Genomic DNA, 100,597 nt, shown 5'->3' with positions numbered 1-100,597 from the left:
GGTGTAGGTTTCAATCAGTGTGAGGGTGCCCAGGCTGTGGCGTTGGGTGAGGGCTGCGTGGCGGGCTTTGCGTTGTTTACCGCTAAAGCGGGTGGGGCCGAAATACACCTGGTTAAGGTTTGCAAGTTCGGCGGCATCGGAAGCAGAGGCTCCGAGCGCGCGGAGCTCATCAGGTGAGCCAGGAATGTTTTCCACCAGCGCAATCCCCGAATTGCGGAGGCGGATGTAGGTTTCGATATCCCCCATGAGCACAGAGACTAAAACAGCACCGTAGGCCCCGCAACCGGAAGAAGAAACTACCTGGTCTTAGCCTACGCAGGAGCCGGTTGGGGTGGCGTCGACAAGCTGCGTGACGTCACCCACGTGGCCGCGCACCTCGTCCGCGGTAAGCGCATAGCCCGTATCGGAATCCTCCACGGAAGCACCAAACACAACGCCGAGCACCTGACCCTCCGGGTTGATCATCGGACCGCCGGAATTGCCCTGCCGGATGCTACCGCGCACCGTGTAGGCATCGCGCTCCACGCGGCCCGTGGAGTAGATATCCGGACCAGCGATGGTGAGACGGTCGCGCACGCGCGCCGGCTCCGCCGTGAACGGCCCCGACTGCGGGAAGCCCAAGACGATGGCATCGTCCCCGGTAGCAGCCGCTTGTTCCGCCCACGGCAAAGGATCCAATCCCAGGCCCGGGCTATGCAGCACAGCAATGTCTACGTCCGAGTTGTAATACACCACGTCCGCTTCCTTGAGGCCAAGGACCGTATCGAGGCGAACCTTATCCGTGCCCGCCACCACGTGGGCGTTCGTGATGACGTAGTCCGGCTCCGTCACAAAGCCCGAGCCCATGAGGCGGCGCGAGCATGCCTCGGCATCACCCAGCACGTGAATGACGGAAGGCCGCACGCGTTCTGTGAGTTTGGGATCCCCAATGTTTACCGCCGGCGCATCCACCTCGACATCGGCGCCAGATCGCTGCCAGGGCGATACCAACGGCGGCAACCCGGACTCGTTGAGGAGCGCAGCCAAGCCATTCGGCAGCGCCGCCAGGCGCGATGGCGCCACCGCATTCAGCGAGCTCAGCACACGCGATTCACGCAGCGCCTGCCCCGGCTGGCCGCCCAGGTTGGAGGCCAAGGGCAAGGACACTAGCCAAATCACCACGATGGCCGCCGCGGCTTGGAAGACCGCGCCAATCGACGAATCCACGCGCTGCCCCGAGCGGGTTCGCATGCGGTCCCGCAGCGCCATGCCAAGCGACGTCCCCACCAGCTGCCCCAGCCCCACCAACAAAATCAGCACGCCGACAGCCAGCAAAAAGCGCACGGCCGCCTGGTCCGTCAGCCCCATCACCAGCGGGGCAACCACGGTTCCTAAAACCAACCCCGCAATGATTCCCACCGCTGCGAGGACCGCCGCTAAAGCGCCCTGCCGCCAGCCCACACGCACGGCAAGGAGCACGGCAATAACGATCAGGATGTCAACAGCTAGGGACACAGAGGAATTACTTTCTTAAGGGCTAAAGGGCAGAAACTAGCCTATCTTCTCATTATTCAAAGAGCGATTGAGTGAGTCACGCAGATCATGAACCATATTCTTATCCCATTCCACGCTCCAGCCCGCGTGGTCCATCAGCCCGGAGAGCACTCCCGCGGTAAAACCCCATACCACGTATCCCCGCGCCCGGAAGGCCGGCCCCTTCCAGCGGCTCCAGCCCACCATCATGCGGTTGGCCGGATCCGCCAGCTCCCGCAGCGGGACGGTGAAGACATCGTCGGTCTCCGCCGGGCTCGCCGGCCACACGGTGCCCGGTTCATGCCAATACGCCAGGACCGGGCTCACGGTGTTGCCGGTAGCCCGGATGTCCAGCTTGCCCCACTGCTCAAGAGGTGTGACCGTGGAGCGGTCGAGGCCGGTTTCTTCCTCGGCCTCGCGCAGGGCGACGTCCACAAGCGAGGCGTCCCCCTCCTCCCTACGCCCGCCGGGAAAGGCAATCTGGCCGGAGTGCGAGCGCAGCGACGGCGAGCGGTGCGTGAGCAGCACCTCACCATCCTCAAAACTCGTCCCCTTCAGCAGCACCAACACTGCCGATTCACGCCGACGCTTGGCGGCCGGGACATGCCGAATGAGGCGTTCTTGGACCTTGTCTGTATCAACCCCGAGCGCCGGGCGCAGCCACTCGGGAGCATGAGTGGGAAAGAGGCGGCTCACTTGAGTATCTCCTCGACGGCCTCCTCCAAATCTTTTGCGGAGTCGAACGGCTTCACAAACTTCTCCTCCACCGTGCCATCGCGCACCACCAGGGTGATGGGGATAACGCCCGGCAACCCGAGCTCACCTGCGAAGGTGCCGTCATCGTCTTGGTAGCTGGGGATATCCACCTGCAGGTCGCTGAGAAGAGCGGCCCCGTTGGCGGCGTTCGCGTCCGCATGCACGCCGACGACATTCCACGTCGGGTGCGCTCGCGCAAGGTCTTCGAAGAAGGGCAGCTCTGTGCGGCACGGTTCGCACCACCACGCCCACACAGTGACGATTTGGACGTTCTTGGCCGCAGCGGTGCTGGCCGCACCGAGACAAGGAAGATCCACGCCGGCAAGCGGTCCCTCGGGGCATTTGGGGCGCTTGGCCACCTCTTGTTCCTGTGCCTCGGGGACGGCGACCTCGGGCTCATCGTTCTCGAGGAGGTTGACCACGCCGACGAACGCGAGCGCCGCCAACGCGGCAATGGCAACGATGCTCGCCTTCACGTATCCGGGCCATCGAGAGTATTGGCTCATTGCTCCACCTTAACCTCGTGACGGGCACCATGGGGCGAGGGCGCAGGCCGCGCACTGCGGCTTCCGGGCGGTACAGACACGGCGTCCATGGAGAATGAGGCGGTGGGAAAACACGGTGTGCTCTGCTTCGGGCACGCGCTTGGCGACGTCCCTCTCAATCGCCCTCGGGGTCTTCGCTTTGGTCAACCCAAGCCGCTGGCTCAGGCGCGTGACATGCGTATCCACCGTGATCCCCGGCAGGCCAAAAGCATTACCGCGCACCACTAGCGCGGTCTTGCGGCCTACGCCAGGCAGCGAGGTGAGTTCATCGATGCCGCGGGGTACCTGCCCATCGAAGTCCGCAACGAGTTTTTCTCCGATGCCCAACAGGTGGCCGGCCTTCGTGCGTTGAAATCCGAGCGGGCGAAGGATGCGTTCGAGGTCAGCGCGGTCCGCGGCCGCATAGTCCGGCGCGGAAGGATACTGGGCAAAAAGCTCCGGGGTGACCTGGTTGACGCGGGCGTCCGTGCACTGCGCGGAGAGCACCGTAGCAATAAGTAGCTCGAGCGGCGTGGTGAAATCTAGCTCGCAATCGGCGTCGGGATATTCATCCGCCAAGGCAGTACGAATATGAACGATGCGAGCGGCCTCGGCATCATCGTCGTGATTCACGGGAAGGTCAGGGGACATAAAAAAGATTTTAGTGACGGCGGTTAGAATGGGAAGCATGATTTCGCTCGTCATCTTTGTGCCGCTGTGCCTCGCACTGTTTGCCATCCTCATGGAGAAACTTGAGGCGACGGCCTTTGAAAACTAAATAGATTATTTAAAGCGTGTGATTATTTTTCACGCTGGTGGAAATAGTGACTAATTACACTGTATGATATTGTGCAGTGCCTCGTGGCGCACTGGAGACTAGGTGCGTCAAAATAAACCAAACCAGCTTGCGTCACCGTGTTTTCCTCGCTACGCAGGCTTTAAGGAGTAACAGTGGAAGGCGTACAGGACATTCTCTCCCGCGCTGGTATTTTCCAGGGTGTCGATCCGGTAGCAGTGCAGAACCTCATTGAGCAGATGGAAACCGTCCGTTTCCCGCGCGGCACCACCATTTTCGAGGAAGGTGAGCCGGGAGACCGCCTCTACATCATTACCTCGGGCAAGATTAAGCTCGCCCGCCACGCCCCGGATGGCCGCGAGAACTTGCTGACCGTGATGGGTCCGTCCGATATGTTCGGCGAGCTCTCCATCTTCGATCCGGGCCCGCGCACCTCTTCCGCAGTGTGTGTCACCGAGGTCACCGCCGCCACGATGAACTCGGAGATGCTCAAGCAGTGGGTGGCCGATCATCCGGCGATTGCTCAGCAGCTTCTTCGCGTGCTGGCCCGCCGTCTGCGCCGCACGAACGCCAACCTGGCGGACCTCATCTTCACCGACGTGCCGGGCCGCGTAGCCAAGACCCTGCTGCAGCTAGCTAACCGCTTCGGTATGCAAGAGGGCGGCGCGCTGCGCGTGAACCACGACCTCACCCAGGAAGAGATCGCCCAGCTCGTCGGCGCTTCCCGCGAGACCGTGAACAAGGCGCTGGCCACCTTCGCTCACCGCGGCTGGATCCGCTTGGAGGGCAAGTCGGTGCTCATCGTCGATACCGAGCACTTGGCCCGCCGCGCACGCTAGGTCTTAAAGGCCGAGCCCGCCTGTGCGGCCCTCGGCCTAAGGCTTGTCCTAACGCAAAATCCCCCGAGAATTTCTCGGGGGATTTTCCTATGTAGTGCTTTAGTTCTGAGCCGCGAGGTACTTCAGCGCGGTGCGCGTCGACTGCTCAGCTGCGTGACGCAGGACCGGATCGACATCGTCATACATCTCATCAACGAGAGTCTTGACGTCGACGTCCTCACCCAAGCGCCCACGGACCTCCTTGATCTGGTCCAGGCGGTGGTGGCGGCGGTCAATGTACTTGCGGGCAACCGCGGAGGTGTCCTCCAAGTCCGGGCCGTGGCCCGGGAAGAGCGCCACGTCCTTGCCGCGTTCTTCCAGAAGATCCAGGGTCTTCAGGTAATCAGCCAAGTCGCCATCCGTCTCAGACAGCAGCACGGTGTGGCGGCCTGCGATGGTGTCACCGGTCAGGATGCCCTCCAGGGTGGAGTTCTTCGCTTCCGCGGACCACACAAAGAAGCAGGTGGAATCTGCGGTGTGCCCCGGGGTGTGAACGACCTCAAGCTGCGGGGTGATGCCGTCGACGGTGATCACTTCTCCGTCGACAAGCGCGTCGCCTCCATTGCAGTAATTCGGATCGAAAGAGCGGATGGGAGCGCCGGTGAGCTGACGCAGGCGCTGGGCGCCTGATGCGTGATCATCGTGGCGGTGGGTAAGAAGGATCAGCGCAACCTCGCCCGCCTTCGCGGTCACGACGTTGAGATGACCTTCATCCTCCGGGCCCGGATCAACCACAATGGCGCGGGAATCTTCTCCGGCGCGGATGATCCACGTATTGGTGCCCTCCAAAGCGGTGTAACTGGGATTATCGCACAGCACGACACCGACGGACTGGCTCACGGGACGCAGTTGGCTATATGCAGGATGCTCCATGGTTCTAACCCTATCCGATTACTCAGCGATTTCTACGATGACTTCGATCTCAACGGGGGAATCTTTCGGTAGGACCGTTACCCCCACCGCAGAACGCGCGTGGATTCCGGCATCTCCGAAGACCTCACCCAAGAAGTCGGAAGCACCATTGATGACCGCAGCTTGCTCAGTAAAGGAGGGGTCCGAAGCCACGAATCCAACCACCTTCACCACGCGGGTTACGTGATCAAGGCCTACGAGACCATCGATTGCAGCCAAAGCGTTTAGCGCCGCCGTGCGCGCCAATTCCTGTGCCTTGTCGAGGCTCACCTCTGCGCCGACCTTGCCGGAAGCCGACAATTCACCGCCCACGACGGGCAGCTGGCCAGAGGTCCACACCTGGTTTCCCACGCGGGTAGCTGGGATATAGGACGCGAGGGGGACAGCGACAGAAGGCAGCTCGACGCCGAGCTCTTCGAGGCGGGCAAGCGCACCCATTAGGACTCCTCCACAGGACGCTTGAAATAGGCGACAACATTCTCCGGGTTCATACCCGGGGTGATGGTGACGAGCTCCCAGCCGTCCTCACCCCAGGAATCGAGGATTTGTTTCGTCGCGTGCGTAAGAACCGGCGCAGTGGCATATTCCCATTTAGTCATGGGCTCAATGCTACTAAATACCGATGAGTTCGCCACCCTCAGCGAGGTAATGGGCCCAGCTCGTGATGTGCGGGTTCTTGCGCAGAAGGGCACGGCGCTGACGCTCCGTGAGGCCGCCCCACACGCCGAACTCCACGCGATTATCAAGCGCATCCGCGCGGCACTCATTGAGCACCGGGCAATGGCGACAGATTACTGCAGCTTTACGCTGCTCAGCTCCTCGTACAAAGAGTGCATCGGGATCACCGTTGCGGCACTTAGCTTGGGTAACCCACTCACCACGCTCTGTGGTTAACGAGGCATTCTTTACCATTGCGGACCGTCCTGCACCTTTGACACTGACTGCCATGGCTAGGTAACTCCTTCCAAGCTCACCCCCGTCGAGCTCAAAGATCATGAATAACCCTCTACCCGACGGAATATTATGTACCCTTGGTAAGTCTATTCACAGACCGGTATACCTGTCTAACAGGTCACACTTTAGGGGGGTCTCCCGGATATCCTCCTAAACCACTAGTGTGTGGAGGGTGACTGTGATCAAATCCCTGGGAAAGCTCGTCCTGTCCACAGCACTGGTCGGCATCCTCATCGCGCTGGCCATCGCCCCCGTCGCTGGCGTCAGCGGTGTCGCCGTGGCCAGGACCAATGAGACGATGCAATCAGACGTCCAGGATCTCACCAACGGTGATACCCCCGGCGTGAGCACCATCTTGGATGCCAAGGGCAACCCCCTTGCGTATATCTATGAGCAGCGCCGCCATCCAGTGAAACCGGATGAGATCTCGGACGCCATGAAGAAGGCAGTGGTGGCTATCGAGGACCGCCGTTTCTATGAGCACGAGGGCGTCGACTTGCAGGGCAATGTCCGTGCGTTGTGGACCAACCTGGTTGCGGGCGGTGTCTCCCAGGGCGCATCCACGCTTGACCAACAGTACGTAAAGAACTACCTCCTTTTGGTCAACGCGACTACCGACGAAGAACGTCAGGCCGCGACCGAACAATCCGTGGCCCGTAAGCTGCGCGAAATGCGCATGGCTACGGACATCGATGCCCGGCTCTCCAAGGATGAGATCCTCACCAACTATCTCAACCTCGTCCCCTTTGGAAACCACTCCTTCGGCGTTGAGGCCGCTAGCCGCACCTACTTCGGAACCGATGCCGCGCACCTCACCGTGCCGCAGGCTGCGATGCTCGCCGGCATGGTGCAATCCTCGGAATACCTCAACCCCTATACCAACGAAGAAGGCGTAACTGAGCGCCGCAACGTGGTACTCCAAGCCATGGTTGATAACGGCTCCCTTTCCCAGGAGGACGCCGACGCCTTTTCCCAGCAGCCACTCGGCGTGTTGGACAGCCCTGCAACCCTGGCTAACGGCTGCATCGGCGCGGGCGATCGCGGCTTCTTCTGCGACTATGTGCTGGAATACCTCAACGAAAAAGGCATCGACCGCGAGCACCTTGCGCGTGGCGGTCTGACCGTTAAGACCACGCTTGACCCCGACGTCCAAGACCAAGCGCTCAACGCAGTGCGAAGCAACACCGCCCCGGATGCGGCGGGCGTGGCGGAGGTCATGAACGTTATCAAGCCGGGCACCGATTCCCGCAAGGTCCTAGCCATGGTGTCGTCGCGCACCTATGGGCTCGACCTGAACAACAATGAAACCCTTCTGCCCCAGCCCAATTCTTTGGTGGGCAACGGCGCAGGCTCCGTGTTCAAACTCTTTACCGCCGCGGCCGCCCTGGAGGCGGGCTACGGCATCAAGGACAAGCTGGCCGTGCCCAATCGCTACGAAGCGGAAGGCCTGGGATACGGCGGCGCAGCTAACTGCCCGCCCAACAAGTACTGCGTGGAAAACTCCGGCAGCTACGCCTCCACGATGACCATGCAGGACACGCTGGCCTACTCCCCCAACACCCCCTTCATCCAACTCACCGAGCAACTTGGCGTCGAGCGCCTGGTCGACATCGCCGTCAAGCTCGGCCTGCGTTCTTATGAAGAACCCGGCAGCTACGACGGCGAGTCCTCCATCGCCGACCACATTAAAGACTCCAACCTCGGCTCCTTCACGCTCGGCCCGACAGCAGTGAATGCACTGGAGCTGTCTAACGTGGGCGCGACGGTGGCGTCGCAAGGCATGTGGTGCGAGCCCAACCCCATCGAGGAAGTCACGGACTCCCACGGCAACGAGGTCTACCTCAAACACACGCCGTGCGAACGCGCAGTGGACAAGGAAGTGGCAAAGGCGCTGGAAAACAACATGACCGCCGATACCGAAAAGGGAACCGCCTCCGACTCGGCACGCGCTGCCGGCTTCAGCGGCCAGGCCGCCGCCAAGACCGGTACCACCGAGTCCAACCAGTCCTCGGCTTTCCTTGGATTCAACTCGGCAGTCGCTGCCGCACCGTACATCTACAACGACGGGACCACCACAAGCCCGCTGTGCACCGGCCCGGTACGCCAGTGCCCCAGCGGCAACCTCTTCGGCGGCAAGGAGCCGGCGGCAACCTTCTACACCATGGCCGCGCGCGTCCCCGAAGCACAGAAAGGCACGGTGCCCGATTACGACCGGGCCTACGACTCCGGCAAGGTTTCGCCGCTTATCGACGGCGTGAAGGGCAAGTCCGAAAGCCAAGCCCGTTCCGCGCTGGAGAAAGCCGGATACAAGGTCAGGACCACCGAGGTCCCCGCGCCCGGCGTGGGCTACGGCAAGGTAGTTCGCGTCATCACCGGTCCATCCGGCGCGAAGAAGGGCGCGGAGGTCACGCTCCAGCTTTCCGACGGCTCCGCGAGCGACTCCTCCGATTCTGCGAGCACGAGCCCAGTAGCCTGGGACTCCAACTCGGGCTCCCCGTCCGCACCGAGCGGCGGCGAGCCGGGAGGCGGCCAGTCCGACCCACTATTCACTCAAGAAGACGTTGACCGCTTCACGAATGATGTGCGGAGCTTCTTCGGGCTCTAGCGCGTTAGTTGAGGGCGGCCTTCACCGCAGTGGACAGGCGCTTGCCGTCCGCACGTCCGGCAGCCTTGGCGGTGGCCACCTTCATGACGTTACCCATCTGTTTGATGGTCGCCGGCTCACCGGAGTCCTTCTCAACCTCGGCGATGGATTCTTTAACGAGGGCGTTCAGGGAGTCGTCGTCAAGCTGCTCCGGCTGGTAGGCCTCGAAGAAGGGGACGTCGACAAGCTCCGCCTCCGCCAACTCCGGGCGGCCATTCTCCGCGTAAACCTCTGCGGACTCGCGGCGCTTTTTAATCTCACGGGCGATGACCTTGAGGATGTCCTCATCGGTGATCTCGTGGCGAGAACCGGAAGTTTCCTCCGCCTGGATGGCAGACAGTAGAGAACGGATGGCGCTCGTACGGGCCTTGTCCTTGGCCTTCATCGAGGTCTTAAGGTCAGCGCGGATAGTTTCTTTCAACTCACTCATGCCCTTCAATCTACGCCAGCCGGCCAGGTAGTGTGGTGAGGGTGAAGATTTTCCCTGTCCTTGGCGGACTCGCCGCCGCCGGCCTGGGCACCGCCGCATGGGCGCACTCAGAGCTCACCAAGTTCGAGCTCAAGGAGTACACCCTGCCGCTGCTGGAGCCCGGCACGCTGCGCGAGGAGTCCGAGTTCCGTATCCTGCACGTGTCCGACCTCCACATGATTCCGGGCCAACGCGCCAAAATCGAGTGGGTCTCAGGCCTCGACGCCCTCGACCCGCACCTGGTGATCAACACCGGTGACAATCTTTCCGACGAGCGCGGCGTCCCCGAGGTCCTCCGCGCGCTTGGCCCGCTGCTGAGCCGCCCGGGGATGTTCTGCTTTGGCACCAATGATTACTGGGCGCCGCGCATCCCGAATCCCTTCAACTACCTGATTGGGAAGAAGAACGAGCCCTCTTATGTGAACCTGCCGTGGAAGGGCATGCGCGCGGCTTTCCTTGAGCACGGCTGGCACGATGCCAACCAGGCTCGCGTGGAATTCAAGGTGGGCGATGTTCGCCTGGCTGCCGCCGGTGTGGACGACCCACACCATGATCTGGATGACTACTCGGAAATCGCCGGCGCCCCGAACGAGGATGCCGACCTTTCCTTGGCGCTCCTGCATTCCCCGGAACCCCGTGTCTTGGAGAAGTTCGCCGCTGACGGCTACCAGCTGTCCTTGTCGGGACACACGCACGGCGGCCAGCTCTGTCTTCCTTTCAAGGTGGCGGGTTCGCGCTCCATCGTGACCAACTGCGGCATCGACCGCGTCCGCGCCCAGGGCCTGCACCGGTTCGGAGAGATGTACATGCATGTCTCCAACGGGTTGGGCACCTCGAAGTTCGTTCCCTTCCGAGTCTTCTGCCGCCCGTCGGCCACGCTACTGCGTATCACTGAGAAGACCGCCTAGGGATACCCCCTCCACGCTGCCGTTTTGTCCTTTCAGACCGGGGTGAGTTACAGTATTCCGGTACCGCTTAGAGCGAGACACCGGGATATGGCGCAGCTTGGTAGCGCGCTTCGTTCGGGACGAAGAGGTCGCAGGTTCAAATCCTGTTATCCCGACCATTAAACCCGACGGTTTTGCGAATCTAGCTTAAATCATTTGCGAAACTGCTCCGCATAGCTAAACCCACCGCTTCACCGCGGTGGGTTTAGTCGTTTTCGCTCTGTTCCAGTCGTTGACTAATAAGGAACACAACATGGTTCGTCCCCTCTAAAACGACTTCTAGCCCGGAACCCCATATCGGTTTTCCGAGCTAGATGGATAAAAGTATTCAGTTGGTCTTAAGCGGCCTCGCGCGCAGGCGGCGCGTTCGGGCTTGCCTTCTCGCGCGCCGGATCGCGCGGCGGTACAGGTTTACCAGAGTCAGGAGGCGGAGTCTTTTCATCCCGATCCACCCGGCCAAGAAAACGCCGAATCATAGATACATTGGCCGCGACCACACCAAGAGCTGTATAGAAGAAGGCCGCAGCAAAACCGCGTACAGGTCTTCTCGCATGGTCACCAATAGCAGCACCACCACGATTGTTCTTTACATAGTCGTTGCGGGTTTCAATCACATTGCGCCACGTGCCATACACCTTCTTCCATTCCGGTGTCTTAAAAGCAGGGCCAGTTTGGCGGTAGCGCATTCCCTCCTTATTCGGGATGGTTACCGAGACCTTATTGGTACAGCACTTTCCTTTTGCCTTGCGCGCGGTAGATAGATTTGGCCCGGAGATGGAGGGTAGTCCTCTGTCTCTCGCGTCCTGGCGCTGACTCTTTTCCACCAAGGGACATGCCAGTGTCTTTCCTTTACCTCGTCCCGGACACATAAACATCTGGCTCTCACCGGAGAGCTTCTTGCCTTTTCTCCGCATGGCAAAGGCGCGGCGCTCGTTGATCCGCTGGTTGTAGGTGGCCTCATCAATACGTCCGGCATAGAAGTCTTCGGTGGCTTCCACCAGAGGTTTCGGCATGGCAGGACAATACCAGTGGCCTTCAACTAACCCCATGGTTTCATAGGATCCGCGCTTTCCCAGCTGATTGGTTCTGTAGTCTCCCACCAGGGTATAGCCGAGTTTGCGCAGTGGTTCATGGAAGTCTTTGGTCTTAGCCACCGCGAAGTAAGCACGATCGCCCACCACTGTGCCCTTAGGTGTCTCAGGATCATCCGTTAAATGCCGCATGGCTTCCAACCCACGGATCGCAGGGTTGTGGCTGGGCCGGTCGAAGGCCATGCCCATAATCAGGTGTGGCTGTGCATATGAGCCTTGGTCGCGGATGACTCCGGCAACAAGTGTGGCCTCCCAACCCCACACATGCTTGGCGTTTCGCTTTCGGTTTGATTCGCCATGTGTTTCTTGTCGCTCGTCACGGGAGTACCAGCCTGCCTCCGGCTCGGAGGACATGAGATCGTCCGGTCGGTTCGTCCATCGGTTGTTGCCACGGCGCACGCCTGGAATAAGTGTTCCGTCTAGGGTGAGGTCTCCCTGCCAGTTGGCTCGGTATTCTTCGGGCATGTCCTCGGTACTTGCCATAACTAGCTCATTGAACACGTAGGTGGCGCGCTGCCATTTTTCCTCGCGGCGCTCAGGGTCTTGTTCGTCCATCAGCCGGTTGAATTCAGCACGGGTAAGCCTGGCGCGGTGCGGGATGTTGTCGAATGGGTCAACGACATCAAGGAAGCTGTGCAGCGCACGCCACAGGCGGTAGTACCAGTTGCTGTGCTGGGTTGCGTAAAAGTCACCTACCCGTCGTGCCTTATCGCGGCTGGGCAGGTTAAGGAGTTCTAAAGCCTTGTCTGTCGTATCAGGCGAGGCCAGGAGCGTCGTCATGGTGGTCAAATGCATGGGTTGACCAGAACGCGCCAGAATCAGGTAGAGCGCAAGGATGGTGCGGTCGTTAACGGATTTAGGCCTGCCTCCTTTGGCGGGGTCGTAGCCGTCTACTCGCCTCCAGGTGTCAAGATGGTGGCAGATGTCGGTGCGGTCGATGATGGTCAATGCCCAGGAAACGCTGGCTCCATCCAGGCGAAGCAGCGGGGTGGGTGTGGTGTTGAAGTGGGCCACCTAGACTTCGCCTCCTGCTCTCGGTTCGACGACTCGAAGCGGCGGGTAGTCTGGTTCGTCCCTGTTGCCGCTGATCCACTCACGGTATTCGGTCTCGGTGAGCGCGCCAGATTCAACGATCATGTGGTGAAACGTGTCCTGGAAGGGCTGGATGCTTCCGGTGGCATAGACCAGATGGTTAAAGTCCACGCGCTCGGCGGCATGAGTAGCGATCCAGGTATAGCGCAGCCTGGGCAGTGTCGGGGCAAGGCCGGTACTCGATGGGTTCTGGCTGGTCTTGTGGATGAAGTCAGCAATCAGGTGTGGGCCTGTGGCATCGTTGCGGCGGCGCGCCGAGTTGGGTTTTACCAGTGGTTCGTCTCTACGGTCGTCGCCCACGCCATGCAGCACTTGGCGCATGAGGTCGTCGAAAGGTGCAGTCAGCGGAACGGTACGCGGCTTTAGCCCACGACCACCGCGTGCATGAACCGCCAGCACTGTGCCAAAGTCGGTGAAGTCGCCATAACGGCAGTGATAGATTTCCTCGGTGGACATGCCAGCACCTAAAGCCAGTGACACGATGATGCAGGCCACGCGCCGCGACTCGCGGCGGGGGCGGGAGTGAACCCAGTCGTCGATTCGGATAAGTTCGCTGGCGTTGTAGGCGCGGCGCGGAGCCGTAGCTGCCGGGTAAAAGACCTCCGGTAATTCTTCTGCCCACTCCAGCGCGCCTTCTTGGCCAATGACATGGCTTGCGCAGCGGTTGAGGATGCGGCGGGTGGCATTGAGGCTGGATTTGGATAAATCCGCTGTACGGGCTTGTAAGTAGGTGCGGATCTTTCCGCCATCGCGCAGCAGGTAGATACAGCCGTCCACGGAGATGTCGTCGTACCAGCGGTCGCGCATGTAGCAAAAGTACGTGGCGAGCACGCGCTTGCGGTTGCGCTCAACGGTAGGAGTTGTAGGTGGCAGTAATCCGCGTGTCGTCAGTGTGTCGATCACAGCGTAGACCTCATTGTATTTAGACTTAGGTGGTTCGTCTTTTTCTTCTTGTTCAAAGGAAGTGGTCTCGTGGCTTCCGACCTTCCCGCCGAGGCTCCGGTCAGGCGTTACGCCAACTGGCCTAATGCCCATATCGAGGCCCACGATCCGGTCATGCGGAAATTGCAGGACTTTGCCCGCAACGTCCAGAAACTCACCCTGGACGGGAGCTACCCCAGTGCCAAAGACTTGGCCGAGGCCTGCGGTATCCCCACCTCCACCATCACCCGAATCATCCGCGGCGAGATGATCCCGACGGGACGTGTCATTGCCAATATCGAGGTCACCACAGGCAAGCCCTTGTGGCCGCGCCATCGCAGCAACCGATACGGCAGTCAGTGACCCGAGGGTTGGAAACTGCATGTTTCCGACACTGGTAAGGCGGGTGTGAGTTACATGGGTGTCGCTCATGGCTCACGAGGTGAGCACACCTACACCACGAAATAGGTGGCGGTGCCTTCTTACCTCAGACCATGAGTAAACCCGCAGGTCACAGGGTGGTTCGTCCCTGGTGCGGTCTGTGCGCCATGAGGCGAGTTTTGCGTATCCGCAATCCAACTTTGCGTATCCGCAATCGCTAGGGATAGCTCAGGAAGTCTCCGTGAGCCGAGCTACAGCACGTACAGGCCTCCACCTGGGGTGCCATGAGTCGATCCTCCGGCCAAAAGAATCCGGTAGGCATGGCGGCGGTTAGCTCCGGCCTCGACCACGTAGTCCTCAAACTGGTGCAAGGACTTCAGTCCTGCCGCAGCACACAGCACATCAGCGGGAACTCCGGCTGCAATGCGGTCGATAATCCACGTATTGCGCAGCCTGCGGGTATCCGGCACCATATCCGGCGATGTACTAGGTGTTACCCGGCGGAGATACGCCGAGAGCTGGCTGACGTTCTCGTTGTCGCGGCCTGGCCTGAACAGGTAGTCCTCCGGGCCGGTAGCCATAATGACCGGCTGAAGTACCTCGATATGAGACTTGAGCAGTGGCACCTCGCGCGGGCCAGCCCCGCGGTAGCCGTGCGGAAACAGCAGCACCCCGTCGCCGTCAACACGCACGTCTTTGCCGCGCAGCGTGCAGATTTCTCCTGCGCGCAAGCCCGCACCAAGCGTGAGTGCTAGCACCGTAGTGAAGTTGCGGCGGCGGGCAGCTGTGGGTTGCGACTCGGCCCAATCCCACATCCTGTCACAGGCATAAGAGTCGTAGGGTTCAAGGGTTGGCTCGTAGCTAATCGGGTGCTGGTAGTCAGGGTTCCAGTCGTCGTTGATCACCTCCGCCACACGACACAGCAGCGAGCGCTGGGTTCCTGCGGTGGACGGGCTGAGCTTTGCACCATCTCCGGCAAGGAAGTAGTTTCCGATGATGTCGGGGTGGAAGACGGTCTCGACAGTCACCACGCCGTAGCTCACCCAGACCCAGGCGGCGAGCTTGGACACACAGTTGAGCGTGTTGCGCAGTGCGTCGCGGCTGGTGTTATCCGGGGTGATGTTAAGTGCGCGCACGCACTCGCGGGTGAAGTCGGCAACGTGGCTCCACGGCTCAGAGCGCACGGCGTGTGGTGTGTAGTTGGCGATGATCGCCTCATAGTCGGCGGTGGTGTAGTTACTGGACATGGGCCTTTCCTTCGTCGGCACGATCGCAGTGGAATGGGGCGGTGTAGTGGATGCTACGTAGCTAGGCCACGCAGTGCACTCCGCTACACATAGTCTTGTTTGCCGATCTGCAATCTGGCAAGCAGGTGGCCTCACACCGCCAACTTCGCAGGAATTTCTTATATGGCCTGCATGTTTGCGGTTCCGCAAACATCTACCAGACGAACCACCACATCATGTTGTGGAGATCAAAAAAGGGACATGCCATATTTAGTACCCCCGCGCGAGCCTCGGACACGGCCTTAATCCTACCCACCAAGTCCTTCAAGGCCCCGCTTTGTGGCCCACAGCTATGCCCACCACAACATGTAGATCCGCTGCCCCCGGTTGTGGCTAACCGATACGTGCGCGACCTGCGCGGAGCCTCAACCACACCCCGCACCGACTAGCGTGACCACCGTCGAGCGCGATTGCGTATCCGCAATTTTGTCTTAACTCACGCGGCTTGTTGCCAAACCTCGCACATCGGCAACCCACCGCGCGGACAGTTTGCGTATCCGCAAATTTCTACCTGTTACCGTGCCCGACACTTGACATTTCCACTGCTCACACCCTCAAAGGAAAGGGACGAACCATGTCCACACTCGACATGAGCACACCACTGTACTGCCAGTACTTCACCGCCGAGCTTGAGGTAGACGACCTCGCCCAAGTCACCGAAACCCTGAAACAGGGAAAACAGGTGGCCGACACCATCTTGTCCATGTCCACCGCCGCGCTCTACAACCACGTCATTAGCTTCACAGGCCCGCAGGGGCTTATCACCGAGCGCGAAATCAACGTCCTCACCGCGTTTAACTCCATGTCGGTGGCCACTGCCCCGGTGCGCGTCACGTTTGTCACCCTGGCCGACACTTACGGAAACCGTGCGGGACTCACCCGCATCCAAGGCGGTGAGTCCGCCCGCGGCCTAATCCCGCTTACCCGGTCTGTAAACGAGGCCACGGTTGCAGACATGTCTGCCACCACACCAGGACTCACCATCAATCGGCCCAATAGTGTCCACGACGACCTGATCATTCGCTGCACGACTTTTGACCCGGACGGGTGCGTTCCCGAAGCAAAGGACGAGTTTCCCGGCGTGGACTACTGCCCTAGCCTGTACCACCTTTTGCGGGACGAACCATCTCCAGGCATCGACATCACCCACGACATTATCCGCGCACTACTTCCCTACCGCGGGATCCACATGGAGGTAGAGCCGAGGATTCTCGATGGCGATGTAGACATCGAGCGGCTGTAGCTGCTGGCTACGCTGTAAGCCATGAAGGAACCCAGCTGTGGTGTGTGCTGCGGCTGGGTTTCTTCTTGGGGAGGGTGAAGAGGGGACGTGATGGGACACCGGCCACGTCTTAAGTCGGGCAGCGTCTCCGCCAGACCCGGCAGAACTTGCGCACCGCTGACTGTAAGCATATACTTACACCTGACATCGTTCGATTACGATACGGAGGGATGATGGACGCAGCACGGCTCGCTCAGATGCTCAGTGCTCTTGGAAGTGAGCCTCGGTTGCGAATTATCGCCTCCCTAGAGACGGATTCGACCCATGTCAGTGAGCTGGCCCGCCGACTCGGGATGTCTCGGCCACTGCTCTACCAGCACCTCAACCGCTTGGAAGCTGCTGGACTCATCGAGAGTGGCCTGGAACAGCTCGGAGAGAGCCGAGTGAGGAAGCACTACTGGGTCGCTCCGTTTCAGCTTGAAGTAACTCCAGACCACATTAGGCACCTGATTAATCAAGAACAGAAAAGGGAATCTTCGTGACACTTACCGCTACCGTATTTCTTGTCATCCTCGCCGCCGCATTACCACTCGCGATCTTCGTTGCTCTTACCGTCTGGGTGGTACGCACCGTCACCAGCGCACGACGCGAAACGGCGACGGCGATCGATGGTTCCAACCAACTCATCGTGGAGCATCTACGCAACATCACCGAGCGGTTGGATCGGATTGAGGCCCAACTCAGCGAGATCCCCGAGTAATCAGGCTCTTCCTTAAACAAGGGGCGCGGTGGTTTTGGCTCCGCGCTATGGGCTGTCACAGCGTATGCGCTAAGCACGTCGCGTAGACCTCCAGCAACATAAACTTGCTTGTGACTTTGGCGGCGGGGTGTGTCTCCGGTCGTGGCGTTATCCTGTCCCTCTCGCGGATAGGGGCTAGGACTGGGGACGAACCACGTGGTGTGCCCCCACCTCCGACACCGCCCCGGCCCACCTGCCGACGGAACCGGGAACGGAAACCGACGGAAACCATAGCTGTGGTTCGGGTCGTTGCAGGTGGGTGGGTAGTTTCGCAAAAGACTCAACCCGCAGGAAACTGCGGGTTCTTTTTCGTTTTCACCTCTAAAAGAGGGGTTAAGGAGAAGCGTAAACAACGTGACGCGCTGCACCCCATCGACCGGGACATACCGCGTCCGAGATTTCTTCCCTGACCAACATCGTGACCGAAGCCAATGAGATTGGTAAGTTCGGCTAGCTCTGCAAACATGACCAGGTTTATTCTTCGTACTGAGAGCGCACCGCACCAGGACCAAGACGAACAGTGCAGCAGTTGGAGCACCGGGTCACAGTTAGGTCAGCCTAGACCTCCTCAGGGCAAATGCCGAGGGCACATCCCCCTCTTCCGCGATTGAAGGTACCGCATCAGTAGAAAGCCACCAATTGCCGACGCGTAAATACACATATATACTCACAGAAGTACGCCAGGCGTTGAGCCGCGAGGCAAGAATACCCCGGGCAACAACTCCGAGAGCCGATGCTTAGCATCGGCTCTCGTGCCATTTTCCGGAGTCACGGAGTTCAATTTGCTGCTCGCATACCTTGACGAAATTGGTTCCCCTGGGGCCTTTGTCCATCCTTCACACAAGAAGTTCTCTGATAGCCCCGCTTTTGGTTATGGCGGCTTTGTAATTCCCGAAGATAATGCTCGGCAATTTGGCGCCTTCTTCGCGGAACGAAAGAAGCAATTCTTCCAAAATGATATTCCAGACAACGTCGATCCTGGTCGATGGGAAAGAAAAGGCGCAGATTTACTGTTCGCCAAGGCATACGATGAACGTCCCCAAAATTTAAGACTGCTTGGAAGTCTGATTTCCAAACTTAGGCAATTGAATGGAAACCTTTTCTACTATGCTGAAGAAAAGCCAATAGGCACTCCCAAAGAGACTAACTGTGGTCCAAATGAATTTCGCCAGCGAGAAGAAACCTCAATGAGGGAATCCTTAAATAGGCTGGCGAATCATGCACATTCGTTAGACCAATCGATGCTCGTGCTAATGGATCAAATCAATGAAAAATCCCGAATCCAGCGCTTACCTGTGATGTACGCCCATATTCTGGGTCGAGCTACCGAGCATAAGGAAATGCGGCGATTAATTGAACCGCCCATGCACATCGACAGTAAACTCTCTTCTAATATCCAGTTTGCTGATTGGGTATGCGCTTTAGTAAAACGAGCTGTCGAATATCAACTAGTAGAAGATTCTCGCTATTCATGGATCCCCTTTGCGAGTCAGTTATCGGCTGCGCGAGGAGCTTTCACCTATGAATCGAAACTCCACCTATGCGGGCGATCCATCTCAGATCTCCACCATTCAGAGATTATCTATGCCGAGAGGCCAGTTATCGACTTCCTAAATGTGGTCAGGAAAACCGGGAAAAACTAGAACGGGTCAGGAAAGCCACACTCAGGTAAATGCATGGTTGCCACAAATCTCCTGCAGGAAGCCAATTCCCTGTGAGAGGTTTTGCCAACGGGAACCAAGCAGTAGGCAGCTTCGAGTTCTCTTGCGTTTCACGGTTAAGGGCTTTTAACCAGCCCTAGAAGCTCGAAGATCCACCCGAACCGGAAAAGCCCGAGCTAAACCCGCTGTTGACGCCGCCGCTGCTGGAGGAGCTATCGCGCGCGGTGGTGGCATCGCTGTCCCAGGTGCTCACAACGTAGAAGGGCACGTAGCCGTGGTAGCCGGAACCGGCGAAGAAGTTGGAATCATAGATGCGCGTGCGCTCTGGGCGCTCGTCGGCCTCGTTGCGCTTCTGCAGCTGCGCCTGCAGGTGCTCAGAGAGTAGCGCGGTGCGGTCCAAGAGCTCCAAGTAGCGTTCCATGAACTGCGGGTGATTAGGCTCGTTGGAGAGTGCAACGGCGGCACCTTCCAGCTCCTTGGCGTGACGCTCAAGCGCCGAGTCGATATCCGCCGCCAAGTAGCCTGCCTGGGCCAGGTCTTTACCCAACTCGTAGAGCTCGAAGCGGCGGGCATCGGCATCAGCGTCTTCGATGCGGCGCAGCTTTTCAATGTTGACTTCGGCGGTTTCCACGCGCTCACACAGCTCGCGCGCGTGGGCGATGGGCTCGGCATACGAGCGGAACTGTTCATCCGGCGCATCGGCCGGAATCGACATAAGGGATCCCACCTGGGCATCGATGGCGAGGAAGTCATCGCGAAGGCCCTCCCAGTCCTCACGCAAACGCTCATCCACCAGACCCGATTGCAGCGAGTGCGCCCGGATATCGATCTCCCTCAGACGCTGCGCCACATCGGTATAGGTCTGCGAGACATAGTCCCAGTTCTCGCGCGCCTGCTGCGCCTTCTTCTGCCGGCTGCGACGAGTACCGCCGACGATGCCTGCGCCCGCGCCACCGACGCCCAGGCCCGCCGCCCCGAGGCCAATGGCCGCTCCAATGCGCCCATCTTTCGCGCTCTCGTACTGGGCATCCGCAGCACGGTCCACATCGATCGCTGCCGCCGCGCCAGCAAAAAGCCCAGCAGGAATGTTGTCATCCCGCACGCCCGGCTTAATGGCTTCGATGGACTGCTCCAAATGGCTGTCATCTTTGCGCAGCTTCATCTGCCCGGCCACATCCTCACCCGCAAAGACGAAGGCCCGGCGCGGGTCGAGTCCCACGCCGACGAAGACCTGGCCATCAGCAAACTTATCCTTGCCGATGAGCTCCGGGTGATTATCGCGCAGGTACTCCTCCACGGAGTCGTTAACGTTTTCTTTGTTCTTGGCAAAGACCATGTAGTGCAGCCCCTGGACCACGTCGGGGGCGGCGATCCGGGAGACATCGCTAAGCATGCGCTCTTCTTCCTCCGGAGTGAGCACATCGTCCGGGTCCATGATGTCAGCCTGCACCTCACGCTGTGCGGGCTGGATGACATAGTCGGAACGCTCGGGCTCATCGAAGGCCGCCAAGCTCGCACCCGCGCCGATTCCCCCAAGCAACAGACCGCCCACCATGGCCGCACCGACGATGGCGTCGACCGATGTTATTTTGGGGCCGCGGCTGGCGGCAAAAGGTTTGATATCGCGAGAGTCAGTCACGGTGATTCTCCAATCCCTGGGCAGTCGGTACCGCCAACTTTACCCCCACAATTGGAAACGACGCGGTGCCCCTACAGCAGCCGCGTCGCCCCTATTCCCTATCACTCACAACGGATTGGAGAAACCGTTTGCCTACCCCCTAAGTAGGCTTTGTGAGCGACTTTCACTCTAGCACTCTTTCCATTCACAGCGGTAGCAAAATCTGGAAAACCGAGTAACATATCGTGGCACTTCTGCGATGTGTCGGACGCAAGGCCGTGAGCTAGGCTTTTTCCTTTTCGGCCCGCCCTGCAGGTGCCCCCACGAGCACGAAGGCCGCAATGGTGATTACCCCCAAAATGGCCAGAGCAGTCCACAACTGTGGGGACTGCCCGCCATTACCTGCCACGGTGATGGCGGAGGTGGCCCACTGCATGGGGAAGAGGTGCACGAGCGCGCTCATCGCAGCGTTGAGATCGGTGCCGGTCGACGCCGCCTTCCACGCCCAGCCCACGATGCCAACCTGCGCCACGGCGAGCACGCTGCCCAGGACCCAGCCGCCCGCGCCAAGGCCGCGCGCAAGCGCGTACGCAATGCTTGCCGACGCCACCCCGGCCCCCGCCGCCGCGAGCCCCGCCCAGGCCACCGCGGCTGCGGTCACGCCAGTAGCCAGGAGGGCCACGAGCAAGCCCACGACGACACCAATCAGCACCGCCCCGCCGAGAAGCGTGAGGATGCGGCGCTCCACGCGCGTCAACAGCGCGCCGATAACACCGCCGCCAAGAGCAGCGATGGCTGCTAGCAACATAGCGACAATGGGGCTCAGCAGCTGGGCGGGCTCGCCGCCACCCTCGGCAGGCCCGGCGACGGTCGGCATCGCACGCTGCGCTCCCTGCACCTTGGTCCGGTTCTGCTTGGCCATGCCATCGACCTTCTCCGCACCGGCAACGAGCTGGTCCACGCCCTTCAAGGCCTCATCGACCTTCGCGTTGAGCTCACCGATACCGGCGTTGAGCTGCTTCGCCCCCTCGGTGGCTTGGTAGACGCCATCGTGGTAGGCATAGCCGCTCACGGTCAACTGGTTGGACAGCTCCCGGGAGCCATCTTTCAATTGCGTCAATTGGTCCTGAACGGACTGGTCGAATTGGAAGTTCTCCACCTGGCCGCGCAGATCACCGAGCTGCGAGCGGATGTTCTTCGCCTCCGCCGAGTTGTTTCCTTCCAGGTCCTTCAAGGTGCCGTCGATCGCCTGCAGGATCTGTCCGCGAACCACGCCGAGACCCACGACTTGATCCACGGCCCCGCCGACGCCGTCGGCCAGCTCGGTAGCGCCGTTGCCCAGCTGGGCGGTGCCGGACTGCAGCTGCACGAGCCCGTCATAAAGCTCTTGCGAGCCGCCAGCCAGCTGGTCTACTCCACCGCCGAGCTCATCAGCGCCATCCTGGAGCTCCCCTGTGCCGTCAGCGAGCTGCTTCGTGCCATTGGCCAAAAAGCCGGCTTGGGCATTGGCTTCTGAGAGGGCACGGGAGACGTCGTAAAGCTCAGCAGGGTCGATGGTGCCATCGCTGGGAGCCCCGGCCTGCTCCTGCGACCACGTTTCGGCCGGCTGCCACTCGGACACGGCGGCGACGACCGCACCGACAATGAGCGGCACGATGAGCACGAGGGTGAGAATGAGAGCGCGGGTGCCAACCTTCCGGTTGGCGTCAGCAGGACTGGCTAGGCGTGAGGTCATGTAAAAGAAACTATCGTTCACGCTGGGAAGAAGCGGTCAGGCGCGCGGAAAAGCCCCGCCAGTACCGTGTTCTTCGGTCACTAGCGGGGCCTGTGTTAGCGCACTCGCGCTAAAGGATTACTTCTTCTCCGCGAAGAGCTCGCGCACGCGCTTACCCAGCTGCGGGGAGACAGCATCCCAGTAGGCGTAGACGCGCTCCTCGGTCTCCGGGGACACGCCAGCCATAGCGTTGGTGATGTTGTCTGCGAGGCGCTCCTTGGCACCGTCGTCGTAGACGTTCTCGTACAGGTCAGTGGCCTGAACGGTGTCATTATCCTCGGCGTGGCGGACGTAGGGCGCACGAACCAAGTCGATGCCGGCCGGATCCGGGTTCACGTAGAGGTCCGGAGCGGTGGTGGTCTCCTGCTCCTTGAAGCGCAGGTTCTCATCGCCGTCCATGTAGCCGCCGCCCTTGGCGTGGCGGTTCGGCGAGTAGACCGGATCCTCCGGGGCATTGAACAGGTACTGCATCGAGCCCTCGTGCTCGTAGGTGTTGACCTGGTTAAGCGGCTGGTTCACCGGCAGCTGCTTGTAGTTCGGTCCGATGCGGTAGCGCTGCTGGTCGGCGTACGCGAAGACGCGTGCCTGCAGCATCTTATCCGGGGACAGGCCAATGCCCGGGACGATGTTGGACGGATCCAGGGCAACCTGCTCAATCTGCGCGAAGAAGTTACGCGGGTTGCGGTTGAGCACGAAGTATCCGACATCCACCAGCGGGTAGTCCTTCTTGGACCAGGTCTTGGTGAGGTCGAACGGGTTGAAGCGGTATTCCTCGGCCACTGCCACCGGCATGATCTGAACCTTGACGTCCCAGACCGGGAAGTTGCCTTCCTCGATGGCGTTGTAGAGGTCTTCGCGGTGGTAGTCCGCGTTCTTGCCGGCCATCTCAGTCGCCTCGGCGTCGGTGAAGTTCTCCACGCCCTGGCGGGTCTTGAAGTGGTACTTCACCCAGAAGGCGTCACCGGACTCGTTGACCCACTGGAAGGTGTGGGAGCCGTAGCCGTTCTGGTGGCGGGTGGTCTTCGGGGTACCGCGGTCACCCATGAGGTAGGTGACCTGGTGGGTGGTCTCCGGGTTACGGGTCCAGAAATCCCACTGCATGTCAGCATCGCGCAAACCATTAGCGCCCAGACGCTTCTGGGAGTGAATAAAGTCCGGGAACTTAATACCGTCACGCAGGAAGAACACCGGGGTGTTGTTGCCCACGATGTCGTAGTTGCCGTCCTCGGTGTAGAAACGCAGCGCGAAGCCGTGGACATCACGCCAGGTATCCGGGGATCCCTGCTCGCCGGCGACGGTGGAGAAGCGGCCCATCATCGGGGTCACGGTGCCCTTCTGGAAGAGCTTGGCCTTGGTGTAAGCGGATACGTCCTCGGTAACGTGCAGCTCGCCGAAGGCACCGTGGCCCTTAGCGTGCGGGGTGCGCTCCGGCACGCGCTCGCGGTTGAAGTGTGCGAGCTTCTCAATAAGGTGGATGTCATTGAGCACGACCGGGCCGTTTTCACCAGCAGTGATGCTGGTGTTTTCCGTTGCAATGGGCTGACCGGAAGGGCGGGTGGTGTTCTCGCCGCCCGGGGCGCGCTGGCCCTTATCCAGAACCTTGTCTGCAACGAACTCGTTTGAAGCGTTAGTCATGGGGTTAATGCCTCCTACAGTTGTTGATAATTTGTGATTCGTTATCAATCTCGGACCTTTCATAGCCTACCCATTAAAAATGACCTACGCAACAGAATTTTTCCCAAACGTAGACGCCCACAGAGGAGCCCCAGCGGTTCCCGAGGCTCACGCCCCCGACTGGTAAATTATGGGAGGTGAAACGACACTCCGAGCGCGACGATGCGCGCGTCACCGATCTCGCCCTCAAGGCGGGCCGCGGCGACCGCGCAGCCCTCACGGAGTTCATCAAGTCCACCCAAGATGATGTCTGGCGCCTGCTCGCCCACCTCGGCGGCCCAGATATCGCGGACGACCTCACCCAAGAAACCTACTTGCGCGTCATCGGCGCGCTCCCCCGCTTTGCCGCCCGTTCTTCAGCACGCACGTGGCTGCTCTCCCTCGCTCGCCGCGTGTGGGTGGACAACATCCGCCACGACATGGCCCGCCCGCGCAAGTCCGCCACCGAGTATGAGGACGCCGCCGCCCTTGCCGCGACCCCGGAGAGCTCGGGCACGTGGAGCGAGTGGATCGACGCCCGCGCGCTTATCGACGCCCTCCCAGAAGACCGCCGCGAAGCCCTCATCCTGACCCAAGTCTTGGGCTACACCTATGAGGAGGCCGCGAAAATCGCCGGGGTTCGCGTGGGCACAATTCGCTCCCGCGTCGCCCGCGCCCGCAAGGACCTCATCGACCAGCGCGGATAATCGTTATCGAGCCGTTATAAATGGGCGTCGGGAGTCACAGCACCTGCGCAGACGTGCGGCAACTGACAGGTCCTGGCGGCCCGTCCGGTGCCAGCTCAGCGAGAAATCGTAGTGTCAGCTGGAAAATACCTATCGACCACACCTAATCTTTTTCGAGGCACACGTGATAAATCGATAGTCGAACCGGGCCCGCGAGGCTTTCCCGATTGCCCGCACCACACCTTGGGTTGTGATGACATTCCCCGGCGCGTGTGAGATTGAGAGACCTCTTTACCTTATGTGGAAACGCGCAGTGGCCATTTCCATGGCCTTCATTGGTGTCGTCGTCGGCGCCGGCTTTGCCTCCGGACAGGAAGCAATCCAGTACTTCGTGGCTTTCGGAAACATGGGACTGTGGGGTGTACTCCTCGCCTCCGCCCTCATGATCATTACTGGTGTAGCCATTTTGCAGCTCGGCTCCTACTTCCAAGCGGACGAGCACACGGCCGTCTACGACAAGATTAGTGGCCCCATCGTCTCCCGAGTGCTGGACTGGGGCACCCTAGCCACGTTGTTCTCCATCGGCTTCGTCATGTTCGCCGGTGGTGGCTCGACCATCAGCCAGCAGTTTGACGGCGTGCCCATCTGGGTGGGTGGGGCCGTGATGCTCGTGCTCGTTCTGCTGGTAGGCCTCCTCGACGTGGATAAGGTCAGCAACGTCATCGGCGCGATTACGCCCTTCATCATCATCTTCGTGGTTCTGGCCACCGGTTACACCATCATCGTGACGGATGTTGACTGGTCTAGCGCCAATGATTTCGCGGTCAACAACGTCGAAAGCCCTCTCAGCAACTGGTGGCTGGCCGCGCTGAACTACACCGGCTTGAATGTCATGTGCGCGGTGTCGATGTCCATCGTCATCGGCGGCAACATCCTGGATAACCGCGCCGTCGGTGTCGGCGGCCTCATCGGTGGCTTTTTCTACCTGCTTCTACTTACCCTCCTCGTGGTTTCCCTCTACATGGTGGCGCCGGATGTGCACAAGCAGGACCTGCCGGTGCTCACGTTGATCAACAACGTGAACCCGATCCTGGGTTACTTCATGACCTTCATTATTTACGGCATGGTCTTCAACACCGCCATCGGCATGTTCTATGCCATGGGCAAGCGCCTAACCCGCAAGAAGCCGAAGCTCTTCTACCCCGTCTACGCGGGCGCCTGTGTCGTGGGCTTCATCCTCTCCTTCATTGGCTTCAAGCAGCTGGTCTCCAGCGTTTACCCGATCCTGGGGTGGATTGGCCTGCTCATGATTGCAGTCATGGTCATCAGCTGGATTACCCAGCGTGACAAGATCACCTCCGAGTCTGACCGCCGCGTGCGCGCCCGCACCTTGGTCAAGCGCCGCCTCGACCCGCGCGAGCACTTCACCAAGAAGAACGAGCGCGAGCTGCGTAAGCTTGCCGCTGCCTCCAACATGGAAACGGAGGAGTTCGTCGAAGTCGTCGCCGAGGAAATCCACGAGGAACTCGAGGCCGACGATGAGATTGAATACGACCGCGAGGATCCAGACCCCTCCGTGACCTTCGTGGAGCACACCAAGCCCGAGGTCCCGAAGGACTAGCGCTTCCCGCATGTGTAGCGGGCCGCGCGTCCCGCTACACATAGCCACAATTAGAAAGAAGTCCGCCCCAGAATTCACTCTGGCGGCGGACTTCTTTTATTGAGGAGAACAGTGCGGCACTGTCGTGCGCCACACGCTAGACCAGCAACTCCGCAATCTGAATAGCGTTGAGCGCTGCGCCCTTGCGCAGGTTATCGCCGGATACGACGAAGACGAGGCCCTTGTTGTCCTCGACCGTCTGGTCCTGGCGGATGCGCCCGACCAAGGAAAGGTCGATGCCGGCTGCCGCCAGGGGCGTCGGCACATCGACGACCTTGACACCCGGCGCGGCCGAGAGCACCTCGCGGGCCTGCTCCGGGGTAATCGGCTTCTCAAACTCCGCGTGTACGACCATGGTGTGGCCAGTAAACACCGGGATGCGCACGCACGTGCCGGACACCTTCAGCTCTGAGATGCCCAGAATCTTGCGGGACTCGTTGCGCAGCTTCTGTTCCTCGTCGGTCTCTTCGGTTCCGTCATCCACGAGGTTGCCCGCCAACGGCAGCGCGTTATACGCAATCGGAGCGACATAGGGGCCCAAATCCTCCTCGGAGACCTCAAGCGCAGAGCCGTCGTGGACGAGCTCAACGTTGCGGTCACCGATTGAGGCCACCTGCTTGACCAAGGTTTCCACGCCGGCCAATCCGGAACCGGACACGGCCTGGTAGGAGGCGACGCGCATGGTGGTGAGACCGGCGGCGTCGTGAAGCGCCTTCGTCACCGGCATGATCGCCATGGTTGTGCAGTTCGGGTTGGCGATGATGCCCTTGGTGACGTTGTCCTTATCCTGCGGGTTCACCTCTGACACGATGAGCGGCACGTCCGGATCCCGGCGCCACGCAGAAGAGTTATCCACCACGGTGGCGCCGGCCTCGGCGAAGAGCGGTGCATACTGCTTGGACGTCGAACCGCCGGCGGAGAACACGGCGATGTCGATTCCTGCGAGGCTCTCCACAGTCTGCTCTGCCAAATCTTCGACGACGACCTTGTCCTCGCGGAAGGTGAGCTCCTGGCCGGCGGAGCGTGCGGAGGCAAAGAAGCGGACCGTATCGGCCGGGAAGTTGCGCTCCTCCAAGAGGGTGCGCATCACGCGGCCAACCTGCCCGGTAGCGCCTACAACTGCAACAGTGGTCATGACCTTTACTCCTTAATTTTTAGCGTCCGGTACCAGCATAAACGGTGGCCTCTTCCTCGCCACCCAGCTGGAACTTATCGTGCAGGGCCACGGCGGCCTTCTCCAGATCAGCCTCGCGGGTAAGCACGGAAATTCGGATTTCGGAGGTTGAAATGAGCTCCATGTTGACCCCGGCGTCACGCAATGCCTCCGTGAAATCTGCGGTAACGCCCGGGTGGGACTTCATGCCGGCACCGACGAGGGAGACCTTGCCCACCTGGTCGTCGTAAAGCACGTTGGTCCAGTGCCCCTCTTCCTTGAGCTTGGCCAGGATCTCCATGGCCTTTGGGCCGTCCGAGCGCGGGCAGGTGAAGGTGATGTCGGTGGTACCGGAATCCAGCGAGGAGACGTTTTGCAGGACCATGTCAATGTTGATCTCGGCATCCGCGATGGCGCGGAACAACTTGGCCGCCTCACCTGGGCGGTCCGGTATGCCCAGGACGGTAACCTTAGCCTCGGAACGGTCGGTTGCGATACCAGTAAGTACTGCTTCTTCCACGGGGATATCCTCCATTGAACCGGCGATGAGCGTGCCGGGGTCGTTTGAATAAGATGAGCGGACTCGAAGGGGAACGTTGAACGCGCGGGCGTACTCGACGCTGCGCAGGACCAGAATCTTGGAGCCCACAGCTGCCATCTCCAGCATCTCCTCGAAGGACAGCTGGTCGAGTTTCTGGGCGTTGTGGACGATGCGTGGGTCGGCGGTATAAACGCCGTCGACATCGGAATAAATCTCACACACATCGGCCTTGAGCGCTGCCGCCAGCGCCACCGCGGTGGTGTCCGAGCCGCCGCGGCCGAGGGTGGTCACATCACGCGATTCCTTGTTCACGCCCTGGAAACCCGCAACGATGCAGATCCGGCCTTTCTCCAAGGCTTCGGTTAGACGGCCCGGGGTGACGTCGACGATGCGGGCGTTTCCGTGGCGCTCGGTGGTGAGCACGCCGGCCTGGGAACCAGTGAAGGACTGAGCCTTGGCACCAAGGGACTCCACGGCCATGGCAACGAGTGCGTTGGAGATGCGCTCGCCGGCGGTCAACAGCATGTCCATCTCACGCTGCGGCGGGACGGGGTTGACCTGCGCTGCAAGATCAAGCAGGTTATCGGTGGTATCTCCCATGGCGGAGCACACAACAACGACGTCGTTGCCCTGCTTCTTCGTCGCCACAATGCGCTCCGCCACCGCGCGAATGCGCTCTGCGCTTTCGAGGGAGGATCCCCCGTATTTCTGTACGACTAGGGCCACTGACGGTCCCACCTTTCCTGTTTGTGAGGGCCATTACCTGTTCACCGCCCAATACCTATAGACCGGCAGTCAACTCCTTTAGACTACCGCCCTTTGGTTCCCATCGAAACACGTGCTGGATATTAATTCCAGGTAGGGTAGAAACGATGCTTTCAAACCTGGTTGCCATTACTTTTGCACTGGCCTCCGCGCTAGTCGTGGCCTGGGGCACAGTCATACGCCACCGCATCGTGTTGGACGCTAGCTCCAGGAGCGTCATGCGCACCGCTATTCGGACTCCCTTGTGGTGGGTGGGGACCAGCGCCGCCGTTATTGCCTACGCGCTACAGCTCGTCGCTCTCCACTTCGGCACGCTGCTCATCGTGCAGCCAATCCTCATCCTGTCCCTCATGTTCACGCTGCCGCTCGCCGCCTGGTATTCCCGGCGGCCGATGCCGGCACGGGAGGTGTTCTGGTGCCTCACGCTGACCATCGCGGTGAGCATCATGGTGGTCTATGGGCGCCCCACCGCAGGCTTGACGACGCCCACCTGGTCCCAATGGTGGCCCGCCTTCGCCCTCGGCGCGCTTGCCCTCACCGCTCTGTTCGTGGCGGCCTATAACCGGCCGGAGGAGTCCGCCCTAGCGCTCGGGAGCGCGTGCGGCATCCTGTATGGCTACGTGGCGCTCGTAGCCAAGGCAGTGGTGGACGTCCTCTCCCACGAGGGCATCACAGCCTTGCTGGCCAGCTGGGAGCTGTACGTGCTCATTGGGCTGGCGGCTGCCGGAACGGTGATCCAGCAATATTCCTTCCACGCTGGCGCGCTTGCGCACTCTTTGCCTGCGATGACCATCATGGAGCCCATCGTGGCCTTCGGTTTGGGCTACTGGGTCTTGGGCGAAAAATTCCAGGTCAGTAGCGTTGCGGGTTGGTGCGTGATGGGGGTTTCGCTCATCATCATGATCGTTGCCACAATCGTCCTATCCCGCGTGCCGGTCAACCCGGGAAGCGCTCAGCGCGCGGAGCAAAGCCCACGCTAGGACGAGCTTCCGCGCTAGATGGCCCACTCAAAGACCACCAGCATATAAGCGGAGAACCACGCCGACCACAGGACCCAGGCGCTACATGCGAGCCAGAGCTCGCGGGGTCGCAGCACCTCAGACGCGCGCACGGCCCAGGGAAGCGCCAAGATAATCGCGGGCAGGAGGAGACGCGGGCGCGAGTGCATGATGCCGTCGGAAAGCAGCACATTCGCACACAGCGCGGCGCTAAACCACCACGCCACCGGATTCAGCCTTCCCCACGCCGCCACCAGCAGCACGGGGACGCCCAGGATCACCAGAACGCTAAGCAGGTAGCCCACATCGTTCTTCTCCGTCAGAACTTCCCACACGAACCGTACGGTGGCAGCACCCCAGTCGAAGGTGGAATGCCAGTGCTCGGTCTGGATGCCAAAGTAGCCGCCGGCCTCTGCGAGGTAGCGCTGCGTCCACAATAAATACGCTGGCAGCGGAAGCGCTGCCACGATGAGGCTGAGCCAGGCCTGCCACGAGCGCCGCCCATAGATGAGCACCCACAAGGCAAAGACAGCAAGGAAGTCCACGGAGGTCAGCCGCACAAACGATAAGGCAAAGCCGAACGCCGCCGCGCGCCACCAGGCGCGATCATCCAGCGCGACGAGTCCCCACACCAGGAGGGCCCCGAAGAGAGCTTCGGTATAAGGCATCGAGAACACGATGGACATCGGAGCGCTGCTCACCACGATGGCAGCGGCGCATTGCCCACGGCGCCCCGCCCCCAAGCGCTGCGCCAAGACCATAACGCCGGCAGCCATGGCCACGGTGAGGAGGGTGTTAACGATGAGCGCGGCTACTTCGAGGCTGATCCCGGTCCATCCCAGGACCCGCAACAGCATGGGAAAGCCCGGGAAGAAGGCCATTGTCGTCTCATAGACTGGGCCATCAGTGTGGGTATCCGCGTCAAAATATCCCACTCGAGCAATTTCCAGGTAGTACTTGGAATCCCACGACGTGAGCCGATCCCACAGCTCCTGGTCATTGACGGCGGCGATGACGTTCAGAACGGCAATGCGCACCGCGGTTCCAACAACCGCGACCAACGTGGCAAGCGGCACCAGTGACAGCGCCCCCTGCGTGCCAGCAGGGGAGGCGTCTGCCGCGCGCCCGCTATCCGCCGTGGGCTCTTCCCCCGGATCCTGAATAATCTTCGTGGAGTTTTCTTCATGCACGCCACAACATCCTAGCCACCCACATCACCCATCCCAATATGTGGAATCAGTTGCCATAGAATGAGAAAAGCTGTATTGTGGCTCACATGACTTTGCGGCACACTCTCCTCCTTAGTAGCCGCGGCGGGTTTTAGGTTTCTAGCTTCACGGCCAGCGCCCCGCCGCGGAGCGCGGTGATGCCAACACACCGCAGCTGGCCGCCCCCACGATTCACGCCGTAGCTGCGCATCGAAACAACGCAGCACAGTAAAACGCCTTTGGCCCCAGACCCATAGGCCCCAGACAAGGAAGAGAACAACCACCATGTCCCCCAACGATTCTTTCATCTCCGCTCCCCGCGAAATCACCACCCCGGCTGGCCCGCGCAACGAAAACCAGCCCGCGTGGAACAAGCAGCGCGGTTCCTCGATGCCAGTAAACCGCTACCAAAGCTTCGCCGAAGAGGTAGAACCGGTCTCGCTGCCTGACCGCACGTGGCCGGACAAGAAAATCACCGTGGCGCCACAGTGGTGCGCCGTGGACCTGCGCGACGGCAACCAGGCTCTCATCGATCCAATGAGCCCTGAGCGCAAGCACCGCATGTTCGACCTGCTGGTCAAGATGGGCTACAAGGAGATTGAGGTAGGCTTCCCCTCCGCCTCCCAGACGGATTTCGACTTCGTTCGCGAAATCATCGAGGGCAATAAGATCCCGGATGACGTCACCATCCAAGTCCTGGTCCAGGCGCGCGAGCACCTGATCCGCCGTACTTTTGAGGCTTGCCAGGGCGCGAAGAACGTCATCGTTCACTTCTACAATTCCACCTCGAAGCTGCAGCGCCGCGTAGTCTTCCGCAAGGACCGCCCGGCCATTAAGAAGCTGGCCACGGACGCTGCGGAGCTCATCAAGGGCATTGCCAAGGATTACCCCGATACCAACTGGCGCTGGGAGTACTCGCCGGAATCCTTTACGGGCACCGAACTGGACTTCGCCGTCGAGGTCTGCGATGCCGTTGTTGACATCATGGAGGCAACTCCGGAGAACCCCATGATCATCAACCTGCCCTCCACGGTGGAGATGATCAGCCCCAACGTCTACGCCGACCAGATCGAGTGGATGCACCGCAATTTTGCGAAGCGGGATTCCATCATCATGTCGCTGCACCCGCACAATGACCGCGGCGAGGGAATCGCCGCCGCCGAGCTGGGTTACATGGCCGGCGCAGACCGCATCGAAGGCTGCCTGTTTGGCAACGGTGAGCGCACCGGCAACGTGGACATCATTACCCTGGGCCTGAACATGCTGACCCAGGGCGTGGACCCGCAGATCGACTTCTCCGATCTGCCTAAGATCCGCGAGACGGTGGAGTATTGCAACCAGCTGCGCGTGCCGGAGCGCCACCCCTACGGCGGCGAGCTGGTATTTACCGCCTTCTCCGGTTCACACCAGGATGCCATCAACAAGGGCCTGGACGCCCTGGCGCAGGAGGTGCGCCCAGGCGCGAACAACACCGAGGTGTCGTGGGAAGAACTGCAGGAAACCACCTGGGAAGTTCCCTACCTGCCCATCGATCCGAAGGACGTCGGCCGCGATTACCAGGCGGTCATCCGCGTCAACTCGCAGTCCGGCAAGGGCGGCGTAGCCTACATCATGAAGACCGATCATGGCATCAATATGCCGCGCGCCATGCAAGCGGAGTTCTCCTCCGTCGTGCAGGCGGTGACCGACGCCGAAGGTGGCGAAGTCAACTCCAAGAACATGTGGGATATCTTTGCCAACGAGTTCTTAGAGCGCACCTCCCCGCTGGAGCTCGTCACCTTCCAAGTTGATAACTCAACCACGGAGGATGAAGACGCCAAGGTCACCGCAACCATCGTCTTTAACGGCGAGAAGCGCATTGTCTCCGGCATGGGTAACGGCCCCATCGCCGCATACGCCAACGCGCTGGAAGACGTCGGGATCGACTTCGAGGTCATCGACTATTCCCAGCAGTCCCGTACGGCCGGCGACGATGCCGAAGCCGCCTGCTACATCGCCGCCGAAGTCAATGGCGCACAAGTGTGGGGTGCCGGCATCGCCGGATCCACCACCCGTGCGTCCATCAACGCCATTACTTCAGCGGTCAATCGCGCGGACTAATCCTCTGCCGCGACACAGGGCGACACAAGGAGAAGGCGAGCTGTTCCGCGCGCCTCCTCCTTGCGCAGTCTCTCGCACTCGCACTCCCCTCGCTAAAGCTACTGACCGTAACATCGCGCTGGCTACACATTGTTGTAGGCCAGCACGGAGAGCTATAGAATAAATACGCGACACAATTGCACAAAGACATTGAACACCTTGTGCACCCAATAAGAATTTCAGTCCGAACTTCGGCATTCCCTACTGCGCTCAGTTTTGCAACTGCGCGCATTTGTTGCAGTTCGGCAGGCGAAGGCGAACACTATGACGGTCACTAACTACGTGGTCCCCCACTCTGGGTTTGGTGAACCTCGCCGCCTCACGGTTGACGCCGTTAACCCGGAGATGTTCCTGCAGCTGCTCTCCCTGGCGGATAACAATCACCTCAACGTCACCCTGTGTGGGCACTCAAGCTCCGGCTTCCGCGTCCGGTATGAAGATGACATCGTTGGCGTCATCCCCGCTTCCCAATCCGCCGATTACACGGAATTGGATTGGATCATTAGCGCGGGTTTGACCCCACAGGCCACCGCAGAGATTTCGCTCCGCGAGGACGCGGTGGAGGAAACCGTTCCGGCATTCGAGGTTCTCCTCCCGGAGCCAGGCCTGTGCGTCCCGATCAATGTTCCCCCGGCTCAGCGATGGGGCATGCTCGACGGCGACCGTGCCCTTCGCATCACTGACTTTTCGGCCCGCACCCGTTCCCTGCCGAAGCACCCTGCGCATCTACTCGTGCGCTTAACCAACAGCCGGCGCTTCTTCCGCCGCGCCATCGAGATTCATCTCGATGACAAGCTCATCGCCACCGTTCCGCGCGATCAGGCCACGTGGCTGAGCGATACCATCGCTGGATTCAAGCACGAGGGTCTCATTGCCATTGCGCGCGCCTACTTCACGCCGGATGACAAGTCCCCAGCCCTCACCGTCTACTCCGACGAAGGAACACCGGACGCTCACGTCGCCGTGGGGGCCGCCGGCGTCATCGCTGCCGCCGCTGGCGCGGTTGCCGCGACGGCCACAAACACCGATAGGGCTCATGCAGCAACCGCTCCGGTAGGCGGGTTCCAGGCAACGGGCACAGCACACACCGCAAGTTCCGCTGCCACACAGGGCGCACAAGTCCTCTCCTTGAAATCCTTCGGGACCGCCGCAACAGTTGGCTCAAAGATCGCCGCTGCTAGTACTGGTGTCAAGCTGGTGTGCGCGGCAAGCGTTGCCGTCATCATCGGCGGAACCGCTAGCTTCGTATCCTCTGTGCACGCACTTCACTCCGCCCCCAATCAGGTTGCTGACTCGGCTTTAGAGGAGCACACCACTTCGCTCCTTGCCCCCAGCCCGGCCAATAATGCAGAAGCTGACGCCGCGCTTTCCAGCGAAGCTGACGCAACCGAGGACACGGCTGCAGGCGCCCACCGCCCCGATAACCAGGGGCACTCGGTAGCACCACGCGCCCTCGACCGAACCACTTCCTCGACTCCGGCGGAGCCAACGGAACTGTCTGAGCCGACGGAGCCGATTAAGCTGGCCGAGCCCACGCAACGTGCAGAGCTCGTCACGCCCGGAGAGGCAATCCCTTCCCCGCGCAACACGCACCACGCTGAAGTCACACCGCCAGCACCGCGGGAAACCGAAGCCACAGAAGAGTCCACGTCGCGCACGTCACGGCCCCGCCAGGAGGATTCCACCTCCACCACCACAACTACGAGCGCACCCAGCTCCACGCGGAGCGTGCCGACGTCATCGCCTTCGGCGACCCCAACTTCTTCGACGACACCGACCTCATCAACTTCGGCGCCGAAGACGACTGCTACGACGCCAACGTCCCGCACCACCACACCTGTCAGCACTCCGCCCACGACTACGCCAGCGGAGTCGACTACTCCTGCACCGACGACCTCCAAGCCCGCTGCATCCACGACTGCTACGCCAACCACGACAAAGACTCAGCAGCCCAAGCCCAGCACCTCGTCTCAACCAAGCACCACGACTAAGCCCAGCACCTCGTCTAAACCGAGCACCACACCTAAGCCCAGCACCACGCCGAAGCCGGAACAGACTTCTGAGCCCACACCGGACCGCACTCCTGAGCCGAGCCGTGAGCCCGAACCGACCCCCGAGCCCACGCCAGACCACGACGGCTGGGTCATCATCATCGAGGCCGACTAGTCCGCAGCACGCCCTGCCTCGCTGCCGATTTGGGGGATACGGCAGCTTCACGTGTGCCCTTTCCAGCTTCCTCGCGGTTGGGTACTAAACTGTGAACAATGACTACGACACCCGGCCCCACCGAACCTGCAGCGCAGCTCAGCGCAGCAGAGACGCCGGCCGCGGCGTCGCCACAATCCAGCGCCCCGAAACCAGGACCGCGCCCTCACTCAGCTGAGAACAAGCAGAACAGCAAAGAAGATAGGGCGTCGGCCCGCGAAGCAGCCCTCGCTGCCTTCCCCTTTGTTGCGCTGACCATCCAGACCACTGGCATTCACCCCTCCACGGGTCGGTTGCTTACCGTGGATGCGCTAACACTCAACGCCGCGGGTGAAACCGGCCAAGAGTTCCACGCCGTCCTCAACCCCGGCGAAGACCCTGGCCCCCGGCATCTTCACGGCTTGAGCGCTGAGGAAATCCAGGCGGGTCAGTCCTTTTCCATGTTGCTCAAGCCGCTGGATCGGCTCATCGATGGCCGCACGCTCATCGTCCACGACGCCCCGTACACCTGGGGTTTCATCGTCGCCGAAGCGCGCCGCGCGATGACTGCCGCCGCTCGTCAAAACCGCGCGCGCAACCGCAACCGCGGTAAAGGCCGGCGCCGTCGCTTCAAGGTGGGACACGTTCCCACCCCAGTAACCATCGTGGATACGCTTGCCACCGCTCGCCGCCAAAGCGTGTGGGGCACCGATATCCGCCTAGCGGCCGTCGCACGGGATACCGGTCTTCCCGCGCCCGACCCCACCGCCAGCGTCGCCCGTGCGCAACGACCGGAAAAGGACACCTCCCGCGAGGCGACCCGTCTGCTCGTGGACCTCTACCGTGCGCAAGCCGCGGGCCCGCTCAGCAGCGCGGCACCGGATGAGCTGCGAGCTGATCGCTTTGGGCTACAGCGTTCCCACGTCCGCGTCGACGCTGCCGAAGCTCCCCGTCAGCACCACAACCCCGGCCCCTATGTGCCCGGCAAGGAACTCATCCGCGGCATGGAGATCGTCGTTGCCCCGGAGATCACCGAGGACCCCGACACCATCATCGCGGCGTTGGCCCGTGAGGAGCTGAACTACTCGGAGAAGCTCTCCCGCGAGACGTCCCTCGTGGTCTGCAACATCACCACCAACCTTGTGGGCAAGCCCATGCATGCTCACCGCAAGGACATCCCGCTGATGTCCGATGTTGCCTTCCTCGCGGCCCTTGAGCGCATCGAGGAACCGACCGAACCTGAAGAGCAATCCACCTCCGGCGCAACGAGCAATTCGGGTAAGCGCCACAGCAGTGGGCAGCCCAACCGCAATCGTTCCACGAACAAGAACCGCCGCCGCTCGCGCCGCAAGTCCTCCAACGCCCAGCACTCCCCTAAACAAGGACAAGGGCAGAAGAAACACCAGGGCTCCCCGGCCGACGGATCCGCAAGCGACAAGCCTGCTCAGTCGGACTCCAACTCGAACAACCGGAATAAGGGCGGCAACAAAGGGCGCCGGCGTCGCCGCCGCGGCGGACGCGGCCGTCGCAGCAACGGTAGCCAGCAGAACCAGCAAAACTCGGGACACAACCGCTCCCACAACACCGATAGCTAGCGTCCCCCGACTACTCTGGGGAGCATGAATTTTAACTTCCGAAGCGCGTTTTCTTCCGCGCGCACCGCGGTTGCAACCTCCGCCGCGGCGTTGGCCACCACCGCCTCGCGCGCCACGGGCCGCGGTGCGGGCGGCATGATCGGCGGGCTCATCGCTAACGCCATTGACCCCACTATCATGCAAAACCTGGCCAAGCAGCGCCCAGCCGTCTTGGTCACCGGAACCAACGGCAAGTCCACGACCACGCGGATGCTCGCCGCAGCCGTGCGCACTACGCACACCGTGGCCACCAACGATGGCGGCGACAACATGGATGCGGGAATCATCTCCGCGCTCTTAGCTGGCAAGGATGCAAGCCATCTTGTCTTAGAAGTAGACGAGCTCCATGTCCCCCACGTTGCGGATAACCTCAACCCCACAGCGCTCGTGCTGCTGAATCTCTCCCGCGACCAGCTGGATCGCGTCGGTGAGATCAACAAGATTGAGCGCGCCCTGCGAGGCGCCGTCGAGGCCCACCCGGACATGCTCGTCATCGCCAACTGTGATGACGTCCTCATGACCTCCGTGGCCTATGACGCAAAGAATGTCATTTGGGTGTCCGCGGGTGCCGGCTGGATGGGCGAATCCGTCACCTGTCCGCGCACCGGCGGCCACATCGTGCGTGACGGTGAGGACTGGCGCGCGGTCAAGCCGCTTGCCGACGGCCGCGAGTTCCGCCGCCCCACCCCCACCTGGGCGGTGACGGAGGAGGGCATTGTGAGCCCGGGGGGCGTCGACAAGCTCAAGCTTGCTCTACCGGGACGGGCCAACCGCGGTAACGCCGCCCAGGCCGTCGCCGCTGCCGTGGAGGCCTTCGGCGTGGACCGCCACAAGGCTATCGCCGCTGCCGAAGGCGTCGTTGATGTGGCCGGACGCTACTCCACCATCACGCTGGGCAAGCGCGAAATCCGCCTGCTGCTGGCCAAGAATCCGGCCGGCTGGCAGGAGGCGCTGTCCATGGTGGACCGTGACGCCGATGGCTTGGTCATCGCCACTAACGGCCACGTGGCCGACGGTATCGATATGTCCTGGCTCTGGGACGTACGCTTCGAGGATTTCGAAGGCATCCCCGTCAAGGCAGCCGGCGAGCGCGGCACGGATCTAGCAGTGCGTTTGGTCTACGCGGATATCTCGCACGAGCTCATTGCGGACCCACTCGCCGCTATTCAATCCTGTCCGGAAGGCCGCATCGAGGTTTTGGCCAACTACACTGCCTTCCGCGATCTGAAGAAGGCACTCACCGCCGCAGCAGCAAAGGAGCACTCGAATGACTAGCCTGCAGATTGGCCTCATCCTCCCGGACATCCTGGGCACCTACGGCGATGACGGCAACGCCCTAGTCCTGCGCCAGCGCGCCCGCATGCGCGGCCACGAGGCGGAGATTGTCCCCATCAAGCTGGGTGAGCCGGTGCCGGAATCCTTTGATGTCTACACCCTCGGCGGCGGCGAGGACACCGCGCAGATTCTCGCGGCGGAGCACCTCATCGCTGACGGTGGCCTCACCCGCGCTGCCTCCGCAGGTCGCCCGATTCTGGCAATTTGCGCGGGCCTGCAGGTACTCGGCGAATCCTTCCGTGCTTCTGGCCGCGTGGTGGATGGCGTGGGGCTTATCGACGCCACCACTGCCTCCATGGCCGAGCGCGCCATCGGCGAGGTAGCCACCGAACCCACCAAGGCCGGCATCACCGCTGAGCTCACCGAGCCTCTCACCGGTTTTGAAAACCACATGGGTGCCACCATCCTGGGGCCTGCCGCCCAGCCGCTGGGAACGCTCACACGCGGAACCGGCAATGCGGATACCGCTGCCATCCTGGATCTCTCCGACAGGGCCGTCCAGCGCGGCGCCGAGGGCGCGGTGCAGGGCAGCGTCATCGCCACCTACATGCACGGTCCGGTCTTGGCGCGCAACCCGCAGCTGGCGGACCTGTTGCTGGCCAAGGCCATGGGAATCGCACTCAGCGAACTCGAGCCCTTGAACATCCCCGCCATTGACCAGCTACGCACCGAGCGCTTTAACGCCTCGGAGCCGCCGCGCTCGCAGCGCTAGGGGCGCTCGGAGGCACCGCGCCGCTAGACCGTCAGGCGGCCGCTCAACGCACGCGAGAGCGTCAGCTCATCGACGAACTCAAGGTCGCCTCCCAGCGGCATGCCGGAGGCCAGGCGCGTGATCTTCAGTCCCGGGAAGTCTCGTAGCAGGCGCACGAGGTAGGCCGCGGTAGCCTCGCCTTCGGTGTTGGGATCGGTGGCGAGGATGACTTCGGTGATGTCCGGGGAGTCGTCGTAAAGCGGCACCTCCGGGGTGGAATCCGCAAGCTCTCGGTCCGGTAGTACGCCGCCGAGGCGCTGCAGCAGTTGCGAGATGTTGAGGTCTTTCGGGCCCACGTTGGCCAGCGGGTCGAGCGCGCCGCCCAGTACGTGGTAGCGGCCGTTATACTCGCCGGTGCGCTCGATGACCTGGATGTCCTTGGGTTCTTCCACCACGCAGATGGTAGAGGCATCGCGCTGCGAGTTCACACAAATGCGGCAGACTTCCTCGCGGGAAATATTGCAGCAGATGCGGCAGAAAGTCACACCATCACGCACCGCTCCCAGTGCCTTCTGGAGGCGATCGATCTCCTCCGGGTCTTGATGCAGAACGTGGAAGGCGATGCGTTGCGCTGACTTCGGGCCAATACCCGGCAGGCGCGAGAACTCATCGATGAGATCCTGCAGTGGTCCTTCAAACACGCAATGCTCCCCTCACTCAACAATCCCCACACCCTTGACGGCTGGAGACACAACAAAAGGCCGCGCCGCCCTCCGCGAAGAGAGCAACAACGGCCTTTAAGTCTAACGCGCGGCTTACTGGTTGCCGCCGAAGACATCCTGGATGGACGGACCATCATAGTTCTGCTGGGACTGACCCATGCCCTGGGACAGCGGGCCGATCTTCTCCTGCGCCAGGCGGCCAGCAGCGGCGTGGGCCTCCTTGAAGGCGCCGACGATGAGGTCCTGGAGGGTATCGATGTCCTCCGGGTCCACCACGGACTTATCAATGGAAATGCTCTGCAGCTCAGCGCCACCGGTCATGGTGACCTTCACCAGGCCATTGCCTGCGCTGCCTTCGACGGTGGCGGCCAGGATTTCCTTCTGCGCCTTTTCTAGTTCAGCCTGGACGCGAGCGGCCTGCGCCAGGATCTCGTTCATGTCATTTGCCTGCTGCATCGGATCGTTCTCGGTCATGCTAAAAGTCCTTTCGTGCGGTTATTTTCACTACGCGCCAAGTGTACAGATGCCGCGCTACAGCCGCCGCGCTCCCAACTCCTGCGCGAGGAGCTCCATGGCGACCTCCGTGGCGTTGCGGTGGTCCATCTCTCCGGCGCTCTGCGCGGCCTCCATCATCTCGCGTTCCTCATCCGCGCGGGTGTACTCCGGCTGCGGTGCGGGCGCATGCTGGGGCGCTGACTGCTGCGGCGAAACAGACGTGTGGCCTGCGCTTTCCGACGATCCATTCGCCCCCGCCGGCGGACCGTACTCCTCCGGTGGGGCCTCGAACTCGCCCTCGTCCGGGCCCGGCTCCGGCGGCAGCGGAACGCCGTTGCCAAACTTGGGAACCTTGGAAAACTCTTCATCGCGTTGGGCCGCGACCTGAGTCGCCTGAGCGATGCGTGATCGCCATTGGCTGCCACGGGCCTCCCTCTTTGGGGGCACCGCCGCCCCGCGCGGGGCGGCCTCCGACCGCTGCGGTTCGACCGGCGGGCGCGAGTCTGCCTTCTCGCGCACACCGTGCTGGGGCTGAGGTTGTTCCCTCGTCGTTTCAGACGACGGAGCCTGCTGCCCGATTTGGCGCGGCGCGCCCCACGGATCATCACTAGCGTTGCTGGGTTCCTCCGCTGCCGGACTCTCTGCCTCCTCGTCGGGCTCAGCGGCCTCACGTTGCGGTTGGTTGGGATTCCACTGGGTGCGCTGGGTGGGCTCTGGCACCGTGAAACCGTGCGCCTTCGGGTCGGTACCGATAACACACGTGACCTTCAGTTCTCGGCTGAGCTCTTCCTTGAGGACAGTCACGATGACCTCATTGGTGCCTGGTGAATTGATGCGTTCAGCCAACGCGCCCGTGGTGTGTCCAAGGACGAGAGTCTCATCCCGCACGCCGAGGACACGGGCTTCGGCGAGCATGATTTCAGCGACCTTATTACGCCGCCCAATCGTGGCGCGCAGATCAGACCATCGCCCGCGAATCTCCGCGGCGAGGTCCTGGGGCTGCTCAGGCTCAGGTTGCTGTTCCTGTTGTTCAGGCTGTTCCGATGGCTGCGGCTGTTCCGGCTGCTCCTGCTGCGGCTCAGGCTGCACTTCCGGTTGTGCAGGACGCTCCGGCGCCTGAGTCTGCGAGGCCTCGGGGGCTGAAGGTTGCTGCTCCTGAGCCTCCTGTTGCTGCGGCGCCTGTTGCTGCGCCTCTTGAGGCTGGGCTGGTTCTTGGGGCCGCTCGGCCTGCTGTGGTTGCTGTTGCTGGGCCTCCTGCTTCGCCGCCTGACGGCTGCGACGCTGCGCGATGATAGCCGCGGCGGCGGCAGCGGGATCCTGCGCGCTAGCGACCGCAGATGGCTGGCGCTGCGCAGGCGCGGAGCCCTGCACAGCGGGTGCGGAAGGCTGTGCCCCCGCACCTTGCGGCAAGGAACTGGGTACCTGACCGGCAGCTGCCGCAGCGGGGGCGGAGCCAACGATCAAGTGGGCACAGAGGATTTCTAGAAGTAGGCGCGGGGACGTTGCACCCCGCAGGGAGGACACGCGCTCGTTGACGGTTTCCGCCAAGTAGGCCAGCTGCGGTCCGGAGAAACGCTGCGCTTGGGCGGTAAGGACTTCCCCGCGATCAGTCGGCGCCGAGACCAGACCTTCCTCCAATGCTGAGGGCACGGCTTGCAGGATCATCAGATCCCGCAAGCGATCCAACAGGTCGATGGCAAAGCGGCGAGGTTCGTGGCCGGCTTCAATGACATCGTCGACAAGCCGGAAAAGCCCCGCCTTGTCCTGGTTAGCCAGGGCATCCACCGTGTTATCCAGCAACCCCACGTCCGTAACACCCAGAAGCGGGCGGGCTACCTCGTAGGTCAAGCCATCGGGCCCGGCACCCGCCAACAGCTGGTCCAGGATGGACAACGTGTCACGCGGCGAACCGCCGCCGGCCTGGATGACCATGGGGTACACGGTGTCATCCACGTGGACGTTCTCCGAGGCCACGGTGCGCTCCAGCAGCCCCTTCATCGCCGGCGGGGTCAGCAGGCGGAAGGGGTAGTGGTGGGTACGCGAACGGATGGTGCCGATGATCTTCTCCGGCTCCGTCGTGGCGAAGATGAAGATGACGTGCTCCGGTGGTTCCTCGACAACCTTGAGCAAGGCATTCGCACCGGAGGCAGAAATCATGTGGGCCTCATCGATGATGAAGATGCGGTAGCGCGACTCTGCCGGCGCGTAGTAGGCGCGATCACGCAACTCGCGCATATCCTCCACACCGTTGTGGGAAGCGGCGTCGAGCTCCGTGACATCGAGGTTTCCCGGGCCGCCCGGGGCCAGCGAGACGCACGAATCGCACACACCGCACGGCGTTGAGGTTGGCCCCTGCTCACAATTCAGCGAGCGGGCCATGATGCGCGCCGACGACGTCTTTCCGCAGCCACGCGGGCCGGAAAAGAGGTACGCATGGTTGATGCGCCCCGCATCGAGGGCGGCGGACAAAGGCGTGGTGACCTGCTCTTGGCCTACCACTTCCGCGAAGGTTGCTGGACGATATTTCCGGTAAAGAGCCACGGTTAGTCAGTGTAGCGTCTCAACCCGACACGTCACTCTGAGCGCTTCCAATCCAGCAGATCGATGCCTTGTTCAGCCACCGCTTGTTGTAGCGCCGGCACGCCTTCCTCGACGGCGTAGGCATACTCGGCGTCGCTTAGCATTAGCAATTGGCACACCAGCGTCAGGCGCTCCTTCTCCGCTAGCTGCGGGGTCTGTCCACCCCACAAGTATGGGGCGATGAGCATGCCATGGCGCACGCTCAAGTGAGCGAAGCACTCGTCATCCTCCGCAAAAAGCTTGGGCAAGAGTAAGCCCGGCTGCGCGGGAAGCAGCCCTGCGGCTTCTGTGAGCAATGCCGCTGCCGCGCTCACCGCAGCGGCAACCTCTGGTTGGCCGGTGCGTGCAACGGTAAGCAGTTCGCAGCGCACATCGATCCCCTGCTCGGCATGCGCCAGCCCGGTATCGACATCAGCGAAGCCACACGTAACCGCGAGGGACTGCTTACCCTCCAGCGAGGCTAAGCCCAAACGCTGCCCCTCGACGTTTCTGAACTCGAGGTCAGCCGGGATGATCTGGTCGAGCCAGTAGGCCGTCTCGTCGGAGTTGATTGCCTTATGCCCCCAGCTTCTCTAGTGCGGCTAGCAGCACACAGGTGGCCACGCCATCCATCGCTGCCTCGACCTCTTCCTGCGGCGGCAGGGACGGCGCCAAGCGAATGTTGTGGTCCTTGGCGTCCTCGCCGTATGGGTACGCCGAACCAGCCTGGGTCAGGAGAATGCCGGCGTCACGGGCCAGCTCCCACACGCGGGTGGCGGTGCCCTCCATCACGTTGAGGGAGATGAAGTAGCCGCCCTTGGGGTGGGTCCAGTCCGCAATCTCATGGTGGGTGAGGTTCTTATCCAGGATGCGAAGAACCGCCTCGAACTTCGGCGCCAGCAGCGCAGCGTGGCGGCGCATAACCGCGCGCACGCCCTCGGCGGAACCGAAGAACTCGTAGTGCGCAAGCTGGTTGATCTTGTTCGGGCCAATGCCGCGGATACCGGCGTGCTCCAGGTACCACTCGAGGTTGTCTTCGGAGGAACCGAAGAAGCTCACTCCGGAGCCAGCGAAGGTGATCTTCGACGACGAGGACATAGCCCAGAAGCGGTCCGGGTTTCCTTCCTGTTCCGCAATCTCCAGAATCGGCAGAACCTCCGGGAAGTCCTCGGTCAGCGTGTGCACGGCATAAGCGTTGTCCCACACGATGCGGAAGTCCGGTGCGCCGGTCTCCATCGCAGCAAGGCGGCGAGTCTTCTCTTCCGAGATGACGGCACCCGTGGGGTTGGAGAACATCGGCACAACCCACATGCCCTTAACCTGCGGGTCCTTGGCCAGTTCCTCCACTGCTTCGATGTCCGGGCCATCTTCTTCCATCGGTACCGTAACCAGCTCGAAGCCGAAGGACTCCGTGATGGCAAAATGGCGGTCATAACCCGGGGTGGGGCACAGCCACTTGATGGTCTCTTCCTTGGACCACGGCTTCTCAGAGCTGTTGGTGCCAAAGGTGTAGGCCCACAGGATGAGGTCATACATGATGTTCAGGGAGGAAGAGTCCGCTGCGACGAGGAGCTCTGGGTCCATGTTGGTGAGCTTGCCCCAGAGATCGCGCAGCTCCTTGATGCCCTTCTGGTTGCCGTAGTTGCGCAGGTCATTGCCTGCGGCATCGGTGTAGTGACCACGGCCCGGCAGGACGAGCAGGTCATTAGACAGATCCAGCTGTGCCTTGGACGGCTTACCGCGGGTCAAGTCAAGATCCAACCCCTCAGCCTTGAGGGCCTCGTAGTCCTTGCGCACCTGCGCGGCAAGCTCATCAAGCTCGGACTTTTCAAGATTAAGAAGAGACATCCGTCTTCCTTCCGGGACGTAGTGCGGGCATATGGCAACCATACTAACGCCCCGTCACATCCCCCGTGTGAAGGCATACATACAAAAAGGGGACCCCGCGCACCCGCCAGAGCCTCCTGACCCTTGCTGCATTCCTGCCCTGGGGGAGTTCAGAGGATGGACGCCACGCGGAATCCTGCGGTCTAGCCTAGCGCGCCTTGCTTGTCGACGCCAAACCGCTCCCCCGCCACCCAACTCCCCACTCCTCTTCCAAGCGCACTCCCCACCTCAAGCCACTAAATTCTTAAGTTTTTCGCCCTGACCTGGCGATTTTGCTTCATTAGGGGGCTCATGTAATGTTTTCCAGCGGAGGATTCGACTAGCGGCCTATGTCACACGCCTGGAACGCGTGCGGGAGTCACATCCCTCAGGGGTTCAAATCCCCTATCCTCCGCCATTGGGAAGTCCCCTGGATGATGACATCCAGGGGACTTCTTCTTTATCTCGAAGCTAGAGGCCGGTACCCTTCGGAGTTAATGCCTTAATGACCAGGTACCGCGTCTCAACTAGGGAATCAATATGGAGCAGATAGAATCGGTTGACGATTTAAAGAAGGCGTTAAAGGTCGACGACTTACGCCAGATGAGCAGCGAAAAGGTTTTAACTCTTGTCCAACTAATCCAAAAGGGACAAATTAGTTCCGGAGTGCTTTCCGCGCTACTCTCAACCGCACCCAATACGATGGCATCTCTTGCACAAGCAATGGACAACTCCGTCCAGAATGCAGCCACAAGTAACGAGAAAAGCTCAGACAACTTTTACTCCAGTATTGCTTTCACGAAAAGGCTCCTTGCACAAATTGCACAAGATCCAAATGCGAGTGAAGATGCGAGACGAGATGCTCTCGACCGCCTTGAACGGTATGACAACAAGCTTTTCGAACACGATATAAACAACAAACGGTTCAATCTAGAAGCCCTCAAGCTCAACAAGGAAACTCTTGGGGCAATTGCTGCCGGCGTTGCTCTGGTCGCAGTTGCAGCTATAAGCCCTGATGCCCGGAAGGCCATAACAAAGAACGCCCCAAAGGCCCTGTCGGTGGCAAAGCAGATACTGCCGGGCGCTTAGGACCTACAGTTTCGATAGTGCGTCTAACTACGTGACGCGCCAGCGCGCCCAGTTTCTGGCCCAAACACTCGGGCAAAGGAACCAAAGTAAAGGCACCATTTGCGGGGCCCAGGCTGGAAAACCCCAGGTGATTGCATGCGGAGCTTTGCATAAGGTGTCAGTGCTTTGGTTCCTTTGCGGCTGGGCACTCGAGCTGGGCACCCCACCGAACGCCCATGGTCAACCGCCCCTAATCGAACTCGGGGGCCGCGAAACCGTCTTCCTTGAGCCACTCCACGTGCGGCGGGGTGTTCATGCCCCATTCCGTGCGGGCGAGCAGGAAAGCCTCTTTCACCTCGGCCTCGCCATAGCCGCCATCGCGCAAGAACTGACGGAAGCCGCGGGGGCCAGGTTCTTTGATCCACAGCCAGACGTAGTCTTCCAGGGTGTGGTCGCCCAAAATGTCTTCCATGCCTTCTGGCAGCAGCTCACGCCCGGCGCGCACGCGCTCCTCCAAGTCAGCGTCGAAGAAGTCGTAGAGGTAATCCAGGCCGTCTTCCAGCTGGGCGTACTCATAGGCGTCCATTGATTCGCTCCTCTCGCCCTCATTCTTAGTCACGGATCAGCACTCCCCTCAACTGTGTTTCTTTGCGCCGAGGGACATCCGGTCGACGTCGGCAAGCACTTCGTCCACAATCATCGGGTTGAATTCCCTATCGCGGCGCAGGCGCAGCAACTCTTGCTGGGCGCCGGCGAGGGCTGTTCGCCGTGCCGCGAGGGCCACCTCACGGGCCTCGATGGCCATGCGCAGACGAGTTGTAGCGTCCTCACCATCCTCGTCTTCGCCGAGGCGGTCCTCAAACCATTGGGCAATATTTGCCGCAGTGTCGGGGTCCAGTTCCTCATACTTCGCGCGCATCGCAGCGATACCGGCTTTACGCGCGCGGGAGGTAATGGTCGCGCGCATCTTATCCGTGGCTGCCTGCGAATACGTGGTGAGGTCGAGCTGACGCATAAGCCACGGCAGCAACAGGCCGGGAATCACCATGGTCATGAGCAGCACTACGAGGGCGATAACGGTCAACTCATTGTAGAAGCTCAAACCACTCGGAACAGACAGAACCAGCGCAAGAGTCACCAAACCGCGCATGCCGGACCACGTCATAAGCAGCACTTCTTGCAGGCGCAGCGGCGCCAGGCGTGGCTTCCCGCGGCGCCTATTAATGAGATAGAAGGCGTACATCCACACCAAGCGCACGAGGAAAGCAACAACGGACAGGATGACGCCGATGATGACCGCGTGCCAGAGGTCCGCGCCCGCGGCGTCGATGGCACTGAACACGGTCAAGCCAATGAGGCCGAAAGCCACACCCGTGAAAAGTAGCTCGACGGTCTCCCAGAATGACTGGCCGGAGAGGCGGTCCTCCGCCTGAATCGGTGCGCGGGAGTGCAGTTCCACCGCGGCAATCACCACCGCGATGACACCGGAGGCGCCGAGCTCCTCCGCGGCGATATACACGGCAAAAGGAATCACCCACGTCAAGGCATTGCGAGCGACAACCTCGTGAACCGCGCCGACGAACCACGAAGACACGCGCCCCACGACGAGCCCGAGGATGGCGGCTACAGCCGCGGAGTAGAGGAAACGCGTCACCGCTTCCCCGGCGTGCATCTCACCCGAACTCGTCACGGCTTCCAAGGCGAGGTGGAAGGCCACAATAGACGCGGCATCATTAAACAGGCCTTCGATCTGCAGCACGGAAATGATGCGTCGTGGGATACCGGCAGGTTCTGCCACGGCCTCGACGGCCACCGGATCCGGCGGGGCAATCGCGGCGCCGATAAGGATGGCGGCAGCTAGCCCCAAGCCTGGCATGAATGCGCGAGCGGTGAATCCCACCGCAAGGGTCGTAGCCACCACGAGCAGCACGGACAGAGCCAGGATGGTCATCCACTGCTCACGAATAACACCCCACGATGTCCTCCTTGCCAGCGCCCACAGCAATGGCGGCAAGAAGATCGGAAGAATGAGGTCGGCGGGTACGGCGAACTCGAATGTGCCATTCGAAAAAGTGGCGTATACCGAAACCGCCACCGCCGTGAGGATGGTCAGAAGCGCTGGCCAGGGAAGCCCGATCTTGTCCCCCACCGCCATGACAATGACGGTCAACAGCATCAGGCCAATAAGGACAAACAAAACTTCCATACGCGCTTCTTTCCCCGTTTAAATTTTTCTGTTCTCAGACTACCGTTGTGCGGCCGGCGAGGGAGAGGAGCTACACAGCGCCATCCCAGACGAAGGCCTCCCGCGATAGCTTCTCCGGCTGAAACTGTTCGCACAGCTCCTGCACGGAAGAGGCCTCATACCCTAAGGATTGGGCCAAGAGCTTGACGACGTCCCCCGCATCCCTACCGTGCTCCTCGAGCAGCTGACGCAGGGTCACCGCCCCATCGCGCTTGGACAAACGCACACCCTCAGCGTTGAGCACGAGCGGCACGTGAACGAACTCCGGCTCCGGATAGCCCAGCTTGTGCGCCAAGTATGCCTGACGCGGGGCAGAAGACAGGAGATCATCACCGCGCACGATCTGATCGACTCCTTGGAAGGCATCGTCGACAACAACCGCCAGGTTATAGGCCCAGTCCATGCCCTGGTTCGGATCCGCCGGGGGCTGGCCGCCGCGGCGCAGGATGAAGTCATCCACTTCCCCGGTGTACTCGCCGGCGAGGACGTCGTGGATGGTGAAGGAGGAAGCGTCGGCACGCAGGCGTATGGCTGGCACGCGGTTTTGGGCGGCGAGTTCGGCGCGTTTGGCGGCCCGCTGATCGTCGCTAAGCTCGCGGCACGTCCCCGGGTACTGCCCAGGGATGGCATGCGGCGCGCGGGAGGCTTCCTGGATATCTTTGCGCGAGCAATAGCACTCGTAGGTGGGAAGCTGCGCCAAGGCCTCCTCATAAGCCGCGTAGCGATCCTGCTGGTAGATGACTTCCCCGTCCCAGTCCAGGCCGAGCGCGGCGAGGTCCTCCAGCTGGCGCTGCGCCGCCTCCCGCGAGGAGCGCTGCGTATCGATGTCCTCCACGCGCACAAGGAAGCGGCGCCCGCTGCTCCGGGCGTAGAGCCAGGCGAGCAACGCCGTGCGCAGGTTACCCAGGTGAAGATCGCCGGACGGGCTCGGGGCGTAGCGTCCGGCGGGGCTAAGAGAATCCATGGCCACCAGTCTACGAGGAGCCCCGCGCGCACCGGAGTCCTCTACTAGACTCTCCCCCATGGCTTCTGATGCGACGTATCCCCTGCTTGATTCTGCCGACGCCGAAAAAATGCTCGCCTATGCGCGCGCCCAGGCTCCCGGGCTTTCTCTTCCCACCGATGAGTCCGCCCACATTGATGAGCAGATTAGCCGAGTACTCGCAGATGATACTTTCCTAGGCAGCCTGGAAGATGCCGTTCCCGCCGCCCTCTATTTGGAGGCCCGGGAGACCCTCCGCGTGGCCGCCGGCACCATCAAGAACGTCGACGATTCCTTCACCATTGCCGCACTCGGCGCGCTGACCGGACAGCCATCGCTGGTGGCCGCAGGCTATACCCGCGTCGCCCGCGCATGGCTGGATCACAACGACACCGAGGAAGCAGAGAAGTTCGCCGCCAAGGCAGCCGCGGCTGGAGATGACACGGCGTTGAATGAGATTGCCGCCGCCCGCATCGCAGCAAGCCACAAGGACTTCTCCGAGTCCGCCCCCGCCAGCGTGGATGCTTCAGCCGACGCCAATAGCCCATCCTCGAACTTCGGCAACAGCGTCTCGCTGGCCGAGCTCCAAGAGCGCCTAGAATCCGCCAAGAGCGGCGAAGCGAAAACACACGCTGCTGAATTCGTGGCTATCAACGACGCCGTGACCGCAGGAGAATTCGACGGCGCAGGGGCCACGATGGGGGATATCCTCCGTACCATCCTCGAATCCGCCGTAGGCGCGCTGTGGGCATCAGACTCTGCCGCCGACTGCGAGCGCGTTGCTGCGCAATCCTTCACCATCCTGTCCAACGCACGCGCGGATGAGGAATACCAGCAGCTCCCGGCACCGATGCTGGCCCGCTTTTACAGCGATGCTGCACAGCACTCCGCTGCGGATGTGGAGCAGCGCGTGGCCTGCTTCACCGCTGCTGCCCGCGAGTTTCAGCGCTACGGAGACCTCGACGGCGAGCTCCGTTCGATTCTCAAGACCGTGACCCTCGACGTACAACACCGCGCCCCTGAGGAAGCCTATGACATCCTGGCCTCCCGCTACGTGGATTCACTCAAGCTCCAGAGCCTGCCCGTATCGGCCAAATGGACCGTCCTTTATTCTGAAAGCCTGCTTTTACAGGCGCAGGACATGTACAAATCCAAGCAGGTCTTGCTCAATTTCTTAGACCGGCACCCTGACACCGAGGCCACGACACCTTCGGAGCACAACGCCCTCGCGGAAGTCGCCGAGCTCCTAGGTGATCGCCACGCCTCCACCGGCAAGGCCGACCTCGCTCGCAGCATGTACTTCTTGGCGTACAACCTGTTTGAAAAGGCCCACAATGTCCGCGCGCTCGAGGAGCTACGCAAGAAGGCCTAGGCCCCGCGATGCACGAGGCCTAGCCTCATCGCGCCTGGCCACCGAACCACTGCCGGTTCGCCGGCAACCACAGCAGCACAATGACCACCGCCGATGCGATGGACGCGGGCATGACCGAACTCGCCGGAATGAGCAGCACCACGATGGCGCTGATAACGGTCAACGCAACTCGCGCGGACTGCTGTGCATGCAGCACATAGGTGGTGAGGGCACACACCAAGAGAACCAGTACGGCAAGTAACACGCCCAGCTCGGTGGAAAGCTGGTCCGTGCGGGTTACCGCCGCCGGGCTGTTCTCAAAGGCGATGAGCCGGCAGATGTTGTAGACGGTGTAGCTCGTGATGAAGACCTCCAGCACCGCTACGATCTTCAACGGCCACGGTGCCCATTGCGCCTTCATATCGGCCGCGCGGCGGGCCTGGCGGACGGTGTCGCTGACCTGCCCATAGCGATAGTCCGGCGCGGGTGTGGCAGGCGAGCCCGGCTGTGGGGTTCCTGGAGACTGCGGGTTGCCGAAGGTCATGACACATCCTCAGCAAAGACGCCGCGTTGACTCAGCAACCAGCGAATGGGATCCAGCACGCGATAGGGCGCAATGCCGCTGCGGGCTAGCTGGCGGCCCGTCGGGGCCTCACCCAACGCGGAGGTCACGAAGAAACTACCGCCACTCGGCGCTGCCGAATAGATCTTGTTGATGAGGTCGTTGGCACCCAAGAAGCGCAACAACGATTCGGCTTCGAGGTGAACCATCCAGCGGTCCGAATCGCGGAAATTCCACCCGGTATCCCGGCGGAAGGCGGAGCCGCGGTTGGCCATGAGCTTCTTCCAGCGCACGTCATCAACTTGTTCCAGCCTCTGCACCGTGTCGAACTTCGAGATTGTCACGGCCAGCGGCGGCGGAGTATCCGTGTCGAGCAACGCCAGCAGGTTATCCAGGACCCGCAAGGAATCCGCACCGAGCTCACCAATATTGGGGATCAGCCCGTGGATAAAGTCCTGAATCTGCTGCACGCGCAGCGGGTCAAAGAGGAAAATCACCAAATCCGCGTGGGAGAAGAAAGCGAGGTTCTCGCGGTCGGCTTCGTTCTCCGGCGGGTTCTCCAAATCCTCGCCCGCCACGTCACGGAAGACCAAGTAATTCATGCGCTCAAAGCCCTGTTCATCGGGCCACTTGCCGAGCTCAAAAATCAGCGGATCGCGCTGGTAGGCGTCGGTAGCCACCGCGCTCGGCGTGGGGTCCATGGCCCGCATCTCCTCAAAGAGCGGCTTTTCATATACCTCCGCGTAGCGCTCCCGGGTGGATTCATCCGCCGCTTGCACGGAGCGGTTGTGTTTGTGCGCCAGCTGCTTGAGCTGCTTAATCATCACCGCGGTATACAGCGACTTACCGGAGTTACGCGCGCCCGCCATGGCAACGCAATGCGTCACGGCGTCGGTCCATCCCTGCGGCAACTCCCGGTTGGTGTACGGGCTCACCGTCACACCATCCTCGAGCGGTTTAAAGGTCCACGGGCAACGTGCCTGGGTCATTAGTTCCTCTCCTTCAGCATGGCGGTGACGCGGTCAGTCAATTCCGAAAGCTCAGTGTTGGCTCCGGATTCGAGCTGCTTGACGACGTCCCCGTCGATCACCGCATAGGCCACATGAGCCGGAGTCCCGTTGATGCGCGCGAGCTCGAGCTCCTGGCGGCCGATGGCGCTGGTGATGAGTACAACGGTGGGCACCTGGGTCTCCAGCATGGAGGCCACGGGAGAATCGGTGATGTAGATGACCAGCGAGGACGTGGAGGTGAGAGTCGGCAAGCGCCACGGCCGCTGGCCTACGCGCTCCGCTCCACTATCAATCACACCCGCGATGAAACGGGTGAGCTCATCCACCTTATGGGTCTCGATGCTGTCCTGCCCGTCAGTGGCGCGGAAGTGCCGGAAAGCATCTGAGAGCGCATCGATGTACTTAGCGGCCGCTTCAATGATCTTCGGAGTGACGTTGACCTGCATGGAGGCAGAGCCATCGATGACCACGGTGACATCATCGAGGCCAGCGACATCCAGCTCCGCGCGGCGCATTTTGGAACGCACCTCGCGGGCGGAATCTGTGATTCCGGCGCCCTCGGTCGTGCCGAATGCTTCCAAGAGGTAGCTCCCAGATTCCGGGGTGACCTCGGCGAGGCGTTCGGCGGAGTCCTCGGCGGCGTCGATAAGCACGCGCGGGAACGTCACCGAATCACCGGCGTTGCTTACCGTCAGGCGCACCTCGCTGCGCAGGCCGAAGGTCCCATTCCGCTTGGGGCGTACGACGATGGTGGCGCGCTCAGGCAGGGAGTGCACCATGATGGAGAGGTCGTGGACGCGCACGGCATCAACGCCTTCTCCCATAATCGCCAGCTCCATCGAGGCGCCGCCAGTTCCCATCTCGAAGGCTTCAACGCGCAGGATGCCGTCTGAGCCGATGCGGCGGGACTCTCCGTCCCGCAGTGTGTATTTAGCCATGACGCTTCTTCCCTTCTCTTACCTTCCGTGGAATCCCATGTTTCGACCGTGTTCGCCTGGTCCTCCGTGAACTGCTCCACGGTGCTGCCACGCTGTGTGCTGTGCAAAATGCGATGGGGCGGGTTGTTGCTGCGCGCGCGCCGAGCGCTCCGCGAGCAACTGTGTCGTGCGGTCCAGCACCATGGCGACGCGCCCCGTGGCATAGCGCTCGCAATGCTCCGGCACGAATGTTCCTGCAAAATGCATAGCGGTGAGGTGCGCGATGTGCTCGAGCTCGCGGTCCTCCCAGAGCCGGAGCGCATCCTCTGCCAGGAGGTTGAAGTCCCGCGGGAAATAGAACACCCAAGAGGCAACGATTGCGGACATCAGTAACTTGTCCAGCCCCTCACCCAACGAGTTTCTGTCGAGGTAAGCCAACTGGATGGCGCGTCCGCGGTTGGTATCAAGGTGCTCGATCCACCAGCGCGGATCGAAATCCTTGAGCCTATGCCATTCCTCGGCGCTGAGCCCAGGAACATTGGCGTTGCCACCCGATGCCGCTGCCGGCAGCGGATGTGCTTCTTCAGCTGCTGGTGCGGCTTCTGCACTTGGCGACGGCGCCGTTTCTACTGTCGTGGCGAAAGGGTTCTCCTGCGACGTACTCGGCGCGGGGGTATCGAGGGGATTCGGCGGAATACCCGCAGGGCCATGACCCGGGGCCGCAAAAGGCGAGGCGTCTGGGATAGGCGCTCCAAAATCAGCTGGGTCTTCGCCCCAGGAGTCGTCGAAGCTGAGTGCTGCACTCTTCTCAGGCTTGCTGGCTGTTGCAGCGCTCTCTTCCAATTCCTGTGCTGCACCCGTGCGCTGCTCGGCCTGCTCGTGCTGCGACTCCGGGGCCACGGCCTCAGTTTCTTCCGCAGCACGTGCTTCGTACGCGCTGACATCGGGCAGGGCCTCATCAAGTGCAAACACGACTGGATTGCCGGGGATCGCGGTTTCCTTAAGACGCTGCTTCTCGCTAGGCGGCACCACCAGCATGGTGGACGTACTCAGCGGAAACTCATTGATGGCGGCGGCCTTCTCAAAAGTGGAGAACCCGAAACCATCCTCCCCTACCTCGCGGGCGGTGGCGGCGATCCACAGCGCCGCCTGATTATCGGGCGCCACGAGAATCACCAGGCCATTGCGGGAATTCAAAACCGTCGCCATGGCGGTAACCAACGCACGGTTGAAGGTGGGGTTGGGGTTCGGGGTCACGGCTTTGAACGGCGCGGGAAGCTTTTCTGGGCGGCGGAACTCGCCATCCAGAAACTCCTCCAGCAACACATCCGAGTGCAACGGACCGCGCGCCGAGATCTTTTCCGGAATCTGGACTTTGTCCACCTCGTAGATGGAAAACGGCGCTGGGATATCGGGAGAAAACAGGACCGTCGCCGGCGCCGGCGGAGTGCCCGTGCGCGAAATGGACGTGTAAGTGAAGACGTTTCCGCCACGGCCTGTCGCATCGAGGCCTGCGGGGACGGAGACCATAGTGACCCACTTTTCCGCCTCAGGAGTGAGAGCAAAAACCGCGGTGCGACGAACCAGCTCCGCACGCTGCTGGGCGGAAGGGAAATCCGGTATCGTCGTGCCGTTGTTGAGCGAAGTCGGCACGAAGGACACCAGCTCAGCCAGCTCCTCCTGGGTAATATCGCCGGCCTTCTGGCCCACTCCCCAACCACCGGCACGGCCATTGGCGCGGGAAAAAGATGCATAGCTAAAGGCACCGCCCATAACTACTGGCCTCCTTGGAAGTACTGGTCTTGAGAATAATCCTGGCCATAGTTGTGCTGGTCATAAGCGTTGGGCTCATATCCTTGTTGGCCGTACTGCGGGTCATAGCTGGGAGCTTGGTTCTGCACGGGTGGGGGCAGCATCAATTTGTAAGACACATCGCCTTCCACCACCACGGCTTTATCCAATGCACTCAACGTGGAGGAGGCATCGCTGTAGCTCTCCGAGAAACTACTAAAGACGTCCTCACCGCCGAAGCTGTCGAAAGAGGTATCGACCTGGCTATCAAAGCCCTCGACGGCGAACAGACGGATGAAACCCCTACGTTGAATTCGCTCGCCTACTGACACCGTGAAATCTGGGTACTGCCCGCGCATCGGGCCCAGTCCTTGAGCCACGTGTGTGGTGCTCTGCAGGTTGGTCTCCACAATGCCGAGTGCCTCGCCGTCTTCGGGGAAGAGCGGCAGGCGGTCAGCACGGTAGACCACCTGGCAGGAGAACTGGCGCTTGTCGCCGTTGCCCAAGCTCCAGAGGAACACCCCGATCTGGCCCTGAGCGTAATCAACCTCAAAGTCATAGGTCACTGGGCGCAAGCCCTCGTACTGAATCACGCGTTCATCGCCCTCAGTGCGTTTGCCCGCGAAGACTGCATAAGGCTTCAGGCGCACGGTATCGCCGTGCTGATCGAGGTGCAGGCGGATTCCTCCTTGAAGGTCGTAATCCTCCTCGCGGATCTGATCGTGCTCGCGATTAGTGGAGTACTCCACTGCCGTCGCGCCCTTCGGCCAATCAAATGTAATGAGCTGGCTGTCCACGCGCTCGATGAGACGGAACTGGTCATCCTCAATGGACTGCACGCGCTGCAGCACTTTGGATTCGCCCACCCAGGCATCCGCGTCGTTAAAGTTCACCGGGGTGATATAGACCTCGTACCAATCCGGCGGCCACGGCACCGTGGTGGTTTGGAAAGAGCCCGGTTCAGACACTCCACGGGTCTCACTGATGGCGCTCGATAGCGCACTTTCGACGTACGTCTTTGGCACCGCGGACGTGCGAAGGTCCGCCTGCGGGGCGTTGGGTGTCAGATAGATCTTTACCTCGCCGGTCTTGGGCGAGTACCAATCAACTTCGATGCTGTCTTGTCCGTATTCGCTGCGGCGCTCACAGCGTGAGAGCTCCAGCTTCTCCAGCTCGCTGGCAAGTTTCACGGAGCGCTGGACGGCGACTTCGTCCTGGCTCTGCTCGGTAGCGCCGTGGAACTCCGCTTGGCCTAGCAACGAGATGACGACGGTCTGCCCGGCTTCCTGCACCGGAATGGTGGCCTTGCGCCCACTGCTATCCACGTCTTGTTCGAAGCGCGGGGAGAGCTTTTCCTTCTCGCTGTCCCGGCAGGCATAAACCATGGCGCTCGAGTGCCCCGGTAACAGGTCCCAGGACACCTGGATGGCTCCCTTGATGGTGGATACCTGGACGTTCACCGGTGGGAAGACCACGCCCGTGTCTCCCATGAATACCGGTTGGCTATTGATGAGCTCGCGAAGATCCCGGCCCTTGTACGCCCACACCGCGTAGTGGCGCAGACCTGCCTCGCCCGGGGTGTGATCACGGTAGGCAGTTCCTTTTGTGTAAACGAGGGTGTCACCGGCATCCGGGGAGGCCACCATTTCTGAATCATCGGCCACAACCCGGTAGAACACCACCTCATCCGGCGAGTGCTCAAGCTCGGGCCACCACAGGCGCACCGGATGGCGAAGGTCGTTGTCCTCCGGCTCCGGTTCTGGTTCGATGCCATAGCCAAAGTCCTCGTGAGAATCCTGCGCCAGCGCGTCCTCTTGCGGCACCTCAACTTCAAATTCGATGCCGGGAGCTTCCCAGTTCGGGTCTTGGCGGAACTGATACTCCGCCTTAATCCCAAAGCCCGGGATAGTGATGTAGTCCTCTTCGTTGACCTGGGTCTTCTGCTCTTCCTCGGCCTGCAGTGCCTCCCACTCGGCAAAGAAATCATGCGGCTGTGCCGCTGGCTGTGCCGGATCTGGTTGAGGCGCGGGGCCTACCTGCGCCACGCCACGAGCTGCGGTACTAGCTGCAGCGGCACGTTGTGCCTGTTCCCGCTGGCGGGCTTGTTCTTCGGCTCGCGCTGCCTTTTCCTGTGCCGCACGTTCCTGCGCGGCACGTTCTTCCTGGGCCACTGCGGCGTTGCGCGCCTGTGCGCTCAGCTCTGGGTGGGCCACCTCTTCGCCGTTATACGCGGCGGCAATTTGTTCGGCGAACTGCCTAAACGGCGCCGATACGGCCGCGCGCACATCATCGGCGTTCACGCGCTTGAGCTGGTGCAGGGACTTAAGCTCGCTCAGCGGCATATCCGTGATCGAAGGTTTCGGGTTGTGTGTCATCAACGTTCCTTAAGGAGGTCTCGTCAGAAAGTTTCGTCGAGGTCTGAGAGGTCCGGTGCCTCCGGCCGACCAAACGGCGGCTGCGTAGTCGGCCCTTGGTTATCTCCCTGCACCGGCGATTTAAAGCCCATGTGGTCCATGTCATCCAGGTCGTCGAGTGAAAAATCCGCAGGATTCACAAAGGACGGGGCATTCGACGCCGCGTCGGGAATCAGGTACTTGAAGTCAGTGATCTTTCCGTACTGCACCACCGTCACAGAGCGCGAAAGCTGGCTGGTCAGCGCGGTCTGGCTGTCTACCTCGACGATGCGCGTGCGGGAGCCATCGATTTCGGTATACCCTTCAGCGCCACCGGCGCTGGTAAGCGCATTCGGGCTAAAGGCCTGGAGGGCTCCCTTTTCCTGGTTCATGCCGTCGAGGAACTCGGCGGTGCTCTGAACGCGACTGCCGCCTTCCTCGCGGAAGGTCACGCGGCTGAGGTATTGCTGCAAGCTGCGGGTCATGCGCGGATCCGTGATGACCTTCTGCCATTCCTGCTGCTTGTGATCGCGGTCCTGCATGTAGGGGTGGTCAAGGCTGCGGGACAGGTTATCCAACGCAGTGCTGGAGCCGAGGCCAGCCATTCCCCACATCTCATTGAGGGCCACAGCCGAGTGGCCGGTGCGGTTGCGCTCAAAGGTGTCATTCATGTCATCGAGCAGTGACTTAAGCGAACGGTGTGCCCACTCCGTTTGGAAAATATGGGAGCGGATTTCATCCGTCATGCGCACAGCATCGTCACGGTTGAGCACGGCCTGGGCAATGCGGGCATTCTCCGGAAGACCCGACTGCGGCGTCCGCAGGTGATCGCTCGACGTTTCCTTACGCCCAAAGGGCGCGTAAATCGCGCGGCCCAACAGCGCCGACCAGCTCAGGAACTGGTTATAAGCGTTGGAGATGCGCGAGATCTCCGCAGAGGCCGTGGCCAGATTCTGGGCGGCGATCTCTTGGTTGCGGTTCAACAGCTTGCGCCGCTGCACGTAGTCGAAGATCTCACGCTGTGCCTTGGTAAAGACCGCCCAAGAACACACGAGGAAAATAAGGACAGCCACGATGATGCCCACGACGTACCACGGCCAGTCGAACCACTGCAGGTACTCACCCAGCGGCAAGTCCGGGTTATAGCGGCCAGCCACCATGTAGGTCATCAGGGCAAGCACCACGAAGAGGACGATCCACATCGTGCGCAGCTTCCGGGTCAGTGCTTTGTTCTCCGCGTTGAAATCACGCGCCTGGAAACTATTGGCCAGTTCTTGCAGCTCGCGCGCCTTGGCGTGCGCGTCGCGGTACTTCTGCTGGGCGTGCCCCAGCTTATCCCAGAGGCCCTGGCCTACCTTCCACGCGAAGGTGGTGCTGTTCTTCGCTCGCCAGGAGGCAAACTCGTGCTTCTTGCGGCTGACCGCTTCATTGCGGGTCTGCTGGCTGGTGTACTCGATGTCGGCGGCAAAACGCTCAGCGCCTACCGGATCGAAAGGCGCGACGGTTGCTTGGGACTCGTGCGTATAGCCCAACGTGCTGGTCATGAGCGGATGGAAGCCCTCAAAAGAAGCGCTGACATCCTGCACGGACTGGCCACCGTACTGCACGATGTACATGTTGCCCTGGTTATTGCGCAGGCCCTTGGTATCGATGCTGTCGCGCCAGGAACCGTCGACAAGCCCCAGTGCGTAGTCGTGGTAGGCCTCCCACGTGCGCGAGAGCTGCGGTTCCTGGCCCAAGGAAAAGTGCTGCTCCCGGGCGACTCGCATGGTGTGCTCACTGGCTTGGCGCAGCTCGTCGACGCTCGTTGCGCCACTGCCCTTGCCGGAGTGCCCAGCCAAGACAACCTCCACGCTGGAGTCTTGGCCATAGAGCATCTTCTGCAGGAAGGTGGCGGCGTTCTTGTTCATCGCACCGCGCTGGCCCTCGACCCAATCCTGCGGCTTGCCCACCACAGTAGACCAGTACAGGCGCAGATTATCCTTCAGCGCCGCCCAGCCGCTGACCTTGTGAGATTGCAGCTCCTCATAAGCGGTCGGAGCGCTCACCAACGGGGAAATCTCCTGGTTGATGAACATCTGAGCGCACTGATCCGTCAGCTGTTCCGGATTGGCGTAGTGCACGGCGCGCGAAATGTTATTGACCTGCGGCTGCGGCAAGCGCTGACTGGGATCGAAAACGGCCTTCCTGACCTTGTCCTCGATATCACTGGCATCGATGGTGCGGTGGAAGGCGCGCACCAGACGGAAGCGCTGCCGGTCTCCTGTTTCGATGACGCGGTGAGTTTCTGGATCCAACACCGCAGGCTCGGGCATCCCGCGCCATAAACCAAAGATGCTGGCTACGGCCGGGGCTGCGAACTGGGCAAGCTCGAAGCCATCTGCGGTGCGCTTGATCGGGCGAATGCGCGAGGAGGCCGGGGTCCCGCCCTCTTCTGGGGAGAGCACGAGGTTGCTCCATCCCTGCAACGGAGCGATGTCCACACTCTCGCGCGGAAGGGCTGACAACAACAGGCGCACGCGCAGGTTGGAGGCCTGAATCAGGCGCTGGTCGACGGCCCCGACCCACTCCGTGAGCTTGTCGACGTCCTGCGGTTGTTCCGCATCCATCGGGTCAATGGTGGCGAGGAGGACGTCCCCGCTGAAGCTGCGGAGGGCCTCGTCGAGCGTCGACAAGCGCGCCGTGCCCTCCTCCGTAAAGGAGCGCACAACAGCTCCACTGGTGGGGTGGGCGTAGTCGATCCAGAGGAAGTCCTGCAGGAGGCCGACCGCACGCAAGTCACAAAGGCGGGAGCGGATGTCATCCGCGGTGGCGCCGTGTCCGAAAATAATTACGTTCGTCATTAGAAGGTGTCATCCAGGTCGTTGAGGTTGAATTCCGGAGCGAGGTCCTGGCCAAAGCCAGAATCGGAGCTGCGCACCTGCGGGGCAGGCTGGGCGACGGGGTTCTCCGCCACCGTCTTGGCCTGATTCAGGTAGTTGCGGATGACCGGGACCATCTCGATGACGTCTAGCGCCAAGTCACGGTAGTACGGCGTATGCGAGGCGACCTCGCGGGAGCGTATCTCCGCAAAGGGCTTTTCCTTACGTCCCTGTCCCGGCAAGGAGTTGGTGTGGCCCGGCACAAAGTGGTCCGCACCGCGGGCGAACTTATCCAGCTCCTCCACGAAGGATTCATAGCGGTCTTGGATGGAGGTACCCATAACACCGCGGTTCGGGGCTTCACCGGAAGCCAAGAACTGCGCGAGGCGGTGAACCACCGGGTGCGTGGACGCACCGGAGTGGGCGAAGTCTAGGCCGTCGTCGAAAAGCCCGCGCAACAGCTGGTACGGGTAGAGCGAAGAGGCAAAACCATAGTGTCCGGTTTCCTGCACCTTCGCGTAGGCGATAAAGATGGACTCCAAAACCGAAGGCATCCAGTCAGACTTCTTGATCATGCGGCGCGGCGAGATAAGCAGCGGATCCGGGAAATCAACCCAACCATTCACGCCACCATCCGTGTCATCGAAGATGTGGGCCGCCGCATTGGCTGCATCGGCGTTGGAAATGTAGACGCGGCCGGTAATGCGTCCGATGATCCAGCCGGCCACCATGGCCTGGCGCTCCGTCTTCGTCAGTGGCAGGGCTGCTGGCAGCGGGCGGGTGCGGCGCTCCGACCACCAGGAACCGTCGAAATTGTCCTGCTTCTCGATGTCCTTGGCGATGTAGTTAAACATGGAGGAGAAGACGATCGGCGAGTAGTTGGGGTAGGAACCGAAGATCTCGATGTGCTGCACATGGTCCGACATGTTCAGCGAGTTGCGCAGAGCCACCGTGGAAGGCCCGTCAATCTCCGGGCGGCTGAGCACCGACTCCAGCTGGGAGGCGATGCCGGTCTCCGCAGAGCCCAGCTCCGCAAACGGGATATCGGAGAAGGAGTAGGTGTACTGCACGGACTTGCCGTGGATACGCTGAACCATGTCATCGTTGACGGCAGCCAAGGGGCGGGCATAGCTCAGCGCAAGCTGGAATGCCTCGACGAACCGGCGCTGACGCTGCGCGTGCTCGACCTCGTTGATATCCGGGGTAAGGGTGAGGTAGCGGCGCAGATCCACCGAGTTGAACTTCTGGAACTCATAATCACGGCGGTTAATCCACTGGCGCGAGCGCTCCAGCAAATCAGTTGGGCGAATCTTGGCGCGGTAGTGCGCGCGCTGGGATTCGCGGGATTCACCGCTTTGCGGGTGGCGCGAGAGGTACTTGGACACCCAGCCAGCACGGTTGGAGTAAGCATCATTGGTGCGCTTCTGCGGGGCCAGGGTGTCATTCGGCGCCTGGGCCGCATCGAGTGATTCCCATTCACCGCGGATGACCGCACGAACCGCAAAAGGATAAGCCTGCTCGTAGTTGGTGACATCCGAGGTGGACTGCTGTCCCTGGATGGTACGCAGCATCTGGTCACGGTAGTCCGAGATGAAGCTGTTGACGTCGGTCAGCATGATTTCGTTCTCGGCGCCCTTGAAGCGGGTTTCTACGACCTCATCGAGCTCCGTCGGCCACGAGTTGACCTCGTCAGTGCGGACGTCAGCCAACTTGTTGGTCTCCGGGCGCTTCGACACGGCCTTCTCCAGCACCGCGTGGGCATCTCCCAGCTCACGCTTGAGGTGGAAGAGGTTCTCATCGGCGTAGTCCTGCAGGACATCCTTGAGCAGATGCGCGATAGCCATGAGCGCGTAGCTGTAGAACTGGTTGAAGTACAGTCCCATCAGAGCATTGACTGTAGGAGTCGGGTCCGTCATCTGGCCCTTGCCGGTCAGCGGGCTGAGGATAGGGTCCGCGCCTTCTGGCTTCGCCAGCACACGGGTGTTCTGGTAGTAGCCGGAGTACTCAGACAGGCGCGGCAGGAGGCGGTCGGAGTTGGTGAGCACGTCCGTGATCTTGGAGAGCATCTCGCGTACATAGGGCACGCCCACCGCAGCGAGCTCTGACTCCACGGTGGCGAGGACACCATCGCTGAAGAAGTTGGCGTAGCGGTAAACAATGTCATAGGCGGCATTGTTCAGAACAGATGCGATGGCCTGTTCATTGCGGGGATCGGCCATGTTGCCCTCGAACTCTTCACGCCATTCGTTGACGTTACGGCCCTGGCCCACCGGAATGAAGTTCTGCAGGTGCTTCGCAGCACTATCCGCGGCCTGCTGGGCCTGGCCACCAAAGACGCTGTTGAGCCAATTCCATACGCTGCCGCTATCAATCTGGCCGCCTTGTGCCCAGGAGGGATCAAGCGTCATAGAGCTAAAAGCGTTAGGCAGCCGCTCTTCCAGCTTCTTAGCAATCTGCATCTCACCGGCCTCGGGGTTCTGCGGGTCGAGGTGCCCGTTGAAGAGGCGCTCGAAGGCGCTGCGGGCAAGACGCTGGGAAGAGTATTCGGCAAAGCGGTCGCGGCCCATCGAAACCTGGGCATAACCCAGCGAACCCCAGGGCAGGCGACCCCACGGCGTCCCGTCTGGGCGATCCCAGCCGAAGAAGCGGCGGCCGCCGTCACCGGCCGGAGTGTTAGTCAGCGCGTAGGACACGAGGTTATCGCTGGCCTTGGTGGAAGCCATCAACCCCGCCAACGCGCGGCCCAGGCCGCGATAGATGGACATGGCGGAACCATCGCCGAAACGAGCGCTGGTGGTACCCATCTTGGAACCGATGGGGAAAATACGGCCGAAGGTCTGCCCCTCCGGCGGGGTGCCCATGTCAAAGGCTTCAAAGATGGCGCGGTCATGCTCATAGGCATTACCCATTTGCGCGGCGACGACCTCACCGAACATAGCCAGCGAGTTCGGCCATGCACCGGCCATGTCATCCGCCTTGTTATCGGCGAAGATCTCCGGGGTGTACATGAAGATGAGGGTGCCTTGTGGGTTCACATTCGGGATGGTGGTGAGCACGCGGCACACATCCAGGAACATCGAGGCACCCGCGCCACCTGCCATGGAGGAGACCACGAGGACGACCGGCTGGGAATCACCCGTATCGGAATCCAGCTTTGTCTGTTTGTAGTTAAGGCGGTTGAGCTCCTGGATTGCCTCCTGCGTGAACATCTCATCCACCGCTTCCTTAAGCGACTGGCGGATCTTCTTGAGATTCGGCAGCGTCAGCATACGGCCAATCGCGCGGTACTGGCCGGCACCGTCAGCCAGCTTCACGTCGTTGGTGGAAGGATTGCGGGTGGCCCACGTTGCAATCTCACCGAGCTTGCCGGCACGGCCCAAGGTGCTGGACACGCCTTCGTCGAAGGAGTTGTAGTTCTGGCGGGCACCAATGCCTACGTAGTGACCACCGTTCTGGGTAACATTCGGCAGCTTCTGCGGTCCAGCCTCCTCTTCGAGCGGCACGTCGATGTTGACGAACTGCCATGCCTTGGGCAGCTCGGTCATGTCCGGGTCAATGCTTCGCAGCTCGGCCTTGAGCTGATCCATCATGAACGCCAGTGTCTTGGCGCCGGAGCCACCGCAACCGACGACGAGGAACTTCTTCATCTTTAACTACCTTTCGAAGGGGAGGTTCGCTTCTGTGCTGTTTATGGCTGTTGTGTACTGCTCTACCGGCTTAGCCCTGGGAGCCGAATCCCGGGCTTGGGGGCCAGCCGCCGTTGGTACCAGGGTTACCAGGATTACCCGGGCGCTGCTGGCCTGGTTGCCCAAAGCCAGAGCCCCCACCAAAGCCAGTGCCACCGCCAACGTTTGGCGTTCCGCCGAAGCCGGGGCGTCCCGGCCCGTTCGCACGCCCTTGCTGGCCGTGAGGTGACGGGCCGGAAGGCTGGGACTGGCCGAATCCACCAGGTTGCGGAGCACCCTGCTGCGGTCCACGTTGCGGCGGCGGACCGCTCGGCGGCTGGGAGCCAGGCTGGTTCTGCTGGACCGGCTGCCCCGGTTGGCCGGACTGCGGCGGTGTCTGTGCCTTGTCGGGCTTCTCGGCTGGGAATTCGACTTGGTCAAAGAGTTGCAGGGCCTGGCGGCTGATCTCCTTCGACATCTCGTCATACGCGCTGGCCTGGGCCAGCGTATCGATGGTCATGACAATCTCAGCGGAATCGCGGTCCTTCTCGTTGCCCACGAAGAACCACGTGTTTTGCACCGCAAGCGGCAGAACTGCCCGGTAGCCGGACTTCTTGCCCTTGCCGGAAATGGTGCCATCGCGCTGGACCTCCACGTGGGCGGCGGTAAACGGGCTCAGCCCCATCTTTACCTTGGCATCGTTGCTTCCCAAGCGAGCAGAGCGTCCGGTGGTCTCTACCGGAACAGCGCCCTGGAACTCTTCCTTGGACACCGCGAACGGGCGGCCATTGTCGGTGCGCACGAGGCTGGCGCCCTCGCGGCGTACCGGGATGGTCTTCGCAAACATTCGGGGCTTTTCCGGAATACGGCCGCTAACCCACTTCATGAGGTACAAGATGGCCAGCGGAATCAGCAGCGCAAGCAACACCGCGAGGACAAAGGAGAGGCCGAAAGCGGACTTGCTCAGTGGCGCAGTCATGGAACCCTGCAGCGTCAGCGGCAGCTCCATTTGCTGGTTATCCTCGGCAGACTGCAGGTTGATCACCGGATCCACGCGCAGCGGGCCATCCGCCATTTCTTCAACGCTCAACGTCACCGGGATGGTCGCCTTTTCGTCCTTGGAAAGCTCCAGCGCGGAATCCTCCGAGTTGTGCTTGGAGCTCACCGCAACGGCAGGAACTCCCGAGGGGAGCATCCCGTCAGCGGAATCCACGGTCTGGTCTGCTACCCACACCTTGCCGGGGCCGGTCACCGGGACGTCGACAGTAACTTCTTTCTCCGTCATGGTGATCGTCTGCGCCGAGCCCACCGTCGGCATATTGACCGGGGTAACCGTCAGCGGCGTTTCCGCGTTGATGGGGTCCAGCTTCGAACCCGGGCGCTCACCTGTGTCCTTAGTGGTAATTTCCACGCGGGTCACGAGCTGACCGGATGCTGCGTTTTCCACCTTCTCCAGCGGAATGTCTACTGGCTGCCCATCGGTGATGGGGGCATTGTCCACGAGGGTAACCGGGGAACCATCCTCCGGCACGAACTCCGCATGAAGGGTTCCCTGGCCCTCCAGCGCACGGGGCTCGCCGTGGCCATCGACCAACTGTCCCTTCAAAACCTGGTCAGAGTTGATGCCGCCTTCTACCTTGGCGCCATCTTCCGTCTTGAGGTCCAGGTTAAGGCCCGGCACCATGACAACGGATGCGAGGTACTCGCCTTCGGTCCCCTCTGCCACCTTGTAGCCAAAAGTCCACGCGCCTGCCCAGGAATCGCCGTCCTTTTCCATCGCGATATCAACCATGCCCGGCAGCTTGTTGTTCTCCGTCACGGAGACCTTCGCACCAGCGACGCTTGTGGTATCCGGCTTGAGTTCCACGGTTTCGCCATCGGGGCCCGTCAGAGTTGGGATGAGATCGTCCTCACCCACCGAGTTCTTCGGTACTGCTGACAAACGCACAGGGGATACGGAGTCATCGAGGACGAAATCAAACTGGTCTTTGAAGTTGCCGTCCTTGGTTACACCACCCGAGGTGGGGATGAGGTTACGGAAGGCCGCGAACAGTGCTGCCGGGTCCTCACCCGCGTCGAAGAATGCACCATTCGGCGCACCCTGGCCGCAGTCTTCCCCCTCCGCCATGCGGGTGAGCTGGCGGACCTGGTCCTGGGCTTCCGCCGCCGGAACGAGTCCCACGTTAAAGAGGCGGATATTGGAGGTACGGAAGGCGGTGACAGAGGAATTGACCTCACACAGCTTGTCCTGTGCACCCTGGAGATCGTTGGCCTCGGCGTCGGTGTAGTACTTGCCATCGGTAAAGAACACGATGCCGCGGCAGCTACTTCCTTGGTGAGACGCCAGTTCCTTCAACGCGCCTTTATAAGCTGCGCCGTAGTTGGTTTCGAGGTCCGCTACGCGGTCCTCCTTGCGGAACTTGTCCAATTCGCTCTGCAGGGCATCACCGTTTCCGGAGACATTGGTCCACCCGCCGTACTCGGCCGGATCGCTGTAATAGTCAGAACCAAAGCCGGCGAGTTTCACGTTGATGTCTGCGCCGTTATCTTCCCCGAGGTTAGCCAGCTGCTTGACGATGTCCCCCGTGGCATCGACGCGGAAGGCATCGGCGTCCGTCGGCTGAGAGCCTTCATAGCCCACCAACGACGCTGATTGGTCAAGAACAAAAAGCAGGTCCGCAGACTTCTCGCTGGCAATACAGGAGCCGAAATCGGACAGGTTCTTCTGAGAAACCTCAGAGAGCGAGGATTCGGAACCGATTCCCTCAGGGTGCTCTTCCGGCTGAGCTTCTGGGGCTTCTGGGGCCTCAGGAGCTTCCGGAGGCGGCGGAGCATCCTGCGCTACCGCGCCTAAGCTGCCACCGAATCCAGCGATTGTCACCGCCGCGGATAGGGCAAGTGCACGAGTGAGTTTCTTCATTAGGCGCCAACCGCCTTTCCTACGTAGAAGGCGATTTCCACCGCAGCGACAATGACAAGAACAAAGCTTCCACCCATAATGACGCGGTAGAGCAAGGTTTGCGTCGTATCCTCAATATAAAAGGTCTCAGCCTGGCGCTGCGTGTTCTTCAGCGTGTACAGGCCCAAGAGGATGAAGGACACGATTCCAGCCAAGAGCCATCCCCCGATTGCCAGGCCAAAGAAAAGGCCCTCCGTCGGAGCGGCAAGCAGCGGCGCAAGAATCAACAGGATCAGCGCGATGACCGCGGATACGCCAGCGGCAATGAGCATCGGCCACGGCCCCTTCGTTGGGCTCGTCGGTGTTGCCACCTGACGGCGGTAATCCGGCGCGGGCGAGGAATCACCGAAACCATCCGGCGAGCCCGGCGCGCCAAAGGAGCCGCCCGCGCTCGAACCGGAGTTAAAACCCGGAGAGGGCTTCTGCGCAGGATTCTGGGAAGGATTCGGGGCGCCAAAACCGCCGAAGCCCCCAGCCCCAGTGGGCGATCCAAACCCGGAGCCAGAACTAGGCGCGGATCCTGCACCTGGCTGGCTAGCACCTTGGGGCGGGCGCCCGCCAAACTGTGGTGAGGAGCCTGGGGAACCAAACGTCATATCGATGACCTTCCCTTGTACGAAGTTGGGCCACCGGCAAACCTGGTGCCTCCCCCATCTAGAGACGCAGAAGGTAGCAGATCAGCCGGAAAGCTCTAAGGACTAGAAACCAAGGTAGCCGCACCCCCTGACACGACATGCCCGTCACGAACCTCGGACTTCGAACGCCCCGAATCTCTTCGAGCACGCACCGCGGCACAATAGACAGGAAACGTTCAGGGAACACGAAAACACTGCAAGCAAAAGAATGCCATACTACGTGCATTTTTTCTGCCCAGTTTGCAGATTTTGATGGGCGAAGCGCTGGAACCACGGCAAAGAAACAACCCGTTCCGCTGCCTTTTCCCAAGGAACCGCCGGGCAAGGGAGTGCTCCCCGCGTGAACCGAATGAAACTCCCTATTTCTAGTTCCCCTAGTTTCGTGGAAAAATGCTGTGCCATGACAACTCAATCGGCAACCGCAACCACCACAAACGGTGGCGAGAGCATCCGATTCATCCCGGTACATTCCACTTTGTACCCGTGGCTGGTCTCGGTGTTCGTCGTTACCTTCCTCATCTCGAACATCAACGCCACGAAGGGCGTCCAACTCGGCCCACTCATCACCGATGGCGCCTTCTTCCTCTTCCCTCTCGCCTACATCGTGGGCGATGTCCTCTCCGAGTGCTACGGCTTCAAGTCCACCCGCCGCGCCGTTTATATCGGTTTTGCCATGGCTCTTTTGGCCGCGGTTTCCTTCTACATTGCAATCTGGCTGCCCGCGGCTGATTTCTACGAAGGCCAAGAAGCTTTCGAAGCAACCCTCGGCCTCGTGCCGCAGATTCTCGCCGCCTCCCTAGCCGGATACCTCGTGGGCCAGCTGCTCAATTCCTTCACCTTGGTGAAGATGAAGGCCCGCACCGGCGAAAAGGGCCTCATTGGCCGCCTTGTTGCTTCCACCGTCGTCGGCGAATTCGGCGACACCCTGCTGTTCTGCGCCATCGCAGCACCCGTCATCGGCATCGATTCCTTCAGTGGCTTCCTGAACTACGTCATCGTGGGCTTCCTCTGGAAGACCGCCTGCGAGGTCATCATGCTTCCGCTGACCACGCTGGTTATCTCCTGGGTTAAGCGCCGCGAGGATTACGCACCTATCGCCGAGGCCGACACCCCTACGACAGCGCCGTCTAAGTAGCAGCGACCCGTCCCGAATTCCCCCTTGGCACGCACTGTGCTGAGGGGGTCTATTTCTCTCTTCCCTTCACCCAACTTGCGTAATACGATGCATTCACAGGAGCAAAGGAGAATAAATGGCTGCATGTGAAGGCCGTCCGAAATCTGCTTCAGCCCGTGCAGCACTTTTGGAACGGGTCGAAGACTACTACGACCTTCAGGAACTGCGCACAGCAATGGCAGAGGATTCTGGCGAGCGGTTTAATCTTGATGAGGTCTTAAAGGACATCGACGATGCATAAGCATCTACAAACTTCCCTCCTCCCCATCCTTGGCCTGGCCACAGCCTTCAACCTTGTGGCGTGCTCGGGTACAGAGGAAGTCACCACGTCGTCCGCAACGACGAGCCACGCGGCACCGGAAACGACGACGGTGAGCAGTAAGGCGTCGCCAAGCGCAGCGCCCACCCCTCCCCCGCTCAATGAGGGCCCAGCACCCGCACTGACCGGCACGTTTGAGATGGATGGCCCGGCCACCATCACGGGCGCGACCTATGACTCGATGCCCTTCGTCCTGCCCCTCAACCCCGCTGGGCCACAGGAGACCATGGTGCGCTGGGTGCAAGACTGGGGTGAGTCACCCGCCACAGCAGAACAGGGCACCACCTACGTCTTGGGCCATGCCTGGGGCCAGCAGAAACTGGTGTTCAACCCCTTCTCCGAGGTGGTCACCGCCGACGTGGACCTGAGCAACCCCACCACTGTGGAGGGCCTCGACGGGGCGCACGTGCAGCGCTTTGCGACGCCCATCCTCAACGGCTCCCACATCCGCATGACCTCTGAGGGTGGTGCCGGGCGCGAATGGGTTGTCGATAACGCTTTCCTGGTGGGCAAGGAACAGCTAGGAAGCGACGCGGACCTGATGAATACCGAGGTTCCCGGGCGCATCGTACTCATTGCCTGCGCTGTCGACGGCGCTACTGACTTGGAGTACAACGTCATCGTCACCGGTCACTTGGCGTAATAGCGCCCCAGGAATTCATCGCGGTAGGCCTCGTAATAGCCGCCGTCGATCGACGCCCGGATGTTATCCACCAAGCGGATCATGAACTCCAGGTTGTGGATGGTGCACAGCGTGCCCGCTAGGAATTCCTTGGCCTTGAGCAGGTGGTGGATGTAGGCACGGGAATAGTTCTCCGAGACGTAACCGCCGAATTCCTCGTCCACGCCAGCAAAGTCGCGCTTGAAACGCGCATTAGTGAGGTTGAGGCGTCCATCGAGGGTGTAGACGCCACCGCGGCGCGCCAGGCGGGTCGGCGCCACGCAGTCGAAGGTATCCGCACCCGCCTCCACCGCGGTGAACAAGTCATCCGGCTCGGAAATGCCCAGCAGGTGCCGGGGCTTATCGACGGGCAGCTCATCGCACACCCAGCCCACAATCGTTCCCAGATTCTCCTTCTCCAACGCGCCACCGATGCCGAAGCCTCCGAAGCCGCGACGGCCATTCGCCTCGGCGCGATCGGAAAGCTCCACCAGCCCGCGCGCGGCCTGGCGTCGCAGGTCCTCGTATTGCGCACCCTGCACCACGCCCCACAGGGACTGGCGCGGCTTCTGCGGACCGCGAGCAAGCGTCAAGCGGTCGTGCTCATCCAGGCAGCGCTGCGCCCAGCGGCGCGTGCGCTCCACGGATTCCTCCTGGTACGTGCGGGTATCCACCAGGGTGGTGAGCTCATCGAAGGCAAACATGATGTCCGCGCCCAGGCCATGCTGAATCTGCATGGAGACCTCCGGGGTAAAGCGGTGGGAGGAGCCGTCGATGACGGACTTAAAGTCCACACCGTCCTCATCCACTTGTGCCATGCGTTCCTTCTTCGCCGCACGGATATCAGAATCCGTCAGCTCCGCCACGTCCATGGCCAGGACCTTCTTGAACCCCACGCCCAGGGACATGACCTGGAATCCGCCCGAGTCGGTATAGGTCGGCCCGTGCCAGTTCTCGAAGGTAGCCACGCCACCGGCCTCATCCACGATGTCGTGGCCCGGCTGCAGGTAAAGGTGATAGGCGTTGGACAGGATGGCTTGGGCGCCGGTGGCCCGGATCTGTTCCGGGGTCAGCGTTTTCACCGTGGCCTTGGTGGCCACCGGGATGAAGGCCGGGGTTTGGATATCACCGTGCGGGGTATGGATAACGCCGGTGCGGCCGTGCTTTCCCGGTTGTGCTGGACCGCTCAAGTCCAGCTCCTTCTTCACGTCGAAGGAAAGATCGGTCTCAAGCTGCGGCTTAGGGTGAGTCATAGGGAACTATTCTACGGGCTGCGCTGCCTTATCCTCTGCTTCACGGGATGCTGCCGCGTGTTTGCGCTCCCATTCTTCCTCGAGTGCGGTGCCCTCGATATCCAGCTGCGGGATCAGCTTGTCCAGCCACTTCGGCATCCACCAGGTGGTGTGACCCATGAGGAACATCGTGGCGGGGACAAGCGACATGCGGACTAAGAAGGCATCGAAAAGCACGCCCGCCGCCAGCGCGAAGCCGAAAATCTGGATGAAGGGCAGGGGCTGGCTGATAAACGCCACGAAGACGGAAATCATGATGATGGCCGCGGCGGTGACCACGCGGGCACCGGCGGTAAAGCCGGCGATGGTGGCCTCGTCGTTGGCGTTGTACTTGCTGTACTGCCCGCCGCTGCCCTGCGGGAAGCGGGAGAAATGCTCGCGCATGCGGGTGACCAGGAAGACCTGATAGTCCATGGCCAGGCCGAAGGTCACGCCGATGAGGAAGATGGGCATGAAGGAAATCAGCGGGCCCGGCGCGGGCACCAGGCCGGTGAGGCCGTCCTGCCACACAAGCACGGTCAGGCCGAAAGCGCCGCCGACGGAAAGCAGGAAGCCCAGGCCCGCGACCAACGGGACCAAGATGGAGCGGAACACCGCCAAGAGCAAGATAATGGCCAGGCCCACCACGATGGCGAGGTATGGCCCCATGGCCCCTTCAAGGCGCTCGGTGATATCGAGCTGCACCGCGGTCAGGCCCGTCATGCCGATCTCGGCGCCGGTGGCATCCTCCAGCTCCGCGCTAGCCGTGCGCAAGGCGGAGGCGGTGCCAATCGTGGCCTCATCCGTCGGCGCTGTGGTGGGGCTGACCATGATCTGCGCGGACTTCATGTCTTTGCTCACGCCCACCAGCTGGGCGTGCTTAACGCCGCCCACCTGGTTGAGGCGCTGTACGGAATAGATGAAGGAGGAAAGCGCGGCCTTCTTCTGCTCATCTTCTTCGCCTTCTTGGCCCTGGATATAGGGCTGTAGCGCCGCGGATTCCGGGTTGGCATTGGCGCCATCCACGATCACCAGGAAGGGGCCGTTGATGCCGGGACCAAAGCCTTCGGAGAGCAGGTCCGCCGCCTTGCGCTGGGTGGTATCCGGGTTGGAGGTGGTATCCGCTGGCAGGGCCAGCTCCATGTGCAGGACCGGGGCGGTCAAAGCTCCGAGGCCGAGCACCACCAAGGCCATGACGATGCCAGGGGCGCGCTGCACCGTGCGCACCCAACGGTTGCCCATCGTTGCTTTCGTGCGGCGCGGGCGGCGCTTCGTGGGGTTGCCGGCCACGCCGGGGATGCGCCCGGCGAAGGCCTTATCACCGAGCAGGCCCAGCATCGCGGGCACCAAGGTCAGCGCGACGAGCACTGCCATGAAGACCGTGCCCGCAGCGGCCAGGCCCATGGCGGTGAGGAAGCTAATGCGCGCCACGAGCAGCGCGAAGAGCGCGATGAAGACCGTCGCGCCGGCAAAGACCACCGAGGAACCCGCCGTGCCAACGGCCATGCCGGCGGCATCCGGCCCGTCCATGCGGGAGCGCTCCTGCCGGTAGCGCGACATGATGAACAGCGCATAGTCGATGCCCACGGCCAGACCAATCATGACGGCCAGCACCGGGGTGAGGTTGTTGAGCTCAATCCAGTGGGTAGCGATCATGACACCCATCGCACCCAGGCCCACGCCCACGACCGCAGAGATAAGTGGCATGCCCGCGGAGGCCAGCGAACCAAAAGTAATAATGAGAACGATAAACGCCACGGCCAGGCCGATGACCTCAGAAATCGAATTGACCTGGATCTCATCACCGAAGCCCGCGCCGCCGGCCTCTACTTCCAGCCCCGCCGCGCGGCCGATATCCATGGCCTCATGGACCACGTCTTTATCCGCGGGGTCCACCGAATAGGGGCTTTCCGCATCAAAGTCGAAGGTGGTGTAGGCAATCGTCTCATCGGCATTGACCATGGCCAGGTTGTCGGCATCCGCCCGCGCGGTCTCCTCCGGCAAACCCATGGAGGTGAACTGCTCAATGACCTGCTGCTGAAGTGCTGGCGATACCTCAAGCGGGTTACCCCAGCGCTGCTGGCTGCCCTCTGGGATATCAAGGCCTTCAGCAATGTGGTGCACCACGTCCTCGACAGCTTCTTTGTTCTGCGGATCGCTGAGCTTCTGCCCTTCCGGGGCCTTGAAGACGAGGTTGACCGACGGCGCATTGGCCGGGTTACCGTTCTCGGGGAAGAGCTCCACCGCGCGGCGGGTGGCATCAATAGCGGGCGTGCCGCTGATGGAGTACTCCGTGGTCATCGGTTTCATCAAGCTCAAGGTCGCTCCGCCTGCAGCCGCCACGATGAAGATCCAGGCGATGATGACCTTCCATCGGTTGATGTAAGACCAGCGGCCTAGGTGGTAAAGCAGCTTTGCCACGGAAATTCCCCTTCACATGCGCGATTATTGCTCGCGGAAGCTTTGGTGGTGGACATGAATGTGCACCAGTTTAACCAGTTGGGCTGTGAAGCCCTAACGGTATCGCACGCCCAGCTGGGCACCAGGATGAGATGAAAGCGCCGCGAAAAGAATCATTCCAAGCGGGGGTACCGGCAGTAAAGACCAGCAGATCCTTCGCAGCGAACTGGTGTACTAAACCATCATCCCCCCAAAGTCTTTCCTAGGAAATCCCAAGCAATACTAACTACAGTCCCAAGACCAAGGGCTTTCCGTCCGCTTAGATGAAGACATCGCATGAGCAAACGACAAGCCGCTTAAGCCAGTTCAACGGGAGTAGGTATATCTTGACCTCATTAGAGGACCCCCACCTTCGGTTTGATCCTGTCATCTCCAGAACCCTAAGTTTGACGGGCGATTCATCGAAATTGGAAGTGATGGCTAAGACATTCCTCGCGGTGTCTGCTCCATTCCTCGAAGAGATTCCTCCGGAAATCATTAATCGACTTAGAGAATCCGAGTTCTCCAAAAATCTCGAGAGCGCGGAGCGATGGCTCAAGGCGAGTGATGAGAGAACCCATCAAGCACAAATAGACCAAGAACCAGATGAATTGATTATCCACTATGGCAAGGTATCTGCCCTTGCAGAGGCTGCTTGCTGCATTGACCCATCCAATGTGGACAAACAAAATTTGTTCTACTTCTTGATGAGCCTGAGCTCGGTGGTCGTCGATCCACAAGTAATCATGGCTAGACAATTCAATGAGGCCTAAGCTCGCACATAGCCAATTGCACACCTGCGATGTGTACCTACTTCATTACAAAGGAACAGCACCCTCAGCCATATCTGCAGTACGTGGCGAACGCGCCACGGGCAAGAACGACGCAACGGCTGCGACTACCAACGCAGCTGCCAAGGCAACCGCCGCAACACCAGGCTGAGAAGAAAGTGCCGCGAAAAGAATCATTCCAAGCGGGGTACCGGCGGTAAAGACCAGCTGATCCTTTGTAGCGAACTGGTGCACCAGACCATCATCTCCCAAAGACTGCCCGAGAGAATCCCACGCAATGCCTGCAGCAGTCATCAACAAGGACGCAGCGGCACCAACTGCGGCGATGAGCACGAAGACAGAGGAGAATGCCAAAGCCAGGATCTGCCCGGCCAGAAGAATCAGCATCAGGATTTGCAGGGTACTAAAACGAACCCGATCTAATGCCTTCAGAATTGTTGCGGCTGAGCCAATCAGCGAACCGACCGCAAGCGCAGTTGCCATAAACCCCCAGGACTTTTCGTCGAAATTATTCATAATCCATGTAGGTCCAGCGCTTCCCAGGAAGCCGTTGACAATTGCCGCGACCAGCCAAGTGCCGAGCCCTACCCGCACCCAGCTCGGGAGCGTTGGGGACGTAAGAGGCCTGTTCGGACTCGATGAACCTGCGCTGTCCGGTCCTGGTTCAGCCGCTGCGACATTAGAGCTTTCGCCTGCTGGTTCTCTGCGTACTGAGAGAAACGGAAGAACAAAGAGCATGGCCACGAGGAAAGTGGCGCCGTCGATAAGCAATACCGTGTTAAACCCCAAGGTGAGCACTGCCGCTGTACCGATGAGGGGGCCGGCGATAAACAGCACATCACCGAGCATCGACAGGGTTCCGTTGACGCGGGTGCGCTGCTCATCGGAAAACAGCTGCGACAAGAGGCTAAACCTTGCTGGCCCAAAGAATGACGAGGCACAACCGTACACGCAGCTTGAGAGCGCGAACGCAGCAATGGAATCGCCGCGAGCAACCACCCACGCCACGAGTCCCCACTGCGCCAACATCCGAACGACATCACTACCCAGCATCCAGGTCACTGGCCGGTGAGGTGGCGGCAGCTTTCGGACCACTAAAGAACTGACGAAGCGGCCCGCCCACAGCGCGATAAGCACCACCGTCAAGCCGCGCCCCGACGGATCTACTCGGTGCGCCTGAAGCGCAAAAGCAATCGGGATGAGGCCGTCACCTAACCCAGAGACGACAGCGGCTACGAAGACGAGCGAGAACGAAGTTTTAAAAGAAAGACTATGCATCAATCCCAACATCTTATAGTGTTCTGAATCATAGTATTTAACTATAGAGAGTCAGGGCACACCTCTCGCCCAGTCAAAGCTCTAACCGCTGAAGTGCTTTAGGAGACCCTATGTCCACTTTCGTCATCGTTGCCGTCGCGGCCATCCTTCTCATTGCCATCCCAGCAGGCATGATGAGCCGACGGATCCACAAACGCACGGAAGACCACGACCCCGAGGCACGCCAAGCCGCGCTGGATTTCCAAAGAGATGTTGATAGAGGGCGGGCTGGCTTCTAAAAATAAAAAGACCGGCACCCCAGAGCTAAGAACTGGAGTGCCGGATGTGGCGGTGGCGGCGGGATTTGAACCCGCGGTTGGGGGTTACCCAACATTCGCTTTCGAGGCGAACACCTTCGGCCGCTCGGACACGCCACCGCGTTCCAGATTACGTCGAGTAACCCCGAGCGACAAAATCGCTGCCCACACCACGCGGCGCGGACAGCGATTCAGCTATTTGAGGCTAGGAATTAGTCCTTGAGGTTACCGATAACCTCGGTGGCCTTATCCTTGACGCCCTCAACGGCGTCGGAAGCCTTCTGCTTAGCCTCGGAGGTGACCTGGTCGGCCTTGCCCTCGTTCTCCAGCTTCTCGTTATCGGTCAGGCCGCCAGCGGCTTCCTTAGCCTTGCCAACGAACTCGTCCTTCTTGTTCTCGAAATCACCCATGGTTTTCTCCTTACTCTCTACTTCTCTCACGTGGGACTCTCTACTTCTCTCACGTGGACCACCCAGCCTACACCCAAATTGCCAGGCGGCTGCGGGGCCACTAACCAGTTCAGGGGCTAAGCGCCGCTTCTACGAAGACCCCCGAAGAAGCCCGTGAGCAGCTCCGCGCACTCCTCCTCCAGCACACCGCCGCGTACCTCGGGAACGTGGAGGGCGCCGGGGGCACGGAGGACGTCGACAAGCGATCCACACGCCCCCGTCTTCGGTTCATAAGCACCAAAGACCACCGAGGACACCCGGGAAGCCTGAATCGCGCCCGCGCACATCGCGCAGGGCTCCAAGGTGACAACCAGCTCGCAGCCTTCCAGCCGCCAGCCATCGCCGTGCACGCGCACCGCCTGGCGGATTGCTTCCACCTCTGCGTGTGCGGTGGGGTCATTTAGCTGCTCGCGGCGGTTAACGCCGGTGGCGAGTTCGTTGCCAGAGGCGTCGTAAAGCACGGCACCCACAGGGATATCCCCCGCCGGCGTCGTGCGCGCGACCTCTAAGGCGCGGCGCATGCGGGCCTCCGCGCGCACCAGCCCCTCCGCTGGTTTAAGAATCATCCGAGTCGAGGCCGTCGATGAAATCCTCTAGCTCATCGCCAAAGCCCAGCTCGCCGGCGATGCGCAGGAGCATGTCAGAAGGCCAGTCCTCATCGTTATCGATGATGTAGCCCAACTGGTTCTCATCGAGGCCGAGGTCAGCGAAGATATCGAAATCGCCGTCACCGTAGGGGTCGGCGTCCTCCCACTCGTCCTCGTCCAAATCCGGGATATCGATATCGCGCAAGTCCAGGAAATCCGCGGCGAAGTCGTCTTCGGAGGCGTAGGTGGCGTCGGAAAGCAGCATGCGCACATCCCCCGGAACCGGGCGCACGACGACGAAATAATCATCTTCCACGCACAGCAGCGCGAATGCCGCCCCCTCGGAACGCAGGTTGCGCACCGCTTTGATGGAGGTGTTGACGTCGGTGAAGTCATCCTTGAAAGGGCGAATCACCCAGCCGCCTTCGGCACTGGCGACGGTGATGGCAAAGGACAGATCGTCGTGGCTCATACCTCGTCAGATTAGTCGGGTTGTGCCACAATTGTCACCGTGAGTTCTCAAGATGTTCAACGCCCCGTCTGCATTATCGGCCTCGGTCTCATTGGAGGTTCCCTCCTGCGTGACCTAGCTGCTGCACGCCATTCCGTGTACGGCTACAACCACTCCACCTCTGGTGCCCGAACGGCCATTAAGCAGGGCTACGACGTCACCGATGATCTGCCGGCCATCCTGCACCGGGCCGAGGAAGACAACGCGCTTATCGTCGTCGCGGTGCCCATGGATGCGGTTGCCTCGGTCCTCGATTCCATTCAGGAACACGCCCCGAGCTGCGGTTTGACGGACGTGGTCTCGGTCAAGACCGAGGTGCGCCAGCTCATTGTGCAGCGCAACATGGAGTCGCGCTATGTGGGCGGCCACCCCATGGCCGGGACCTCCAAGTCCGGCTGGGAGAACTCCCACACCGGGCTGTTCAACCGCGCTGCCTGGGTTATCACCTATGACTATGCCGCCGAGTGCGAGGCGCGCGGCGAGCGCATCCCCGCCGAGTGGGAGAACATTTTTGCGGACGTGGTCCGCATGACCCAGATGGTTCACGCGGAGGCGGTTCCGGTGCGCGTGGCTAACCACGATGCCGCGGTCGCCCGCATTTCGCACCTGCCACACGTGTTGGCGGAAACCCTCGCGGTGGTCGGCGATAATGGCGGCATCCTGGCGCAGTCCTTGGCGGCTGGCTCCTTCAAGGACGGCACGCGCGTGGCGGGTACTCGCCCGGACCTGGTGCGCCAGATGTGCGAGACCAACTCGACTGCGCTGGTCCAGGCCCTCGACGAGGCCCTTGAGTTGCTGCAGGATGCGCGCGAATCGCTGGCCTCGGATGAGCCTTCCATCGCCGCGCTTGCCGACGCTGGCTTCCGCGCCCGCACCCGCATCGAAGCCCGCTCCGGGGCTCGCAAGGAATCGGTCTCCCCGGTGAAGATCTCCTCCCGCCCGGTCTTGCGCATGCACCCGGGTGCGCCGAACTGGGTGGCGCAGCTGCGCCAGACGGAGTCTTTGGGCGGGCGCATCGAGATTTTCTAACCCGTTGGCGAGCTTCCAGCCCTGACCTTCTGCCCTTAATCGGTAGTTTCCCAACGGGTTCCCCTCACCCGGTTCCAGTCAAAAGGTTTGTTTGCCCCCAAACGAACCTTCTACCTGGCTAAAGATGGTTTACCTGCCCCCAGAGGAACCTTTTGACTGGAGACTTCTGAGTGAAGCCTTTTGTAGGAGTGCTGGCCAGTGGGCAGCAGCAGTCAGCAAAAGGCATCTTGCAAACGGCATCTGTCAGAAGGCGTCTGTCAAGAGGCGTTTTCTCGCCTGAAAACGCCTTTTAGATCCTGCAGGTGGCGTTTTTGGCCCCAAAGATGCCTTCTAGCGGATGCCTTTTGTGGGGCGCCATTTGTCGACGGTTTGTGGGGTGCCATCTAGCGACCGACCGTGGAGGAGCGTGCGCGGCGGCGTCGGGCGGCGTAGTGCGGTGGCGTGGGGTGGGACGCTTAGTCGCGGAAGGTGTCGTCGCGGCGCTTGCGGGCTAGAGACTCGTCGCGAGTCATGCCAAGCAACGGGTAGCCCGCCAGGCCCACCGCGAGGCCCACCGGCAAGAGCCAGAGCATACCGGAGGCCAGCCACAACACCACCCCGAGAATGACACCAGCGATCAGACACGGAACGAGTTTCTCCTTCATGGAGATTCAGCCTAGCCGCACCATGGCTCTGGGCATATCAGGCGCAAAGTCCAGCAGTTATTTTAGCGTGTGCCCTTGCGGCGAAGAACGCGTGAGGCGATGGCGACAACCACCAGTCCTGCCACCCCAAAGATGCCGGCGCGCATGGCATAGGGCTCGCTGACCTGCATGGTTTTCGGAGGTTTCGGGGAGTTATCGGCATTCAACACACCATCAGTGTCGCGGCCACTGGTGACGTCCTCAATCCAGTCGCGGACCTCAACCACGGATGTAATCGCCGCGGTTGGGGAAGGCAGATCCGGATCCGCATTAGACGTTCCGGCCGTAGCTACGCCCACGAGGCGGCCGTTGACGAAGAACGGCCCGCCCGAGTCGCCGCCCTGCATGCCTTCGCCATTGAGGGACTTCACGTCCATGATGGCAGCCGCAATCATCGGGCCTACTCCCCCAAGCTCACCGGCGGGAATGCTTTCCGCGCCGTCAGGTCCAACGGCAATATCTGGCATGTCGCCGCCCTTCATCACCTGGGGCGCATCGGACGAACCAGGGGCGGGAGCGACCATTCCACCGGGGGCAGGCACTGCCATGTCACCAGGAGCCATAGCCCCGGAATCTCCTGGCGCCACCGGCGTCATCTTCTCGCCGGATTCATCTGGGCTTGCCGGCGGGGTGCCGCCGGAGAGCAGTTCGCCCACTTCCATCTCGGCTATCGGTAGCTGGCCTTTGCGGGCCATGCGGGAGCTACTACTCCAGCCGTAGAAGTGCCCTTTCTCGCCGGCGGTGGGGACCGCATCCGCGAGCTTGGCGGGCTTAACGCCCTTGACGGGCTCGGTCAGGTGCATGAGGCCGGCGTCGATAGTCGGCGAAACAGCCCAGGAGTCCACGTCATAGACGCGGGTGTCCTTGCCCTGGCCAAAGCGGGCCTGCGAGCCCTCGTTGTTGACGGACTCCAAGCAGTGGCGGGCGGTCAGCACCCACTGCTCAGCCACCAGCGTGCCGGTGCAATCGCCGAAGTTTCCGATTTTGCCCATGCGCAACGCAGCCACGGCGGCGCTTTCCTCCGAGTGAGGTGCGGGCTGGGCGAATTCCAAGGCCATGGCCGGCGCAGCGCCTAGCCCCACGACCAGAGAGCTGGCCACGACAGCAGTTATCTTTCGTGCCACCATTACGCGGCCACCTCCTTGATTGCCCAAGCCACGGCCCTCTCGGCCGGGCCCTTTCCACAGAACTTCTTCCACAGCGCGCTCAACAGTAGGAACGCGAGCACAAAGCCCACTGCCGCCATGGTGTTGTGTAGGGAGACGTGTGCTTGCCAGTAGCGAGCGGTGAGAATGTGCAGGATATAGATGGTCAACGACATCGAGCCCAATGCCGCGAAGGGGAAGGTCAAGCGCGGCAGGTGACGGCCAATGATCAGGCACAGGTGCAGCACCACCGCGGTGACCGCCACGGAGAGAAGGATTTCACCAAGCACACCCGTATGCCCGGTAAAGCGCAGCCAGCCGGCGATATCCGGGTTAAAGCGCTGCCACAGGCCGATGCCAGTAACGACGACGGCCACCGCGGTCGTGACGATCTGGGTGCGGGTGGGGCGGGTGAGGTAGACGTCGTAAAGCAGCATGCCCGCCACCATGTACGCCAGGAATGCCACGAGGGGGTAGACCTGTGGGAGTGTGTACGGCGCGTAGAGCACCGTGGCGCCCGCAGTAGCCAGCGCGAAGAGCAGGACCTTCCAGCCGGTGGCCAGCGGCGGCACCCAGGCGGTGAGAGCCATGGCCGCGCCCATGACCACGAGCACCACCTGAATCTCACCGCCGACGGGCAGCAAGGCCAGACCAATGAGCATGATGAGGCAGCCGCGAGCCACCAGCTTCATGAACACCCGCAGCGAGTAGTCACGGGCGAGGATCATCATCGTGGCACCTGCAATGATGGCGAACCCCGCCGCCGGCAATCCGGAGAGCACCACTTTGACACCCCACACCAGGTTGGCCATGTGCAGGATGATCATCCCGATGATGGCCAAGGAACGTGCAATATCGAGACCCACTATTCGGGCATGCGCTGACACCTATTCATCTCCTTGCAGTCAAAAACGTTTAAAGACCGACCAGTGGCTCTGGCCGGTCTTTTTATTTGTGTTCGTTTTCAGCCCTGCGTTTCACCCAGCGCTGCGTGATATGCATCTCAGCGAATGAGCGTGATGGCTTGGTCCCCGTTCACAAGGTAGATGCGCTGCGGCGTTACGGAGGCAGCAGGATCCACCTTCACCATTACTGGGCTCGCAAGAAGTTTCATGATGGCCCCGTCCGATTGTGGGCCAAAGCAGACGTGATCCGATATCAAATCCCACGTGATATCTATCTGACCAGCCTCATTGCTTTCAAAGTGGAAACCGGCGATATCGCAGGAGAACTCCATGACCTGATCCCTAAAGTTCACATAAAAAGATTCCGGCTGTTCCGCGGACTTCCACTCAGAATTCTCCACGAACTCCATCTGCTGTGCATTAACGGTAACTAAGCCCGAGGGCACGCTAGTAACGATGTTTCGTTGTGAGGATCCAGCTTCCGCTATACCTGAGCTCCCTGGCAGATCCGAGGAGCCAGCCAAAGACAACAGAGAGGAAAAGAAAAGCAAGATAGCGGAGAGAATCGCTTGAATCATGGGCACCATTATATCCCCCGCTGGCGGGCCCACCGTGCGATCCTCCAGTACTTACTTGCCCAAGTCCTCCAGGATGCGCTTAGCCAGATCAGCCGAAGACTGCGGGTTCTGGCCAGTGTAGAGGTTGCCGTCCACAACGACGTGGGAGCTCCAGTCTTCCGCTGCCTTGTCATACTTGACGCCCGCGTTCACAAGCTCACTCTCCAGGAGCCACTTCGCATTCTCCGCAAGCCCAGTGGATTCTTCCTCGGTGTTGGAGAAGCCAGTCACGTTCTTGCCGGCAAAGGCGTTGGTGCCATCGTCGTTCTTCGCTGCCAGAAGTGCGGCCGGTGCATGGCACAGCAGAGCGAGGGGCGTGCCGGCGGCGAGGCGCTGCTTCAACAGCGCACCAGAGGCGGCGTCGCCGGCCAAGTCCTCCATGGGGCCGTGGCCACCTGGGTAAAAGACCACGTCATAGTCTTCCTCGTTGACATCCGCCAAGGCCTTTGGATTATCGAGCTCATCCTTGATGGACTCAAGGTAGGAACGAATTTCCTGAAGTTCCTCGGGCTCACCGGCCCCTTCACCAAGGCTCATTTCATCCAGCGTCGGCGCTACCGCGTTGGGGGTAGCGATGGTGATGTCCCAGCCGGCCTCGCTAAACAGGCGGTGCGGAACGGCAAGTTCCTCAGCCCAGTACCCAGTCGGGTGAACGGAACCGTCCTTCTGTGTCCAGCCATCTGCCGCACTGACGACGAACAATACGCTAGTCATTTTTAATCTCCTTCACATCACGGTTTCGGTTAGGCGCCCCACTATGTCAGAAAACTCGGATCTGTGCCGTTAGTGCGGTGGCGGGACTGCAAGAGAAGGGGCCTGCTGACGGCGAGCAGTAATACACTGCCGCCAATCATTCACCGTCGCGTAGCGCCCGAACTCTTTATTCAATGCCTGCGACATCTCGGCTAAGTCCCGATTAATCTGCGGCAGGTCTGACTCATCGTTAACCTCGATGGCAAGACACGGGGACGCGGGCACTTTGCCTCGTCACAGTAGTCATTCTGGTCTATCTCCTCATGCGGATTGGGAACCCCCACACAAACCATCAGACACTCTCCTCTTCCGCTTTCTTGGCGAGCAGATCTGGTTTCTTGTTCTTTAGTCAGCATTTCCTCTTCCTTGCTTCCGATGCCAGGCGCGCCTAGGCGGCCGCGATTCCGACGTTGATACGGGTGCTGTTTGCCGCCTGCATGACTTGGACGAATGTCGGGAGACTTGGTGTCCGCTTTTCGGAGTCCTTGCACCGCCCGGAGTGAGATCCCTAGGTTTCGGGCTAGAGCTTCGCCACTTCCTAGCTGCTGTTCTTCTCGATTTTTGTCGAGAACTTCAGGACGGATTCGGTACTTCATTTCTCGGTTCACCTCCTTGCGCATTTTGATTTGCGTAGCGCACCTTGGGTTTCGTAACCCGGATTGCGCAAGCTCAATCACAAAGAAGTTCCGTTTTAGCTGGAAAGTACGGGGCTGCGCAACTCGCGCAATGTTGCCATATTGCGCATAATGGGCCACATGGAAGCGCACAAAGCATGGTTCTCACGACTCACTAGAGAGGCCTCCGGACGGCAGGCCGCAATAAAGGCCGGCATTAGCATCTCGACCCTTAACCGGCAGCTCGCAAAGGATGAGATTTCGGCGGATTACGTGATCGCACTCGCTCGTGCGTATGGCGCTTCTGTAACTGCGGCGCTTGTAGCTACCGGCTATCTGCGTCCGCATGAAACTTCATACCAATCTCTAACCGATGTGGCCGAAGTCCTAAGCGATCAAGCACTCATTCGCGAGCTGGCCCGACGTATCGACTCGGATCCGTCGGCTTGGTTCGGAACCTTTGCAGAGCTCACAGAGGACGGACCAGATGTCCAGGCCGAGGTTTACGATTTGGACGACCAAGGCAGAAATGACCGGATCAATGCCGACCTGGAGCCAGTGGCTGCCCAGGAGGCTACGGATCCTCTTGAGGAAAATCAGCCCTAGCGAAAGGAGGAAAGTATGCCTACCCCAGATCAAATAGCGCTCTACACCACTGATGATGGAAAAGCCCAGGTAAGACTTCAGCTCAAAGAAAACACTGCATGGCTTAATACTGCTCAAATGGCAGAACTCTTTGACGTCGGTGCACCGGCAGTCAACCATCACATTCGCGAAATTCTCCGCGATGGAGAACTGGACCAAGCTACATGTAAAAAACTTTTACAACAGCCAGGTCAGGACAGGTCTACGAACCACTACAACCTCGACATGATCCTCGCAGTGGGATACCGCGTCCGAGGACCACGCGGCACCCAATTTCGAAAGTGGGCGACCGAGGTTCTCCGCGAATATCTCATCAAGGGTTTCGCACTTGACGACCAACGGCTCAAGAATGACGGTGCCGACACGCACTTCGATGAACTACTCGAGCGAATCCGTGAGATTCGCGCATCGGAACGACAGTTCTTCCGCAAGATTTGTGACGTCATTTCCGAGACAAGTGCTGACTACGAAGAGCGTAGGAGCTTCGATGATGTCCGTAATTTCTTCGCCAACCTGCAAAACCGACTGCACTACGCAATCCACGGCTCCACGGCTGCAGAACTCATCTACGAGCGTGCAGACCACATGAAACCAAACGCCGGTTTGACCAATTGGCAGGGAGAGCGACCACATGCAGCCGATGTCATCATCGCCAAGAACTACCTCAATGACGCCGAGCTACGTCGGTTAAACCGTCTCACAACGATGTACCTGGACTACGCCGAAGATCAATCAGAAATGGGCAAGACCCTCCTGCTCAAAGACTGGGAGCGAAAGACGGCGCAATGGCTGGAGTTCAACGAACGTGAGCTGCTTCAGGGGTTCGGAAAGCGAAACAAGAAGCAAGCCGACTCCAAGGCCAAGGCCGAGTGGAAGGCCTACCTTCAACGTCTCGACCAAGAAGCAAATGAAATCGATATGCGCCAGCTTGAAAGCGAAGTCAAAGCCCTGCAACAACGACACCACCACAAGCCTGAATGACAACCACCCATTTCCCTAAAAGGAGCCCACCATGTTCCCTATCAAGGAGCGCTTACACCTCCTGGTTGCGTAGGTAGGGTCCGGAAAGCTCGACATGAGGTTCAACGCCTGTTGCCACCGCTCCACGAACACAGTCATCGTCCGCACGGGCCTCGACCCTGCCACGCGGGCATGCGCCATCACCGCCGAACTAGGCGTCACGCCGCGGCTCCTGACCATCTAGATGCAGCTCTGGGAGTCCGGCAGGATTCTTGCTTATGGGCGCACTAGCCGCATGATCCTCTAACCACTCTCAACTCCCAATGAACCACCCATGAAAAAGCTATTCCCTGTCCTGACCGCGGCCACTCTCCTCGTTGCCGGCTGCTCCATCTCCGGCGACACCCCGGCCACCTCGACGAGCGCGACGAGCTCCACAACGAGCACGTCGACATCGACAAGCTCGAGCAGCACCACCGCAACATCGACCAGCATGGCCACCTCGACCACCGAGGAACCCACCGCGGAGGCCGCAGCCCCCACCACCGCGCAATCCGAGGAACCCTACGTCGTCCAGTGCCTCGAGGGCACACCCGGCCCGGCACTCTGGCCAGACGGAACCACCGCCTACTCCGATTGGTGCTGGCAGCAGATGGGTGGCGCTGCCAGCGCTTCCGCCGAGGGAGCTGCCGGATTAACTGGTAGCGCGCCAATCGGCGGCAGCTACGCGGGCTATGACACCGAAGTCGAGATGTGCGCAGCACACCCCGAATATCCGGCCTGCAACGGCGGCGTCGATCTCCCCATGACCTACACGCCTACCTACAACCCCAACAGCGGCGATGGCTACGGCCCCAGCCAGCAATTGCCACCCCTGTGCGTCCGGTTCCCCTCCGAATACGGACCCTGCTAACCAACAACGCGACACGCCGCAAATCCACACGAAATGTCCCTTAAGGGCTTAAGCCAGATACCAGGTCGGATGTTTGCAATCCGTTTGCAGGGTGTTTGCACCGCGTTTGCACCCACTTCGGTTTACCTGGGATTACTCGGGTCTACTTTTAGGCGACTAAAACGCGAAGAAACCCCCAGGCTATCCGGTGTTTATGCCGTTTAACCTGGGGTTTTAGGTGGTGCGCCCGGAGGGATTCGAACCCCCAACCTTCTGATCCGTAGTCAGATGCTCTATCCGTTGAGCTACGGGCGCAGTCCGTTGGTTTGCAGTGCTTGACGCCGGAGCGTGTGCGCTCTGCTGTGCAACGAGGAATAACTATACCCACACTCCAGAGAACTAACAAATCCCGATGTCAATGCATGTTTTCGCCCCAGGGAATGGGCATAGCAATTCACCCCGTGTTCACCTTAATGACGAGCTAGACAAGGGCGGCGACTTCGGCGTCGGAAAGCACGGCGTCATTGAAAGCCTGCAGGGTGGACTCGTGATCGAAGTCGATTCCGATGAGCACCAACTCCGTGCCGGGAGTAACCCCGTTGGCCGCCCACAATGACGCCGGCATAATCTGCAGGTTGGGCCCTGCTTGCTGCCAGGCATGAGCCACGCGCAGGTCGGTGTCAATCCAGCAATAACCTTTCGAACGCACCAGGCCGGTGCTGCCCCTCAACGCAGCCAGCAGGCGTTTACGATTGAAAGGCCGATCGGAGCGGAAGACCACGGAGGAAATGCCGTATTCCTCAGTTTCCGGCGTGTGCGGGTTAGCCAGTTCCTCGGCGTAGCCGTGGTAGGCCGCGGCGGTTGCGGTGTCATAAAGATGGGCGTCAAGGACCAGCGCAGGGTCGATAACCCCGTTGGTTACGGGCACGACGCGAGCGCGGGGGTTCATGGCGCGCACGGTGGCGATGACGCGTTCGGTTTCGGCGGCCTCCACCAGGTCCGTCTTCGTCACGAGAATGAGATCGGCGAATTCGACCTGGTCCACAAGCAGGTCGGCGATGGTGCGGTCGTCATCAGGCGTGGCCTCGATATTCTCAGAGACCAAGCTGCGGCCACGGCGTAATTGAGAAAGGAACGTGGAGGCATCCACGAGGGAGACCATGGTGTCGATGGGGGCAACGTCGGCAAGCGTGGCGCCGTCTTCAAACTTCCACTCAAAGGTGGCGGCGACGGGCATGGGCTCGGAAATACCGGTGGATTCGATGACGATTTGATCGAAACGGCCGGAACGGGCCAGCTTGCCGACGGACTCAATAAGATCCTCGCGCAATGTACAGCAAATGCAGCCGTTGGAGAGCTCAACGAAGCGGTCTTCGCCGCGTTCAAGATGACCCTCGCCAGCGACGAGGGCGGCATCGATATTGACCTCGGAGAAGTCGTTGACAATGACTGCCAGCTTGCGCCCCTCGCGATTAGCCAGCAGGTGGTTGAGAAGGGTGGTTTTTCCGCTGCCTAAAAAGCCGGACAGCACGGTAACGGGTGTAGCCATCCCGTAATGATAACGTTTTTCATCAAGGGATGGCTACGCCAGCTAGACCGCGAGGCCGAAAATAGGCACCGCCAGCAGGTAAACGGTCAGGGTAATGAGGAAGATGCCGATGATATTGAGACCCAGACCGCCCTTAATCATTTCACCAATCTTGACGTAGCCAGAGCCGTACGCAATGGCGTTCGGCGGGGTAGCCACGGGCAACATGAATGCACACGTTGCCGCGAGTGCCACCGGGATGGTGAGGAGGAGGACGTTGACGTCACCGTCAGCGGTCAGACCAACGCCCACCGCGACGCCGCCCATGATCGGAATGAAGGTCGCGGCAGTTGCGGTGTTAGAAGTGATTTCCGTAAGGAAGAGCACCAGCGCAGCCACGGCAGCCACGATGAGCACGACCGGCAGGACGCTAAGCCCCTTAGCCATCTCACCAATCCATAGGGACAGGCCAGACTGATTGAACATTGCCGAAAGCGATAGGCCACCACCAAACAAGAGAAGCACGTCCCACGGCATCTCGTTCGCCGTCTCCCAGTCTAGGAGGCGGATACGGCGCTCGTTGTCCGCCGGCAAGATGAAAAGCAGAATACCGGCTGCAATACCTACGATGGCGTCATCGTAGTTGTCGAATTCCTTAAGCACGAGCGGCAGGGCCACCCAGGAAGCGGCGGCGAGCAGGAAGATAATACCCGTCATGATTTGGGGGCGGGTCCACGGGCCGAGGGCCTCAATTTCCTCATCAATAAGCTCGCGCCCACCCGGAATCTCCTTCATCTCCGGCTGAAAGATGGTGATGAGCAGGAACCACGCGATGAGCAGGAAAATGGCGGCCAGCGGCACACCTACAGCCATCCAGCGACCAAAGCCGAGGGTCACACCCCAGGTATCCGCCATATACGCATTGAGGAAGGCATTCGGCGGGGTGCCGATGAGCGTGCCCAGCGAGCCAATGGACGCCGAGTACGCGATACCAAGCATGAGAGCAGTGGCAAACTTCTTCTGCTTATCCCAACCACCAACGGTCTCCGCAGTCAGCGCTAGCACTGACGTACCAATCGGCAGCATAACCACGGCGGTTGCAGTGTTAGAGACCCACATGGACAAGAATCCAGTAGCCACCATAAAGCCCAAAATGAGACGCTTGGGCGAGGTACCAATCAGCTTCACCACGTAAAGTGCAAGGCGGCGGTGAAGGTTCCAGCGCTGAAGCGCAAGGGCAATAAGGAAGCCCCCCATGAACAGGAAGATAGTGGCGGAGGCATACGGTGCACCGACTTCCTTAATGGCACCCACACCAGCTAGCGGGAAGATAACCAACGGCAACAGTGCCGTAGCGGCCAACGGAATGGCCTCCGTCATCCACCACACGCCCATCAGAATGGTCACCGCGGCTACAGCACGCAATGCACCCTGGGTGTATTCGGCGTCATCCTTGGCGCCGGGGGATTCCAATACCGTGTCGACAGCGTTGCTGGGGAAGATGAACCACACGAGTATGGCCAATGCGAGACCGACAATGAGGCCAATGGCCATGCGGCGCCAGTCTTTGCGGTCGACACCGCGATCGTCCTCGCCCTCCGTGTGCGCGGTTGAGACGTGAGTTTGCGGGGTAGTCATCTGCCCCCTCCTTTTCCTGGTTAACCAGCCCCCATTCAGCCGAGAGAGTTATCGGGATCACCGAATGGGCCTACACGTTCAGGCTATCGAGACCACAGACAACCAACAAACACTTTCGTCTCATTACCCCCACTAAAGAACCAAATTCACCCCTGTTTGCAAAACTTTTTGCAGATTAGCTGCAAAGAATTCTCACCAATGTGTGGGCAACCCCTTTAAGATTCGCGTTGAGCACCGCTACCAGATAGCGGCGAAGGCAACTGCCCCGAGGAGCATCGTCCCCAGCGCAACGGCGGCAAGCGCCGGAGCTCCGGGCAGGGCAGGTGATTCGGTCCGAGCCAGGATCTCGTCAACATGGCGGAGCTTAGCGGTGGCCAGCCACAACACAACGGCCACCACTACCCCGACAATCAGGGCGGCCCATGGCGCAATGGAACGCACGACAAGCAAACCCGCAACAAGGCCCGCGAGCCCCGTGCGCTGCCAGGCCAGGCGGGTGCGCTCGGGTTGGAGGCCAGGATCAAAAAGCTCGCTCACGCTAGCAGCTCGCCCACCAGAATCATCAGGCCGATGATGATCACCACACCAACAATCAACGCCAACGCCGGGCTGGCCGGGAGCGGACGCCCATGGCGCATCGCTCGTTCCGAAGCACCCCAGTGAAACCATGCCACCGCCGGCAGGACGATGGCCACGATCAGCATGATGACGGAGACGACGCGAGTCAGCGTCGTGTTCAACGGCAGCTCGAAGGTCTCCAGGGCCACACCACCGGCAATAAAGGCCAGCGACGTGCGGATCCAGGCCAAGAACGTGCGCTCATTGGCCATGCTGAAGCGCGGGTCGGGTTCCTCCCCTGTTCCATACACCGAGCCCGGGAAACGTGCCTTCGTCATAGGCGCTACTGTAGCGTCCGACGCTTCATTCCACAGCGCGCAGCACCCCAAGCGCCGCGCTTAAGACTGCGAGAAGGCCTCCAGATCCGCGGGGCTACCGGCGACGACGATGAGGTCGCGGTGGGTGAGCTCGGTGCCGTCGACAAGCGGGCGCCACTGGCCAGGCCCCTCACAGCGGGAGATGAGCTGAACGTTGTGTGCTTCCCACACCTGGTGCAGGTTGAGCGGGTGCTTGCTTATCGACGCCGGCGGGGTCATCGCCGTCACGCCATAATCAGTGGCGATCTCCGCAAAATCCTCGAAGCGACCACCCAGCAGGTGCGCCACGCGGCGACCAGTATCGCGCTCTGGGCGGATAACGTGGTGCACTCCCAGTTGGCGCAGGATACGGGCGTGCGCATCCGAATCCGCCTTGGCCCAGATATCGCCTACCCCCAGTTCCACCAAGTTCGAGGCGGTGAGGATGGAATCCTCCAAGTCGGAGCCGATGGCCACGACCACGCGTTCCACTTCATCAACGCCCAGCTGGCGGAGGGCCTCGGCGTCGGTCGTATCCGCGGTCACCGCCTCGGTGAGATACGCGGCATATTCGCGCACGTGTTTCTCCTCGGCATCGATGCCAAGAACCTCCACGCCGTGCTCCATCAGTTCACGGGCTAGGGAAGAACCAAACCGACCCATGCCAATGACGACGACCGGCGGGATATTAATGGAAGACTTTTCACGCCGCAGGGCGCTGAACATGTTAGCCAATGAACGGCCTTTCTTCTGGGTAGCGGTAGCGCAGGGTAATGGTCCGGGCGGCCAGTGCCGCCACGAAGGTGGTGGGTCCTACGCGGCCAACGTACATGATGAGACACAGCATGAGCTGCGATGGTGCTGACAAACTTGCGGTAATGCCCGTGGACAAGCCCACGGTGGCGAAGGCGGACATCACCTCAAAGGTGACCTGGTCCGCGGTGAACTCGGGGTCCCAGATGCGCAGCGTCGCCACGCCGAGGGCCACGACTACCATTCCGGCGGCCGTGAGCGCGAGGGCTTGGCGGAAGGTGGACAGCGGCAGACGCCGGTGCCCGATGGAGGTGTCCTCCCGGCCCAAGAATTCCGAGATCATCGCGGCGCCCAGAACGCATGTGGTGGTGACCTTGATGCCGCCCGCCGTACCGGCGGAGCCGCCGCCGATGAACATCAAGATGTCCGTCACCATCAGCGTCAACGGGTGCGCCTCACCGTAATCGATGGCGTTAAAACCTGCCGTTCGGGGCGAAGCGCTCATGAAGAAGGCGTTGATGAGCTTCTGGCCCAGCGGCATCCCGTTCAGCACACCGGAGCCCTCGGAGAGGAAGAAGATCACGGTGCCACCCAGCAACAAGAACGCGGTGGCGCCCAGCGTCATCCGGGCGGTCATGGACATGCGGTGAATGCGGGGCGTGCCACCGCGCCAGCGCGTTAGCCGTGCGCGGGCCCGTCGCACGAACTCCGCCAGCATGGGATAACCCAAGCCACCGATGATCAGGGCGAAGGCAAGGGGAAGGAGGATCCAGCCATCAGCAGCGAAGGAGATAACGCTGTCTGAATAGGTACTAAACCCTGCATTATTGAAGGCCGAAACGGCATGAAACACTCCTTCCCACGCTGCACGCCCAGGTGCTACACCATGCTCGGTGGCTAGGCGCACGCCGATGAACACAGCGACGATGGCCTCGCAGATCAGGGTCATAACCACGGTAAGCAAGAGCGCGCGGCGAATGCCGCCGGAGGCCACGGCGCGGCCTTCCGCAGCCATGGTCCGGCGGGCTTTGAAGCTGATACGGCCGGTCAACAGCATGCCCGACAGCGACGCCAAACTCATGATGCCCAGCCCTCCCAGCTGGATGAGCGCGATGATGACCGCTTGGCCGAAGGAGGTCCAGTAGGTGCCGGTGTCCTCCACCACCAGACCCGTCAAAGAGACCGCCGAGGTCGCCGTAAAAAGCGCTGGCAGGAACGGGGTCCACTGCGGAACATTGGCGGAAATCGGCAGCATCAGCAGCAGCGTTCCCACGAGGATGAGCAAGATAAAGCCCACGGCGGTGAGCCGAGCCGGGCCCAGGAAATGACCGCGTTTCACAGCGCTTCACACTACGCTTCGCGCCCTCTTAAATCACCCCCATTCCCTGTGAATTTGCCGGCAATTTTATAGTTATATCTTTTGTAATAACTGCCCGAAAGGTAGTTTCCCATTAGACAATCGAACGACAGGTATTAGGAACGAATCGGCCTTTTACCCGGATATGAAAGCGAGGCCACCATGGATCATAAAGCGACCACGCACACGGCGGACGGCGCTGAAGCTGCCAAACCAAGAATCGAATGGCCAACCATCAAGGCTATTCTCGCCGCATCCAGCGGCAACCTTGTGGAATGGTTTGATTTTTATATCTACGCCTTCTTCAGCGTCTATTTTGCAGACCAGTTCTTCAGCGGCACTGGTGAAACCGGTGCGCTCATGAAGTCTGCGGGCGTCTTCTTTGTCGGGTTCCTCATGCGCCCTATCGGCGGTTACGTCTTCGGGCGCATCGCCGACCGCTATGGCCGCAAGCGCTCAATGCTGATCGCCATCATCATGATGTGCGCCGGCTCCCTCCTCTTTGCGGCCTTGCCCACCGCGGCGACCGTTGGCGCCTGGGCTCCAGTGCTGATGCTCATCGTGCGCTGCATCCAGGGACTCTCCGTGGGTGGTGAGTACGGAGCAACGGCCACCTACATGTCTGAGATTGCTTCCTCAGGACGCCGCGGCTTCTACTCCTCCTTCCAATACGTCACGCTCATCGGCGGGCAATTGCTGGCCAGCCTCCTCGCCGTCATCATGACCTCCACGCTGGGAGAAGAAGCAATCACAAATGGGTGGTGGCGCCTGCCTTTCGTAATCGGTGCACTCGCCGCTGTGGTAAGCCTCTGGCTACGAAACGGTCTTGAAGAAACGACGTCGAGCACCGAGCGCAGTGAGGAGGGAGCCGGAACACTTCGCCAACTCATGCAGCACCCGCGCTCGTTCTGGGTCGTCCTTGGTATTACCGCAATCGGCTCACTGACCTTCTACACCTACACCACATACATGCAGAAGTTCCTCATCAATACGGGTGGTTTTGCCAAAGGCGACGTTGCCCGGACGATGACAGTATGCCTCTTCGTCTTTATGATCCTGCAGCCGCTGACAGGCTTGCTTTCTGACAAGATCGGCCGCAAGAACACCATCCTCATTTTCGGTGTGGCATCCACGGTCGGCACCATCCCCGCCTTCATGCTCCTGGAAGCCCAATCCACTCTGATCGGCGCCGGGGCAGTCATCATTCTCATCTTCGTCTTCGAAAGCGGCTACACCTCGATTTCCGGAATTCTCAAGGCCGAGATGTTCCCCACCTACATCCGCGGCCTCGGCGTGGGATTCACCTATGCCGTGGGCAACTCGCTTTTCGGCGGTTCGGCCGAATACGTAGCTCTGGGTCTAAAGAACGCCGGCCACGCCAACGCCTTCCCCATTTATGTCACTGTCATGGCGGCGCTGGGTGTGGTTGCCATGCTCTTCCTACATGACAGCCGCACTCACTCCACAATCGACAACCCCGAAGGCAGCGCCTACGCCAAGAAATAGGCGCTACATCAGCTTGGTCTTGTCCAAGGTCTCCACCCAGCCGTTGGTGAATTTCTCCAACGGCTTGTGGAAGACCACGCCCAGAATCAGCATCGGTACGGCAAAGAGCAAGAGCGCGAACAGGGAGAGCCAGTAATCACCGTGGTAAGTTCCGGCAATGGCCGCGCGGAAGGCGCGGATGGTGTAGGTCGCCGGCAGCCACGGGCTAATGTTCTGGAACCAGTCCGGGAGCACCTGCAAGGGGTAGGCACCGCCCGACGACGATACTTGGACCACCAGCATGAGCACCGCTAGAGCCTTGCCCGCGTTGGCGAAGGACACCACGAAGGTGTAGCAAATCAGCATAAAGATGAGCGAGCTAACCCAGCCCGCCAACAGCATGAGAATCGGGTGCGCGGGCTCAATGCCCACGAAGAAGATGAGGCCCAGAATCAGCATCGTCGACTGCACGAGGCCAACCGCGGCAAACATTCCGAAGCGGCCGAAGAAGCGCTGCATCGGCGAATATGTATCCTTATCCACCACATCCGTGCGCACGCTCACCGCAGTCAGCAGCGCACCCACCCACAGCGCCAGCGCCGTGTACATCGGCGTCATGCCGGCGCCGAAGCTCTTAACCGGGTAGACCGCTTGCCTGTCGACGTCCACCGGCGCCGCAATCGCACGCGCCAAGGCATCCGGATCGGAACCAATGAGGTCCGCCAACTTCTTCAGGTCACCAGATGCCGCAGCGGAGTCGATATCCTTCCGCAGGTCGCCGAACTTGTTGGCCTTATCCTGCAGGCCAGAGGCGAGCTTCTGTACCGCATCCCGAGCATCCGTCAGGGAAGAGGAATCAATGGTGACGGGAGTCTTCGCGGTATCCAGATCCGCGCTCACCTGGCCCAGGGAATCCTGCAGCGCGCGCAGGGATTCACGCAGACCGGAGGTGGAGATTCCCTCCACTGCCTTCTTGGCATCATCGAGGCTGGAGAGATCCGGCTTCGTGGGTTCGGGAGCGTTCGCGGCCGCCGTGAGGCGCGCGTGGAGAGTGCGCTGAGCGTCGATGGCCTCCTCGATACGGCTGAGCGCCTTCTCCTTATCCCCGGCAGGAAGCGGCAGGGCCTCGATGTGTCCGTGCAGGTTCTGATACCGAGCGATGGTGCCTTCTACCTGGCCGGCCAAGGTGTTGAGCGTGGCGACGCGGTCGGCGCGGGAGGCGGAGGCGTCGTCGTAAAGCGCATCAATGCGTTGGCGTACCACGTCATAACTGGCGCTGGTGGCATCGAGGGATTGCTGCAGGGCGTCGGTGGAAACATTGAGTGAGGAAGACTGGATCTCCGGCAGCTCCAGGTCTGCCGAGTCCGCAATGCGCTGGGCGCTTTCCATGAGCGGAACCGCGGTATCCACCAGGCCCGCGAGGGAACGCGCGGTACGCGCGGCCATGTCCAGCTGGGTCTGCACACCATCCGCGCGCGCCTGCATCCGGTCCAACACAGCCTTGGTATCGCCCTGGCTCAAGAAGTCGGAGAGTGAGGTGACCAGATCGAAGGAGACGTCACCGACCGTCGTGGTGAAGGCCTCGGCCACCTGAGCCGACACGCCTTCTGCACCCTGACCAGTGATCTTCGGCGCCAGCGCATTCTTCTTCTCATTCGTATAGAAGGACAAGTCGGCGGGCTTGGATCCATCCGTGTAGAAGTTCATCATGTCGGTACTGAAATCTTCCGGCAGCACGATGGCTGCGTAATACTCACCGGACTTGGTACCTTCAATCGCCTCATCGGAAGTCGTCACAACCCAATCCAGCTGCTCGTTTGCACGTAGCTCATTGAGCACCTGGTCGCCGACGTTGATGGGCACCGGCAACAGATCGCTTTTATAGCCGGTGTCCTTGCTAGCCACCGCCACCTTGAGCTGGCTGGTGTTATCGAAGGGATCCCAGCTGGCCAGAACGTTAAACCAGGTGAACAGCATCGGGATGACGACGAGACCCACGAGCATCACCGCGCTCATCACGTTGCGGCATGCGGTGCGGATATCGTTGAGGAAAAGATCGAGTGTTCCACGCATTAGTTATCCCCCTCCGTGGACTCCGCGCCGATGCTGGACGGATGAATAAGGTCATCTTCATCCAACGTCACGAGCTCCGCGGACTGTTTCAAGCTGATGCGCAGGTACTCCAGGGTGACCGCGGCGACAATAATAAGGAAGCACCACGCCGTCCAAATGCCCAAGAGCAACGGCTTCTGGTCGGGCAAGAGGCCCGAGACAACAATGAGGATGACCACGCCGATAACGCCCGCGATGGCCACCATCTTGAGCCAATAGCCCCAGTTATGAGCGCGGCGGTCCAAATCCCTCTTGAGGCCACTGCGGCTATCCAGCGCCTGGATGACGTCCGCGATGCGGTAGCCGGAGCCCACAACCTGCACGTTTTCATAGTCAAAGAGCTCAGTGTCCCGCAGCTCGCGGTTGAAGATGACATTGAAGTGCGCCAACGCCTTACGCAGCAGCAGGCCGAAGACGAAGAACAGAATGAACATGAAGGCGAGCACGGCCATGTTCTTGAAATAGTGGTTCCCATAGAACCCACCGATGGTTTCGCGCATGGCATCGATGCCGTACGTGAATGGCAGTAGTGGGTAGATGGTGTGGAAGAAGTTGGGCAAAAGCTCAATCGGGTACAGGCCCGAAGCACCCGGAATCTGGATAATGACAAAGACCACGCAGAGGCCACGCCCCAGGTGTCCCAGGGATGAGGACAGTGCGTAAATAATGCTCAAGTAGGCCAGTCCCACGAGTATGCCTGTCAGGACGAAAGCCGGCGCATTCACGGTCTGCACGCCAATGAGCAGGTCACCGACGGTCACCGTGATGGCCTGGACGATGACCATCAGGGCCATGAGGAGGAAGCGGCCCAAGTAGGCCTGGCCCACCGTGATGCGGTCGAAGCCCTCCTTATCGACCTCAACCCGGAAGATCACCATGAGGACGAAGGCACCAATCCACAGAGAGAGGTTAGTAAACAGCGCCGCCATGGCGGAGCCGTAGCTGTCCACCGGGTACACGGTTTCGGTCTTCAGCTCGATGGGCTCCGCAAAGAATTTACCGATTTCTTCCGCGTCCAGCCCGGTGACATTTTGAACGACTTTGGAGTTCATCGCGGCACGCAGCGAACCCACATCGCCCTGCATAGCGCGCAGGCTGTCCTGCAGGGCCAGGAGGTTGGTATCGAAATCGGACAAGGTGTCCTTCGTGGCGCGCAGCTGCTGGGCCACGCCGTCCAGGAGACCATTGGCCTCCTGCATGGTTCCCTTCTGAGCTTCCAGGGTGGAGCTCAAAGCACTCGCCATGGAGCTCAGATTGCTCATGGCACGGTTGATTTCGGGCACAGCGGTGGTCACGGTATCGCGCAGCGTTTGCGAGGTGGCCTTGGTATCTGCCGCCGCCTGGTTGATGGCCTCCGCACTTGCCTGCACGTTGTCCGCTGCGGCCTGGGTATCCTTGCTCAGCGCATTCAGGTTCCCCACCAGCTGGCGGTTGGATTCATTGCCCTCATCGAGGCGCTGGATGGCGTCATCGATCTCCTTGGCCACCTGCGGTGAAAGCGTTGCGGAATCGCGCAACGCCTTAAGCTGCGCAATCGATTCCGCACTCGCGTCAATAGCAGTGTTCGCCCGTTGCGTGGCGTAATCGAAACGGTCACCGGCCTGGTTCAGGCCAGCTGTGACATCCGCAATGGATTCCTGCGCCTGTGCGGTGCCGTCTGCCACCGCACTTGCGCCACTGACGAAGGCACCGGTGGTCTGGTCGGTGAAGTCACCGATGCCCCCTTGGGCCTGCTCGACTAGGGAGGAGACCTCGGCGAGGGCTGTTTGGGCGTCGCCCAGCGCAGCACTCACATCAGCCACCGTGGACTTGGCGCCCAACGTGGAATCAGCAGCGGCGTCAAGCTTTCCCTGGATCCGCGCGAGGTTCTCACGGTTACCGTCAATCTCCTGCGCGGTCTCCCCGAACGCGGAGCTGGTGTTGTTCATCGCCCGCGTGACTTTTCGCTCGAAGTCAGTACCGGTGTCCTTGACGTTCTCCGCCGCGACGGTGGCCACCTGCTCCTTGAAGGCCGCCGTGATCTGCTTGTCCAGACCTTTGGCACCGGTATCCGTGATCTTCACGGCGATGGCGTTGTTCTTCTCGTTGACGCGGTAAACCAGCTGCGGCTGCGTGAACTTCCCGTCGAGCATGCTCACGAGGTTCTCGCTAAAGTCCTCCGGAATCGTCACCGAGGCATACACGTCTCCCTCTAAAAGGGCTTTCTCGGCTTCGTCGCGCTCAAGGAATTGCCAGCCTATCTGGTCATTCTTTTTGAGTTTCTCAATGACCTCGCTGCCGACATCTATCTTCCCCGTCAGCTCATTGTTAGCACCCTTATCCTCGTTGACCACGGCCACCTTGATGTTGTTGGTATGGCCATAAGGGTCACGAAAAGCCGCGATGTTCACCCATGAATACAACGCGGGGGTGATGACGAGCCCGATGAGAATGATCCACGCCCTGGGGACGCGGCCAAGCCTGGCTACATCTCTGATAAAAATCTTCCAACTTTGGCGCACTGAAGGCAGTGTACCCGTTGCACCTCCCTGTCTCTAACCAGCCAAAATACATAAAGTAATTTAAATAATTAACAAATAAGCTTTAACATGGTTTGCCGGATCAAACCCCTGGCTTGAACATATGGCGATGAAAACTAGACTTCAAGTAGTTGAACTTTTGGTATGGAGATGCCTATGCGTAAGACCTTAATCAGCCTCACCGGCCCCGCCTTCGTTGCTGCAGTGGCTTACGTCGACCCCGGCAACGTAGCCGCCAACATCAGCGCCGGCTCCCACTACGGCTACCTCCTGGTGTGGGTACTCGTCGTGGCCAACCTCATGGCCATGTTCATCCAGTACCACTCCGCCAAACTGGGCCTAGTCACCCACCGCTCCCTGCCGGAAATCATGGGCGAGCGTCTCTCCCGCCGCGCGCGCCTAGGCATGTGGGCCCAGGCCGAGCTCATCGCCGCGGCCACCGACCTCGCCGAAGTCATCGGCGGCGCCATTGCCCTGCAACTCCTCTTCAACCTCCCCCTGTTCGCGGGCGCGCTCATCATCGGCGCGGTCTCCATCATTCTCCTCATCTTCCAGAAGAAGAACCAGTGGTTCGAGGGGCTTGTCATCGGCCTGCTCCTGGTCATCTGCATCGGCTTCCTTGCCGGCCTCGCCATCGCCCCGCCCGACCCCGCCGACGTGGCCGGCGGCCTCATCCCCCGCCTAGAGGGCAAGGACAGCATCCTGCTGGCCGCCTCCATGTTGGGCGCCACCGTCATGCCGCACGCCATTTACCTACACTCCTCCCTGACCAAGCAGCGCTACCCCGACCTGGAAATCCCCCACGTGCTGGCCGGCACCCGCGCGGACATCGCCGTGGCGCTGTCCATCGCCGGGCTCGTCAACGTGGGCCTGCTGATCCTGGCGGGCTCGGCCCTCTACGGCGTGGACGGCACAGAGACCATCTCCGGGGCCCACACGGCGATTGCCAGCCACCTCGGCCCGCTGGCCGGCGTTCTCTTCGCCATCGGCCTGCTGGCCAGCGGCCTCGCCTCGACGTCAGTGGGCGCCTACGCCGGCTCCGAAATCATGGACGGCCTGCTTCACATCAAGGTCCCCCTACTAGTCCGCCGCCTGGTCACGCTCATCCCGGCGCTGGTCATCATCGGCTGCGGGGTCGACCCCACTATGGCACTGGTGGTCAGCCAGGCACTTCTTTCCCTGGGCATCCCCTTCGCCATCATCCCGCTTTTCCGCTATGCCGGCTCCCGGGACGTCATGGGTGAGTTCGCCGCGAAACCCTGGTCTATGGCCGTGGGCTGGACGCTTGCCGCGCTGGTCATCGCACTCAATCTCGCCCTCGTGCTCCTGCCGCTGCTCTAGGCCGCCTACAATCAGCAGCCATGATTGAAGTAGCAGCCGTCGTCATCCGCAACCCACAAGGCCACGTGCTTACCGTGCGCAAGAAGTCCTCCACCAAGTACCAACTGCCCGGCGGCAAGCCCGAGGCGGGCGAGGCGCTTGTCGACGCCGCCCTGCGCGAAGTTGCCGAAGAAGTAGGCCTCACCCTCGACGCCGAGAGCCTCAACAAACTCGGCACCTTCGACGCTCCCGCCGCCAACGAACCGGGCGAGGTCGTCGTCGGCACCATCTTCACCTACACCCGCACCGTCACCACCGACGAACCCCACGCCGCCGCCGAAATCGGGGACACCGCCTGGGTCAACCCAGCAGCCCCCGACCGCGAGCTTGCACACCTGCTGCGCGACCGCGTCTTCCCCACGCTGGCCTAGCGCCAACTGTCAACACTTCGGCGTCATTGACCTCGAAACCATCAAGAGCTACCCTTTTGAACATGTTCACTGAACACGTTCACTCATCGCGCTCGGCCGCCAAAGCTGGCACCGTCAGCAAGGTCCTAGCCACCGCCTACGAACTCTTCCTCACTCAGGGCTACGCCACCACCAGCATCCGGACTATCGCATCCGAAGCTGGCGTTAGCGTGGGAACCGTCATGGGAGTCGGCGACAAACAAACGCTGCTCATCCGCACCATTGGCCAACACATTTCAGAACTCCACGATGACATCCGGGGACAATCCGATAGCCTTCTCGATGTCCTGAGACCTTTCCTCCAGATGTTTACCGGCCACGAAGAGCTCTCCCGCGCCTTTGGCGCAGCACTCATCCAACAAGGCAATCAAGGCGAAGCGCTCACCGCACTCAAAACGCTCCTGACCGATGAAATCACCCTGCGACTCGGCACCAGGCTCAGCAGCGCCGATGCGGCCGAGTACGCCGACCTGCTGTACAACGTCTACCTCGGCTTACTCATCGGCTGGGCCGCCGGAATCTACGACACCGAGCACCTCACATCCCAAGCCGCCTCATCGATCGAACGCCTCAACACCGCATTCGGAGTAACCCAATGATCCTAGAATCTTCCCCAGCCTGGCCCTCCCTTCTACTAGCAGCCATTCTGCTTGGCGACGCCGCCCTCTCCCTCAAACCAGTCCCCTTCATCGAAGCCTGCCTCAGCGGCGTCAAACTCCCCAAGGACTGGTGGTGGGCGCTCATTGTCATCAAGTGCCTCGCCGCCGTAGGACTCATTGCCGGCCTCTGGTTCCCCGGCGTAGGAATCACAGCCATGATTGGAGTCATCGCCTATTTCTGCGCGGCCGCAGCAGCCCATGTCCGCGCCCACTTCCTCGGTAGCGCATTCTGGATCAACTGCTTAGGCATGCTCGCATTCTCCATCGGAGTACCGATCCTGACGCTCGCACTGACTTAAGACACCAGTCAACCATTCACGGCTTCCAGAAGGAAGATGCATCATCGCACCTATTGATTGATGACTTGATGCTTTCTACCCTAAAGGTATGCACACCAGGATAAACCTCCCCTCCTTCGATTGCGGCGGACCAGCTCTAGTTGATCTCAGCGACAAAGAAGCCGTATGGGCGGTGCTCGATGATCATTCCTGATGTCAACATTCTCGTTTATACCTTCCACTCCGCAGCACCACAACATAAACCCGCTCAGCAGTGGTTAAGTGGTGCGCTGAATCGGCATGAAACAATTGGGCTCCTGGGCTTGCCCGCAAATGGTGGACACGTAGTGGAGCTACCTCATGGTTAGGCAGCTGTTTCTTCTTCGTTGGTGGTCTGGGTGATGTGGTGCTCGAAGTCGACGGGGCTGACCATCCCGAGTGCGGAGTGGCGCCGGCGGCGGTTGTAGACCACTTCAATCCAGCGGGCGACACCCGTGCGTGCAGCATCCCTGGTAGGCCAGCGTTGCCGGTCGTAAAATTCAGTCTTCAACGTCGACCAGAACGACTCGGCCATCGCGTT

Annotated in this window: 86 protein-coding genes, 4 tRNA genes, 1 other RNA gene and 2 pseudogenes; 34 read left to right on the top strand and 59 right to left on the bottom strand. The window is 60.9% G+C overall.

Features of this window, described 5'->3' with window-relative positions; translation table 11 throughout:
* The 5 genes and pseudogenes from HMPREF2604_RS07095 to nth all read right to left on the bottom strand — a co-directional run.
* Positions 1-246: pseudogene (locus HMPREF2604_RS07095) on the bottom strand (HNH endonuclease); the annotation flags it as partial.
* A gap of 60 nt (positions 247-306) precedes the next feature.
* Complete coding sequence (locus HMPREF2604_RS07090) at positions 307-1,494, bottom strand: MarP family serine protease (RefSeq protein ID WP_070564327.1); 1,188 nt, start codon at positions 1,492-1,494, stop codon at positions 307-309.
* A gap of 36 nt (positions 1,495-1,530) precedes the next feature.
* On the bottom strand, positions 1,531-2,208 hold the full coding sequence (locus HMPREF2604_RS07085; protein ID WP_070564325.1) for an NUDIX hydrolase: 678 nt from the start codon (positions 2,206-2,208) through the stop codon (positions 1,531-1,533).
* Positions 2,205-2,774, bottom strand: coding sequence for a redoxin family protein (locus tag HMPREF2604_RS07080; protein WP_070564322.1), 570 nt, complete (start codon positions 2,772-2,774; stop codon positions 2,205-2,207). Before HMPREF2604_RS07080 ends, HMPREF2604_RS07085 begins: the two co-directional genes overlap by 4 nt.
* A gap of 9 nt (positions 2,775-2,783) precedes the next feature.
* A complete protein-coding gene (nth, locus tag HMPREF2604_RS07075; protein WP_246818391.1) occupies positions 2,784-3,443 on the bottom strand; it encodes an endonuclease III in 660 nt (219 codons plus the stop codon).
* Between the two features lie 300 nt (positions 3,444-3,743).
* On the opposite strand from nth, the gene glxR reads away from it, so the two are divergent.
* Positions 3,744-4,427 carry a CRP-like cAMP-activated global transcriptional regulator GlxR gene (gene glxR, locus HMPREF2604_RS07070; RefSeq protein WP_070564319.1) on the top strand — a complete coding sequence of 228 codons (684 nt, stop codon included), beginning with the start codon at positions 3,744-3,746 and terminating at the stop codon, positions 4,425-4,427.
* Between the two features lie 99 nt (positions 4,428-4,526).
* Here glxR and HMPREF2604_RS07065 read toward each other — a convergent pair whose 3' ends face one another.
* The 4 genes from HMPREF2604_RS07065 to HMPREF2604_RS13645 are packed head-to-tail and all read right to left on the bottom strand — an operon-like array spanning position 4,527 to position 6,326.
* Positions 4,527-5,339, bottom strand: a complete 813-nt coding sequence (locus HMPREF2604_RS07065) for an MBL fold metallo-hydrolase (protein WP_070524074.1) — start codon at positions 5,337-5,339, stop codon at positions 4,527-4,529.
* An 18-nt stretch (positions 5,340-5,357) separates the two neighbouring features.
* Positions 5,358-5,816 carry a RidA family protein gene (locus tag HMPREF2604_RS07060; RefSeq protein ID WP_070533774.1) on the bottom strand — a complete coding sequence of 153 codons (459 nt, stop codon included), beginning with the start codon at positions 5,814-5,816 and terminating at the stop codon, positions 5,358-5,360.
* Positions 5,816-5,977 carry a Sp36 family protein gene (locus HMPREF2604_RS13940; RefSeq protein ID WP_154737218.1) on the bottom strand — a complete coding sequence of 54 codons (162 nt, stop codon included), beginning with the start codon at positions 5,975-5,977 and terminating at the stop codon, positions 5,816-5,818. Before HMPREF2604_RS13940 ends, HMPREF2604_RS07060 begins: the two co-directional genes overlap by 1 nt.
* A 13-nt stretch (positions 5,978-5,990) precedes the next feature.
* Positions 5,991-6,326, bottom strand: a complete 336-nt coding sequence (locus HMPREF2604_RS13645) for a WhiB family transcriptional regulator (RefSeq protein ID WP_180952135.1) — start codon at positions 6,324-6,326, stop codon at positions 5,991-5,993.
* Positions 6,327-6,504: 178 nt separating this feature from the next.
* On the opposite strand from HMPREF2604_RS13645, the gene HMPREF2604_RS07050 reads away from it, so the two are divergent.
* Positions 6,505-8,937, top strand: coding sequence for a transglycosylase domain-containing protein (locus HMPREF2604_RS07050; RefSeq protein ID WP_246818390.1), 2,433 nt, complete (start codon positions 6,505-6,507; stop codon positions 8,935-8,937).
* A gap of 4 nt (positions 8,938-8,941) precedes the next feature.
* Here the strand turns inward: HMPREF2604_RS07050 and HMPREF2604_RS07045 are convergent, their stop codons facing one another.
* Positions 8,942-9,406 (bottom strand): GatB/YqeY domain-containing protein, encoded by a 465-nt coding sequence (locus tag HMPREF2604_RS07045; RefSeq protein ID WP_070564310.1) that lies wholly within the window; start codon positions 9,404-9,406, stop codon positions 8,942-8,944.
* Positions 9,407-9,447: 41 nt separating this feature from the next.
* Between HMPREF2604_RS07045 and HMPREF2604_RS07040 the strand changes: the two genes are divergently transcribed.
* Together HMPREF2604_RS07040 and HMPREF2604_RS07035 are read left to right on the top strand one after the other, a co-directional pair.
* Positions 9,448-10,353 carry a metallophosphoesterase gene (locus HMPREF2604_RS07040; protein ID WP_070564307.1) on the top strand — a complete coding sequence of 302 codons (906 nt, stop codon included), beginning with the start codon at positions 9,448-9,450 and terminating at the stop codon, positions 10,351-10,353.
* Positions 10,354-10,434: 81 nt separating this feature from the next.
* Positions 10,435-10,511, top strand: a tRNA-Pro gene (locus HMPREF2604_RS07035).
* Between the two features lie 219 nt (positions 10,512-10,730).
* Here the strand turns inward: HMPREF2604_RS07035 and HMPREF2604_RS07030 are convergent.
* Together HMPREF2604_RS07030 and HMPREF2604_RS07025 are read right to left on the bottom strand one after the other, a co-directional pair.
* Positions 10,731-12,497 (bottom strand): hypothetical protein, encoded by a 1,767-nt coding sequence (locus HMPREF2604_RS07030; protein ID WP_070564304.1) that lies wholly within the window; start codon positions 12,495-12,497, stop codon positions 10,731-10,733.
* Positions 12,498-13,478: a hypothetical protein gene (locus HMPREF2604_RS07025; protein ID WP_083299200.1), complete on the bottom strand. Its 981-nt coding sequence runs from the start codon at positions 13,476-13,478 to the stop codon at positions 12,498-12,500.
* 69 nt (positions 13,479-13,547) lie between these two features.
* Between HMPREF2604_RS07025 and HMPREF2604_RS13640 the strand changes: the two genes are divergently transcribed.
* Positions 13,548-13,859 (top strand): helix-turn-helix domain-containing protein, encoded by a 312-nt coding sequence (locus tag HMPREF2604_RS13640; protein ID WP_080971166.1) that lies wholly within the window; start codon positions 13,548-13,550, stop codon positions 13,857-13,859.
* 269 nt (positions 13,860-14,128) lie between these two features.
* Here HMPREF2604_RS13640 and HMPREF2604_RS07020 read toward each other — a convergent pair whose 3' ends face one another.
* Positions 14,129-15,124 carry a tyrosine-type recombinase/integrase gene (locus tag HMPREF2604_RS07020; RefSeq protein WP_049358834.1) on the bottom strand — a complete coding sequence of 332 codons (996 nt, stop codon included), beginning with the start codon at positions 15,122-15,124 and terminating at the stop codon, positions 14,129-14,131.
* Positions 15,125-15,737: 613 nt separating this feature from the next.
* On the opposite strand from HMPREF2604_RS07020, the gene HMPREF2604_RS07015 reads away from it, so the two are divergent.
* The 4 genes from HMPREF2604_RS07015 (at position 15,738) to HMPREF2604_RS13635 (ending at position 18,827) form a co-directional block, all read left to right on the top strand.
* Positions 15,738-16,406, top strand: a complete 669-nt coding sequence (locus HMPREF2604_RS07015) for a hypothetical protein (protein WP_070564299.1) — start codon at positions 15,738-15,740, stop codon at positions 16,404-16,406.
* Between the two features lie 209 nt (positions 16,407-16,615).
* Positions 16,616-16,927, top strand: a complete 312-nt coding sequence (locus HMPREF2604_RS07010) for an ArsR/SmtB family transcription factor (RefSeq protein WP_005323142.1) — start codon at positions 16,616-16,618, stop codon at positions 16,925-16,927.
* Positions 16,924-17,145, top strand: coding sequence for a hypothetical protein (locus HMPREF2604_RS07005; protein ID WP_005323143.1), 222 nt, complete (start codon positions 16,924-16,926; stop codon positions 17,143-17,145). The genes HMPREF2604_RS07010 and HMPREF2604_RS07005 overlap by 4 nt, the downstream gene beginning before the upstream one ends.
* Positions 17,146-17,936: 791 nt before the next feature.
* Complete coding sequence (locus HMPREF2604_RS13635; protein ID WP_246818389.1) at positions 17,937-18,827, top strand: DUF3800 domain-containing protein; 891 nt, start codon at positions 17,937-17,939, stop codon at positions 18,825-18,827.
* A 154-nt stretch (positions 18,828-18,981) separates the two neighbouring features.
* Here HMPREF2604_RS13635 and HMPREF2604_RS07000 read toward each other — a convergent pair whose 3' ends face one another.
* The 3 genes from HMPREF2604_RS07000 to HMPREF2604_RS06990 all read right to left on the bottom strand — a co-directional run bounded on the left by HMPREF2604_RS07000 (position 18,982) and on the right by HMPREF2604_RS06990 (position 23,872).
* Positions 18,982-20,484 carry a DUF5129 domain-containing protein gene (locus tag HMPREF2604_RS07000; RefSeq protein ID WP_070564296.1) on the bottom strand — a complete coding sequence of 501 codons (1,503 nt, stop codon included), beginning with the start codon at positions 20,482-20,484 and terminating at the stop codon, positions 18,982-18,984.
* A gap of 262 nt (positions 20,485-20,746) precedes the next feature.
* Entirely contained in the window at positions 20,747-22,198 is a 1,452-nt protein-coding gene (locus tag HMPREF2604_RS06995; RefSeq protein WP_070564293.1) for a hypothetical protein, read from the bottom strand.
* A gap of 117 nt (positions 22,199-22,315) precedes the next feature.
* Positions 22,316-23,872 (bottom strand): catalase, encoded by a 1,557-nt coding sequence (locus tag HMPREF2604_RS06990; RefSeq protein WP_070564290.1) that lies wholly within the window; start codon positions 23,870-23,872, stop codon positions 22,316-22,318.
* A 176-nt stretch (positions 23,873-24,048) separates the two neighbouring features.
* Between HMPREF2604_RS06990 and HMPREF2604_RS06985 the strand changes: the two genes are divergently transcribed.
* Entirely contained in the window at positions 24,049-24,597 is a 549-nt protein-coding gene (locus HMPREF2604_RS06985; RefSeq protein ID WP_070524053.1) for an RNA polymerase sigma factor, read from the top strand.
* A gap of 277 nt (positions 24,598-24,874) precedes the next feature.
* A complete protein-coding gene (locus tag HMPREF2604_RS06980) occupies positions 24,875-26,197 on the top strand; it encodes a YkvI family membrane protein (RefSeq protein ID WP_070564287.1) in 1,323 nt (440 codons plus the stop codon).
* Between the two features lie 136 nt (positions 26,198-26,333).
* On the opposite strand, the gene HMPREF2604_RS06975 is transcribed toward HMPREF2604_RS06980, so the two are convergent.
* Both HMPREF2604_RS06975 and HMPREF2604_RS06970 read right to left on the bottom strand, forming a co-directional pair.
* Positions 26,334-27,371 (bottom strand): aspartate-semialdehyde dehydrogenase, encoded by a 1,038-nt coding sequence (locus HMPREF2604_RS06975; RefSeq protein ID WP_070524049.1) that lies wholly within the window; start codon positions 27,369-27,371, stop codon positions 26,334-26,336.
* Between the two features lie 19 nt (positions 27,372-27,390).
* Positions 27,391-28,656 carry an aspartate kinase gene (locus HMPREF2604_RS06970; RefSeq protein WP_070561344.1) on the bottom strand — a complete coding sequence of 422 codons (1,266 nt, stop codon included), beginning with the start codon at positions 28,654-28,656 and terminating at the stop codon, positions 27,391-27,393.
* A 146-nt stretch (positions 28,657-28,802) separates the two neighbouring features.
* Here HMPREF2604_RS06970 and HMPREF2604_RS06965 point away from each other — a divergent pair, with 146 nt between their 5' ends.
* Positions 28,803-29,675, top strand: coding sequence for a DMT family transporter (locus HMPREF2604_RS06965; RefSeq protein WP_070561342.1), 873 nt, complete (start codon positions 28,803-28,805; stop codon positions 29,673-29,675).
* Between the two features lie 14 nt (positions 29,676-29,689).
* Here the strand turns inward: HMPREF2604_RS06965 and HMPREF2604_RS06960 are convergent, their stop codons facing one another.
* Complete coding sequence (locus HMPREF2604_RS06960; protein WP_070564284.1) at positions 29,690-30,883, bottom strand: mannosyltransferase family protein; 1,194 nt, start codon at positions 30,881-30,883, stop codon at positions 29,690-29,692.
* Between the two features lie 303 nt (positions 30,884-31,186).
* Here HMPREF2604_RS06960 and leuA point away from each other — a divergent pair, with 303 nt between their 5' ends.
* From leuA to HMPREF2604_RS06935, 5 genes and pseudogenes are all read left to right on the top strand, one after another.
* On the top strand, positions 31,187-33,001 hold the full coding sequence (gene leuA, locus HMPREF2604_RS06955; RefSeq protein ID WP_070533800.1) for a 2-isopropylmalate synthase: 1,815 nt from the start codon (positions 31,187-31,189) through the stop codon (positions 32,999-33,001).
* Between the two features lie 303 nt (positions 33,002-33,304).
* On the top strand, positions 33,305-35,206 hold the full coding sequence (locus HMPREF2604_RS06950; protein ID WP_070564281.1) for a hypothetical protein: 1,902 nt from the start codon (positions 33,305-33,307) through the stop codon (positions 35,204-35,206).
* A 98-nt stretch (positions 35,207-35,304) separates the two neighbouring features.
* Positions 35,305-36,471: pseudogene (locus tag HMPREF2604_RS06945) on the top strand (DNA polymerase III subunit epsilon); the annotation flags it as partial.
* Between the two features lie 372 nt (positions 36,472-36,843).
* Complete coding sequence (locus tag HMPREF2604_RS06940) at positions 36,844-38,133, top strand: Mur ligase family protein (RefSeq protein ID WP_070564275.1); 1,290 nt, start codon at positions 36,844-36,846, stop codon at positions 38,131-38,133.
* Positions 38,126-38,905: a type 1 glutamine amidotransferase gene (locus HMPREF2604_RS06935; protein ID WP_070564272.1), complete on the top strand. Its 780-nt coding sequence runs from the start codon at positions 38,126-38,128 to the stop codon at positions 38,903-38,905. Before HMPREF2604_RS06940 ends, HMPREF2604_RS06935 begins: the two co-directional genes overlap by 8 nt.
* A gap of 23 nt (positions 38,906-38,928) precedes the next feature.
* Here the strand turns inward: HMPREF2604_RS06935 and recR are convergent, their stop codons facing one another.
* The 6 genes from recR to ffs all read right to left on the bottom strand — a co-directional run bounded on the left by recR (position 38,929) and on the right by ffs (position 44,688).
* On the bottom strand, positions 38,929-39,585 hold the full coding sequence (gene recR, locus HMPREF2604_RS06930; protein ID WP_070564269.1) for a recombination mediator RecR: 657 nt from the start codon (positions 39,583-39,585) through the stop codon (positions 38,929-38,931).
* 114 nt (positions 39,586-39,699) lie between these two features.
* Positions 39,700-40,080, bottom strand: coding sequence for a YbaB/EbfC family nucleoid-associated protein (locus HMPREF2604_RS06925; RefSeq protein ID WP_070524027.1), 381 nt, complete (start codon positions 40,078-40,080; stop codon positions 39,700-39,702).
* Between the two features lie 57 nt (positions 40,081-40,137).
* Complete coding sequence (locus HMPREF2604_RS06920) at positions 40,138-42,642, bottom strand: DNA polymerase III subunit gamma and tau (RefSeq protein ID WP_070564266.1); 2,505 nt, start codon at positions 42,640-42,642, stop codon at positions 40,138-40,140.
* 32 nt (positions 42,643-42,674) lie between these two features.
* A complete protein-coding gene (locus HMPREF2604_RS06915; RefSeq protein WP_083299199.1) occupies positions 42,675-43,151 on the bottom strand; it encodes a suppressor of fused domain protein in 477 nt (158 codons plus the stop codon).
* Positions 43,152-43,236: 85 nt separating this feature from the next.
* Positions 43,237-44,508 carry an aspartate aminotransferase type Ic gene (locus HMPREF2604_RS06910; RefSeq protein ID WP_070564260.1) on the bottom strand — a complete coding sequence of 424 codons (1,272 nt, stop codon included), beginning with the start codon at positions 44,506-44,508 and terminating at the stop codon, positions 43,237-43,239.
* Between the two features lie 81 nt (positions 44,509-44,589).
* An RNA gene (gene ffs / locus HMPREF2604_RS06905) (signal recognition particle sRNA small type) lies at positions 44,590-44,688 on the bottom strand.
* Between the two features lie 167 nt (positions 44,689-44,855).
* On the opposite strand from ffs, the gene HMPREF2604_RS06900 reads away from it, so the two are divergent.
* Positions 44,856-44,944 (top strand) — tRNA-Ser (locus HMPREF2604_RS06900).
* A gap of 122 nt (positions 44,945-45,066) precedes the next feature.
* Positions 45,067-45,615, top strand: a complete 549-nt coding sequence (locus HMPREF2604_RS06895; RefSeq protein WP_246816450.1) for a hypothetical protein — start codon at positions 45,067-45,069, stop codon at positions 45,613-45,615.
* A 229-nt stretch (positions 45,616-45,844) separates the two neighbouring features.
* Here HMPREF2604_RS06895 and HMPREF2604_RS06890 read toward each other — a convergent pair whose 3' ends face one another.
* From HMPREF2604_RS06890 to gluQRS, 3 genes are all read right to left on the bottom strand, one after another.
* A complete protein-coding gene (locus tag HMPREF2604_RS06890; protein WP_070564258.1) occupies positions 45,845-46,180 on the bottom strand; it encodes a hypothetical protein in 336 nt (111 codons plus the stop codon).
* Positions 46,181-46,228: 48 nt separating this feature from the next.
* Positions 46,229-47,800, bottom strand: coding sequence for a cation:proton antiporter (locus HMPREF2604_RS06885; protein ID WP_070564255.1), 1,572 nt, complete (start codon positions 47,798-47,800; stop codon positions 46,229-46,231).
* Positions 47,801-47,870: 70 nt separating this feature from the next.
* Positions 47,871-48,803 carry a tRNA glutamyl-Q(34) synthetase GluQRS gene (gene gluQRS / locus HMPREF2604_RS06880; RefSeq protein ID WP_070564341.1) on the bottom strand — a complete coding sequence of 311 codons (933 nt, stop codon included), beginning with the start codon at positions 48,801-48,803 and terminating at the stop codon, positions 47,871-47,873.
* A 58-nt stretch (positions 48,804-48,861) separates the two neighbouring features.
* Between gluQRS and HMPREF2604_RS06875 the strand changes: the two genes are divergently transcribed.
* Positions 48,862-50,193 carry a hypothetical protein gene (locus HMPREF2604_RS06875; RefSeq protein ID WP_070564253.1) on the top strand — a complete coding sequence of 444 codons (1,332 nt, stop codon included), beginning with the start codon at positions 48,862-48,864 and terminating at the stop codon, positions 50,191-50,193.
* A gap of 25 nt (positions 50,194-50,218) precedes the next feature.
* On the opposite strand, the gene HMPREF2604_RS06870 is transcribed toward HMPREF2604_RS06875, so the two are convergent.
* The 9 genes from HMPREF2604_RS06870 to HMPREF2604_RS14325 form a co-directional block, all read right to left on the bottom strand.
* Entirely contained in the window at positions 50,219-50,716 is a 498-nt protein-coding gene (locus HMPREF2604_RS06870) for a hypothetical protein (protein WP_070524546.1), read from the bottom strand.
* Complete coding sequence (locus HMPREF2604_RS06865) at positions 50,713-51,723, bottom strand: TRAFAC clade GTPase domain-containing protein (protein WP_070524548.1); 1,011 nt, start codon at positions 51,721-51,723, stop codon at positions 50,713-50,715. Before HMPREF2604_RS06865 ends, HMPREF2604_RS06870 begins: the two co-directional genes overlap by 4 nt.
* Complete coding sequence (locus HMPREF2604_RS06860) at positions 51,723-52,682, bottom strand: hypothetical protein (RefSeq protein ID WP_070524550.1); 960 nt, start codon at positions 52,680-52,682, stop codon at positions 51,723-51,725. Before HMPREF2604_RS06860 ends, HMPREF2604_RS06865 begins: the two co-directional genes overlap by 1 nt.
* Positions 52,683-52,700: 18 nt before the next feature.
* On the bottom strand, positions 52,701-54,434 hold the full coding sequence (locus HMPREF2604_RS06855) for a GAP1-N2 domain-containing protein (protein ID WP_070564251.1): 1,734 nt from the start codon (positions 54,432-54,434) through the stop codon (positions 52,701-52,703).
* 2 nt (positions 54,435-54,436) lie between these two features.
* Entirely contained in the window at positions 54,437-56,827 is a 2,391-nt protein-coding gene (locus tag HMPREF2604_RS06850; RefSeq protein WP_070564248.1) for a SaeA-related protein, read from the bottom strand.
* A gap of 23 nt (positions 56,828-56,850) precedes the next feature.
* Entirely contained in the window at positions 56,851-59,688 is a 2,838-nt protein-coding gene (locus tag HMPREF2604_RS06845) for a hypothetical protein (RefSeq protein WP_070564245.1), read from the bottom strand.
* Complete coding sequence (locus HMPREF2604_RS06840; RefSeq protein ID WP_070564242.1) at positions 59,688-63,353, bottom strand: tubulin-like doman-containing protein; 3,666 nt, start codon at positions 63,351-63,353, stop codon at positions 59,688-59,690. The genes HMPREF2604_RS06845 and HMPREF2604_RS06840 overlap by 1 nt, the downstream gene beginning before the upstream one ends.
* Positions 63,354-63,423: 70 nt before the next feature.
* The gene (locus HMPREF2604_RS06835; RefSeq protein WP_070564239.1) at positions 63,424-66,291 is read right to left on the bottom strand and encodes a VWA domain-containing protein; all 2,868 of its coding nucleotides are present in this window, start codon (positions 66,289-66,291) and stop codon (positions 63,424-63,426) included.
* Positions 66,291-66,926 (bottom strand): hypothetical protein, encoded by a 636-nt coding sequence (locus tag HMPREF2604_RS14325; protein WP_245168445.1) that lies wholly within the window; start codon positions 66,924-66,926, stop codon positions 66,291-66,293. Before HMPREF2604_RS14325 ends, HMPREF2604_RS06835 begins: the two co-directional genes overlap by 1 nt.
* 439 nt (positions 66,927-67,365) lie before the next feature.
* On the opposite strand from HMPREF2604_RS14325, the gene HMPREF2604_RS06825 reads away from it, so the two are divergent.
* The 3 genes from HMPREF2604_RS06825 (at position 67,366) to HMPREF2604_RS06820 (ending at position 69,101) form a co-directional block, all read left to right on the top strand.
* Positions 67,366-68,100 (top strand): queuosine precursor transporter, encoded by a 735-nt coding sequence (locus tag HMPREF2604_RS06825; RefSeq protein WP_070564234.1) that lies wholly within the window; start codon positions 67,366-67,368, stop codon positions 68,098-68,100.
* Positions 68,101-68,215: 115 nt separating this feature from the next.
* The gene (locus HMPREF2604_RS14105) at positions 68,216-68,380 is read left to right on the top strand and encodes a DUF6290 family protein (protein ID WP_154762325.1); all 165 of its coding nucleotides are present in this window, start codon (positions 68,216-68,218) and stop codon (positions 68,378-68,380) included.
* Positions 68,373-69,101, top strand: a complete 729-nt coding sequence (locus tag HMPREF2604_RS06820; protein ID WP_070564230.1) for a sortase family protein — start codon at positions 68,373-68,375, stop codon at positions 69,099-69,101. The genes HMPREF2604_RS14105 and HMPREF2604_RS06820 overlap by 8 nt, the downstream gene beginning before the upstream one ends.
* Here HMPREF2604_RS06820 and tgt read toward each other — a convergent pair.
* Complete coding sequence (gene tgt, locus HMPREF2604_RS06815) at positions 69,089-70,372, bottom strand: tRNA guanosine(34) transglycosylase Tgt (RefSeq protein ID WP_070533844.1); 1,284 nt, start codon at positions 70,370-70,372, stop codon at positions 69,089-69,091. The two genes, HMPREF2604_RS06820 and tgt, sit on opposite strands and share 13 nt — an antisense overlap.
* Positions 70,373-70,378: 6 nt before the next feature.
* Complete coding sequence (locus tag HMPREF2604_RS06810) at positions 70,379-72,811, bottom strand: MMPL family transporter (RefSeq protein ID WP_070564227.1); 2,433 nt, start codon at positions 72,809-72,811, stop codon at positions 70,379-70,381.
* 455 nt (positions 72,812-73,266) lie between these two features.
* Here HMPREF2604_RS06810 and HMPREF2604_RS06805 point away from each other — a divergent pair, with 455 nt between their 5' ends.
* Positions 73,267-73,602, top strand: a complete 336-nt coding sequence (locus HMPREF2604_RS06805) for a hypothetical protein (RefSeq protein ID WP_070564224.1) — start codon at positions 73,267-73,269, stop codon at positions 73,600-73,602.
* A gap of 45 nt (positions 73,603-73,647) precedes the next feature.
* Here HMPREF2604_RS06805 and HMPREF2604_RS06800 read toward each other — a convergent pair whose 3' ends face one another.
* Complete coding sequence (locus HMPREF2604_RS06800; RefSeq protein ID WP_070564221.1) at positions 73,648-74,898, bottom strand: MFS transporter; 1,251 nt, start codon at positions 74,896-74,898, stop codon at positions 73,648-73,650.
* Between the two features lie 110 nt (positions 74,899-75,008).
* Between HMPREF2604_RS06800 and HMPREF2604_RS14100 the strand changes: the two genes are divergently transcribed.
* Entirely contained in the window at positions 75,009-75,176 is a 168-nt protein-coding gene (locus HMPREF2604_RS14100; RefSeq protein WP_010188407.1) for a hypothetical protein, read from the top strand.
* A 47-nt stretch (positions 75,177-75,223) separates the two neighbouring features.
* Here the strand turns inward: HMPREF2604_RS14100 and HMPREF2604_RS06795 are convergent.
* The 4 genes from HMPREF2604_RS06795 to HMPREF2604_RS06780 form a co-directional block, all read right to left on the bottom strand.
* A tRNA-Ser gene (locus HMPREF2604_RS06795) sits at positions 75,224-75,314 on the bottom strand.
* Between the two features lie 92 nt (positions 75,315-75,406).
* The gene (locus HMPREF2604_RS06790) at positions 75,407-75,604 is read right to left on the bottom strand and encodes a CsbD family protein (protein ID WP_070533853.1); all 198 of its coding nucleotides are present in this window, start codon (positions 75,602-75,604) and stop codon (positions 75,407-75,409) included.
* Between the two features lie 116 nt (positions 75,605-75,720).
* On the bottom strand, positions 75,721-76,164 hold the full coding sequence (locus HMPREF2604_RS06785; RefSeq protein ID WP_070564338.1) for a nucleoside deaminase: 444 nt from the start codon (positions 76,162-76,164) through the stop codon (positions 75,721-75,723).
* A 34-nt stretch (positions 76,165-76,198) separates the two neighbouring features.
* Complete coding sequence (locus HMPREF2604_RS06780; RefSeq protein WP_070524567.1) at positions 76,199-76,702, bottom strand: tRNA adenosine deaminase-associated protein; 504 nt, start codon at positions 76,700-76,702, stop codon at positions 76,199-76,201.
* Positions 76,703-76,741: 39 nt separating this feature from the next.
* Here HMPREF2604_RS06780 and HMPREF2604_RS06775 point away from each other — a divergent pair, with 39 nt between their 5' ends.
* Positions 76,742-77,770, top strand: a complete 1,029-nt coding sequence (locus HMPREF2604_RS06775; protein ID WP_070564218.1) for a prephenate dehydrogenase — start codon at positions 76,742-76,744, stop codon at positions 77,768-77,770.
* A gap of 455 nt (positions 77,771-78,225) precedes the next feature.
* Here the strand turns inward: HMPREF2604_RS06775 and HMPREF2604_RS06770 are convergent, their stop codons facing one another.
* From HMPREF2604_RS06770 to HMPREF2604_RS06750, 5 genes are all read right to left on the bottom strand, one after another.
* Complete coding sequence (locus HMPREF2604_RS06770) at positions 78,226-78,414, bottom strand: hypothetical protein (RefSeq protein ID WP_070524570.1); 189 nt, start codon at positions 78,412-78,414, stop codon at positions 78,226-78,228.
* 62 nt (positions 78,415-78,476) lie between these two features.
* Positions 78,477-79,580 (bottom strand): trypsin-like serine protease, encoded by a 1,104-nt coding sequence (locus HMPREF2604_RS06765; RefSeq protein WP_070524572.1) that lies wholly within the window; start codon positions 79,578-79,580, stop codon positions 78,477-78,479.
* Positions 79,580-80,485 (bottom strand): DUF418 domain-containing protein, encoded by a 906-nt coding sequence (locus HMPREF2604_RS06760; RefSeq protein WP_070524574.1) that lies wholly within the window; start codon positions 80,483-80,485, stop codon positions 79,580-79,582. Before HMPREF2604_RS06760 ends, HMPREF2604_RS06765 begins: the two co-directional genes overlap by 1 nt.
* A gap of 116 nt (positions 80,486-80,601) precedes the next feature.
* Positions 80,602-81,081 (bottom strand): hypothetical protein, encoded by a 480-nt coding sequence (locus tag HMPREF2604_RS06755; protein WP_070524631.1) that lies wholly within the window; start codon positions 81,079-81,081, stop codon positions 80,602-80,604.
* 51 nt (positions 81,082-81,132) lie between these two features.
* The gene (locus tag HMPREF2604_RS06750; protein ID WP_070524576.1) at positions 81,133-81,834 is read right to left on the bottom strand and encodes a type 1 glutamine amidotransferase domain-containing protein; all 702 of its coding nucleotides are present in this window, start codon (positions 81,832-81,834) and stop codon (positions 81,133-81,135) included.
* A gap of 794 nt (positions 81,835-82,628) precedes the next feature.
* On the opposite strand from HMPREF2604_RS06750, the gene HMPREF2604_RS06745 reads away from it, so the two are divergent.
* The 3 genes from HMPREF2604_RS06745 to HMPREF2604_RS06725 all read left to right on the top strand — a co-directional run bounded on the left by HMPREF2604_RS06745 (position 82,629) and on the right by HMPREF2604_RS06725 (position 85,005).
* Positions 82,629-83,093, top strand: a complete 465-nt coding sequence (locus HMPREF2604_RS06745) for a helix-turn-helix transcriptional regulator (RefSeq protein ID WP_070683149.1) — start codon at positions 82,629-82,631, stop codon at positions 83,091-83,093.
* 15 nt (positions 83,094-83,108) lie between these two features.
* Positions 83,109-84,113, top strand: a complete 1,005-nt coding sequence (gene rhuM, locus HMPREF2604_RS06740) for a RhuM family protein (protein ID WP_070524580.1) — start codon at positions 83,109-83,111, stop codon at positions 84,111-84,113.
* Between the two features lie 313 nt (positions 84,114-84,426).
* On the top strand, positions 84,427-85,005 hold the full coding sequence (locus HMPREF2604_RS06725; RefSeq protein ID WP_141746440.1) for a hypothetical protein: 579 nt from the start codon (positions 84,427-84,429) through the stop codon (positions 85,003-85,005).
* A gap of 218 nt (positions 85,006-85,223) precedes the next feature.
* On the opposite strand, the gene HMPREF2604_RS06720 is transcribed toward HMPREF2604_RS06725, so the two are convergent.
* The 7 genes from HMPREF2604_RS06720 to HMPREF2604_RS06690 form a co-directional block, all read right to left on the bottom strand.
* Positions 85,224-85,299: transfer RNA gene (locus tag HMPREF2604_RS06720), tRNA-Arg, on the bottom strand.
* A gap of 166 nt (positions 85,300-85,465) precedes the next feature.
* The gene (locus tag HMPREF2604_RS06715) at positions 85,466-86,533 is read right to left on the bottom strand and encodes a GTP-binding protein (protein ID WP_070524588.1); all 1,068 of its coding nucleotides are present in this window, start codon (positions 86,531-86,533) and stop codon (positions 85,466-85,468) included.
* 42 nt (positions 86,534-86,575) lie between these two features.
* Positions 86,576-88,150, bottom strand: coding sequence for an SLC13 family permease (locus HMPREF2604_RS06710; protein WP_070524590.1), 1,575 nt, complete (start codon positions 88,148-88,150; stop codon positions 86,576-86,578).
* A gap of 237 nt (positions 88,151-88,387) precedes the next feature.
* Entirely contained in the window at positions 88,388-88,687 is a 300-nt protein-coding gene (locus HMPREF2604_RS06705) for a DUF202 domain-containing protein (protein WP_070524591.1), read from the bottom strand.
* A complete protein-coding gene (locus HMPREF2604_RS06700) occupies positions 88,684-89,046 on the bottom strand; it encodes a YidH family protein (protein ID WP_070524592.1) in 363 nt (120 codons plus the stop codon). The genes HMPREF2604_RS06705 and HMPREF2604_RS06700 overlap by 4 nt, the downstream gene beginning before the upstream one ends.
* A gap of 60 nt (positions 89,047-89,106) precedes the next feature.
* Complete coding sequence (locus HMPREF2604_RS06695) at positions 89,107-89,790, bottom strand: potassium channel family protein (RefSeq protein ID WP_070524594.1); 684 nt, start codon at positions 89,788-89,790, stop codon at positions 89,107-89,109.
* Between the two features lies 1 nt (position 89,791).
* Complete coding sequence (locus HMPREF2604_RS06690) at positions 89,792-91,156, bottom strand: TrkH family potassium uptake protein (RefSeq protein WP_070564212.1); 1,365 nt, start codon at positions 91,154-91,156, stop codon at positions 89,792-89,794.
* 180 nt (positions 91,157-91,336) lie between these two features.
* Here HMPREF2604_RS06690 and HMPREF2604_RS06685 point away from each other — a divergent pair, with 180 nt between their 5' ends.
* The gene (locus HMPREF2604_RS06685) at positions 91,337-92,680 is read left to right on the top strand and encodes an MFS transporter (protein ID WP_070533396.1); all 1,344 of its coding nucleotides are present in this window, start codon (positions 91,337-91,339) and stop codon (positions 92,678-92,680) included.
* A gap of 3 nt (positions 92,681-92,683) precedes the next feature.
* On the opposite strand, the gene HMPREF2604_RS06680 is transcribed toward HMPREF2604_RS06685, so the two are convergent.
* Together HMPREF2604_RS06680 and HMPREF2604_RS06675 are read right to left on the bottom strand one after the other, a co-directional pair.
* Positions 92,684-94,732 carry a YhgE/Pip domain-containing protein gene (locus HMPREF2604_RS06680; protein ID WP_070564209.1) on the bottom strand — a complete coding sequence of 683 codons (2,049 nt, stop codon included), beginning with the start codon at positions 94,730-94,732 and terminating at the stop codon, positions 92,684-92,686.
* The gene (locus tag HMPREF2604_RS06675; protein ID WP_070564206.1) at positions 94,732-97,272 is read right to left on the bottom strand and encodes a YhgE/Pip domain-containing protein; all 2,541 of its coding nucleotides are present in this window, start codon (positions 97,270-97,272) and stop codon (positions 94,732-94,734) included. The genes HMPREF2604_RS06680 and HMPREF2604_RS06675 overlap by 1 nt, the downstream gene beginning before the upstream one ends.
* Positions 97,273-97,446: 174 nt before the next feature.
* Here HMPREF2604_RS06675 and HMPREF2604_RS06670 point away from each other — a divergent pair, with 174 nt between their 5' ends.
* The 4 genes from HMPREF2604_RS06670 (at position 97,447) to HMPREF2604_RS06655 (ending at position 100,038) form a co-directional block, all read left to right on the top strand.
* Complete coding sequence (locus HMPREF2604_RS06670; RefSeq protein ID WP_070564204.1) at positions 97,447-98,631, top strand: Nramp family divalent metal transporter; 1,185 nt, start codon at positions 97,447-97,449, stop codon at positions 98,629-98,631.
* Positions 98,632-98,651: 20 nt separating this feature from the next.
* Positions 98,652-99,041: an NUDIX hydrolase gene (locus tag HMPREF2604_RS06665; protein ID WP_070564201.1), complete on the top strand. Its 390-nt coding sequence runs from the start codon at positions 98,652-98,654 to the stop codon at positions 99,039-99,041.
* 62 nt (positions 99,042-99,103) lie between these two features.
* Complete coding sequence (locus HMPREF2604_RS06660; RefSeq protein ID WP_005292598.1) at positions 99,104-99,679, top strand: TetR/AcrR family transcriptional regulator; 576 nt, start codon at positions 99,104-99,106, stop codon at positions 99,677-99,679.
* Positions 99,676-100,038: a DoxX family protein gene (locus HMPREF2604_RS06655; protein ID WP_049157746.1), complete on the top strand. Its 363-nt coding sequence runs from the start codon at positions 99,676-99,678 to the stop codon at positions 100,036-100,038. The genes HMPREF2604_RS06660 and HMPREF2604_RS06655 overlap by 4 nt, the downstream gene beginning before the upstream one ends.
* Before the next feature lie 343 nt (positions 100,039-100,381).
* On the opposite strand, the gene HMPREF2604_RS06650 is transcribed toward HMPREF2604_RS06655, so the two are convergent.
* A partial coding sequence (locus HMPREF2604_RS06650) for an integrase core domain-containing protein (protein WP_371440692.1) occupies positions 100,382-100,597 on the bottom strand: 216 nt, incomplete at its 5' end.

The organism is Corynebacterium sp. HMSC055A01, assembly GCF_001809405.1.
In the GTDB taxonomy this organism is placed as follows: Bacteria; Actinomycetota; Actinomycetes; order Mycobacteriales; family Mycobacteriaceae; genus Corynebacterium; species Corynebacterium hesseae.
This window is presented reverse-complemented; position numbering and strand designations above follow the sequence as displayed.

Coding starts and splice junctions, on each gene's coding strand:
- HMPREF2604_RS06770 (WP_070524570.1), bottom strand. CDS start 78,414: ATGAAGGAGAAACTCGTTCCGTGTCTGATCGCTGGTGTCATTCTCGGG.
- HMPREF2604_RS06820 (WP_070564230.1), top strand. CDS start 68,373: ATGCATAAGCATCTACAAACTTCCCTCCTCCCCATCCTTGGCCTGGCC.
- HMPREF2604_RS06990 (WP_070564290.1), bottom strand. CDS start 23,872: ATGACTAACGCTTCAAACGAGTTCGTTGCAGACAAGGTTCTGGATAAG.
- HMPREF2604_RS06870 (WP_070524546.1), bottom strand. CDS start 50,716: ATGACCTTCGGCAACCCGCAGTCTCCAGGAACCCCACAGCCGGGCTCG.
- HMPREF2604_RS06665 (WP_070564201.1), top strand. CDS start 98,652: ATGATTGAAGTAGCAGCCGTCGTCATCCGCAACCCACAAGGCCACGTG.
- HMPREF2604_RS07065 (WP_070524074.1), bottom strand. CDS start 5,339: ATGGAGCATCCTGCATATAGCCAACTGCGTCCCGTGAGCCAGTCCGTC.
- HMPREF2604_RS14325 (WP_245168445.1), bottom strand. CDS start 66,926: ATGACGTTTGGTTCCCCAGGCTCCTCACCACAGTTTGGCGGGCGCCCG.
- HMPREF2604_RS06965 (WP_070561342.1), top strand. CDS start 28,803: ATGCTTTCAAACCTGGTTGCCATTACTTTTGCACTGGCCTCCGCGCTA.
- HMPREF2604_RS14100 (WP_010188407.1), top strand. CDS start 75,009: ATGTCCACTTTCGTCATCGTTGCCGTCGCGGCCATCCTTCTCATTGCC.
- HMPREF2604_RS06750 (WP_070524576.1), bottom strand. CDS start 81,834: ATGACTAGCGTATTGTTCGTCGTCAGTGCGGCAGATGGCTGGACACAG.
- HMPREF2604_RS06715 (WP_070524588.1), bottom strand. CDS start 86,533: ATGGCTACACCCGTTACCGTGCTGTCCGGCTTTTTAGGCAGCGGAAAA.
- HMPREF2604_RS06825 (WP_070564234.1), top strand. CDS start 67,366: ATGACAACTCAATCGGCAACCGCAACCACCACAAACGGTGGCGAGAGC.
- leuA (WP_070533800.1), top strand. CDS start 31,187: ATGTCCCCCAACGATTCTTTCATCTCCGCTCCCCGCGAAATCACCACC.
- HMPREF2604_RS06935 (WP_070564272.1), top strand. CDS start 38,126: ATGACTAGCCTGCAGATTGGCCTCATCCTCCCGGACATCCTGGGCACC.
- HMPREF2604_RS06940 (WP_070564275.1), top strand. CDS start 36,844: ATGAATTTTAACTTCCGAAGCGCGTTTTCTTCCGCGCGCACCGCGGTT.
- HMPREF2604_RS06925 (WP_070524027.1), bottom strand. CDS start 40,080: ATGACCGAGAACGATCCGATGCAGCAGGCAAATGACATGAACGAGATC.
- HMPREF2604_RS06745 (WP_070683149.1), top strand. CDS start 82,629: ATGGAAGCGCACAAAGCATGGTTCTCACGACTCACTAGAGAGGCCTCC.
- HMPREF2604_RS13645 (WP_180952135.1), bottom strand. CDS start 6,326: ATGGCAGTCAGTGTCAAAGGTGCAGGACGGTCCGCAATGGTAAAGAAT.
- HMPREF2604_RS06860 (WP_070524550.1), bottom strand. CDS start 52,682: ATGGCTAAATACACACTGCGGGACGGAGAGTCCCGCCGCATCGGCTCA.
- HMPREF2604_RS06725 (WP_141746440.1), top strand. CDS start 84,427: ATGAAAAAGCTATTCCCTGTCCTGACCGCGGCCACTCTCCTCGTTGCC.
- HMPREF2604_RS06785 (WP_070564338.1), bottom strand. CDS start 76,164: ATGCGCCGCGCCTTAGAGGTCGCGCGCACGACGCCGGCGGGGGATATC.
- HMPREF2604_RS06865 (WP_070524548.1), bottom strand. CDS start 51,723: ATGACCCAGGCACGTTGCCCGTGGACCTTTAAACCGCTCGAGGATGGT.
- HMPREF2604_RS06700 (WP_070524592.1), bottom strand. CDS start 89,046: ATGACGAAGGCACGTTTCCCGGGCTCGGTGTATGGAACAGGGGAGGAA.
- HMPREF2604_RS06855 (WP_070564251.1), bottom strand. CDS start 54,434: ATGGGCGGTGCCTTTAGCTATGCATCTTTTTCCCGCGCCAATGGCCGT.
- HMPREF2604_RS06895 (WP_246816450.1), top strand. CDS start 45,067: ATGGAGCAGATAGAATCGGTTGACGATTTAAAGAAGGCGTTAAAGGTC.
- tgt (WP_070533844.1), bottom strand. CDS start 70,372: ATGACTCACCCTAAGCCGCAGCTTGAGACCGATCTTTCCTTCGACGTG.
- HMPREF2604_RS06780 (WP_070524567.1), bottom strand. CDS start 76,702: ATGAGCCACGACGATCTGTCCTTTGCCATCACCGTCGCCAGTGCCGAA.
- HMPREF2604_RS07015 (WP_070564299.1), top strand. CDS start 15,738: ATGTCCACACTCGACATGAGCACACCACTGTACTGCCAGTACTTCACC.
- HMPREF2604_RS06790 (WP_070533853.1), bottom strand. CDS start 75,604: ATGGGTGATTTCGAGAACAAGAAGGACGAGTTCGTTGGCAAGGCTAAG.
- HMPREF2604_RS07080 (WP_070564322.1), bottom strand. CDS start 2,774: ATGAGCCAATACTCTCGATGGCCCGGATACGTGAAGGCGAGCATCGTT.
- HMPREF2604_RS06995 (WP_070564293.1), bottom strand. CDS start 22,198: ATGACCTCACGCCTAGCCAGTCCTGCTGACGCCAACCGGAAGGTTGGC.
- HMPREF2604_RS06845 (WP_070564245.1), bottom strand. CDS start 59,688: ATGACGAACGTAATTATTTTCGGACACGGCGCCACCGCGGATGACATC.
- HMPREF2604_RS06885 (WP_070564255.1), bottom strand. CDS start 47,800: ATGGAAGTTTTGTTTGTCCTTATTGGCCTGATGCTGTTGACCGTCATT.
- HMPREF2604_RS06755 (WP_070524631.1), bottom strand. CDS start 81,081: ATGATTCAAGCGATTCTCTCCGCTATCTTGCTTTTCTTTTCCTCTCTG.
- HMPREF2604_RS13940 (WP_154737218.1), bottom strand. CDS start 5,977: ATGACTAAATGGGAATATGCCACTGCGCCGGTTCTTACGCACGCGACG.
- HMPREF2604_RS06695 (WP_070524594.1), bottom strand. CDS start 89,790: ATGTTCAGCGCCCTGCGGCGTGAAAAGTCTTCCATTAATATCCCGCCG.
- HMPREF2604_RS06685 (WP_070533396.1), top strand. CDS start 91,337: ATGGATCATAAAGCGACCACGCACACGGCGGACGGCGCTGAAGCTGCC.
- HMPREF2604_RS07020 (WP_049358834.1), bottom strand. CDS start 15,124: ATGTCCAGTAACTACACCACCGCCGACTATGAGGCGATCATCGCCAAC.
- HMPREF2604_RS06800 (WP_070564221.1), bottom strand. CDS start 74,898: ATGCATAGTCTTTCTTTTAAAACTTCGTTCTCGCTCGTCTTCGTAGCC.
- HMPREF2604_RS06850 (WP_070564248.1), bottom strand. CDS start 56,827: ATGACACACAACCCGAAACCTTCGATCACGGATATGCCGCTGAGCGAG.
- HMPREF2604_RS06890 (WP_070564258.1), bottom strand. CDS start 46,180: ATGGACGCCTATGAGTACGCCCAGCTGGAAGACGGCCTGGATTACCTC.
- gluQRS (WP_070564341.1), bottom strand. CDS start 48,803: ATGGATTCTCTTAGCCCCGCCGGACGCTACGCCCCGAGCCCGTCCGGC.
- HMPREF2604_RS07010 (WP_005323142.1), top strand. CDS start 16,616: ATGATGGACGCAGCACGGCTCGCTCAGATGCTCAGTGCTCTTGGAAGT.
- HMPREF2604_RS06765 (WP_070524572.1), bottom strand. CDS start 79,580: ATGGTGGCACGAAAGATAACTGCTGTCGTGGCCAGCTCTCTGGTCGTG.
- HMPREF2604_RS06840 (WP_070564242.1), bottom strand. CDS start 63,353: ATGAAGAAGTTCCTCGTCGTCGGTTGCGGTGGCTCCGGCGCCAAGACA.
- HMPREF2604_RS06975 (WP_070524049.1), bottom strand. CDS start 27,371: ATGACCACTGTTGCAGTTGTAGGCGCTACCGGGCAGGTTGGCCGCGTG.
- HMPREF2604_RS06660 (WP_005292598.1), top strand. CDS start 99,104: ATGTTCACTGAACACGTTCACTCATCGCGCTCGGCCGCCAAAGCTGGC.
- HMPREF2604_RS06805 (WP_070564224.1), top strand. CDS start 73,267: ATGGCTAAGACATTCCTCGCGGTGTCTGCTCCATTCCTCGAAGAGATT.
- HMPREF2604_RS06835 (WP_070564239.1), bottom strand. CDS start 66,291: ATGAAGAAACTCACTCGTGCACTTGCCCTATCCGCGGCGGTGACAATC.
- rhuM (WP_070524580.1), top strand. CDS start 83,109: ATGCCTACCCCAGATCAAATAGCGCTCTACACCACTGATGATGGAAAA.
- HMPREF2604_RS06655 (WP_049157746.1), top strand. CDS start 99,676: ATGATCCTAGAATCTTCCCCAGCCTGGCCCTCCCTTCTACTAGCAGCC.
- HMPREF2604_RS06910 (WP_070564260.1), bottom strand. CDS start 44,508: ATGTCTCTTCTTAATCTTGAAAAGTCCGAGCTTGATGAGCTTGCCGCG.
- HMPREF2604_RS06950 (WP_070564281.1), top strand. CDS start 33,305: ATGACGGTCACTAACTACGTGGTCCCCCACTCTGGGTTTGGTGAACCT.
- HMPREF2604_RS06875 (WP_070564253.1), top strand. CDS start 48,862: ATGGCTTCTGATGCGACGTATCCCCTGCTTGATTCTGCCGACGCCGAA.
- HMPREF2604_RS14105 (WP_154762325.1), top strand. CDS start 68,216: ATGGCTGCATGTGAAGGCCGTCCGAAATCTGCTTCAGCCCGTGCAGCA.
- HMPREF2604_RS07060 (WP_070533774.1), bottom strand. CDS start 5,816: ATGGGTGCGCTTGCCCGCCTCGAAGAGCTCGGCGTCGAGCTGCCTTCT.
- HMPREF2604_RS06710 (WP_070524590.1), bottom strand. CDS start 88,150: ATGACTACCCCGCAAACTCACGTCTCAACCGCGCACACGGAGGGCGAG.
- HMPREF2604_RS06980 (WP_070564287.1), top strand. CDS start 24,875: ATGTGGAAACGCGCAGTGGCCATTTCCATGGCCTTCATTGGTGTCGTC.
- nth (WP_246818391.1), bottom strand. CDS start 3,443: ATGTCCCCTGACCTTCCCGTGAATCACGACGATGATGCCGAGGCCGCT.
- HMPREF2604_RS06680 (WP_070564209.1), bottom strand. CDS start 94,732: ATGCGTGGAACACTCGATCTTTTCCTCAACGATATCCGCACCGCATGC.
- HMPREF2604_RS07045 (WP_070564310.1), bottom strand. CDS start 9,406: ATGAGTGAGTTGAAAGAAACTATCCGCGCTGACCTTAAGACCTCGATG.
- HMPREF2604_RS06670 (WP_070564204.1), top strand. CDS start 97,447: ATGCGTAAGACCTTAATCAGCCTCACCGGCCCCGCCTTCGTTGCTGCA.